This is a genomic window from Micromonospora antibiotica, assembly GCF_017599305.1.
Classification (GTDB): domain Bacteria; phylum Actinomycetota; class Actinomycetes; order Mycobacteriales; family Micromonosporaceae; genus Micromonospora; species Micromonospora antibiotica.
Window position 1 is genome coordinate 57,672 of the sequence record NZ_JAGFWR010000006.1, and the last position, 115,343, is coordinate 173,014.

At 73.0% G+C, this 115,343-nt stretch carries 68 protein-coding genes and 1 riboswitch (2 of these 69 cut by a window edge); of the genes, 32 read left to right on the plus strand and 36 right to left on the minus strand.

Annotation, left to right across the window (positions count from 1 at the left end; translation table 11 throughout):
- The 5 genes from JQN83_RS13565 to JQN83_RS13585 all read left to right on the plus strand — a co-directional run.
- Positions 1 to 704: the 3' portion of an acyltransferase domain-containing protein gene (locus tag JQN83_RS13565; RefSeq protein WP_208567492.1), read on the plus strand. Its footprint begins 241 nt before the window's first position; only the last 704 of its 945 coding nucleotides appear in the window; the start codon falls outside the window, past its left edge; its stop codon occupies positions 702 to 704.
- Between the two features lie 448 nt (positions 705 to 1,152).
- A complete protein-coding gene (locus JQN83_RS13570; RefSeq protein WP_208567493.1) occupies positions 1,153 to 1,608 on the plus strand; it encodes an effector-associated constant component EACC1 in 456 nt (151 codons plus the stop codon).
- The gene (locus JQN83_RS13575; protein WP_208567494.1) at positions 1,595 to 2,635 is read left to right on the plus strand and encodes a caspase family protein; all 1,041 of its coding nucleotides are present in this window, start codon (positions 1,595 to 1,597) and stop codon (positions 2,633 to 2,635) included. The genes JQN83_RS13570 and JQN83_RS13575 overlap by 14 nt, the downstream gene beginning before the upstream one ends.
- Positions 2,632 to 3,966 carry an extracellular solute-binding protein gene (locus JQN83_RS13580; protein WP_208567495.1) on the plus strand — a complete coding sequence of 445 codons (1,335 nt, stop codon included), beginning with the start codon at positions 2,632 to 2,634 and terminating at the stop codon, positions 3,964 to 3,966. The genes JQN83_RS13575 and JQN83_RS13580 overlap by 4 nt, the downstream gene beginning before the upstream one ends.
- A gap of 10 nt (positions 3,967 to 3,976) precedes the next feature.
- On the plus strand, positions 3,977 to 4,129 hold the full coding sequence (locus JQN83_RS13585) for a hypothetical protein (protein ID WP_208567496.1): 153 nt from the start codon (positions 3,977 to 3,979) through the stop codon (positions 4,127 to 4,129).
- Here JQN83_RS13585 and JQN83_RS13590 read toward each other — a convergent pair.
- Entirely contained in the window at positions 4,126 to 4,659 is a 534-nt protein-coding gene (locus tag JQN83_RS13590) for a MarR family winged helix-turn-helix transcriptional regulator (RefSeq protein ID WP_208567497.1), read from the minus strand. The genes JQN83_RS13585 and JQN83_RS13590 overlap by 4 nt on opposite strands.
- Before the next feature lie 31 nt (positions 4,660 to 4,690).
- Here JQN83_RS13590 and JQN83_RS13595 point away from each other — a divergent pair, with 31 nt between their 5' ends.
- Positions 4,691 to 5,755, plus strand: a complete 1,065-nt coding sequence (locus JQN83_RS13595; protein ID WP_208567498.1) for a bifunctional NAD(P)H-dependent oxidoreductase/GNAT family N-acetyltransferase — start codon at positions 4,691 to 4,693, stop codon at positions 5,753 to 5,755.
- On the opposite strand, the gene JQN83_RS13600 is transcribed toward JQN83_RS13595, so the two are convergent.
- The 4 genes from JQN83_RS13600 to JQN83_RS13615 form a co-directional block, all read right to left on the minus strand.
- The gene (locus JQN83_RS13600; RefSeq protein ID WP_208567499.1) at positions 5,756 to 6,466 is read right to left on the minus strand and encodes a DUF8817 family protein; all 711 of its coding nucleotides are present in this window, start codon (positions 6,464 to 6,466) and stop codon (positions 5,756 to 5,758) included. It lies immediately after the preceding gene.
- Between the two features lie 99 nt (positions 6,467 to 6,565).
- Positions 6,566 to 7,702, minus strand: coding sequence for a Gfo/Idh/MocA family protein (locus JQN83_RS13605; RefSeq protein WP_208567500.1), 1,137 nt, complete (start codon positions 7,700 to 7,702; stop codon positions 6,566 to 6,568).
- Positions 7,672 to 8,382, minus strand: coding sequence for a ThuA domain-containing protein (locus JQN83_RS13610; RefSeq protein WP_208567501.1), 711 nt, complete (start codon positions 8,380 to 8,382; stop codon positions 7,672 to 7,674). Before JQN83_RS13610 ends, JQN83_RS13605 begins: the two co-directional genes overlap by 31 nt.
- A gap of 160 nt (positions 8,383 to 8,542) precedes the next feature.
- Positions 8,543 to 9,145 carry a TetR/AcrR family transcriptional regulator gene (locus tag JQN83_RS13615; protein WP_208567502.1) on the minus strand — a complete coding sequence of 201 codons (603 nt, stop codon included), beginning with the start codon at positions 9,143 to 9,145 and terminating at the stop codon, positions 8,543 to 8,545.
- Between the two features lie 74 nt (positions 9,146 to 9,219).
- On the opposite strand from JQN83_RS13615, the gene JQN83_RS13620 reads away from it, so the two are divergent.
- From JQN83_RS13620 to JQN83_RS13635, 4 genes are all read left to right on the plus strand, one after another.
- A complete protein-coding gene (locus JQN83_RS13620; protein WP_208567503.1) occupies positions 9,220 to 10,329 on the plus strand; it encodes an FAD-dependent monooxygenase in 1,110 nt (369 codons plus the stop codon).
- Between the two features lie 82 nt (positions 10,330 to 10,411).
- Complete coding sequence (locus JQN83_RS13625; RefSeq protein WP_208567504.1) at positions 10,412 to 11,542, plus strand: sensor histidine kinase; 1,131 nt, start codon at positions 10,412 to 10,414, stop codon at positions 11,540 to 11,542.
- Positions 11,539 to 12,210, plus strand: coding sequence for a response regulator (locus JQN83_RS13630; RefSeq protein WP_208567505.1), 672 nt, complete (start codon positions 11,539 to 11,541; stop codon positions 12,208 to 12,210). Before JQN83_RS13625 ends, JQN83_RS13630 begins: the two co-directional genes overlap by 4 nt.
- Positions 12,211 to 12,356: 146 nt before the next feature.
- On the plus strand, positions 12,357 to 13,025 hold the full coding sequence (locus JQN83_RS13635) for a DUF2306 domain-containing protein (RefSeq protein ID WP_208567506.1): 669 nt from the start codon (positions 12,357 to 12,359) through the stop codon (positions 13,023 to 13,025).
- 31 nt (positions 13,026 to 13,056) lie between these two features.
- Here JQN83_RS13635 and JQN83_RS13640 read toward each other — a convergent pair whose 3' ends face one another.
- Positions 13,057 to 13,710 (minus strand): class I SAM-dependent methyltransferase, encoded by a 654-nt coding sequence (locus JQN83_RS13640; RefSeq protein WP_279632750.1) that lies wholly within the window; start codon positions 13,708 to 13,710, stop codon positions 13,057 to 13,059.
- Between the two features lie 135 nt (positions 13,711 to 13,845).
- Here JQN83_RS13640 and JQN83_RS33800 point away from each other — a divergent pair, with 135 nt between their 5' ends.
- The 3 genes from JQN83_RS33800 (at position 13,846) to JQN83_RS13655 (ending at position 16,487) form a co-directional block, all read left to right on the plus strand.
- Entirely contained in the window at positions 13,846 to 14,991 is a 1,146-nt protein-coding gene (locus JQN83_RS33800) for a sensor histidine kinase (protein WP_208567508.1), read from the plus strand.
- 8 nt (positions 14,992 to 14,999) lie between these two features.
- A complete protein-coding gene (locus JQN83_RS13650; protein ID WP_244252408.1) occupies positions 15,000 to 15,638 on the plus strand; it encodes a response regulator in 639 nt (212 codons plus the stop codon).
- Positions 15,639 to 15,791: 153 nt separating this feature from the next.
- Positions 15,792 to 16,487, plus strand: a complete 696-nt coding sequence (locus tag JQN83_RS13655) for a DedA family protein (protein WP_208567510.1) — start codon at positions 15,792 to 15,794, stop codon at positions 16,485 to 16,487.
- On the opposite strand, the gene JQN83_RS13660 is transcribed toward JQN83_RS13655, so the two are convergent.
- Complete coding sequence (locus JQN83_RS13660; protein ID WP_208567511.1) at positions 16,484 to 17,074, minus strand: DinB family protein; 591 nt, start codon at positions 17,072 to 17,074, stop codon at positions 16,484 to 16,486. The genes JQN83_RS13655 and JQN83_RS13660 overlap by 4 nt on opposite strands.
- A gap of 127 nt (positions 17,075 to 17,201) precedes the next feature.
- Here JQN83_RS13660 and JQN83_RS13665 point away from each other — a divergent pair, with 127 nt between their 5' ends.
- From JQN83_RS13665 to JQN83_RS13690, 6 genes are all read left to right on the plus strand, one after another.
- The gene (locus JQN83_RS13665) at positions 17,202 to 17,759 is read left to right on the plus strand and encodes a hypothetical protein (protein WP_208567512.1); all 558 of its coding nucleotides are present in this window, start codon (positions 17,202 to 17,204) and stop codon (positions 17,757 to 17,759) included.
- Positions 17,760 to 17,992: 233 nt separating this feature from the next.
- Positions 17,993 to 18,682 (plus strand): response regulator transcription factor, encoded by a 690-nt coding sequence (locus JQN83_RS13670; protein ID WP_208567513.1) that lies wholly within the window; start codon positions 17,993 to 17,995, stop codon positions 18,680 to 18,682.
- Entirely contained in the window at positions 18,679 to 20,469 is a 1,791-nt protein-coding gene (locus JQN83_RS13675; RefSeq protein WP_208567514.1) for a sensor histidine kinase, read from the plus strand. Before JQN83_RS13670 ends, JQN83_RS13675 begins: the two co-directional genes overlap by 4 nt.
- A gap of 98 nt (positions 20,470 to 20,567) precedes the next feature.
- Positions 20,568 to 22,973: a PEP/pyruvate-binding domain-containing protein gene (locus JQN83_RS13680; protein ID WP_244252409.1), complete on the plus strand. Its 2,406-nt coding sequence runs from the start codon at positions 20,568 to 20,570 to the stop codon at positions 22,971 to 22,973.
- 6 nt (positions 22,974 to 22,979) lie between these two features.
- Entirely contained in the window at positions 22,980 to 23,546 is a 567-nt protein-coding gene (locus JQN83_RS13685) for a TetR/AcrR family transcriptional regulator (protein ID WP_208567515.1), read from the plus strand.
- A 119-nt stretch (positions 23,547 to 23,665) separates the two neighbouring features.
- Positions 23,666 to 24,052 (plus strand): hypothetical protein, encoded by a 387-nt coding sequence (locus JQN83_RS13690; RefSeq protein ID WP_208567516.1) that lies wholly within the window; start codon positions 23,666 to 23,668, stop codon positions 24,050 to 24,052.
- A gap of 142 nt (positions 24,053 to 24,194) precedes the next feature.
- On the opposite strand, the gene JQN83_RS13695 is transcribed toward JQN83_RS13690, so the two are convergent.
- Together JQN83_RS13695 and JQN83_RS13700 are read right to left on the minus strand one after the other, a co-directional pair.
- Positions 24,195 to 24,914 (minus strand): hypothetical protein, encoded by a 720-nt coding sequence (locus JQN83_RS13695; protein ID WP_208567517.1) that lies wholly within the window; start codon positions 24,912 to 24,914, stop codon positions 24,195 to 24,197.
- 55 nt (positions 24,915 to 24,969) lie between these two features.
- Positions 24,970 to 25,872, minus strand: a complete 903-nt coding sequence (locus tag JQN83_RS13700) for an oxidoreductase (protein WP_208567518.1) — start codon at positions 25,870 to 25,872, stop codon at positions 24,970 to 24,972.
- A 127-nt stretch (positions 25,873 to 25,999) separates the two neighbouring features.
- Between JQN83_RS13700 and JQN83_RS13705 the strand changes: the two genes are divergently transcribed.
- The 3 genes from JQN83_RS13705 (at position 26,000) to JQN83_RS13715 (ending at position 30,658) form a co-directional block, all read left to right on the plus strand.
- Positions 26,000 to 26,887: a helix-turn-helix transcriptional regulator gene (locus JQN83_RS13705; RefSeq protein WP_208567519.1), complete on the plus strand. Its 888-nt coding sequence runs from the start codon at positions 26,000 to 26,002 to the stop codon at positions 26,885 to 26,887.
- Positions 26,888 to 26,914: 27 nt separating this feature from the next.
- Positions 26,915 to 27,131, plus strand: a riboswitch (cobalamin riboswitch).
- A 120-nt stretch (positions 27,132 to 27,251) separates the two neighbouring features.
- Positions 27,252 to 29,627 carry a ribonucleoside-diphosphate reductase subunit alpha gene (locus JQN83_RS13710; RefSeq protein WP_208567520.1) on the plus strand — a complete coding sequence of 792 codons (2,376 nt, stop codon included), beginning with the start codon at positions 27,252 to 27,254 and terminating at the stop codon, positions 29,625 to 29,627.
- Positions 29,628 to 29,680: 53 nt separating this feature from the next.
- Positions 29,681 to 30,658 (plus strand): ribonucleotide-diphosphate reductase subunit beta, encoded by a 978-nt coding sequence (locus JQN83_RS13715; protein WP_244252431.1) that lies wholly within the window; start codon positions 29,681 to 29,683, stop codon positions 30,656 to 30,658.
- Positions 30,659 to 30,719: 61 nt separating this feature from the next.
- Here the strand turns inward: JQN83_RS13715 and JQN83_RS13720 are convergent, their stop codons facing one another.
- The 5 genes from JQN83_RS13720 to aceA form a co-directional block, all read right to left on the minus strand.
- Positions 30,720 to 32,054, minus strand: a complete 1,335-nt coding sequence (locus tag JQN83_RS13720; RefSeq protein WP_208567521.1) for a PIG-L family deacetylase — start codon at positions 32,052 to 32,054, stop codon at positions 30,720 to 30,722.
- Positions 32,055 to 32,157: 103 nt separating this feature from the next.
- Positions 32,158 to 33,789, minus strand: coding sequence for an ABC-F family ATP-binding cassette domain-containing protein (locus JQN83_RS13725; protein ID WP_208567522.1), 1,632 nt, complete (start codon positions 33,787 to 33,789; stop codon positions 32,158 to 32,160).
- Between the two features lie 273 nt (positions 33,790 to 34,062).
- Complete coding sequence (locus JQN83_RS13730) at positions 34,063 to 35,604, minus strand: glycoside hydrolase family 43 protein (RefSeq protein ID WP_208567523.1); 1,542 nt, start codon at positions 35,602 to 35,604, stop codon at positions 34,063 to 34,065.
- Positions 35,605 to 35,868: 264 nt separating this feature from the next.
- Positions 35,869 to 37,476 (minus strand): malate synthase A, encoded by a 1,608-nt coding sequence (gene aceB / locus JQN83_RS13735; protein WP_208567524.1) that lies wholly within the window; start codon positions 37,474 to 37,476, stop codon positions 35,869 to 35,871.
- Entirely contained in the window at positions 37,473 to 38,744 is a 1,272-nt protein-coding gene (gene aceA, locus JQN83_RS13740; protein ID WP_208567525.1) for an isocitrate lyase, read from the minus strand. Before aceA ends, aceB begins: the two co-directional genes overlap by 4 nt.
- 239 nt (positions 38,745 to 38,983) lie before the next feature.
- Here aceA and JQN83_RS13745 point away from each other — a divergent pair, with 239 nt between their 5' ends.
- Positions 38,984 to 40,369 carry a short-chain fatty acyl-CoA regulator family protein gene (locus JQN83_RS13745; RefSeq protein ID WP_307799248.1) on the plus strand — a complete coding sequence of 462 codons (1,386 nt, stop codon included), beginning with the start codon at positions 38,984 to 38,986 and terminating at the stop codon, positions 40,367 to 40,369.
- Positions 40,370 to 40,399: 30 nt separating this feature from the next.
- Here JQN83_RS13745 and JQN83_RS13750 read toward each other — a convergent pair whose 3' ends face one another.
- The 9 genes from JQN83_RS13750 to JQN83_RS33090 form a co-directional block, all read right to left on the minus strand.
- Entirely contained in the window at positions 40,400 to 40,801 is a 402-nt protein-coding gene (locus tag JQN83_RS13750; RefSeq protein WP_208567527.1) for an allene oxide cyclase barrel-like domain-containing protein, read from the minus strand.
- Between the two features lie 25 nt (positions 40,802 to 40,826).
- Complete coding sequence (locus tag JQN83_RS13755; RefSeq protein ID WP_208567528.1) at positions 40,827 to 41,186, minus strand: nuclear transport factor 2 family protein; 360 nt, start codon at positions 41,184 to 41,186, stop codon at positions 40,827 to 40,829.
- 32 nt (positions 41,187 to 41,218) lie between these two features.
- A complete protein-coding gene (locus JQN83_RS13760) occupies positions 41,219 to 42,448 on the minus strand; it encodes a cytochrome P450 family protein (RefSeq protein WP_208567529.1) in 1,230 nt (409 codons plus the stop codon).
- Positions 42,445 to 46,269, minus strand: coding sequence for a type I polyketide synthase (locus JQN83_RS13765; protein ID WP_208567530.1), 3,825 nt, complete (start codon positions 46,267 to 46,269; stop codon positions 42,445 to 42,447). Before JQN83_RS13765 ends, JQN83_RS13760 begins: the two co-directional genes overlap by 4 nt.
- Positions 46,266 to 50,609, minus strand: a complete 4,344-nt coding sequence (locus JQN83_RS33805) for a type I polyketide synthase (protein ID WP_372444023.1) — start codon at positions 50,607 to 50,609, stop codon at positions 46,266 to 46,268. Before JQN83_RS33805 ends, JQN83_RS13765 begins: the two co-directional genes overlap by 4 nt.
- Positions 50,606 to 60,862, minus strand: coding sequence for a type I polyketide synthase (locus JQN83_RS13775; RefSeq protein ID WP_208567532.1), 10,257 nt, complete (start codon positions 60,860 to 60,862; stop codon positions 50,606 to 50,608). Before JQN83_RS13775 ends, JQN83_RS33805 begins: the two co-directional genes overlap by 4 nt.
- A 55-nt stretch (positions 60,863 to 60,917) precedes the next feature.
- Positions 60,918 to 70,112 (minus strand): type I polyketide synthase, encoded by a 9,195-nt coding sequence (locus JQN83_RS33080; RefSeq protein ID WP_307799250.1) that lies wholly within the window; start codon positions 70,110 to 70,112, stop codon positions 60,918 to 60,920.
- A gap of 33 nt (positions 70,113 to 70,145) precedes the next feature.
- Positions 70,146 to 84,194, minus strand: a complete 14,049-nt coding sequence (locus JQN83_RS13795) for an SDR family NAD(P)-dependent oxidoreductase (protein WP_307799251.1) — start codon at positions 84,192 to 84,194, stop codon at positions 70,146 to 70,148.
- Between the two features lie 1,429 nt (positions 84,195 to 85,623).
- Positions 85,624 to 86,277 carry an NAD(P)-dependent oxidoreductase gene (locus JQN83_RS33090; protein WP_208567534.1) on the minus strand — a complete coding sequence of 218 codons (654 nt, stop codon included), beginning with the start codon at positions 86,275 to 86,277 and terminating at the stop codon, positions 85,624 to 85,626.
- 135 nt (positions 86,278 to 86,412) lie between these two features.
- Here JQN83_RS33090 and JQN83_RS13805 point away from each other — a divergent pair, with 135 nt between their 5' ends.
- The 5 genes from JQN83_RS13805 to JQN83_RS13825 all read left to right on the plus strand — a co-directional run bounded on the left by JQN83_RS13805 (position 86,413) and on the right by JQN83_RS13825 (position 92,544).
- Positions 86,413 to 86,802, plus strand: a complete 390-nt coding sequence (locus tag JQN83_RS13805; protein ID WP_307799254.1) for a winged helix-turn-helix transcriptional regulator — start codon at positions 86,413 to 86,415, stop codon at positions 86,800 to 86,802.
- 287 nt (positions 86,803 to 87,089) lie between these two features.
- Positions 87,090 to 88,724, plus strand: coding sequence for an FAD-binding oxidoreductase (locus tag JQN83_RS13810; RefSeq protein ID WP_208567535.1), 1,635 nt, complete (start codon positions 87,090 to 87,092; stop codon positions 88,722 to 88,724).
- Positions 88,721 to 89,467 (plus strand): SDR family NAD(P)-dependent oxidoreductase, encoded by a 747-nt coding sequence (locus JQN83_RS13815; protein WP_208567536.1) that lies wholly within the window; start codon positions 88,721 to 88,723, stop codon positions 89,465 to 89,467. Before JQN83_RS13810 ends, JQN83_RS13815 begins: the two co-directional genes overlap by 4 nt.
- A 239-nt stretch (positions 89,468 to 89,706) precedes the next feature.
- Positions 89,707 to 90,969 (plus strand): helix-turn-helix transcriptional regulator, encoded by a 1,263-nt coding sequence (locus tag JQN83_RS34105; protein ID WP_208567537.1) that lies wholly within the window; start codon positions 89,707 to 89,709, stop codon positions 90,967 to 90,969.
- Between the two features lie 90 nt (positions 90,970 to 91,059).
- Positions 91,060 to 92,544: an MFS transporter gene (locus JQN83_RS13825; protein ID WP_208567538.1), complete on the plus strand. Its 1,485-nt coding sequence runs from the start codon at positions 91,060 to 91,062 to the stop codon at positions 92,542 to 92,544.
- A 26-nt stretch (positions 92,545 to 92,570) separates the two neighbouring features.
- On the opposite strand, the gene JQN83_RS13830 is transcribed toward JQN83_RS13825, so the two are convergent.
- From JQN83_RS13830 to JQN83_RS13845, 4 genes are all read right to left on the minus strand, one after another.
- Positions 92,571 to 93,515, minus strand: a complete 945-nt coding sequence (locus JQN83_RS13830) for a hypothetical protein (RefSeq protein WP_208567539.1) — start codon at positions 93,513 to 93,515, stop codon at positions 92,571 to 92,573.
- A gap of 85 nt (positions 93,516 to 93,600) precedes the next feature.
- On the minus strand, positions 93,601 to 94,974 hold the full coding sequence (locus JQN83_RS13835) for a glycoside hydrolase family 43 protein (protein ID WP_208567540.1): 1,374 nt from the start codon (positions 94,972 to 94,974) through the stop codon (positions 93,601 to 93,603).
- Between the two features lie 283 nt (positions 94,975 to 95,257).
- Positions 95,258 to 95,692, minus strand: a complete 435-nt coding sequence (locus JQN83_RS33815) for a cold-shock protein (protein ID WP_307799287.1) — start codon at positions 95,690 to 95,692, stop codon at positions 95,258 to 95,260.
- 317 nt (positions 95,693 to 96,009) lie between these two features.
- On the minus strand, positions 96,010 to 96,342 hold the full coding sequence (locus JQN83_RS13845) for a winged helix-turn-helix transcriptional regulator (RefSeq protein WP_307799255.1): 333 nt from the start codon (positions 96,340 to 96,342) through the stop codon (positions 96,010 to 96,012).
- Between the two features lie 605 nt (positions 96,343 to 96,947).
- Between JQN83_RS13845 and JQN83_RS13850 the strand changes: the two genes are divergently transcribed.
- A complete protein-coding gene (locus JQN83_RS13850) occupies positions 96,948 to 97,844 on the plus strand; it encodes an NAD(P)-dependent oxidoreductase (RefSeq protein ID WP_208567541.1) in 897 nt (298 codons plus the stop codon).
- An 85-nt stretch (positions 97,845 to 97,929) separates the two neighbouring features.
- Here JQN83_RS13850 and JQN83_RS13855 read toward each other — a convergent pair whose 3' ends face one another.
- The 6 genes from JQN83_RS13855 to JQN83_RS13880 form a co-directional block, all read right to left on the minus strand.
- Positions 97,930 to 99,009, minus strand: coding sequence for a cellulose binding domain-containing protein (locus JQN83_RS13855; protein WP_208567542.1), 1,080 nt, complete (start codon positions 99,007 to 99,009; stop codon positions 97,930 to 97,932).
- 122 nt (positions 99,010 to 99,131) lie between these two features.
- Entirely contained in the window at positions 99,132 to 100,004 is an 873-nt protein-coding gene (locus JQN83_RS13860; RefSeq protein WP_208567543.1) for a sugar phosphate isomerase/epimerase family protein, read from the minus strand.
- Between the two features lie 5 nt (positions 100,005 to 100,009).
- Entirely contained in the window at positions 100,010 to 101,197 is a 1,188-nt protein-coding gene (locus JQN83_RS13865; RefSeq protein ID WP_307799258.1) for an ABC transporter substrate-binding protein, read from the minus strand.
- Positions 101,198 to 101,209: 12 nt separating this feature from the next.
- On the minus strand, positions 101,210 to 102,193 hold the full coding sequence (locus JQN83_RS13870) for an ABC transporter permease (RefSeq protein WP_208567544.1): 984 nt from the start codon (positions 102,191 to 102,193) through the stop codon (positions 101,210 to 101,212).
- Positions 102,194 to 102,195: 2 nt separating this feature from the next.
- A complete protein-coding gene (locus JQN83_RS13875; protein ID WP_208567545.1) occupies positions 102,196 to 103,170 on the minus strand; it encodes an ABC transporter permease in 975 nt (324 codons plus the stop codon).
- A gap of 55 nt (positions 103,171 to 103,225) precedes the next feature.
- Positions 103,226 to 104,737 (minus strand): sugar ABC transporter ATP-binding protein, encoded by a 1,512-nt coding sequence (locus tag JQN83_RS13880; protein ID WP_208567546.1) that lies wholly within the window; start codon positions 104,735 to 104,737, stop codon positions 103,226 to 103,228.
- Between the two features lie 522 nt (positions 104,738 to 105,259).
- Between JQN83_RS13880 and JQN83_RS13885 the strand changes: the two genes are divergently transcribed.
- Positions 105,260 to 108,814 carry a ThuA domain-containing protein gene (locus JQN83_RS13885; protein ID WP_208567547.1) on the plus strand — a complete coding sequence of 1,185 codons (3,555 nt, stop codon included), beginning with the start codon at positions 105,260 to 105,262 and terminating at the stop codon, positions 108,812 to 108,814.
- Positions 108,815 to 109,291: 477 nt separating this feature from the next.
- On the opposite strand, the gene JQN83_RS13890 is transcribed toward JQN83_RS13885, so the two are convergent.
- Positions 109,292 to 110,824 (minus strand): non-reducing end alpha-L-arabinofuranosidase family hydrolase, encoded by a 1,533-nt coding sequence (locus JQN83_RS13890; RefSeq protein ID WP_208567548.1) that lies wholly within the window; start codon positions 110,822 to 110,824, stop codon positions 109,292 to 109,294.
- Between the two features lie 533 nt (positions 110,825 to 111,357).
- Here JQN83_RS13890 and JQN83_RS13895 point away from each other — a divergent pair.
- Both JQN83_RS13895 and JQN83_RS13900 read left to right on the plus strand, forming a co-directional pair.
- Entirely contained in the window at positions 111,358 to 112,683 is a 1,326-nt protein-coding gene (locus tag JQN83_RS13895; RefSeq protein WP_307799260.1) for a sensor histidine kinase, read from the plus strand.
- 55 nt (positions 112,684 to 112,738) lie between these two features.
- Positions 112,739 to 113,419: a response regulator transcription factor gene (locus JQN83_RS13900; RefSeq protein WP_208567550.1), complete on the plus strand. Its 681-nt coding sequence runs from the start codon at positions 112,739 to 112,741 to the stop codon at positions 113,417 to 113,419.
- A 43-nt stretch (positions 113,420 to 113,462) separates the two neighbouring features.
- On the opposite strand, the gene JQN83_RS13905 is transcribed toward JQN83_RS13900, so the two are convergent.
- Complete coding sequence (locus JQN83_RS13905; protein ID WP_208567551.1) at positions 113,463 to 114,227, minus strand: enoyl-CoA hydratase-related protein; 765 nt, start codon at positions 114,225 to 114,227, stop codon at positions 113,463 to 113,465.
- 16 nt (positions 114,228 to 114,243) lie between these two features.
- Positions 114,244 to 115,343, minus strand: the 3' portion of a protein-coding gene (locus JQN83_RS13910; RefSeq protein ID WP_208567552.1) for an FNR domain-containing protein. 247 nt of this gene lie beyond the right edge of the window; the window shows 1,100 of its 1,347 coding nt (coding positions 248–1,347); the start codon falls outside the window, past its right edge — the gene reads right to left on this strand; the stop codon is at positions 114,244 to 114,246.

The following is a 115,343-nucleotide window of genomic DNA, read 5'->3' on the forward strand; positions in this document are numbered from 1 at the left end:
TGGTCCGCGCCGACCTCGGCGGGCACGAGTGGCTGTCGCCCGGCCCGGAGCTGCCCCGCGACCGGGGGCCCGCCTGGCGGCACCTCTACGTGTACGTCTACCTCGCCCTGGTCGACGTGGTCCGTGGGTTCCACCGCGAGCACGGCGTCGCCGGGTCCGTCACCTGGGCGACCCTCGCCGACCTGGGCCGTAACCTGGCGATCGACAGGCGGATGCGTGGCGAGGGCTGGCCGGTCATGCAGAGCTGGCTGACCCTGCACGTCCGGGGCGGCCTCTACGAGCTGGGCCGGCTCCAGCACGAGCGGTCCGGCACCACCATCGGCCTGCACGTCCCCGATGCGGGGCCGATGAGCCCGGCGGCGGTCGACGCGTCGCTCGACGAGGCCCGCGAGTTCTTTCCCCGGCACTTTCCCGACGAGCACCCCACCGCGTTCTCCTGCGGCTCCTGGCTGCTCGACCCGCAGTTGCGCGACTACCTGCCCGAGGATTCCAACATCATCCGGTTCCAGCGCCGGTTCGAGTTGCTCCCCTACGTGCCGGCCGACGGGCCGGACGCCGACGTCGAGGTGCGCCGGTTCGCCTTCCGTACGCTCAGCACCCCGCTCGACCGACTGCCCCGGCGTACGGTGCTGCAACGCGCGATCATCGACCACCTGGCGGCCGGCGGCCACTGGCACTGGCGACACGGCCAATTCCCGATCTAGCGATGTCCCGACGCCCGGTCTGTGGGTCGGTGCTCATTTGATCCATTCATCGCCGACCGCAGTGCCGTCGCGAGGTGTCGGATGTCCGACCCGGTTCGGAGGCATCCTCACCGACATCGTCACGCATCCCTGAGGCATGAAGTCCCTTTGCGACATTCCCTGGCAACCCGGGCCGCGATCCATGATCATGCCGGTGACGTCTCCCTTTGATGATTGGGTGACTCACCGACCGGGTACCGGTCGCCACGCACCGTCGCACCACGGTGGGCCACCAACGCGTCCGCCGGCACCGCTTCTCATTCCCCCCGGAGGACACCGATGACGACATTGCGAGAACGTGCCCCGAACGGCGAATAGCCTCTGTGGACACTGCACGGCCGCCCGTTGACCCGGGATGGGATGATAAGATAACAATCCGTACAGATCGGCATTTCAGGAGCTGATCATCATGGGCACGAACACATCGACGTCCGACATTCAGGAGACCGAGCGGGGCGATTCCGTGCACCTTCGGGTCTCCGGGCGCGGGGCAGACCGGGAACTCGACGCGCTGGCCAGCTGGCTGCGGGGTAACGCCCTGCTCGGCGGCGGTTGGCCGGTCTCCCGGCTACGACCGGACGATGATCCGGACGGCACCCGGATGGGTGTCGGCGACCTGGACACTCTGCTGGTGATCCTCCAGTCGACGCTGGGGCTGGCCGAACTGATCATGGCGGTCAGGACGTGGCGGGAGGCACGCGCGATCAGGGGCCGACCCGATCTCGTGGTCACGATCGTCCACCAGGGAAAGACCGTCGTCGTCAGCGACGACGGCGACCACGTGGATGCGTCCGGTCCACGCCCACTGCCGGCGGCCGAACCCGCGCCGCAACCGCCGACGGAGACCGACGATGACGAATGCTGACCGGGATCCGGTCGGCGATCCCGCCCTGTCGCACGCCGTGCTCATCGGCACCGCCGTCTACCGGCACCCTTCCTACCGTGGCCGGAACCTCCCCGGGGTCTCCGCCAACGTGGCCAAGCTGGGGTTGACACTGCTGCAGGACGTGCCGTGGGGCCTGGAGCCGGCACGGTGCACGGCAGTGATGAACCCGGCATCGGCGGACGAGATCCTGACGACCATCGAAAGTGCCGGTGCCCAGTGCCGCGCCACCCTGTTCGTCTACTACGCCGGGCATGGGTTCTGCTCGTCGACGAGTCCGGACGAGCTGTACCTCACCCACTCCGGGTCGGCCGAGGACCGGCAGGCGACGGCGCTGGAGTACCGGCACCTGCGTGACGCACTCATCCACTGCGGCGCCCCGAACAAGATCCTGGTGCTGGACTGCTGCTATGCCGGCAACGCGACCCGGGCCATGGGGTCCCTCAACGGGCACCTCGCCATCGAGGGCACGTTCGTGCTCGCCTCCACCGGTCCGAACCGGGCCGCCCGCGCCGACTCCGCGACCGGGCTCACGGCCTTCACCAACGAGTTGGTCGGCGTGCTGGGCAAGGACGGCGTACCGGATGCCGGGCCGTTCGTCAGCATCGAGGAGATCGCCGCGCGAACCCACGAACGACTGGAGGCCAACAATCTTCCGCTGCCGACCAGGCAGGCACACGGATACGCCGGCCGGAGGCCGATCTTCAAGAACTACGCCCATCCGACGATCATCGCCGGGATGCTGGACAGCCTCACGGAGCCGGAACCGGAGCCGGCCGCGCGCAGCCCGCAGGTGACGCTACCGCACCTGTTCTGGGGGCTGCTGTGGTCACTCGTCGTCGGCGTCGCCTGCGCTGCGATCGTGCGGTCCGGTCACTCCGAGGTCTGGGCGCTTCGTGCCGGGGTCGCCACCGGTGTGCTGGCCTGCGTGGCCTTCTTCACCACCGGGGCGTGGATGGCACTCCCTCGCACCCGACCCGTCACCGCCGGACGCCGGAGCACCCCATGAACCTGCCGACGAGACCATCGAGACGGCTGTCGCCGCCACTCCTCCTCCCGCTCACCGCGGCGACAGCCGTGGGGGTGATCATGACCGCGCTCTCCATGCTGGTCCTCCCGAAAGAGACCGGACCGACGCCCACGTCGTCGGCGGACCCCGCAGCGGTCGAGCTCACGCCGCTTCCGGCCGGAGAGGAACTGCTCATCGCCAGCGGAGTCGACCAGAGCAGAAACAGGGCCCGGCAACAGGCGGTTGACGAATGGAACCGCCGGCACGGGGACATCCGGGCACGCATCGTCGAGGTCCGCGGCGACACCGATGAGCAACGTCGCAGGTTCCAGGATCTGCTCGGCACGCACGATCCGGACCCCATCGACATCGTGAATCTCGACTCCGTGCACCTGGCGGAATTCGCCGAAGGCACCACGGAGGAAGGTCAGCCGTTGCTCGCCGCACTGGATGTGAAAGCGCCGGACATCCCCAACCCGATCACCGGGGACCTGCTCCGGACCTTCCTCCGTAACCCGCTACTGACCTGCTACTGGGATAACACGCTGTATGCCCTGCCATTCAACTCGGATGTCGGTCTGCTGTTCTTCCCGGCGGGCACCACACCTCCGGAGACGGCGGAGGATCTCCCCCGGGCGCTGTCCGCCAACCCCTCGGTGCCACACCGGATCGCCATCCAACTCAGCCCGGACGAGGCTTTCGTGGTCAACATCCTCGAGCAGTTGCTGGCGGTCAACCCGAAGCTGTTGAGGGAGAACGGCACTGCCCCGACGATCGTCCAGGAGGAGTGGGAAGAGGCGTTGGCGGTGGTGCGGGACAAGGTGAAGGCGGGTCTGCTCTACTATCCCGCCGACATGAAGGCGGATTCCGCCGAGGCGAAAACCACGCTGGCCTTCCAGAACAAGACCGTCGCTGCCATGCGCAACTGGCCGGTGTGGTTCGGCGAGATCCAGCCGGAGCCCGAGGTACGCAGGTTGTTCGGACCCGGCATCCTGGGTGGGCAGAACCTGGCGGTGGCCGCGAAGAGCCGGCACAAGGCCCAGTCGATCGAGTTGATCAAGTTCCTCACCAGCGCCGAGATCCAGCAGAAGCTCCTGCTCGACGGACGGTTCGTGCCGACCACCGAATCGACGTACACGTCATCGCCGGCGCAGGCCATTCCGTACATCGACCAACTGCTCGAGGCGGTCAAGCAGGCCCGGCCCCGCCCGATCACGCCGAACTACTACCGGGTCTCCTCGGTCATCATCGACAACCTGTACCCAGCCGTCTGGGGGAAAGAGGAGATACCGGCGACCTTCGAGCGGCAGATGCAGGACGCCCTCGGCTGATCCGGACCGGGTGGCAGCGAACCTCACGGAGTTCGCCCCGCGAGTCGCACCCGGACGGTGGAGGCGGTCGGGCAACGCGCGGGCCGTGCTGCAACGCGCGATCGTCGACCATCTGGCCGCCGGTGGCGACTGGCAGTGGCGACAGGTCCGGTTCCCGCTCTAGACCCCGTTCGCCGGGGTCTCTCCCGAGGGTCGGCCCGCTCCTGCCGGCGGTGGCCCGTCGGGGTCGTCGTCGGGCCGGGGCTGCGCCAGTCGACCGGCGATCCGTTCCAGGGCGGCGAGGTCCTGCGGGGTGAGCCGGTCGACGAGGTGCCGTCGTACCGACTCGACGTGGACCGGTGCGGCGTCGCGCAGGGCGGTCATCCCCGGCCCGGTGAGCACGAGCAGGCAACCGCGCCCGTCGGCCGGGTCGGGTGCGCGGCGCAGCAGTCCGCGCGCTTCCATCCGGCTGGCGTGCCGGGACAGCCGGCTGCGCGACCAGCCCATCTTGTCGGCCTGCACGCCGAGGGTGCTGGACTGCGCGGGCTGTTCCGACAGGGTGCTCAGCACCTCGTAGTCGGCCTCGGACAGGCCGATCGCCGCCAGGTCGTGCGCGGTGCCGGCCTGGACGGCGACCATCACGCGTCGCAGGGCCCGCCAGGCGCGTTCCTCGGCGGGCGTCAGCCACCGCACCGACCCCGACTTTGTTGACATGTAATCAATCTAGCATCTAGCCTTCGTTTCCATGTCAACGAAACCGCTCCGTATCCTCGCGCTGACCTGCGCCACCCGTCCCGGCGCACTCGGTCCCGCCGTGAGCCGGTGGCTGCTCGACGCGGTCACCCCCCGGGCTGCGGCACTCGACGTCGAGGTGGTCCCGGTGGCGCTCGGCGACCTTGACCTGCCGTTCCTCGACGAGGAGGAATCACCGTCGTCGGGCGTCCACCGGCACGACCACACCCGCCGGTGGAGCGCGACAGTCGACGCGGCGGACGGATTCGTCACCGTCACCCCGGAGTACAACCACGGGATGCCGGCGACGCTGAAGAACGCGCTGGACTACCTCGCCGTCGAGTGGGCGTGGAAGCCGATCGGTTTCGTCAGCTACGGCCACACCTCGGCCGGCACCCGCGCCGTCGAGCACGCCAAGCAGGTGGTGACCGCCCTGCGCATGGTCCCGACGGGCACCACGGTCGCCGTCCGCATCGGCGACGCCGTACGCGACGGCCGGCTGCGGCCCGATGCCGAACGCGACGCGGCCGGTGCCGCCCTGCTGGACGAGGTGGTCCGGCTCGCCCACGCCCTGCGGCCGATGCGCGAACGCGACCGGGCCACCCCCGGCCCGCTACCCGGCTCCTACGCCCGACGGCTGACCGGCGACGACGCGCCCGAGGTCACCGTGCTGCAACGGTGCTGCTGGACGGAGGAGGCACTGGTCAACGACACCCTGGCCATCCCCCCGCTGCACGAGTCGGTGCCGGAGGTGCGGCAGTGGTTGGCGGACTGGCACACGATCGGCCTCTGGCGCGACGGTCGACTGCTGGGCATGGTGCGGATCCGCACCGACGGCACCGACTGCCACCTCGGGCGGCTCGCCGTCGTACCCGACCTGCGCGGTCGGGGGCTGGGCCGGTGGCTGCTGCGCGCCGCCGAGGCGACCGCCGGGCCGCAGTGCCGCCGCATGCTGCTGTTCACCGGCGTCCGGAGCCGGCGCAACATCGACCTCTACCAGCGGATGGGCTACCGGCCGGTGCCGGTGGCCAGCCCGGACGGCACCGTCTGCCTCGCCCGGGACCTGTCCGACGGCTAGCTAACCCAGGGTGGCCGCCAGCGCGGCGGCGTTCTCCCGGGCGGACGCGACCCGTCGCGCCTCGTCGGCGGTGAGCACCACCCGCCCGGCGCGGTCCAACAGCTCGGCCGCGGTCGCCGGGTCGTCCAGGCCCAGCGCCAGTTCCGCACGGTAGACCAGGGCCTCCACGTGGACGACCGGGTCGTCGGCCGCGCCGGGGCGGGCCAGGGCGCCGTCGAGGATCCGGACGGCCTGACGCAGGTCGCCCCGCGAGTCGGCCTGCACCACGGCGTCGGCCAACGCCCGGGCCAGCCGACCGACGGGCGGTGCCGACGAAGCGCCACCCCGGTGGACGACACGGACCCAGTTGCCGCCCGGGTCGACGATGCTGAACCCCGTCACCCCGTCGGCGTTACGCCGCGCCCGGGGCCGGGTCATCCGGGGCCGGCCCGACACCGGCACCCTGCCGTAGGCGGCGCGCAGTCCGGCGGCGAACGCCCGGTGCATGCCCTCGATGTCGGGGGTGACGACCAGGCACGAGCCGTACGACTGCTCCGGGTCGAAGCCGGCGAGCTCGAAGAAGTGCAGGCACAGGTCCTCCCATTGGACGACCACGTACGGGTTGGGTCGGCGTTGCCGGTAGGTGGTGTGGAAACCGAGCGCCTCGTAGAAGGCGAGGGTGTCGTCGATGGAGGCACAGGGCAGCAGCGGAACGGTCACCTCGTCGGCCATGCCTCCGTTCTACGCAGGTGACACCGCCCGACGCACATGGAATTGACCTTTCGTCCAGATCGGACACCCGGACGGTGGAGGTGGGTCGGGCGGTGCGGGTCAGCGGGAGCCCGCGCCGCCTCCTGTCGTCCCCGCACGGCCCTGCCAGTCCTCGGCCGAGGTGAACGGCACGGGGTGGGGTCGCCGCACCGTCGTGCCCAGTGCGATCCGCCGGCCCTCGGCCGCCGACCGCAGCAGCCCGGTCATCGTGTCGAGGACGTGCAACGCCAGGTCACCGCCCGCCCGGGGGGCCCGGGTGGCGTCGGCCCGGACCGCGTCGATCAGCCCTAGGCCCCGGGCACCGGCCTGGTAGCCCGCCGACGGGGCGAGCACCTGCCAGCCGTCGCCGCCGAGCGGGCACAGCCGGACCTCGCCGTCGAAGTAGTTCGGGTCGGGTACGGCGAGGGTGCCGGTCTCCCCGTGCACCTCGATCGGCGCGGCCGTCGTGGTCACCCCCTCGAAACTGGTGGTGATGGTGGACAGCACCCCGCTGTCGTGTTCGAGCACGCCCGACACGTGGGTGTCCACCAGAACGGGGACGCGCTCGCCGAGGCGCGGGCCGTTGCCGATGACCCGTTCCGGGCGCAGCCGGCTGGCCGCCCCGGTCACCGCGCGCACCGGACCGAGCAGGTGGATCAGCGCCGACAGGTAGTAGGGGCCCATGTCCAGCAACGGGCCGCCACCCGGGGCGTAGTAGAAGTCGGGGTGGGGATGCCACCGCTCGTGCCCGGGGGTGACCATGACGGCCGAGGCGGCCAGCGGACGCCCGATCAGCCCGTCGTCGATCGCCGCGCGGGCCGTCTGGGTGCCGGTGCCCAGGACGGTGTCGGGCGCGCAGCCCACCCGCACCCCGGCCGAGGCGGCCCGGTCGAGGACCGTGCGGCCCTGCGGCAGCTCCACGGCGAGCGGTTTCTCGACGTACACGTGCTTGCCGGCGTCGATCGCGGCGAGCGAGACCTCCACGTGGGCGGCGGGGATGGTGAGGTTGAGCACCGTCTGCACGTCGGGGTGGTCGAGCAGGCGCGCGACGCTCATCGCCTCGGCGTCGGGGAGGGTCGCGGCGGCCGCGGCCGACCGGTCGGCGTCGAGGTCGGCCACCGCGACGATGCGCAGCTCGGGGTGGTGGGCCAGGGTGTCCAGATAGGCGCGGGAGATGACCCCGAGCCCTACGACGCCGACGCGGTGCGGGTCGCCCACAGCATGCCCCTCTCGATGACGGTCCGCACGGACGGGTGCTCCAGCACGTCGAGGCTGTGCCCGGGGGTCGTCACGACGACCCGGCCGGCGCCCCAGCGTCGGGTCCAGATCGCCGGCGAGGTGACCGGCCGGTGCCAGGGGTGCCAGTCCCGGGTGGGGTGGACGGTGGTGGCGAGGACGTCGACCAGGTCGTCGTGCAGCACCCAGTACTGCTCGGTGACCAGCTCGAAGTCGGCGATCCCGGCGGTGATCGGATGCTCCCGGCCGAGGTCGGTGACCGTCACCGTGTGCGGCAGGAAGTTGTCCTGCTCCCCGCCCTGCCGCTCGCAGGGCTCCCGCCCGGGGTGGGTCGCGAACTGGCCGCCCACCAGGTGCAGGTAGTCCGACGAGGCGCGGAACGCGTCCACGATGCCGCCGTGCCAGCCGGTCAGGCCCGTCCCGGCGACGACCGCCGCGCGCAGGCCGGCCACCTCGTCGGCGGTGATCTCGGCCATCGTCATGCACTGCACGACGAGGTCGGTGCCGGCCATCGCGTCGGCGTCGGCATAGACCGCGGTGGACTCCTCGATGCGTACGGAGTAGCCGTTGTCCTCAAGGAACGGCAGGAACAACTCCGTCGCCCGGACCGGCTGGTGCCCCTCCCAGCCGCCGCGAACCACCAGTGCTCTGCGCTGCGTCACGCTCGCTCCCTCCACGGTCGACCGCCGGTCGGCCGGCGACGTGCCGCCGGCGGGCGTGCCGGCCGGGCACCGGAAACCGTACCCGGATCCGCCGACACGGTCGGCCCCGCGCGGATCACGGCACCGCCGACGGACCGGCCCCCGGTGGGTGGGATGCGGCTCAGGGCCGGGGCGTCCACGGGCGCAGGGCGACCTCGGTGGCCTGCTGGAGGGACGCGCGGATCGCGGCCGGGTCGGCACGGCGGCGCGGGTCCTCCAGGAGCGTGGTCAGGGCGGCGGTGGCCGCGCCGACGAACGCGCCGACCAGGGCGGCGGCGCTGACCTCGTCGAGGCGGTCGGGATAGGCGGCGGCGAGGTGCCGGGCGATCTCGCGTTGACTCTCCCACTGCAGTTGCAGGGACCGACCCCGGACGGCGGGTACCTCCATGGTCAGCCGGATCCGCAGTGCGGCGAGAGGACCGGTCATGTCCCCGCTCTCGTCGTTCGCCTGCCGCAGCGCGCGCAACAGCACCTCGGCCGGTTCCTCGCCCGGCGACCGGCCGGCGATGGCGTCGACCGCGACGCGCACCCGACGGTCGGCCTCCGGGAAGAGCAGATCCTCCTTGCTCGGGAAGTAACTGAAGAAGGTGCGGGTGCCGATGTCGGCGGCGGCGGCGATCTCGGCGATGGTGGTCGCCTCGTAGCCCTGGCGTCCGAACAGGTCGACGGCGGCGTCGACGAGCGCCTGCCGGGTGCGGGCCCGCTTGCGGTCGCGGAGGGACATCGGCACACCTTAGCGCACCGAACGCAAATCCGCACTCATTGCATTTCTGCACTGAGTGCGGAAAAGTTCGGGTCATGCGCACCGTACTCATCTCCGGAGCCGGCGTGGCCGGCCCGACCCTCGCCTACTGGCTGGCCCGCGCGGGGTGGCGGCCCACGGTGGTCGAGCGCGCCGCCGGGCAGCGCTCCAGCGGCAACCCGGTCGACGTCCGCGGACCGGCCCTGCCCGTGGTCGAACAGATGGGGGTGGTGGATGCCCTGCGGGCGGCGGCCACGCACGCCACCGGGCTGCGCATCGTCGACCCGGCTGGCCGGCCCGGTCGCCGCATCGCGATGCCCGCCACCCGCAGCCCGGCCGGCACGGCGGAGATCGAGGTGCCCCGCGCCGACCTCGCCCGCATCCTGCACGACGCGGCCCGCGACGACGCCGAGTTCCGGTACGACGACACCGTCACCCGACTCGACCAGGACCCCGACGGGGTGGACGTCACCTTCGCCACCGGCCCGCCCCGCCGGTTCGACCTGGTCGTCGGCGCGGACGGACTACACTCGACGGTCCGCCGGCTCGCCTTCGGGCCGGAGCGCGACGTCGTCCGCCACCTCGGCCTCTACGTGGCCACCACACTGCTCGGCGAGGCACCGGAGCACCCCCACGACGTCCTGCTGCACAACACACCGGGCCGGCTCGTCGCGATCCACCCGGTCCGGGGCGAGGCCGGGGTCGCCTTCATCTTCCGGCACCCCGGCGTCGTCGACTTCGACCACACCGACGCGGCCCGGCACCGGCAGATCCTCACCGACGCGTACGCCCGGGAACGTGGCTGGCGGGTCCCCGAGCTGCTGGCCCGGGCCCGACAGGCAGACGACCTCTACTTCGACGCGGTCACCCGGGTGGTGCTGCCGTGCTGGTCCAGCGGGCGGGTGACGCTGCTCGGCGACGCGGCGGCCTCGGTGTCGTTGTTCGGCGACGGGTCGAGCCTGGCCATCGCCGGGGCCCGTACCCTGGCCGCCGCCCTCGCCGACAACGAACCCGCCGCCGCCCTGCGCCGCTACGAGGCCGAGCACCGACGCCGCACCGACCGTCGCGGGCGGACCACCGGCCTCGTGGCGTCGGTGCTGGTCCCGAGGAGCCGCCCGGGTGTCGCCGTCCGCAACGCGCTCGCCCGGTTGCTGCCGGCCGGCTGACCCCGGGAGGGCACCCCGACGACGCTGCCCACCCGCGCCGCCGGGGCACCGGACGGGTGCCCGCCGCCCGTACGATTTCCCCGTGCGCGAGCTGCTGCGATCCTGGTGGCGTGAGCCCCGTCCGGCACGCCCTGCACCGCACGGGTGGCGCGACGGGGCGCTGGTCGCCCTGCTCGCGGCGGCGGCGCTGGTGGAGGGGCTCGCCCGGTGGGGCACCCTGCCGCAGCCGGCGGCCGTGCCGGTCCTGATCGGTGCCGGTCTCGCCCCGGTCCTGCTGTGGCGGCGGAGCCGGCCGCTGCTCGTGACGCTCGTCGCCTTCCCGGTCTGCGCCGTCGGCGAGGTCGTCGTCGGTGGCGACCTCGGCCTGCACACGCTTGCCTACCTGCTGCTGGCGGTGTTCGCGCTGACCCGCTGGGGGTCGGGGCGGGAGGCGGGGTTCGGCGCGGCCCTCGTCGCCGCGAAGCTCACCTGGTCGACCGTGGTCGGCCACCTCGGCCCGGACGACGCCCTGGGCGGGGCCGGGGTGGTCGCGGCGGCGCTCGCGGTCGGGGCCGCGCTGCGCTGGCGGGACCGGGCCCGACGGCGGGAGGTCGAGCAGGTGACGCTGCGCGAGCGGGAACGGCTGGCCCGCGACCTGCACGACACCGTCGCCCACCACGTGTCCGCGATAGCCGTCCGGGCCCAGGCCGGACTCGCCCTGTTGGAGACCCGGCCCTCGGCCGCCGCCGACGCGCTACGGCTGATCGAGACGGAGGCGAGCCAGGCCCTGACCGAGATGCGCACCCTGGTCCGGGCCCTGCGCCGCGACGAGCCGGCCGAGCGGGAGCCGAGCCTCCGCATCGCCGACCTGCGGCAGCTGGCGGACCGGACCGGTGACGGTCCGGCCGTCGAGGTGGACCTGGTCGGCGACCTGGACGGCCTGCCGGCCCCGGTGGCGGCCACGATCTGCCGGCTGGCCCGGGAGTCGGTCACCAACGCCCGCCGGCACGCCCGGGACGCGACCCGGATCACCGTCCGGGTGGTGGTCGACGAGGACACGGTGCGGCTGCGGGTCTACGACGACGGTGTCGGCCCGCCGGCACCCGGACGCGACGGCTACGGGCTGGTCGGGATGCGGGAACGGGCCCACCTGCTCGGCGGCTCGCTCGACGCCGGCCCCGACCGGGACCACGGGTGGACGGTCACCGCCGCGCTGCCCCGGGCCGTGGCATGAGCGGCAGGACCCGGGTACGGGTGCTCGTGGCCGACGACCAGGAGATCGTGCGGACCGGGCTGGCGATGATCCTCGCCGCGCAGCCCGACGTCGAGGTGGTCGGCGAGGCGGCCACCGGGCAGCGGGCGGTCGAGCTGGCCCGGCGGCTGCGCCCCGACGTGTGCCTGTTCGACATCCGGATGCCCGGCGTGGACGGGATCGAGGCGACCCGGCTGCTGGCCGGTCCGGGGGTCGCGGACCCGATGGCGGTGGTGGTCATCACGACGTTCGACCTGGACGAGTACGTCTACGCCGCGCTGCGCGCCGGGGCCCGGGGCTTCCTGCTCAAGGACTGCGGCCCGGCCCTGCTCACCCAGGCCGTCCACGCGGCGGCCGCCGGGGACGCGCTGATCGCGCCGCAGGTCACCACCCGGCTGCTCCGGGCGTTCGCCGACGCCGGCCCGGCCACCCCGCCCCGCCAGCCGGTCGACCGGCTCACCGACCGGGAGGAGCAGGTGCTGGGCGCGGTGGCCCGGGGACGCACCAACACCGAGATCTCCGCCGAGCTGCACATCACGCTGAGCACGGTCAAGACGCACGTCGCCAGCCTGATGGCGAAGCTGGGGGCCCGTAACCGGGTCGAGGTCGCGATGTGGGCGTACGAGACCGACCGGCTGCGCGGCGGCTGAGCCGATCCCCGACGGCGGCGTGGCCCCGGCGGGACGGTCGAGGGTGGACGCCGCCGAAAGTACGGCCGACGACCCCGACCATCGGCCGGTCCGACGGCGGCCCGCGGACCGATGAGCCGGCCGGCCCCGGTCGCCATGCTCGGGTCATGACGACGCGACGACGGGACTGGCCCCTCCTCACCGGGCTCATCGTGCTCAGCGCGGCCCCCACCCTCGGCAGCGCGCTGCGGGTGGCATCCCTGTCCGGTGGGGCCGAGGTGACCCCCGCCAACGAACGCTTCTTCGCCGCGCCGGTCCCGGTGCTGCTGCACATCGTCGCCGCCGTCACGTTCAGCCTGCTGGGGGCGTTCCAGTTCGCACCGGGGTTCCGGGACCGCCACCGGGCCTGGCACCGCCGGGCGGGCCGGGCGCTGGTCGGCTGTGGACTGGTGGTGGCCGCATCCGGATGGTGGATGAACGCCACCTATCCGCTGCCGCCGGGCGACGGCCCGCTGCTCATGGTGCTGCGGTACCTGTTCGCCGCCGGCATGTTCGTCGCCGTCGCCGCCGGTTTCGTGGCCGTCCGACGGCGACGGCTGTCCCAGCACCGGGCCTGGATGATGCGGGGTTACGCGATCGCGCAGGGCGCGGGGACACAGGCGGTGCTGCTGTCGACCTGGGCGCTGGCGGTGGGGCCGACCACCGAGCTGTCCCGGGCGCTGCTCATGGGGGCGGCCTGGACGCTCAACCTGCTCGTCACCGAGTGGCTGATCCGGCGGCGCCGGCCCGGTCATGTCGCGGCGGCCCGCCCGGCGACGCTCGCCGCCACCGGCTGAGCTGCCGGCGGACGGGGTGGACGGTGCCGGGTCAGGCCGCCGGGGGTCGGCGCAGGTGCCATACGCGTGCCGGGGGTAGGTTGAGCCAGACGGTGCGCTGCCCGGTGGCGTAGGCGCGCTGGTAGGACCGCATGACGCCGTCGACGGCGGCGTGCCGGCGGGCCTCGGCGGAGCCGGCGAAGGCCCGCCGCGCCGGGCGGGTGCCCCGATAGGCGAAGTACGTCAGTGCGCCGCCCGGCCGCAGCAGCCCGACGAACCGCGCCATGATTCCCGCCACCTGCACGGGATCGAAATTGGTCATCGGTAGGCCGGAAATGATGACGTCGTACGCCCGAGAGGTTCGGTACTCCTCGATTTCCGTGCGGTGGATGTCGACGGCAACCGTGGCGGTACGGGTGGTGTCACGCAACCGGGCGACGAATGTCGGACTGACTTCGACGATGTCGAGACGACTGGCCGGAGGCAGCACGTCGAGGATGGTCCGGGTGACCGCTCCGGTGCCGGCACCGACCTCGAGAACTGTCAGTGGGCCGTCGGACCGGACACGTATCGGGTGAACCAGCGCCCTGGCCAGGGCCCTGCTGCTGGGTGCCACGGCACCGACGGTCCGGGGATGGCGAAAAGCCTCGGCACAGAAGGAAAAGGGGCTCTGGGTTCCGGTGGTCGCTGCATTGTCGCGGTTCATGGATGACGACGCTATGAGCGTGCCACCCCTGCGGTGATCCGTCGAATTCCGCTCGACCCCCCCTACTTTCGTGGGGGGTGGAACGTGGCCGGAAGTCGGGAGTCCCGACCTGCCCGGCTCCCTAGGATCATGGGCGTGGTCGCATTTCCGGCAGGAGCACGGATCGGACGTTTCGTCCTGGTGGCGTGGTTCACGGCCCTGGCAGTGAACAACGCGGTCCTCACCTCCACGGGACGGGAACGGGTCGCCGCGTGCGTGCTCCTCCCGGTCTGCGCCGTCGCCCTCCTGGTGCGCCGGCTGCCCTGGTTCGTCGCCCCGGCCCTGCTGGTCGCGACGGCGGCGCTGCTGGGCGTGTCCACCCCACTCCTGCTGGTCTGCGTGACGGTCTACGACCTGGCGGTGGACCGTCGCGCCCGGGTGGCGGTCGCCGGTTTCGCCGGTGTGCTGACGGTCAACGCCGCCGTCGAGCTGGTCACCACCTCGCGCTGGCTGGCGTACGACTATGTCCCGGCGGTAATCCTGGCCCTGTTGGCGCTGGTCATCGGGCTGTGGCGGGGCAGCCGGCGGCGTACCCTGCAACTGCTCGCCGACCAGGTCGAGCACCTGCGGATCGAGGCGACGCTACGGGAGGAGGCCGCCCGCAGCCAGGAACGTTCCCGGATCGCCGCGGAGATGCACGATGTGCTGGCCCACCGGCTGAGCCTGATCGCCCTGCACACGGGGGTGCTCGTGGCCCGGGGCGACGAGCTTCCCGAGCGGGTCACCGACAGGTTGCGGCTCCTGCGGTCCACCTCCACCGCCGCGATGGCCGACCTCCGCGACGTGCTCGGGGCGCTGCAGGTGCCGGCCACCGCCGGGGTGACGGCACCCGTGCCGGGCCGGGTACGGCACCTCGTCGACGAGTCGCGGTCGGTGGGACAGTCCGTCGACCTGGTGATCGAGGGCAGCGCGGACGAGGTGCCCACCACGCACCGGCTCGGCGTGTACCGGGTGGTGCAGGAGGCGCTGACCAACGTCCGGAAGCACGCGGCGGGCGCGGCCACCACGGTGCGCATCGACTACCGACCGCCGGTCACCACGGTCGAGGTCACCAGCACCGGTGGCACGGCGTCCTCGGACCGGGTCCGCTCCGGATACGGGCTCGTCGGTCTCCGCGAACGGATCACCGCCCTCGGCGGCCGGTTGCAGTCCGGGCCCACCGGCGTCGGCGCCTGGCGGGTCCACGCCGCTATCCCGCACCCGATCGTGCCGCACACCTTGTCGGACGGGGGGACGGCATGATCCGCGTCATGATCGTCGACGACGACGCCTTGGTCCGGCTCGGCCTGTCGGACCTGCTGGAGGACGACCCGGAGATCACCGTCGTGGCCCAGGCCGCCGACGGCGTCGAGGCCGTCGAGAAGGCGGCGGCGGGGCAGGTCGACATCGCGCTGATGGACGTCCGGATGCCCCGCCTGGACGGCATCGCCGCAGTCGCCGAACTGCGCAGACTGCCGCGCCCGCCCCGGATCATCACGCTGACCACGTTCGACCTCGACGACTACGTGTACCGGGCGCTCGCTGCAGGCGCCGACGGATTTCTGCTCAAGGACACCGATCCGGCCGAGATCCTGCGCGCCGTACACCTGGTGGCGGCCGGCTCGGCCATGCTGCATCCCGCTGCCGCCCGCCGCCTGATCGACCGCTACCACGCCACGACCACGCCGCAGTCCGCCGCCGCGCAGTCGCGCATCCGGCGGCTCACCCCGCGGGAACGCGACGTCCTCGTCCTGCTCGCCAGGGGTGACACCAACGCCGACATCGCCGAACGCCTCGCCATGCGGGAGAGCACGGTCAAGGCGCACGTCAGCCGCATCCTGGCTGCCCTCGACGTCACCAACCGGGTGCAGGCCGCGCTGCTGGCCCGCGACGCCGGCCTGGGCAGGTGACAGTCGGCCGACCCCTACTTTCGTCGGGGATCACCAACGCAGAACGGCAGGTTCCCCCGGCGACGCCGATGGCTAGCGTCGAACCATGACCCCAACCGCCACCCGGGACAACGCCGCGACAGTAGCCCCGCGCGCCGTCCGGACCGGCCGGCGATGACGGACACGCTTGCTGACCTGCTCGGCCGGGTACCCGCACCGACCGCCTACGCGCTCCTGGCCGCCGCTCTGCTGATCGAGTCGAATCTCCTGTTCGGGGTCTTCGTCCCCACCCTCACGGTGATGGTCACCGCCGGCGCGCTGGCCGGGGCCGGGCACCTCGATCTGCCGGTGGTCGTCGCCGTCGCCGCCGGCTCCGTGGTGACGGCCGACCTGATCGGCTACGGCGTGGGCAGCCGGCTGGGGGGTCGGCTCCGCACCAACCGGATCGGCCGGATGATCTCCCCGGCCGCCTGGACCCGCGCGGAGTCGGTCATGCACCGGCACGGCGGCCGGGCGGTCGCGGTGGCGCGGTTCGTCCCCCTGCTGCGGACCCTGGTGCCGCACCTGGCCGGGGCGACCGGGGTGTCGTACCGGCGGATCGCCCCGTACAGCATCGGCGCCGCCGTCACCTGGGCCTGCGTGGAGGCCGGCGGCGGCTATCTGGCCGCCCACTCGATCCACCGGATGTCCACACCGGTCATGGTGACCGCCCTGGCCGTCGTCGGCGTCGGCGCGCTGGTCGTGGCCGTCCGTCGGTGTCGGGGCGTCGGCGACCCGGCCGTGGCCGCCCGCAGGCGTCGGGGCGTTGACCCGCCCGACCAGGGCACCCGGGCGTCGGTCGCCCCGGCGGGGTCGCCGCCGCAGGTCTAGGCGAATCCGTCGGCGAGCGCGGTCAGCTTGGCGACGTACGCCGGCCACTCCTGGTCGTCGATGACCTGCGGGCTGTCCCGTCGCCAGCCGACCGTCGCGTCGTGCTGCTCGCGCAGGATGTCGGCGTGGCCGGCGTGCCGGGCGAGATCGCAGGTCACGTGGATGATGATCTGGTGCAGGGTCACGTCCTGGTGCCCCGGCCGCCACCACGGCACCCGCCCCGGCGCGTCGAGCGGCAACTCGGCGATCGTCTGGTCGGCGAACTCGGCCACCCGGCGGTACAGGTCGATCAGGCCGTCCTTCGTCTCGTCCGCCCGCGCGTACCAGTCCGCCTGCGGGTCCTCGTCGTACGCCGCCATGAGGACCAGTTCGCCGGGCGACGGAAACTCCCGGCCGAAGGTGGGGCCGAAGTAGCCGGCCTCGACGTTCAGGCAGTGCTTGAGCAGGCCCAGCAGGTTGTTGCCGGTGGCGGTGCGGGGCAGCCGGGCCTCGCGTTCGTCGAGCCCTTCCAGCTTCCACACCAGGTCGTCGCGGGTGGCCTGGAGGTAGTGCCGCAGTGCCGCCTTCGGATCGTCCCGTTCCGTCATGCCCGGCAGTCTCCCCCACCGGTACGACATCCGTGGGGCGGGCCCGTCGCGGCAAACAGCTTCCTGACAGTCGACGGTGATGCTGGGCCCCGGCGAGATCGCCGTAGAGCTGACCGGAGGCGTGACGATGAGGAAGCAACTGATGGCTGCGTTGTGCGGCGCCGTACTGCTGGTCGGCGGGTGCTCGACCGCCGAGGAGGCCCCACCCGCCGCCAGCAGCACCGGCGGGGCGGAGGTGGCCACCCTCCAGACCGGCACGCCCACCCCCGCCGCGTCGGCGACGACGCCGCAGGACGAGCGGCCACGGGAACGCCTCGACGACACCCCGGAGGACACGAAGGAACGCCTCAAACCGTATACGAAGTGCCTGACCGAGCATGGCGTCGACATCACCAGGCGGCGCAGCGACGGCACCGGCGCGGACGGGACCGATGAGGCCAACAAGGCGTGTGAGCACCTGATGCCGCTGCCGCCGTGGGAGTTCGACCCGGCCAACCCGGAGGCGAAGGACTTCGCCCGGGACGTGGTGAAGTGCCTCAAGGACAAGGGCGTCCGGTATGTCGAGGTGGGTGCCGACGGCACGGGCTGGGCTTTCGGCGGCAAGAACAACGACTCCGAGTCGATCTCCAAGGGGTTGAAGTACTCCCCGGCGTGTGAGCGTGAGGTCGCCGCGAAGCGGAAGTAGCCGCCCCGGCCGGCGGCGTCGCCCACCCCCGGGCGACGCCGTCGACGGTCGTCCGCCGGCGATGGTGCCACCGGTTTGTCAGGAACCGGTCAAGGCGGGGCATGACCTTTTTCTCACGAACGTCGGATCTCCCCGTCACCCGCCCGACGAACTGCGCACGGACCGAGAGGTGCCCGGTGTCACCGCCTTCCGCTGGATCCGCGTCGCCCCTGACCTGCTCTATATTCCCCAGCATGTGCGCACACGTGATGCTCGCGGAGGACGATCCGCGGCAGGCCGAGGCGCTGCGCCGCTACCTCACCGCAGCGGGTCACCGGGCCACGGTGGTGGCCGACGGTGAGACGGCGCTGCGTCAGGCCCGGGAGCAGGCGTTCGACCTTCTCCTGCTCGACGTGATGCTGCCGAAACTGGACGGCATGCAGGTCTGCCGGATCCTGCGGCAGGAGTCGGACGTGCCGGTGCTGATGCTGACCGCGCGGTCCGCCGAGGACGACCTGCTGCGCGGGCTGGACCTGGGCGCCGACGACTACATGACCAAGCCGTACAGCCCGCGTGAGCTGGTGGCCCGGGTGCGTACCCTGCTGCGGCGGGTGCGCACGACGCCCCAGGAGTCACCGGTGCACCGGCTCGGGCGGCTCACCGTCGACGAGTCCCGACGCCTGGTCACCGCCGGGGACACCACCGTCGACTGCACCGCCGGTGAGTTCGCCATCCTCGCCGCGATGATCCGGCAGCCCGGCCGGGTGTTCAGCCGGGTGCAACTGCTCGAACACACCCGGGGCGTCGACCGGGAGTCGACCGGACGCACCATCGACGTCCACGTGATGAACCTGCGCCGCAAGATCGAGTCGAATCCGCGCCGGCCGCAGCAGCTGCTGACCGTCTACGGCGTCGGCTACAAGCTCAGCGCCGGCACGTCGTGACCGGGCAGCAGCGGGTCCCTCTGCACCGCAGCCTGGTGGTGCGGCTGCTGGCCACCTCGCTGCTGGTGGCGGTCTGCGCGATCCTGGCGACGACCTGGCTGGCCGTGCAGTCGACCACCCGGGCGATCCAGCAGGAGCAGGGGCGTTCGCTCGCCGACGACAAGAGCATCTACGACACGCTGCTGGACCACGCGGCGACCCACCGGGACTGGACCGGGGTCGACGCGGTCCTCGCCGAGCGGGCCGACCGGCTCGAACGGCGGATCACCCTGATGACCCCGGACCGGCAGGTGATCGCCGACTCCGCGCCGGACGGCCCGTCGTTGCAGACCGCCCGGCCGTCCGCGACCGTCGACCCGCTGCAGGTCGACCTGGGGCTGACCGGCGGGACCGAACGGGTCGATCCGCGCGCGGTCGGGCCGTACCGGCTGACCAAGCGGGAGAGCAGCAACATCCGGGAGCTGGCCGAGCGGCAACTGGGCTGCGTGCGCGCCGAGTCCAGGGCCGACGCGCGGGTCGTGGTGGATCCGGCCGGCCGCGCCTCGGTGCAGGTGAGCGACCCGAAGGACCGGGGCATCGTCGGGTTCTGCCTGCCCGACGAGCTGACCCGCCCGATGCCGAGCGAGGCCGCCGGGATCGCCCAGTTGGAGACCCTGACCAAGACCTGCCTCAGGGAGCTGGGGGCACCGACCCGGGTCGACATCCGCGCCGACCGGACCGCGGCACCGAGCCGCGACACCCGCTTCGACCAGCAGGTCGCCGGCTGCCTGCAGCAGGCCCGGACGGCCCAGCTCCGGGCGTACGTGGCGCCACCGGCGTTGCTGTTCGTCACCGACGAGGCGCAGGGCGGCTCCGAGCCGGTGTTCAACCTGTCCCGGGCCAACGTGGTCCGCATCGCCCAGGTGACCGGGGCGGTGCTGGTGGCCACCGTGCTGATCACCGTGCTGGTCGGGCGGCGGCTGGTCCGGCCGTTGCGGGCGCTCACCGACGCGACCCGGCAGCCGATGGACGAACCGGCCCGGGTGCCGGTGACCACCCGCGACGAGATCGGCATGCTGGCCACCGCGCTCAACGATCTCGCCGCCCGCCGGGAGCAGACCGAGGCGTTGCGCCGGAGCATGGTCAGCGACGTGGCGCACGAGTTGCGGACGCCGTTGACCAACATGCGCAGCTGGCTGGAGGCCGCGCAGGACGGTCTGGCGCAGCTCGACACCCAGCTGCTCACCCTGCTGCTCGACGAGGCGCTGCTGCTGCAGCACATCATCGACGACCTGCGTGACCTGGCCGCCGCCGACGCCGGTGACCTGCGTATCCACCGCGAGCCGTACTTCGTGGCCGACCTGCTGGAGCAGGTCGTCGAGGCGCACCGGGGCGCGGCCGAGGCCGCCGGGGTCCGGCTGGGCACCTCGGTGGGCGCGGACCTGGAGATGGCCGTCGACGGGGCCCGGCTGCGCCAGATCGTCGGCAACATCGTCGCCAACGCGGTACGGCACACCCCGGCGGGCGGGTCGGTCGTCGTGCGCCTGGAGGTACGCGACGACCAGCTCGCCATCGCCGTGTCCGACACCGGCACCGGCATCGCCCCCGCCGACCAGGCGAAGATCTTCGACCGGTTCTGGCGGGCCGACGACTCCCGCACCCGCAGCACCGGTGGCAGCGGGCTCGGGCTGTCGATCGCCCGCAAGCTCGCCGAGGCGCACGGCGGCACGATCGGCGTCGAGAGCGTCCCGGGTCAGGGCAGCACCTTCACCGTCCGGCTGCCGATCGTCGTCCCGGCGCGGGGCTGAACCCGCCGCCAGTCCGTCCCTTCCGGGTACGACCGTCTTCCGGGTGGTGCCGACTTTTTACATTGCAGTTGCACTGTAACCCGCGTACCTTCTTTGCAATGCAGTCGTATTGCAAACGGGAGGCGCAGGTGTCGGTGATCCCCCTGTCGGAGGCACACGCCGACCTGGTCCCGCTGGTCGGCGGCAAGGCGGCCGGTCTCGGCGAGCTGATCCGCGCTGGCGAGCGGGTACCCGAGGGTTTCTGCGTGACCACCGAGGCGTACCGGGCCGGGGTGGTGCCGCGGGACGAGGTCCGGGCGGCGTACGCGCGGCTGGGCGGTGGCCCGGTGGCGGTGCGGTCGAGCGCGACCGACGAGGACCTGCCGGACGCCAGCTTCGCGGGCCAGCACGACACGGTGCTGGACGTCGAGGGCGAGGCGGACCTGCTGGCGGCGATCGGCACCTGCTGGGAGTCGCTGCACGGCAGCCGGGCGGCGGCCTACCGCCAGGCGCGCGGGACCGACCCCGCCGACGTGCGCATGGCGGTGGTGGTGCAGCGGATGGTCACCCCGGTCCGGGCCGGCGTGCTCTACACGGCCAACCCGGTCACCGGCAACCGCACCGAGATGCTCGTCGAGGTCGGGCCGGGCACGACGGTCGTCGACGGCCGCACCGACGTGACGCGCGTCGTGCTCGCCGACCCGGCCGGTAGCGACGGGGGCCGGCCGGAGCCCGGGTGGCAGGGCGACCTGTGGGCCGTCGGTCGGCGGGTACAGGCGCACTTCGGCGGGCCACAGGACGTCGAGTGGGCCATCGACCACGACGGGACCCTGTGGTTGCTCCAGTCGCGGCCGGTCAGCACGCTGTTCCCGGCACCGCCGCAGACCGACGACCTGCGGGTGTACGTCGAGTTCGGCAACGTGCAGGGGATGCTGCGACCGGTCACCCCGATGGGCATGGCCACGCTCCGCGCGATGATCGCCGCCATGGTCGCCTCGCTCGGGATGCGGGTGGAGATCGTCGACATCGGCGGACGGCTCTACGGCGACCTGACCGACCTGGTCCGCCGGCCGGCCAGCCGCCGACGGCTCGTCCGACTGATGGCCGTCGACTTCGGGCCGCGCGCCCAGGCGGTGATGGAGCACGTCCTGCGGGACCCCCGGTTCGCACCGTCCGGTGACGGCTCCCGCCGCCGCCCGGCGGACGCCTCGTTGGGCACGGCGCTGCGGGCCCTGCGGGGCATCCTGCGGGCGCTGACGCGACCGGACGCGGCACGGCGTCGGCTGGTCGCCGCCGTCGACCGGCTGCGGGCCGAGTCGGTGGCACCGGCACACCTGCGGACGGCCCACGAGCGGCTGCGGTTCGTCCGCGACCACGGCGACGGCGACGGCGGTGCCGCCGACGACATCACCTGGCCGATCGTGGCCGGAATGCTCGCCTCGGCCCTGCCCGCCCACCTGCTCAAGGGGGTCGCCACCGAGGACGACGTCCACGCCGTGCTGCGTGGCGTCCCGCACAACGTGACCATCGAGATGGACCTCGCACTGTGGGCGCTGGCCAGCGCCGCCCGCGAGCACCGCGACCTGCTCCTCGACACGCCACCGGCCGAACTGGCGGCCCGGTACCTGCGGGGCGCGCTCCCCGAGATCGGCCTGTCCGGGTTCCTGTCCCGCTACGGCCACCGGGCGGCGGCCGAAGCCGACGTCGGGGTGCCGCGTTGGGCCGAGGACCCCACCCCGGTCCTCGCGGCCGTCGCCAACTACCTGCGGCTGACCGACCCCGCGCAGGCACCCGACCGCCGGTTCGCCGAGGCCGCCGCAGCAGCCGGGGCCGCGCTCGACGAGTTGGCCGCCCGGGTCCGCCGACGTCGCCCGGTCCGGGGCCGGATCGCGATCTTCCTGCTGCGGCGGGCACGACGGCTGGCCGGACTGCGGGAGGCCGGCAAGTTCGCCGGGCTGTACCGGCTCCGGACCGTACGCGAGCAGTTGCTGCTCATCGGGGCGACACTGTTCCCGACGGCGGACGACGTCATGTTCCTCACCCTCGACGAGGTCGGGGCGGCCCTCGACGGTGCCGACCTGACCGGGCTGGTCGCCCGACGCCGGGCGACCCACCGGCGTGAGCTACGCCGCCGGGTCGTGCCGGTGGCACTACTGTCCGACGGGACCGATGTGGAGAGCACCCTGCCGGCCCCCACCGACGGGGCGGGACTGCTGCGGGGCGTGGGGGCGGCGACGGGTAGGGTGACCGGCCCGGCCCGGGTGGTCACCGACCCGGCCACCGCATACCTCGAACCCGGGGAGATCCTCGTGACCGCCACCACCGACCCGGGCTGGACGCCGCTGTTCCTGACCGCCGGGGCGCTGGTCACCGAGACCGGCGCGATCATGGCGCACGGCCCGACGGTGGCCCGCGAGTACGGCATCCCGGCCGTGATCAGCGTGCCGGGCGCCACCTCGCGGATCGTCACCGGTCAGGTGATCACCGTGGACGGTGCGGCCGGCACCGTGACGACGGCGCGGTAGGCCCCGATGCCCAGGAAGGTCGATCCCCGTCAGCGCCGCACGCTGATCGCGGACGCGCTCATGCGGGTCGCCGCCGACCGGGGTCTGGAGGCGGTGAGCCTGCGGCACGTGGCCGCCGAGGCGGGGGTGTCCGCCGGCATGGTGCAGCACTACTTCACCACCAAGGACGAGATGATGGCCTTCGCGCTGTCCGTCGTCCGGGACCGGGGTCGGGCCCGGGTCGAGGCGGCGGTCGCGGCGCTCGGGCCGGACCCGCGGCCCCGGCTGCTGCTGCGCACCCTGCTTGCGGCGCTGCTGCCGTTGGACGAGGCGGCGCGCGCGGACGGACGGGTGGCGTTGGCGTTCCTGTCCTGGACCGCCCTGCACCCGGCGGCGGCCCCCGGCCTGCGGCCCGATACCGCGCAACTGGTGGAGTTCATCGCCGGGCTACTGCCGCGGCCACCGGCGTCGGACGCCGCGGCGGGGCTGCTGGCGCTGGTGGAGGGGCTGGGGGTGTACCTGCTCGGCGGGCAGTACACCCCGGCGCAGGCGACCGCGGTCCTCGACCACCAGTTGGACCTGCTCTTCGCCTGACCGCAGGCGGCGTCCCACGGGTCGGCGGTGCCCCGGCGCGGACCGCTCGCCGTGCGGGCGCGGCCGACCCGTGAAATCCTCTGTGGACAGTGATCGTCACCTATCAACAGGAGACTTCCATGCGATCTCGGCTCCTCTCCATCGCCTCCGCGCTGACCCTCGCCGCGAGCGGCTCGGTGCTGGCCCTGATACCCGCCAGCCCGGCCAGCGCCCACTGCGACGGCCACGGGCAGCACCCGGACCTGTACAGCGGCGGCGGGATCTCCTGGGGCGACGGGACCTTCATCCGCGCCTACCCCCACCAGGACTGCCAGCCCAAGGGCCAGGGGTACCCGAGTCAGAACATCGACGTCCACTGCGCCACGCTGACCGGTGACCTGTGGTTCTTCGTCCGCAACACCTCCACCGGGATCAACGGGTGGGCCCGCCGGGACGCGCTGCGCTTCTCGCAGACCGTCACCATCGACGACTGCGCCAACGGGCTCGCCCCGCACCGCGTGGCCTGACCGGGGCTGCCGGCCCGGCCCGGCACGGCGTGCCCCTCGACGTTTCGAGCGGTGCGCAGGTATGACGGGACCCGGCAGCCCGGGGTGGACGGCAACCGCGTCCACCCCGGGCAGGCCGGCCCCGCAGGTCGACCCGACGGCGTCAGGTCAACAGCGCCGGGCGCAGCTCACCACCCACGTTGATCGTGCCGACGACCCGGTCGCCGGTGAGGTCGAAGACGTCGACCGCCCGGTTGGTGCGCATGAGTTCCCGCACCGACGGCGGCAGCGGCGGGGGTTCCTTCATCGCCGCCCGGACGTCCCGGGTGGTGGAGATCAGCCGACCGACCAGCGACGCCCCGTCGTGGTCCACCCGGACCCGGCCGTACTCCCAGCCGCAGGTGGTGAGGTCGAGCACCTCGAACAGGCGGGCGAGCAGCGGATGCGGGTCGGTCGCCCGGACGAACTGCGTCGCCCTCGTCCCGACGACCGTGGCGGCGGCGGCGACGTGCACGTACGGGTGCAGGCCGCCCGGCAGCGCGAACAGCGGCCAGTGCAGCCGGCCACCGGCCGCCCGCCACAGTGGCCGGTAGTTGCGCCGGTCCACCGGGAACCGGTGACCGGTGCGCCGGTACAGCTCCGCCGTCTGGGCCGACAGGTCCGCGTGGGCCGCGTCGGCGAACTCGCCGACGATCCTGGCCGCCACCGCCAGGCCGTCACCGTCGTCGAGCAGGGCGACGATCCCCGCCACCTGGTCGGCCGGCGCGACGGCCACGTGGGTGCCGTACCGCTGCCGCACCTCGGCCGACAGCGCCGCCTGCCGGACCGGATCCTCCTGGACCTGCCGGCCCCCGCCGCCCAGCACCCGCCCGAGCCATCCCATGTCGCCTCGTCTCCGCCACCGTCACCGACCGCAGCCATGCTAGTGCGACCCTGCGTCAGAGATAGCTCACGCCGGTCAGTTCCTCGGCCGCCGTCCACAGCCGCCGGCCGACAGCGGGATCGGTGGCCTCCGGGCTGGCCCGCACCTCGGTGACCGGACCCCAGGTCTGGAAGAGCCGGGCCGGGCCGAAGAACTGGCCGCCCCGGACCGCCGGGTCGGTGGCGGCGCGCAGCTGGGGCAGCGCACCCCGCTGCACCGGCTGGGTGGCCAGCAGGCCGAGCCAGGCGACCACCCGGCCACGCCGGCCCCGGTGGGCCATGGCCCGGGGGGTCAGGTTGGTGCGGGTGACACCGGGATGGGCCAGCACGCTGAGCACCGGTGCTCCGGCGGCGCGCAGCCGCCGGTCCAGTTCGACGCCGAAGACGGTGGTGGCGAGCTTGGACCGGCCGTACGCGGCGGCGCCCCGGTAACCGCGCTCGCCCATCAGGTCGGCGAAGTCCAGGTGTGCATTGCGGTGGGTGATCGAGCTGAGGTGGACCACCCGGGCCGCCCGCGCGGCGGCCAGGTTGTCCAGCAGCAGACCGGTCAGCGCGAAGTGGCCCAGCAGGTTGGTGGCGAGGTGCAGCTCGTGGCCGTCGACACTGGTGCGGCGCGGGCCGAGCAGCACCGCACCGGCGTTGTTGACCAGCAGGTCGATCCTCGGATGGGCGGCGGCCAGTCCCGCCGCGAACGCCCGGACCGAGGCGAGGGAGGCGAGGTCCAGCTCACGTACCTCGACGTTCCCGCCGATGCGCCTACCGGCCTGCCGGCCGGCGGCGGTGTCGCGGACGGCGAGCACGACGTGCGCACCACGGTGGGCCAGCGCGGTGGCGGTGACCAGGCCGAGGCCCGAGTTCGCGCCGGTCACGACGGCGGTACGGCCGTGCTGGTCGGGGATGTGGTCGGCGGTCCAGGTCATCTGCTGCTCCTGAGCGGTCGGGGTGGGACGCCGACGTTAGGGGCCGCCCGGCCGGGCTCGGTCGTCCCCGGTCGCCTAGGTCCCGCAGTCCTACCCACCCCGGTCCGGGCCGCGTCACACTGGCCCCATGACCCATCCGTACGCCCGCGAACTCGGTGACTTCCTGCGCGCCCGACGCGGCCGGCTGCACCCCCGCGACGTCGGCCTGGAGCCGGGCGGGCGACGGCGGGTCACCGGGCTGCGCCGCGAGGAGCTGGCGCTGCTGGCCGGGTTGAGCACCGACTACTACCAGCGGATGGAGCAGGGCCGGGAGGTCCGCCCGTCCGACCACGTGCTGGACGCGCTCGCCGCCGCGCTCGCCCTCGACGACGAGGAACGCCGGCACCTGTTCACCCTGGCCCGCGCCGCCCGCCGGCCGGTACCGGCCCGGGTGGACCACGGCCCGGAGCGGGTGCCGGAGAGCACCCGCCGGCTGCTGCGGGTGCTGGACACCCCGGCAGTGGTGCTCGGCCGCCACCTGGACCTGCTCGCCTGGAACGCGTGGGCGGTGGCGCTGCTCGGCGATCCGGCGGACCTCCCGCCGGGCCGCCTCAACATGCTGCTGCTGATGTTCGACGAGGCGGCGTCCCCGGTGCGGCGCTGCGCGTCCTGGGAGCAGCAGGCGCTGGACTACATCGGCATGATGCGTGCCGCCGTCGCCACCGACCCCACCCATCCCCGGGCCACCGCGATCGTCGGTGAGCTGACCATCCGCAGCGCCGAGTTCCGGCGGCTGTGGTCGCGGCACGACGTGCGCGGGTCGGTCACCGGCACCAAGACCTTCCAGGTCCCCGGGGTCGGTGACATCGTCCTGGACTGGGACACCTACCCGCTGCCCGGCAACCCCGGCCCGGTCCTGCTGGTCTTCACCGCCGAGCCCGGCAGCGCCGACGCGGACGCCCTGCGGCTGCTGGCGTCACTGCGGGCCACCGACCGGTCGGAGGAGAGTTATCTGACACGCCGACGCGACATCTAGTGTTGCCTCTCCCCCATCCACGCCATATATGGTGTGCCACGCAGCTGGTTCGACCGGGCCCGGTGGTCCGGTCGAGGCAACAGGGAACCCGGTGGAAATCCGGGACTGCCCCGCAGCGGTAAGTGGGAACGACCGCCGTCATCGAGCACTGGACCGCCAGGTCTGGGAAGCGACGGCCAGTAGGCGACCGGCGACCCCGGTCACGCTCGCGAGTCCGAAGACCTGCCAGTGCGCCGTGCGCTGCTGCGCGCGGCGGTCGGAGGTCGCGCGGGACGACCGACGCCAGCACCCGGGCCGGCCGTCGCGCCGTGCCCGTTGGCGTTCTCCCGCGTCCGATGACCATCGGTGACAGCGAGGAGAGGTCATGACGAACGTAGCGGAACGCCCACCGTCCGAGGTCGACGGCGCGGAGTCACGCCGGCCGGCGATGCGGGTACGCAAGCGCGACGGCGACACCGAGCCGGTCGACGTCAACCGGATCGTCACGGCGGTCGCGCGGTGGACCACCGACCTGGACGAGGTCGATCCGCTGCGGGTGGCCACCAGGACGATCAGCGGCCTCTACGACGGGGCGACCACCGCCGAGCTGGACAAGCTGTCGATCCAGACGGCGGCGGAGCTGATCGGCACGGAACCGCAGTACTCCCGGCTGGCGGCCCGGCTGCTGGCCGCGTACGTGGACGAGGAGGTCCGCGGGCAGGAGGTGACCTGCTTCAGCGAGTCCATCCGGTACGCCCACGGCCTCGGCCTGATCGCCGACGACACCGCCGCGTTCGTGGCCCGGCACGCCCGGCAGCTCGACGAGGCCGTCGACCCGGCCGGTGACCTGCGGTTCGAGTATTTCGGGCTGCGGACGGTGGCCGACCGCTACCTGCTGCGGCACCCGCAGTCGCGGCTGGTGGTGGAAACCCCGCAGTTCTGGCTGCTGCGGGTGGCCTGCGGGCTGTCCACCACGCCCGACGAGGCGGTCGGGTTCTACCGGCTGATGTCGTCGCTTGCCTACCTGCCGAGCTCCCCGACGTTGTTCAACTCCGGCACCCGGCACACCCAGATGTCGTCGTGTTTCCTGGTCGACTCGCCGCGCGACGAACTGGACTCGATCTACGAGCGCTACCACCAGGTGGCGAAGCTGTCGAAGTTCTCCGGCGGCATCGGCATCTCCTGGTCGCGGGTGCGGGGCCGGGGGGCGCTGATCCGGGGCACCAACGGCCGGTCCAACGGGATCGTGCCGTTCCTCAAGACCCTCGACGCCGGGGTGGCGGCGGTCAACCAGGGCGGCCGGCGCAAGGGTGCCGCCTGCGTCTACCTGGAACCCTGGCACCCGGACATCGAGGAGTTCCTGGAGCTGCGGGACAACACCGGTGAGGAGGCCCGGCGTACCCACAATCTCAACCTGGCCAACTGGATCCCCGACGAGTTCATGCGCCGGGTCGAGGCCGACGGCGACTGGTCGCTGATCGACCCGTCGGACGCCCCGGAGCTGCCCGACCTGTACGGCGAGGAGTTCGACGCCGCGTACCGGGTCGCGGAGAAGAAGGCGGTCCGCACGGTGAAGGCCCGGGACCTGTACGGGCGGATGATGCGCACCCTGGCGCAGACCGGCAACGGGTGGATGACGTTCAAGGACCCGTCGAACCGGCTGTCCAACCAGACCGGCGTGCCGGGGAACACGATCCACCTGTCCAACCTGTGCACCGAGATCCTGGAGGTCAACAGCGACACCGAGACGGCGGTGTGCAACCTGGGGTCGGTCAACCTCGGCGCGCACCTCACCGGCGACGGCGTCGACTGGGACAAGCTGCGCGCCACGGTCCGGACGGCGGTGGTGTTCCTGGACCGGGTGATCGACATCAACTACTACCCGGCGGAGCAGGCGGCGGCGGCGAACCCGCGCTGGCGCCCGGTCGGGCTGGGGCTGATGGGTTTGCAGGACGCGTTGTTCGCGCTGCGCCTGCCGTTCGACTCGGCCGGGGCCCGGGAGCTGTCCACCCGGGTCCAGGAGGAGATCTTCCTGACCGCCCTGGAGACGTCGGCCGGCCTGGCCGAACGGTTCGGCGCGCACCCGGCGTACCCGCAGACCCGGGCGGCCCGGGGTGACCTGCACCCGGACCTGTGGGGGGTCGAGCCCACCCAGACCGCGCGGTGGGCGGCGCTGCGCACCCGGATCGCGGCGCATGGCCTGCGCAACTCGCTGCTGGTGGCGATCGCCCCGACCGCCACGATCGCGTCGATCGCCGGCTGTTACGAGTGCATCGAGCCGCAGGTGTCCAACCTGTTCAAGCGGGAGACCATGTCCGGGGAGTTCCTCCAGATCAACACCTATCTGGTACGCGAGCTGAAGGCACGCGGCCTGTGGACGGCGGAGATCCGCGACCAGATCAAGCGGGCCGAGGGTTCGGTGCAGGGCATCGTCGACCTGCCCGTCGAAGTGCGGGAGTTGTTCCGGACCGCGTGGGAGCTGCCGCAGCGGGCGCTGATCGACCTGGCCGCCGCGCGGGCGCCGTACATCGACCAGTCGCAGTCGCTGAACCTGTTCCTCAGCGCGCCGACCATCGGCAAGTTGTCCTCGATGTACCTGCACGCCTGGAAGTCCGGGCTGAAGACCACCTACTACCTGCGGTCGCGTCCGGCGACCCGGATCCAGCAGGCCACCGTCACCGTCGCCCCGGTCGTCACGGCCGACGCCGAGGCGTTGGCCTGTTCCCTGGAGAACCCCGAGAGCTGCGAGGCGTGCCAGTGACCATCGTCGACGAACCCCGCACCGCCGGGCGGCAGCTGCTGCTCGACCCCGGCATGGACCTCACCCTGCGGCCGATGCGCTACCCGCACTTCTTCGACCGGTTCAAGGACGCCATCCGCAACACCTGGACGGTGGAGGAGGTCGACCTGCACGGCGACCTGGCCGATCTGGAGCGGCTGTCCCCGGCCGAGCGGCACCTGGTGTCCCGGTTGGTGGCGTTCTTCGCCACCGGTGACACGATCGTCGCCAACAACCTGGTGCTCAACCTCTACCAGCACGTCAACTCTCCCGAAGGCCGGCTCTACCTGTCCCGGCAGCTGTTCGAGGAAGCCGTGCACGTGCAGTTCTACCTGAACCTGCTCGACACGTACGTCCCCGACGAGCAGGAGCGGTTCGCCGCGTTCGCCGCGATCGAGAACATCCCGTCGATCCGGCGCAAGGCCGAGTTCTGCTTCCGCTGGATCGACTCGGTCTTCGAGCTGCGGGAGCTGCGTACCCGGGCGGACCGGCGGGCGTTCCTGCTCAACCTGATCTGCTTCGCCGCCTGCATCGAGGGGCTGTTCTTCTACGGCGCGTTCGCCTACGTCTACTTCCTGCGGTCCCGGGGTCTGCTCAACGGGTTGGCGTCGGGCACCAACTGGGTGTTCCGCGACGAGTCGATGCACATGGCGTTCGCCTTCGACGTGGTGGAGACCGCCCGGCGGGAGGAGCCGGACCTGTTCGACGCCGACCTGGAACGTCAGGTCACCGAGATGCTCGCCGAGGCCGTCGAGTGTGAGGTGCAGTTCGCCGAGGACCTGCTCGACCAGGGCGTGTCGGGGCTGTCGCTCACGGACATGCGGGCCTACCTGGAGCATGTCGCCGACCGGCGGCTCACCCAGCTCGGCATCGCGCCGCGCTACGGCGCGCAGAACCCGTTCGCGTTCATGGACCTGCAGGACGTGCAGGAGTTGTCGAACTTCTTCGAGCGCCGGGTGTCGGCGTACCAGGTGGGGGTCAGCGGCAGCGTCACCTTCGACGACGAATTCTGACCGGCCTGGCCGGGGCCCGGTCCGGTGGAGCGACCACCGGACCAGGCCCCCGGCCGCCCGCTCAGGGGCCGGCGTTGCCGAACACCTCGATCTCGGCGAGGCCGGTGTTGACGGTGCCGCCGCCGACCCCGGTGACGGTGAGCGTGACGCTGGTCACCGTCTTCGCCGCCGGGAGGATGACCTCGGTCGGGCCGCCGCCGTTGTCCAGGGCGCCGACGGCCGTGGAGGTGCCGTCGCTGAACAGCAGGGTGCCGCCGGTGATCTGGTCGTTGGGGTTGGGCCGGTCGTAGAGGACGACCCGGCGGATGGTGCGCGGGCCCGACCAGCTCAGGGTGAGCTGAGTGCCGACCCCGCCGAAGACGGTGGCCCACTCCCGGGTCGGGTCGTCGGGCCAGCCGGCGATCACCCCGTCGACGGCCTTGGCCGCCGTCTGCCCGCTGCCGGTGTCCTGGCTGGTCGCGGTGACGGTCGCCGTGCGGGCCAGGTTGGGGCCGAGGACCTTGTACTGCCGCTGGAGGAAGGCCGGGTAGTCGTAGCCGGCACAGGTGGGCAGGCTGGTGCAGGCTCCGTCGTCGTACTGGCCGTAGGCGAAGAAGGCCGCGGACTTGCCGGCGACGTCGGTCGATCCCAGGTTCACCGGATAGTTCTTGATCTTGTAATCGTGGTAGCCGGTGAACGTGGGCGACCCGACGTACGCCTGCTCGGCGGCCTGGGCGAAGTAGGCCGCGCCGTGGTGGTCGCTGTGGTCACCGTCGCCGAACCCGCCGACGTGGTCCTGGGTGTTGACGGCGGTCGGCTGGTAGGAGGCCATCAGCCCGGCCAGGGTGCTGATCAGGGCGGCCCGGCTGTAGCTGGACGCGCCGACGCCCAGCGACGTGATCGTGGAGATGCCGTTGAGCCAGAGCTTCTGCAGGCTCTGCGAACCGGTGTTCGGGTGCCCGGTGCCGCCGGGATAGCCGTCCGGGAGCCGGAGGAAGACCAGCGAGACGGTGGGCCTGCCGGTGAGGGTGAAGACCGGGATCGGATGCCCGCTGATGCCGGCGTCCGCCTGGGTCCAGGTGTTGGCGACCCCGGCCATCTGGGCGTACGCCACCTTGGCCCCGGTCTCCCGGCCGCCCCAGTAGGTGCTGTCCCGGCCGGCGTCGCCCGCCGTGACGAAGACCGTCCGGACGCAGCGGCCGGCCTGTACGTCGTGCAGCAGGTCCGGGCTGAGGAAGAGCAGGTCGTCGTCCTGGTGGGCGACCACGTTCATGACCGCTCCCGCCGGACAGCCCGGCCCGGCCTGGGCGGCGGGCGGGCCGGCCAGGGTCGCCGCCACGCAGGCGGCCAGCATCCCGACGGCCAGCGACCATCGGCCCGGGCGACGGCGATCTGTTCGCATGACAAAGTGACGCACGGTTACCTCCCCGTAGCAGCAGCGTGCGTCCTCTTTCTACCATGGACGAACGTCTACCTCTGCCCCGTCGGGACGGCCCCCGGCGTCGGACAGCCGGGCCGGATCACTCCGGCGGCCCGGCCTCGGTGAGCCGGCCGTCGGCCAGCCGGAGCCAGCGGTCCACGCCGATCCCGGCCAGGAACCGGTCGTCGTGACTGACCACCACGAACGCCCCCCGGTACGCCAGCAGCGCGCTCTCCAACTGGGCCACGCTGACCAGGTCCAGGTTGTTGGTGGGCTCGTCGAGCAGCAGCAGGTGCGGTGCCGGTGAGGCGTTGAGCAGGCAGGCCAGGGTGGCGCGCAGCAGCTCACCGCCGGAGAGCACCCCCGCCGGCAGGTGGACGCGGGCACCCCGGAACAGGAAGCGGGCCAGCAGGTTCAGCCGCTCCGCCCCGGTCCGCGCCGGGGCGAACCCGGCGAGGTTCTCCGCGACCGTCCGGGTCGGATCGAGCAGGTCGAGGCGCTGCGACAGGTACGCCACCCGCCCCGACGCCCGCGCGACGGTGCCCGCCTCCGGCTCCTGCCGGCCGCCGACCAGCCGCAGCAGCGTCGACTTGCCCGCACCGTTGGGCCCCGTCAGGGCGATCCGTTCGGGACCCCGGATGGTCAGGTCGACCCCGTCACCGGCGAAGACCGGCCGGCCCGCGTAGCCGGCCCGCATCCCGTGGCCGGCGAAGACGGTACGACCGGCGGGCACCGTGGTGTCGGGCAGGTCGAGGACGAGCTGGTCGTCGCGGCGGGCCGCCTCACCGGCCTGGTCCAGCCGGGCCTGGGCGTCGGCGACCCGGGCGGTGTGCACGTCGTCGGCCCGGCCCGCCGACACCTGCGCGTCCCGCTTGAGGTTGCCGGCGACGATCCGGGGCAGCCCCGCGTCGGACAGGTTCCGGGCGGCGGTCGAGGCCCGGCGGGCCGCCCGCTCGCGGGCCTGCTGGAGTTCCCGCCGCTGCCGCTTCACGTCCTGCTCGGCCTGACGCACCTGCCGTTCGGCGACCTCCCGCTCGGCCCGTACCACCTGCTCGTAGTGGGTGAAGTTGCCGCCGAAAAGGCGGATCCCGCCGTGGTCGAGGGCGGCGATGCGGTCCATCTCGTCCAGCAGCACACGGTCGTGGCTGACCACGAGCAGCGTGCCCGGCCAGGACCGCAGCACGGCGAGCAGTCGTTCCCGCGCCGGCCGGTCGAGGTTGTTGGTGGGCTCGTCGAGCAGCAGCACGTCGGGCCGTTTGAGCAGTTCGGCGGCGAGGCCGAGGGAGACCACCTCGCCGCCGCTGAGGGTGCCGAGCCGGCGGTCCAGCGTCACCCCGGTCAGGCCGAGCCGGTCGAGGGCGACCCGGATGCGGTCCTCGACGTCCCAGTCATCGCCGACGGTGGCGAAGTGCTCCTCGGCGGCGTCACCGGACTCGATGGCGTGCAGCGCGGCGACGACGCGGTCGACCCCGAGCACCTCGGCGACGGTCTGCCGCGTCGCGAAGGGCAGGTGCTGCGGCAGGTAGCCCAGCACCCCCTCGACGGTGACGCTGCCCGCGGTGGGACGCAGCTCGCCGACGATGAGCCGCAGCAGGGTGGACTTGCCGGCGCCGTTCGCCGCGACCAGACCGGTGCGGCCGCCGGGAACGGAGAACGACAGGTCCTCGACGACCGGGGTGTCATCCGGCCAGGAGAAGGACAGGTGGGAGCAGACGACGTGACTGTCGGACATGGTGAACCTCGGAGACAGGTGATCCGGGCGCGCGGGCGCTGCCCGGGGTGAACAGGGCAGGACGACAGGGGCGACGCGACGGGGCGGTCATCCGCCGTCGGTCACCGCAGCCGGGTGTTCACCCGGAGATGTCGTCGTCACCTGCCACGATCTGCTCCCTGCCCTGGTCGAACCGTGCCCTGCCTGGTCGAACCGTGCCCTGCCTGGTCGACCGGACCAGGATAACCCGGTCCGCCCGGCACCGGCGGCCCGGCGCACGCCCGGCGTGGGCGGCTAGCACAGCTCGTAGTCGAACCAGTCGAAGGCGACGTCGCCCCGGGCGGCGTACATGCCGATGACCCGGCCGGTGAAACCGCCGGCGACCTCGGTGGACAGGTACCTGCCGTCGAGTTCGGCCAGCACGTCGAAGGCCCCGTCCGGGTGCTCGACGCCGAGCCGGAGCAGGTCGGGTTCCTTGGCGGGGTGCCAGTCGCCGGGCGACGGGGCGAGCGCCTCGATCCGCAGGTGGACCGGGCCGGCCCCGACCGGCCGGGTGGCACGCGTCGACCGCACCGACCCGATCCGGGCGACGACCCGTACCTCGCCGCCGCCCGCCTCGATGTCGTAGTGGTGCCGCTCGTCGAGGCGCACCACCAGACCACCGTGCCCGTCGGCCGGGTCGACCAGGGTCCGGACCCGGCAGGACGGGTGCTGCTGGCGGCGGCCGACGAACGTGACGTCCGGTGCGTCCGGCGACGCGCCCCGGGCCCGCAGCGTGAGCCAGCCGGGCCGTTCGGTCAACGACCACACGTCGGCCGGCCGGGACCGCACCGAGACCCACCGGGGATGCAGCCGGTAGGCGTCGAAGTCGTCGCGGACGGGTGGCGGCGCGACGGGGTACGCGGCCCACGGCGGCGCGGCCATCTCCGGCGTGACCGCACCGACCACCGGCCAGCCGTCCACCCAGGTCACCGGGGCCAGGAACGTCTCCCGCCCGAGCACGTGCCAGCCGGGGGTGCCGCCGCCGGGGCGGACCCCGAGCAGCACCAGCCACCACGACCCGTCGGGCCCCTCGACCAGGTCGGCGTGGCCGGTGTTCTGGATCGGCCGGTGCGTGCCCCGGTGGGTGAGGATCGGGTTGGCCGGACCCGGCTCGAACGGGCCGTCGGGCGTGCCCGCGCGGGCGATCGAGACGGCGTGCCCGCGCTCGGTGCCGCCCTCGGCGATCAGCAGGTACCAGTGGTCACCGATGCGGTACAGGTGCGGCGCCTCCGGGGCCTGCGCGCCCGGCGCACCGGACCACAGCTGCCGGGGCGGGCCGACGGTGTGGCCCGTCTCCGGGTCGAGACGCACCTGCGCGATCCCGGCGTAGGTGCACCAGCAGGTGCCGTCGTCGTCCCAGGCCAGGTCGGGGTCGATGCCGTCCACTCCGGGGGCGCGGACCGGGTCCGACCACGGACCGGCCGGGTCGGTGGCGGTGCAGATCAGCGTGCCACCACCGTCGGCGCAGTTGGTGACGATCAGCCAGAACCGGCCGTCGTGGTGGCGTAGCGTCGGCGCGTACACCCCGGCCGACGACGGCATCGTCACCGGCAGGGTGAGCTGGCCCGGCCGGTCCAGCACGTTGCCGATCTGCTCCCAGTGCACCAGGTCCCGGCTGTGGAACAGCGGCACCCCGGGGAAGTACTCGAAGCTGGAACACGCCAGGTAGTAGTCGTCGCCGACCCGGCAGACGCTCGGATCGGGGTGGAACCCGGCCAGCACCGGGTTGGCGAAGGTGCCGCCGACCCAGCCGGCCGCCCCCTCGGGCACCGCGTCGGCCCCGACCGGATTCATCCACCAACCCCCTGGGATCGTGATCGGGAGGGATACCCGCTCACGATCCCATGTGGGCGGCACCGCCTGCTGCCCCACCGGATTCCGCCCGCCGGGCCGGGCCCCGACTTTCCGGCCCCCGTCCCACCGGGCCCCGACTTTCCGGCCCCCGTCCCACCGGGCCCCGACGTTCCGGCCCCCGCCTCACCGGGCGGCGGGTTCCGGCGTCGCCGGGCCGGCACCGGCCGGGAGGGGCCAGGCCCCTCCCGGCCGCGCGGTGGCGTGTCAGCCCACCGGCACGGGCCGCCGGGTCGGACCGAAGTGCCGGGCGTACGCCCCGGTGGTGAAGAACGCCGGCAGGTCCTCGCCGAGGGCGGTGTCCTCGACGATCCGGGCGGCCCGTTCGGCACGGTCCCGGTTGGCACCCACCCGCCCGTCGACCAGGGCGGCCAGCTCCACCGCGAGGATCGACCGGACCAGGTCCTCGGTCACGCAGCCGCCGTCGGCCAGCGGGGTGCCGTGGTGCAGCCACTGCCAGACCTGGCAGCGGGCGATCTCGGCGGTGGCCGCGTCCTCCATCAGGTTGCCCAGCGCCACCGCGCCGGTGCCGCCGAGCCACGCGTCGACGTAACGCACGGCGACGGCGATGTTGGCCCGCACCCCGGCGGTGGTGACCTGGCCCGGGGTCTTGTCGACGGCGAGCAGGTCGGCGGCGGTCACGGCCACGTCGTCGCGCAGCCGGTCGAGCTGGTGCGGGCGGTCACCCAGCACCGCGTCGAACTCCCGACGGCAGGTCTCGACCAGGCCCGGGTGGGCCACCCAGGAACCGTCGAACCCGTCGCCGGCCTCCCGCCGCTTGTCCGCCCGGACCCGGTCGAGGGCCACCTCGTTGACCTGCGGGTCCCGACTCGGGATGAACGCGGCCATCCCGCCGATCGCGTGCGCCCCGCGCCGGTGGCAGGTCGCCACCAGCAGCTCGGTGTACGCGCGCATGAACGGCACCGTCATGGTGACCTCGGACCGGTCCGGCAGGACGAAGTCCGGCCACTGCCCGAAGTTCTTGATCACGCTGAAGATGTAGTCCCACCGGCCGGCGTTCAACCCCGCCGAGTGTTCCCGCAGCTCGTAGAGGATCTCCTCCATCTCGAACGCGGCCGTGATCGTCTCGATCAGCGTGGTGGCCCGGATGGTGCCCCGGGGCAGGCCGAGGCGCTGCTGGGCAAAGATGAAGACGTCGTTCCACAGCCGCGCCTCCCGGTGACCCTCCAGCTTCGGCAGGTAGAAGTACGGTCCGGCACCAGCGTCGAGCTGCCGCTGCGCGCAGTGGAACAGGTAGAGCCCGAAGTCGACCAGGCTGGCCGAGATGGGCCGGCCGTCCACCACGATGCCCTTCTCCACCAGGTGCCAGCCGCGCGGCCGCACGACGATGGTGGCCAGGTCCGCGCCGAGGGCGTACCGCTTGCCGCGCGGGTCGGTGAAGTCGATGCGCCGGTCCAGGGCGTCGATCAGGTTGAGCTGGCCGGAGATGACGTTGTGCCAGGTCGGGGCGGTGGCGTCCTCGAAGTCGGCGAGCCACACCCGGGCCCCGGAGTTGAGCGCGTTGACCGTCATCTTGCGGTCGGTCGGTCCGGTGATCTCGACCCGCCGGTCGAGCAGGCCGGGTGCGGGCGGGGCCACCCGCCAGTCGGGGTCGGCCCGGATCGCGGCGGTCTCCGGCAGGAAGTCGGGGAACTGGCCGGTGGCGTAGCGGTCCCGGCGGGCCCGGCGGGTGTCCAGCAGGGCCACCCGCCGGGCGGCGAACTCACTGTCCAGCGCCACCAGGAACTCCAGCGCCCCGGGGGTGAGGACCTCGTCGAACCGGTCGGCCAGCGCTCCGATGATCTCGTACCTCATGCGAACTGCTCCTCTTCGGTGGAGCCGCGCAGGGCGGTGGTCTCGGCGGCCGGGTTGAGCACGGTGCTGATCAGGTCGAAGTAGCCGGTGCCGACCTCACGCTGGTGCCTGACGGCGGTGTAGCCGGCCGGTTCGGCGGCGAACTCCCGTTCCTGCAACGCCACGTAGGCGGACATGCCGTCGGCGGCGTAACCCCGGGCCAGGTCGAACATCGAGTAGTTGAGGGCGTGGAAGCCGGCCAGGGTGATGAACTGGAACCGGTAGCCCAGGTGGCCGAGCTCGCGCTGGAACTTCGCGATGGTCGAGTCGTCGAGGTGCTTGCGCCAGTTGAACGACGGCGAGCAGTTGTAGGCGAGGAGCTGGTCCGGGTACTCGGCCTTGACCGCCTCGGCGAAGCGGCGGGCCACCTCCAGGTCGGGGGTGGAGGTCTCCATCCACAGCAGGTCGGCGTGCGGGGCGTAGGCCAGCCCCCGGGCGATGCACGGCTCGATGCCGTTGCGCACCCGGTAGAACCCCTCGGCGGTCCGCTCGCCGGTGACGAACGGCCGGTCCCGCTCGTCCACGTCGGTGGTGAGCAGGGTGGCGGCCTGCGCGTCGGTGCGGGCGATCACCACCGACGGCACCCCGGCCACATCGGCCGCGAGCCGCGCCGCCTCCAGGGTGCGGACGTGCTGGCCGGTCGGGACGAGCACCTTGCCGCCCAGGTGGCCGCACTTCTTCTCGGCGGCGAGCTGGTCCTCCCAGTGCACGCCCGCCGCGCCGGCCCCGATCATGGCGGTCATCAGCTCGTAGGCGTTGAGCGGGCCACCGAAGCCGGCCTCGGCGTCGGCGACGATCGGCGCGAGCCAGTCGACGCCGCCGTCGTCGCCCTCGGCGGTGGTGATCTGGCCGGCGCGCAGCAGCGCGTTGTTGATCCGGCGCACCACGGCGGGCACCGAGTTGGCGGGGTAGAGGCTCTGGTCGGGGTAGGTGTGCCCGGCGAGGTTGGCGTCGGCGGCCACCTGCCAGCCGGAGAGGTAGATGGCCTTGAGCCCGGCCCGGACCATCTGCACGGCCTGGTTGCCGGTGAGCGCACCCAGGGCGTGGATGTAGTCCTCGGTGTGCAGCAGCTCCCACAGCCGTTCCGCCCCGCGTCGGGCCAGGGTGTGCTCCTCCTGGACGGCCCCCCGCAGGCGGACCACGTCCTCGGCGCGGTAGCTGCGGCGCACCCCCTGCCAGCGGAGGTCGGTCTCCCACTCGGTACGCAACCGCTCCACGTCGTTCTGCATGATCTCGTCTCCTCGGATGTCGTGACGCCGGCACCGGCCGTCGTGCCGTCCGGCGGTGCGAACGCGTCGCCCGGCCGGCGTGTCACCCACGGTCACACGGTGTCGCAGGGGTGGTCGAGGGACGGAAGAAGCCAAGTTCTGAGAAGTTCACCCCCGGTTCTGCGAAGTTGCGAACAGGTATATTCGCACTCTGCCAAGGGGTGCTGGGCTGCTGAAAAAGCAGTGGGGAGGTGAGCGTGGTGAGCAAGACCTTCGCGGGTGCCCGACTGCGCCGGATGCGCGAGGACCGCGCGTTGAGCCAGTCCCGGCTGGCCCGGCTGCTCAACATCTCCCCCAGCTACCTCAACCAGATCGAGCACGACACCCGGCCGCTGACCGTGCCGGTGCTGATGCGCATCACCGAGGTGTTCGGCGTCGATCCGACCGTGTTCGCGCCCCGGGACACGCCCCGGCTGGTCGCCGGGCTGCGCGAGGCGCTGCCCGGCCGGCCGGGCGTCGCCGACCTCACCGAACTCGCCACCCGGCTGCCCGAGGTCGCCGAGGCCGTCCTCGACCTGCACCGCCGCTACCGGCAGGCCGACGAGCAGCTCGCCGAGCTGCTGGGCGACCGGGAGACGGTCGGGCGCAGCCCGCACGACCGGGTGACCGAGTTCTTCTACCGGCGGCAGAACTACGTGCCGGATCTGGACGAGGCGGCGGAGCGGCTGGCCGCCACCATCGACCTGCGTCGTGGCGAGGTCCGGGCCGGGTTGCAGGACCGGCTCGCCCAACGGCACGGCGTGCAGGTCCGCCACGACGACGCCAGCCTGCTCGGCGACGAGCTGCACCGCTACCGGCCGCAGACCCGCACCCTGCACCTGTCGACGTCGCTGCGCGCCGGGCAGGAGGCGATGCGGATGGCCGCGCAGATCGCCCTGCTGGAGTACGCCGACGTGATCGACGAGATCGTGGAGGAGGAACGGTTCGACGACCCGCAGACCCAGATCCTCACCCGGGTCGGCCTGGCCAACTACTTCGCCGCCGCGCTGATCCTGCCGTACGGGCCGTTCCTCGCGGCGGCCGAACAGCACCGGTACGACATCGAGCTGCTCTCCCAGCACTTCACCATGGGCTGGGAGACCATCTGCCACCGGCTCAGCACCCTGCAACGGCCCCGGGCGCGCGGGGTGCCGTTCTCCTTCGTCCGGGTCGACCGGGCCGGCAACCTGTCCAAACGCCAGTCCGCCACCGGCTTCCCGTTCTCGCTCACCGGCGGCACCTGCCCACTGTGGAACGTCTACGAGGCGTTCGGTGCACCCGGCCGGGTGGTGGTGCAGGTGGCGGCGATGCCCGACGGGCAGCGCTACCTGTGGATCGCCCGCACCATCACCCGGCACCACGGCGGCTACAACCAGCCCGGCAAGGTCTACGCGATCGGGCTCGGCTGCGAGATCCGGCACGCCGACCGGCTGGTCTACTCCCGGGGCATCGACCTGTACGCGGCCGACGCCGTCACGTCGATCGGCCCGGGGTGCAAGACCTGCGAGCGGATGACCTGCCCGCAGCGGGCCGCCGCGCCGATCAGCGGCCGGCTCGACCTCGACGAGAACCGCAGCACCTTCATCCCGTACCCGTTGAAGGGCTGACGGCGGCGGGCGGGGACCGGCGGGCGGGCGTCACTGGGTCGGGCTGGTATAGAAGATCACCTTGGCTTCGGCGAGCTTGCCCAGCTCCACCGGACGCCACTGGCGGAACCCCTGCCGGCCGGTCAGCTCCCCGCTGATCCCCACCGCCGGGCAGTACAACCAGTTGCCGTTGCTCAGGTTGGGGAACTCCGCCCACGCCTGCACGTGCACGTCCCCCTGCGGGAACGACAGCGTCTCCGACAGGTGCACCATCGGCATCCCGTCGGACCCACGGTGCATGACCAGCCGGTACCCGCCGTCGACGGTGCCCACCCGGCCCTCGTCCGGGACCACCAGGTCCGCCTTGTACCACCCGCTCTGCCCGAGCTTCGGGTCCTCGAAGTCGATGTCCGCGCCGAACGAGGTGAGGATTTCGTGGAGGTTGTCGTACATGGTCGCCTCTTTCCGTGGTGGGGGGTCAGGCCTTGCGGAAGACGTCCTTGACCAGGATCTTGCCGTCGCGCAGCGTGAACACGTCCACGCCCCGTTCGAGCACCTCGCCGGTCGCGGACTCGCAGCGGAACTCCAGGAACTCCCGGTCCGCCACGACGACGCGCTCGCCGTACACCATCCGGGCACCGACGGCGTCGAGTTCGTCGCGCTTACCGATGATCTCGGCCAGGAACCCGGGTATCTCCTTGCGGTGGTAGGTGTGGCCCGGTTCGGGGCCGGCGGCGACGATCCACACCCCGTCGGGGGCGAAGCAGTCGGCGGCGGCGTCCAGGTCGTCGGCGTCACAGGCGGCGAAGAACGCCGCCACCGGGCTGGTGTCGGTCATGGGGTCCCCTCTGCTCGGATGGGTGGTGGGGTTCAGTCGAAGCGCACGGGCAGCGACTCGATGGCGCGGAACTGGAGGCTGTGCCGCCAGGCGACCTCGTCGTCGGCGACGGCCAGCCGCCAGTGCGGGTGGCGGGCCAGCAGCCGCTGCAACACCACCCGGCCCTCCAGCCGGGCCAGCGGTGCGCCCAGACAGTGGTGGATGCCGTGCCCGAACGCCAGATGGCCATCACGGTCGAGGCGGACCGCGTCGGGATCGGGGAACCGGTCGGCGTCGCGGTTGGCCGCGCACAGCGAGATGAACACGATCTCCCCGGCCGGGATGACCGTGTCGCCGACGGTCACCTCCTGCTCGGTGAACCGGATCGTGCTCAGGTTCAACGGGCTCTCGTAGCGCAGCACCTCCTCCACGAACGCGGGCACCCGCCCCGGGTCGGCGGCCAGCTCCGCACGCAACTCCGGCCGCCGGTGCAGCAGCAGCACAGCGCTGCTGAGCATCGCCGCAGTCGTCTCGTAGCCGGCGTTCATCATCAGGAACACGGTGGACAGCAACTCGTCGGTGGCCAGCCGGCCGCCCTCGTCGTCGGCGGCGATGAGCGCGCTGATCAGGTCGTCGGCCGGCGCGGTGCGCTTGACCGCGATCAGGTCCCGCACATAGCCGTAGGCGTCGGCGATCACCTGCTGCTTGTCGGAAAGCGAGGTGCCGACGCTGCCGAGTTCCGCGCTCCACCGGCGGAAGTCGTCGAACGCCTCCTCGGGGATGCCCAGCAGCGAGCCGATCACCGCCATCGGCACGGGCAGCGCGACGTCGGTCACGAAGTCGACCGTCTCCCCCGCGACGATCCGGTCCAACGCGGCGTCGGTGAACCGTTCGATCACCGGAATCAGGCTCTGCACCCGCCGGGTGGTGAACGCGCCGCCGACGATCCGGCGCAGCCGGGTGTGGTCGGGTGGATCACTGAACAGCATGCTCGGCGGGTTGTCGGTGACGTGCTCGTCCGGGTCGACGGCCTGGGCGCGGATCACCGAGGCGATACGTCCGGCGTCCTTGGACAGCCTCGGGTCGGCCAGCAGCCGGCGCGCGTCGGCGTGCCGGGTGACCAGCCAGGCGTACACGGCGGTGGAGAACGTCTTGAGCCGGAACCGGTCCACCGTGCCACCGTCGCGCAGCCGGGCGAACCCCGGGTACGGGTCCTGGGCGAACTCCTCGGTGAGCATGTCCGTCGGGTGGGGAGTAGAGGTTTCCTGCTGTCCGATGGTCATCGGCTCCGCCCTGTCGGTGAGGGGATCAGTGGGGTGTTCGTCGGTGCCGGCGGCAGGCAGTCGGCCAGCGCGGCGGCCGTGGTCGGGGCGTCGCCGGTGAGGACGCCCAGGTGGTCGCCCGGCACGGTGTGCCACCCGGTGTCGGCCGCCCAGCCCGGTTCCCGCCCGCCGGGCGCCGCCGCGGCCCGCAGGTGGGTGACGGGGACCGCCAGCGGCTGCGGTCGCCAGTCGGCGAACAGCGCCAGGTGCCGTCCCATGGCCAGCAGCTGCCGGTCGGTGACCAGTTCGGTGACGCTCCGGTCGGCGGCCAGCCGGGTGAACAGGGTCGGCATCGTCGCGGCGTACCAGGACCCGCCCGGGACGTGCACGTCGACCAGCACCACCCGCTCGGGCGGTGTGCCGAGGTCGGACAGGGCCGCCGCCACGGCATGCGCCAGCCAGCCGCCCGAGGAGTAGCCGACCAGCACGTACGGCCGGTCGCCGAGGTGCGTCCGCAGCGCCGCGACCTGGGCGTCGACGACCTCGGCGCGGGTGGTCGGCAGCGCCTCCCCCGGCCGGTAGCCGGGCAGCGGCAGCACCACGGCGGGCCGGTCCAGGCAGGCCAGCAGCCGGGCGTACTGGTAGGGGCTGGCCGGGGCGACCATGCTGGGCAGGCAGACCAGCAGCGGGCCGTCGCCCTCGGCGAACACCAGCGGCGGCGCGGGGGCGGCGGTGCCGCCGGCCGACGCCCGGTCCGCGGCGGCGGCGAGCAGGTCCAACCCGGCGGGTACGTCGCCACTGGCGCACGCCGCCGCGAATGCCGCCCGCACCGCGCCGTCGTCGGGGTCCTCGTCGACCCGCCCGGCGAGGGTGCCGGCGAGTTCGTCGGCGGTGACGGCGGTGAGCAGGTCGGCGGTGCCGACGGGCAGCCCGGTGGCCTGGGTCAGCCGGTCGCGCAGTTCCACCGCGCTGAGCGAGGTCAGGCCCAGCTCGGCTAGCGACCGGTGCGGGTCGACGGGGGCCGCACCGTGGCCGAGCACCGCCGCCACGTGCCGCAGCACCACGTCACGCAGCGTGCCCGGGGCCGGTGTGGTCGCCGGGGGTGCCGACGGCACCGACGGCGGGCCGCCGGTGGCGGACCCGAACCGGCCGTCGGGCCAGAACCGGGTCCGCTGGAACGGGTAACCGGGCAGCGCCACCGGTGCGGCACGGGTGCCGGCGAACACCGCCGCCCGGTCCAGGTGCCCCCGGACCAGCAACGCACCCATCGCCACCGGCACCGACACCGGATCGGGCACGTCGGGACGCAACGTCGGGACCGCCACCGCGTCGGTGGGCGTACGCAGGCAGTCCACCACCGTGCCGGTCAGTGCCGGGGCCGGCCCCACCTCCAGGAAGGTGCGTACCCCGCGCCGCTCCAGCACGCGTACGGCGTCGGCGAACCGCACCGGCCGGCGGGCGTGCGCCAGCCAGTGCCCCGGCCCGGTCAGATCCTCGACGGTCAGCGCCGCCCCGGTCAGGGTGGACACCACCGGCAGGCGGGGCGCGGTGAACCGTACCCCCGCCAGCACCTCGGCGAACCCGGCCAGTGCCGGCTCCATCAGCCGGGAGTGGAAGGCGTGGCTGACGTCGAGCCGCCGGCACCGGTGACCACCGGCCCGCAGCAGCCGGACCGCCCGCTGCACCCCGTCGACCGTGCCGGAGAGCACCACCGCCCGGGGACCGTTGACGGCGGCCAACTCGACGTCGTCGCCGAGCAGCGGGGTCACCTCCGCCTCGTCGGCCCGTACGGCGAGCATCGCCCCGCCCGCCGGCAGCGCGGCCATCAGCCGGCCCCGGGCCGCGACTACGGTGGCCGCGTCGGCCAGCGACAACGCGCCCGCCACGTGCACGGCGGTCAACTCGCCGACGGAGTGCCCGGCGACGGCGGCCGGGGCGAGGCCGTACGCGCCCAGCAGCCGGTACAGGGCGACCTCCACCGCGAAGATCGCCGGCTGCGCGGTGCCCGTGTCGTCGAGTCCGCCGCCGTCGGCGACGGCGTCGGCCAGCGGCCGGTCCAGCAGCGGATCGAGGTGCCCGCAGACCTCGGCGAACGCCTCCGCGTAGGCGGGGAACCGCTCGCCCAGCGCCAGGCCCATCCCGACCCGCTGCGCGCCCTGCCCGGTGAACAGGACCGCGAGGTCACCCCCGCAGGTCGTGCCCGCGCCGACCCCGGCATCGGCCAGCTCGGCGAGACCGGCGAGCAGCCCGGCGCGGTCGGTCGCGGTGACGCACGCCCGGTGTCGCAGGGCCGCCCGCCCGGTGGCCAACGCCAGGCCGAGCCCCGCCGGGGTGAGCGTCGGGTCGGCCCGCACCAGCGTCGCCAACCGGCCGGCCTGCTCCCGCAGGGCCTGCGGGTCGGCGGCGGAGAGCAGGCAGGGCACCGCGGGCAGCGGGGTGACCGCCGGCCCGTCGGCGGCCGGTGCGGGTGGTTCCTCGACGACGACGTGGGCGTTGGTGCCGCTGATCCCGAACGCCGACACCGCCGCCCGGCGCGGGCGCGGCCCACGGGGCCACGGCTGGGCCGCGGTCAGCAGCCGCACCGGGGAGTCGTCCCAGCGCACCGCCGTGGTCGGGGTCGCGGCGTGCAGCGTACGCGGCAACCGCCCGTGCCGCAGCGCCAGCGCCAGCTTGACCAGCCCGGCCAGGCCGGCGGCGGCCTGGGTGTGGCCCAGGTTGGACTTCACCGAGCCCAGCCACAGTGGCCGGTCCCGACCCCGGCCGTAGCTGGCCAGCAGCGCCTCGACCTCGATCGGGTCGCCGAGCCGGGTGCCGGTGCCGTGCGCCTCCACGACGTCGACGTCACCGGGGGTGAGCCCGGCGTCGGCGAGCGCCCGTTCGATCACCCGCCGCTGGGCGGGGCCGTTCGGCGCGGTCAACCCGTTGGACGCCCCGTCGGAGTTGACCGCGCTACCGCGCAGCACCGCGTGCACGGTACGCCCGTGGGCGAGCGCGTCACCGAGCCGTTCCAGCAGCAGCACCGCCCCACCCTCCCCCCAGCCGACCCCGTCGGCGGCGGCGGAGAACGCCTTGCACCGGCCGTCGGCGGCCAATCCTCGCTGGCGGCTGAACTCGGTGAACCCGACCGGTGTCGACATCACCGTCGCCGCCCCGACCAGGGCCAGGGGCACCTCGCCGCAGCGCAGCGCACGGATGGCCTGGTGCACGGCCACCAGCGCCGACGAGCAGGCGGTGTCCACGGTCAGCGACGGCCCGGTCAGCCCCAGCACGTACGAGATCCGGCCGGAGGCGACGCTCGCCGCGTTGCCGGTGAGCAGGAAACCCTCGGTGTCACCGGCGGCGTGGGCGAGCAGCAGCGGGTAGTCCTGGCCGTTCGTGCCCACGTACACCCCGGTCTCGGTGGCGCGCAGCCGTTCCGGGTCGATGCGGGCGTCCTCGACCGCCGTCCACGCCAACTCCAGCAGCATCCGCTGCTGCGGGTCCATCGCCGACGCCTCCCGGGGCGACACCCCGAAGAAGCCGGCGTCGAACCCGGCGACGTCGGGCAGGAACCCGCCGGAGTCGACGTAGCTGCGCCCGGGGGCGGTCGGGTCCGGATCGTGCAGGTCCGCCGGCCAGCCCCGGTCGGTGGGGAACGGGACGACCGCGTCGCGGCCCTCGTCGAGCAGTTCCCAGAACCGGTCCGGGGTGTCCGCGCCGCCGGGGAACCGGCAGGACATCCCGACCACGGCGACCGGTTCGGCGGCCGGGGCGGTGGCCCGGTCGAGTTCCCCGCGCAGCCGGTCGACCTCACGCAGCGCGTTACGCAGGGCCGCCACGTACTGTTCGGTGCCGGCGCTCACTGCTGCCCCACCGTCTGCGCGGCCAGCGCGAGCAGTTCCTCGCCGGAGAGCGCGTCGAGGTCGTCCGGGCTGTCGGTCGGCCCCGCCGGGTCGTCCGGTCGCGGCGGCTCGTCGGCCAGGGCCAACAGCCGGTCCAGCAGGCCGGCGCGGCGCAGCCGGTCCACGGGGAGGGCGCGCAGTGTCGCGCGGATCCGCTCGTCCTCCGGGTCCGTGTCGGTGGCGGTGTCGAGCTGGGTGAGCAGGTACGCGGCGAGTGCCGCCGGGGTGGGATGGTCGAACACCGCACCCACACCGAGCGGCACCCCGGTCGCCGCGCTCAGCCGGTTGCGCAGGTCCACCGACGTCAGCGAGTCGAAGCCGAGGTCGTGGAAGACGCCCGTCACCGGCAGCAGCGTGCCCGGCTGGTGGCCCAGCACGGTGGCGGCGGTGGCCCGGACCAGGTCGGTGACCGCCTGCCGTCGGCCCGACCCGTCCAGGCCGGTCAGGTCCAGCACGGGCGGGGAGGTGGGTTCCCCCGCCGGCAGCAGGGTCCGCAGCAGGGCCGGGGCGGTGGCCGGGTCGAGGGTCGCGGTGCGCAGGGCCGCCGCGACGACCACCGGTTCGGTGCTGGTCAGCGCCGCGTCGAAGAGGGCCAGCCCGGTGGCCACCGGCAGCGGGTCGAGGCCGGCGGCGGCGAGCCGGGCCCGGTCGGCGACGCCCAGGTCGCCGGTCATGCCCGCACCGGACCACGGCCCCCAGGCGATCGAGGTGGCCGGCAGGCCGACCGCCCGGCGACGCTCGGCGAGGGCGTCCAGCGCGCTGTTCGCGGCGGCGTACGCGGCCTGACCGGCCGCCCCGAACAGGCCGGCGACCGACGAGAACAGCACGAAGAAGGCCAGCTCGGTGTCGCGGGTGAGCCGGTCGACGACCCGCGCGCCGGTCACCTTGGCCCGCCAGGCCAGCTCGAGCTGGTCGGGGGTGAGCCCGGACAGGACCCCGTCGGCGAGCGCGCCCGCCGCGTGCACCACCCCGCGCAGGGTGCGCCCGTACAGCGCGGCGGCCACCGCGTCCGGGTCGGTGACGTCGCCGACGACCGAGGTGGCGGTGACGCCGAGCGCGGCCAGTTCGGCGGCCAGGTCCGGCGCTCCACGGCGGCCGAGCAACACCAGGTCCCGCACACCGTAGGCGGTGACCAGGTGGCGGGCGACAGCGCTGCCGAGGGCACCCGCCGCCCCGGTCACCAGGACCGTGCCGTCGACCGGCGGGCGGGGTCCGGTGGCGGCGGGGGTCAACTCCGGGACGCTGGCGACGCCGGCACGCAGCCGGACCTCGTCGTGGCCGGCGGCGGCTGCGGCCGGCAGTGCCGCCAGCGACGCCGGGCTGCCGTCGTGGTCGACGAGGGCCACCCGGCCCGGATGCTCGGTCCGGGCGGCACGCAGCAGACCGACCACCCCGTCGGCCGCCGGATCGGTGCCGTCGAAACCGACGACGAGCCGACCAGCGGTGGGCTCGGCGAGCCGCCGCTGGAGGACCGCGAGCACCTCGGCGGTGCCGCTGCCGGCGCAGTCGAGCACCGCCGCCTCCCCGGCGGGCAGGTCCGTCGGCGTCCACCGCACCGCGTACAGCGGCGGCGTCGCCCGACCGGCGGCCAGCCAGTACCGCTGGTGTTGGAACGGGTACGTGGGCAGGTCGACGGTCCTACCGCCGCCGTAGTACGCCCGCCAGTCGACCTCGTGCCCCCGCACCCACACCTGCGCCAACCCCGACACTGCACTGACCGCCTCATCCACGCCCGGCCGCAGCATCGGGACACCGTCGGTCAACAGGGACGACAAACCACCATCCGGGCTGAGTTCCCACCACGAGCGGGGGCCGGCCGCCTCGATCGCGTCATGGAACCGCACCGGCTCACGCACCTGCCGCACCCAATACCCCGGATCCGAAAGATCCCCGACCTGCCCGGTCACCGACGACACCACCGCAATCCGCGCCGGGTGGAAGGACAACCCCTCGACGACCGTGCGGAACTCGTCCAGCATCGGTTCCATCAACGGCGAATGGAACGCGTGACTGACCGACAGTCGACGGTGTCTAACGCCCAACCCGGCCGCCACCGCTTCCGCCGCTTGCAAGGTCGGCTGTTCCGGGCCGGCGATCACCACCGCCGACGGACCATTCACCGCCGCGACAACCACGTCACCGGACAGGAATGGCTGCACCGCATCAGCGGAGGCCCGCAGCGACACCATCGCCCCACCCACCGGCAACGCCGCCATCAAACGAGCACGCGCCGACACCAACGCCACCGCATCCGACAGGGACAACACCCCCGACACATGCGCCGCCGCGATCTCCCCGATCGAATGACCCACCAGAACCGCCGGACGCACACCCCACGACTCCACCAACCGGAACAACGCCACCTCCACCGCAAACAACGCCCGCTGCGCCACCCCCGTCCCATCCAGGCCAACACCGGAGACAATCGCTTCCCGCACGTCCCCGCCCAAGAGGCCACACACCTCGTCGAACACCGACGCGAACACCGGAAACGCCCCACACAAACCCGCACCCATCCCCACCCGCTGACCACCCTGACCCCCGAACACCAGACCCAGACCGCCCGACGGGACCGCCCCGGCAGAAGTGCCACCCGACGACCCCGTGACCGGGTCCACCGCGGAAGCAGGAACCGCTCCGGACACCAGCGCACGGACCTCCGGAGCAAGCGACGCCCCGTCTGCGACCACCGCACCGTCGAGCAGCACCACCCGCTCGTCGAACACCGACCGCGTCGACGCCAACGACCACCCCACATCCACCGCCGACACCCCCACCACCGTCGACCGCAACCGCTCCACCAGCTCCCGCACCCCGACGGTGGTCCGCGCCGACACCGGCCACGGCGTCACCCCCACCGGGACCGGTGACCCCGTCACCACCGCATCCGGCTCCGAAGTGTCCGCCTCCACCGGCGGCGGCTCCTCCACGATCACGTGCGCGTTCGTGCCACTGATCCCGAACGACGACACCCCCGCCCGACGGCGGTCCCCCTCAGCCACCGTCCACTCCCGCGACTCCCGCACCACCTCCACCGAGCCTGACGACCAGTCCACGAACCTCGATGGCTCGGCCACGTGCAGCGACCCCGGCACCACCCCGGCCCGCATCGCCGACACCATCTTGATCACCCCGGCCACACCTGCCGCCGCCTGCGCATGACCGATGTTCGACTTCACCGACCCCAACCACAACGGCACCGACCGACCCCGCCCATACGTCGCCAACAGGGCTTCCGCCTCGATCGGATCACCCAACCGGGTCCCCGTCCCATGACCCTCCACCACCTGCACGTCGTTGACCGACAGGCCCGCCACCGCCAACGCCCGACGAATCACCCGCTCCTGGGACGGACCACTCGGCGCGGTCAGGCCGTTCGACGCGCCGTCGGAGTTCACCGCACTGCCCCGCACCACCGCCAACACCCGGTGACCGTGGCGACGCGCGTCGGAGAGGCGCTCCAGCACCAGCAGGCCCACGCCCTCACCCCAGCCGACGCCGTCGGCAGTGTCGGCGAACGCCTTGCACCGGCCGTCCGGGGCCAGGCCACGCTGCCTGGCGAACTCCACCAGCAGGTCGGCGGTGGGCATCACCGTCACGCCCCCGGCGAGCGCCAGCGAGCACTCCCCGGCACGCAGCGCCGACGCCGCCAGGTGCAGGGCGACAAGCGACGACGAGCAGGCGGTGTCGAGGGTGACCGCGGGCCCGGTGAAGCCGAACTGGTAGGCGATCCGGCCGGAGACGATGCTGCCGGCGCTGCCGCTGATCAGGAGCCCTTCGAGTTCGTCGGGCACGTCCTGACCGCCGAAGGCGTAGTTCTGGTACATGGTGCCGACGAACACGCCGGTCGGACTGCCGGCGAGCGAACCCGGGTCGATGCGGGCGTGTTCGATCGCCTCCCACGAGGTTTCCAGCAGCAGCCGCTGCTGCGGGTCCATCGCCAACGCCTCCCGGGGGGAGATGCCGAAGAAGTCGGCGTCGAAGCCGGCGACGTCCGCGAGGAAGGCACCGCCGGTGGCGTACGTGGTGCCGGGGTGGTCCGGGTCGGGGTGGTAGAGCCCGGCGAGATCCCAGCCCCGGTCGGTCGGGAACCCACCGACCGCGTCGACCCCCTCGGCGACCACCCGCCACAGGTCGTCCGGGCCACGTACCCCGCCGGGCAGCCGGCAGGCCATCCCGACGATCGCCACCGGCTCGCTGATCCGGCTCTCCAACTGGGCGACGCGGGCCCGTGACCGGCGCAGGTCGGTGGTGGCCTTGCGCAGGTACTCGACGAGCTTGGCGCTGTCCTCGGCCATCACAGCTCCGTTCCCTGGTCGATGATGTCGTAGAGGCGGTCCACCGGGATCGTGTCCAGGTCGTCGGTGTCCAGGTCGTCGTAGTCGGCGGGTGGACGCAGTTCGATCAGGAGGCGTTCCAGCCGGTCGACCACCTCGTCGCCGCCCGCGTCCCCGGTGCGCAGCGCGGCCTCCAGACGGTCGAGGGCGGCCAGCGCCGAGCCGTCCTCCCGCTCCTGGTCCGGCCAGCGCAGCCCGCAGACGAAGTCGGCGAGCGCGGCGGGGGTGGGATGGTCGAACACCACCCCGGCCGGCAGCGGAACACCGGCGGCGGTGCTGACCGCGTTGCGGAGCTGGGTGGCGGCCAGCGAGTCCACACCCAGGTCGGCGAAGCGGCGGCCCGGGTCGACCTCAGCCGGGTCGGCGTGGCCGAGCACCTTCGCCGCCTGGGCGGTGACGAGGTCCAACACCGCCTGGCGGCGGTCGGCCGGGGCGAGCGCGGCGAGCCGGTCGGTGGCCGGTCGCTGCTCCCCCGGCGTACGACGGGGGGTGCGGACCAGGGCGCGCAGCACGGGCGGCGGCGCGTCGATCGCCCGCAGCGCGGCCGGGTCGAGGCGGACCGGCGCCTGCACGGCCCGGTCGTGGGCCAGCGCCAGGTCGAACAGCGCCATGCCCTCGGCCTCGGTCATCGGCACCACACCGGTCCGGGCGACGCGTTCCCGGTCGTGCGCGTCCAGAGTGCCGATCATGCCGCTGTCCTGTGCCCACAGTCCCCAGGCCAGCGACACGGCGGGCAGGCCGAGGTGGCGGCGCAGCCGGGCCAGCGCGTCCAGCCCGGAGTTGCCCGCCGCGTAGTTGGCCTGGGCGGGCGGGCCGAGCAGCCCGGAGATCGACGAATACAGCACGAACGCGTCGAGGTCGAGATCCCGGGTCAGCTCGTGCAGGTGCCAGGCGGCGTCGACCTTCGGGGCCAGCACCCCGTCCAGCCGTTCCGGGGTCAGCGCGGGCAGCACACCGTCGTCGAGCACCCCGGCGGTGTGGATCACGGCGCGTAGCGGGTGGGCCGGGTCGGTTCCGGCGAGGAGTTCCGCGAGGGCGTCCCGGTCCGTCACGTCGCAGGCGGCCACGGTGACGTCCTGTGCGCCCTGGTCGAGCAGTTCCGCGCGGAGTTCCGCCGCGCCCGGGGCCGCCGGCCCGCGCCGACTGACCAGCAGCAGGCGGCGTACGCCATGGGTGGTGACCAGGTGCCGGGCGGCGAGCGCCCCCAGCCCACCGGTGCCGCCGGTGACGAGCACCGGCCCGGCCCACCGGCGGGACGTCGGGGTGGCACCCCGGCTGCGGACGAGCGTCGGGGTGGTCACCACACCACCGGTCGCGGTGAGTTCGGTGGTGCCGGCGAGCAGGGCGTCCGGAAACGCCCGCGCCGAGCGGCGGTCCCCGTCGAGGGTGACCAGGCCGAACCGGTCCGGGTACTCGCTGATCGCCGAGCGGACCAGCCCCCAGGCGGTGGCCAGGACGACGTCCCGGTCCACCCCGGAGGCGACGAACACCAGGCGGCACGGGGCGAGTGCCCCGTCGCGGAGCCAGTGCTGGGACAGCTTCAGCACCCGTTGCACCACCGTGTGCGCGTCCGCCGCCGGGTCCCCGGTGTCCGGGTAGGTCAGCGGGTGCAGGAGCACGTCCGGCCGGCCCCGCGCCGAACCGAGCAGTTCGGCGAGGGTACGGTGCCGGCGCAGGCCGTCCAGCCCGTCGAGCAGCCCGAGTTCGTCGTCACCGAGCACCGCCCAGTCACCCGGCACACCGCCCGTCTCCCGCGTCGGGACGCGCCGGTCCTCCAGGTGGAACAGGGCGTCGCCGACGGACGGGCCGGCGTCGCCGCCGAGTTCGAGTTCGGCTTCCGTGGTGACGGTGCCGTCGTGGTCGACCAGGGCGATCCGGACGTGCCCGGTGTCGTGGTGCGCGATCTCGACGTCCACGGCAGGGTCGGCCCGGTGCACGGTCAGGTTCGTCCAGCGGACGGGCCGGGCGGGGGCGAGGTCGTCGAGTGCGGAGCGGAGCACGGCGGTGGGCAGTGCGCCGCCGTCGCCGGGTTCGGCGGAGAGCTGCCCGGTCGCGTGTTCGACCCAGGTGCCGTTGGGGCGGGAGGCGATGGTGAAGCCGACGCCGTCCACGGTGACCCGCAGTGGGCCGGGGTGCTCGGGCGGCACCTCGGGGACGAGTTCGGCGACGCCGGTGACGCCCGCGTGACGGGCCGCCGCCAGCGCCGCCTCCGCCAGGACGACGTGCGGCCCGGCCTCGGCCAGCGCCGACGCGGTCAGTACGCCGGCGAGGACGAACGAGTCGTCGGACAGTTCCACCGCCGCGCCGAGCAGCGGGTGTTCCACCGGGTCGAGCCCGATGCCCGCCACGTCCGTCCGGGGTGCCGGGGTCAGCCAGTACCGCTGGCGTTGGAACGGGTACGTCGGCAGGTCGACGACCCTCCCGCCACCGTAGTACCCCCGCCAGTCGACGTCGTGCCCCCGCACCCACACCTGCGCCAGCCCGGTCACCGCCGACGTCGCCTCGTCGATGGCCGGGCGGAGCATCGGGATGCCGTCAGCCAGCAGGGACGACAGACCACCGTCCGCGCTCAGCTCCCACCACGACCGGGGACCGGCAGCCTCGATCGCGGCGTGGAACAGCACCGGCTCACGCACCTGCCGCACCCAGTACCCCGGCTCTCCCAGACCACCGACCTGACCCGTCACCGTCGACACCACCGCAATCCGCGCCGGACCGAACGACAACCCCTCCACCACCGCCCGGAACTCGTCCAACATCGGCTCCATCAACGGCGAGTGGAACGCGTGACTGACCGACAGTCGCCGGTGCCGGACGCCCAGCGTGGTCGCCGCCGTCTCCGCTACCTGCAGCGTCTGCTGCTCCGGGCCGGCGATCACCACCGCCGACGGACCATTCACCGCCGCCACCACCACATCACCGGACAGGAACGGCCGCACCGCATCGACCGAGGCCCGCAGCGACACCATCGCGCCCCCGGCCGGTAGCGCCGCCATCAGACGAGCGCGGGCCGACACCAACGTCACCGCATCCGACAGGGACAACACCCCCGACACGTGCGCCGCCGCGATCTCCCCGATCGAGTGACCCACCAGAACCGCCGGACGGACACCCCACGACTCGACCAGGCGGAACAACGCCACCTCCACCGCGAACAACGCCCGCTGCGCAACGCCCGTCTCATCCAGACCCACACCAGAGGAGATCGCCTCTTGGACGTCCCCACCCGACAGGTCACACACCTCGTCGAAGACGGACGCGAACACCGGGAACGCCCGGTACAGGCCAGAACCCATCCCCACCCGCTGACCACCCTGCCCCCCGAACACCAGACCCAACCCCGCAGGAACGACACCAGACGGCACCCCAGCCGACGATTCGGCGCCATCCGACGGCGACCCCGCGACCGGGCTCAGTGTGGAAGCAGGAACCGCACCGGACGCCAACGCCCGGACCCCGGGGGCCAGCGACGCCGAATCCGCGACCACCACACCGTCGAGCAGCACCGCCCGCTCGGCGAAGACCGACCGCGTCGACGCCAACGACCACCCCACATCCACCGCCGACACCCCACCGCCGACGGTCGAACCCGACGGACCACCATCGCTGCCCGTACCGTCTGCCGGACCGACCGCCGTCAGGCTGAGTTGCCCGACCACCTCCTGCACCCCGGCGGCGGTCCGCGCCGACACCGGCCACGGCGTCACCGGCACCGGCGATCCCGTCGCCGCCGCGGGACCACCCACCTCCACCGGCGGCGGTTCCTCCACGATGATGTGCGCGTTGGTGCCGCTGATCCCGAACGACGACACCCCCGCCCGACGGCGGCCCCCCTCGGCCACCGTCCACTTCCGCGACTCCCGCAGCACCTCCACCGCACCCGACGACCAGTCCACGAACCCGGACGGCTCGGCCACGTGCAGCGACCCCGGCACCGTCGCGTGCCGCATCGCCAGCACCATCTTGATCACCCCGGCGGCACCCGCCGCGTGCTGCGTGTGGCCGATGTTCGACTTCACCGACCCCAACCACAGCGGCTCCGACCGATCCTGCCCGTACGTCGCCAACAGGGCTTCCGCCTCGATCGGGTCACCCAACCGGGTACCGGTGCCGTGCCCCTCCACCACCTGCACGTCGGACACCGACAGGCCCGCCACCGCCAACGCCTGGCGGATCACCCGTTCCTGGGAGGGGCCACTCGGCGCGGTCAGGCCGTTCGACGCGCCGTCGGAGTTCACCGCGCTGCCCCGCACCACCGCGAGCACCGGGTGCCCGTGGCGGCGGGCGTCCGACAGGCGTTCCACCAGCAGCATCCCGGCGCCCTCGGCCCATCCCGTGCCGTCCGCGTCGGCCGAGAACGCCTTGCACCGGCCGTCCGGTGACAGCCCACCCTGCCGGCTGAACTCGACGAACAGGGTCGGGGTGGACATCAGCAGCGCACCACCGGCGAGGGCGAGGTCGCACTCCCCGGCGCGCAGGGCGTTCGCCGCCAGGTGCAGGGCCACCAGCGACGACGAGCACGCCGTGTCCAGGGTGAGGACCGGGCCGACCAGGCCGAGGTGGTACGCCAGCCGGCCGGACGCGACGCTGTTGGCGCTGCCGGTCAGCAGTTGCCCCTCGAACTCGGGCACGGTGGCGAGTAGCGAGCCATGGTCCTGGCTGCTGACCCCGACGAAGACACCGGTCCGCGAGCCTCGGGCGGCGAGCGGGGGAATCCCGGCCCGCTCGAAAGCCTCCCACGAGGTTTCCAGCAGCAGCCGCTGCTGCGGGTCCATCGCCAACGCCTCCCGGGGGGAGATGCCGAACAGGGCCGGGTCGAAGTCGGCGATCCCGTCGACGAAGCCACCCTGGGTGGCGTACGTGGTGCCGGGGTGGTCCGGGTCGGGGTGGTAGAGGTGGTCCAGGTCCCAGCCCCGGTCGGTCGGGAAGTCGCCGATCGCGTCGGTGCCCTCGGCGACCACCCGCCACAGGTCCTCAGGGCTGCGTACCCCGCCGGGCAGCCGGCAGGCCATCCCGACGATGACGACGGGGTCGTCGTGGGTACGGACCGGGGTGGCGACCGGGGCGGGAGCGGGGGCGCCGGCGATCTTCGTGGTCAGCCAGGTGGCGACCGCCGACGGGGTGGGATGGTCGAACACCAACCCGGCGGGCAGGCGCAGCCCGGTCGCCGTCGCCAGTGCGTTGCGCAGTTCCACGGCGGTCAACGAGTCGAAGCCCAGCTCGGTGAAGGGCCGGTCGGCGGGGACCGCGTCGACGCCGGAGTGACCGAGGACGCCTGCGACGCGTTCCCGTACCACCTGGAGCAGGGCGGCGGTGAGTTCCGCGCCGCGCTGTCCGGCGAAGACCGCGGTGGGGTCGGCCGCCGCCACGGCCCGCCGGGCCGGGCGACGGACCAGCCCCCGCAGCACCGCCGGTGGCTCACCGGTGATCCTCGGCAGGTCCATCCGCATCGGTACGAGGTGCGGGTGGCCGGTCGCGGCGGCCAGGGTGACCGCCGTGTCGAACAGGGCCATCCCCTCCGCCCGGTCCAGCGGGGTCATGCCGGCCCGGGTGATCCGGTCCCGGTCGGCGGTGGTGAGGGCGGCGGTGATGCCGCCGTCCTGTTGCCACAGTCCCCAGCCGAGCGACAGCGCGGGCAGCCCCCGGGCCCGGCGGTGGGCGGCGAGCGCGTCGAGGAACGCGTTGGCGGCGGCGTAGTTGGCCTGCCCGGGGCCGCCGAACACGGCGGCCGACGAGGAGTAGAGGACGAACGCGTCCAGGTCCCGGTCCGCGGTCAGCTCGTGCAGGTGGCAGGCGGCGTCCACCTTGGGGCGGAGCACCCGGGTGAGCTGCTCGTCGGTGAGTGCGCCGACGACCGCGTCGTCGAGCACCCCGGCGGTGTGCACCACCGAACGGACGGGATGGCTGTCGAGCAGCCGGGCCAGGTCGTCCCGGTCGGCCACGTCGACGGCGGCGACGCTGACGGTGACGCCGAGGCCGGTCAGCTCGGCCACCAGTTCGCCCGTGCCCGGTGCTCCGGCGCCCCGGCGGCTGGCCAGCACGAGTTCGCGTACGCCATGGGTGGTCACCAGGTGGCGGGCGACCAGCGCGCCCAGCCCGCCGGTGCCGCCGGTGACCAGCACCGGGCCGGGGAGGCACACGGGTCCGGCCGTCGGGGTGGCGACCCGGGCCAGCCGGGCGGCGGTCCAGGTGCCGGCCCGGACGCTCACCTCCGGTTCGTCACCGGCGGCGAGCCCGGCCGCGACGGTGGGGACGGTGGCCGGGTCGTCGGTGTCGACCAGGACGAGCCGTCCGGGGTTCTCGGTCTGGGTGCTGCGCAGCAGCCCCCAGGCGGCGGCCAGGGCGGGATCGTCGGCGACGCGTTCACCGGCGACGACCACCCGGGTGTCGGCGTACGCGTCGGTCAGCAGGGTACGGACCAGGGCGAGGGCGGCGGCGACGGCGGCGTGGGTACGGCCGGCGAGGTCGGGGTGGCCGGGGTCGACGGTCAGGTGGTGGCAGGCCACCGGGGCGGGGCCCGCGTCGAAGGCCGGAGCGGGGGCGGCGACGGGCGGGGCCGGCACCGGCACGGCCACCCGCTCGTAGAGGTGTTCCTGGTGGGGCCGCCCGGCGGACCGCAGCGCCTCGGCGGAGACGGGGCGGGACAGCAGCCCTCCGACGGTGACCACCGGCGCACCGGACTCGTCGTAGCCGGTCAGGGTGAGGCTGCCGGTCGACTGTTCCCGCAGCCGTACCCGCAGGGTGGTCGCGCCGCCACGGTGCACCTGCACGTCGCTCCAGGAGAACGGCAGGCCACCGGGGCGGGTGTCGTCGAGCACGCCACGCAGCAGCGGGTGCAGGCAGGCGTCGAGCAGGGCGGGGTGCAGCACGAACGCGTCGGCGTCGGCGTGCCGGTCGGCGGGTAGGCCCACCTCGGCGAGGATCTCGTCGCCGAGGTGCCACAGCCGGCGCAGGCCACGGAACGCCGGGCCGTACCGGTGGCCGTCCTCGGCCAGGCGGGGGTAGGCGTGTGTGACGTCGACCTCGCGGCTGCCGGGTGGCGGCCAGGTCTCCTGCCCGGTGGGGGTGGTGGGGGGCGCGGCGGTCAACAGCCCCTCCGCGTGGGTGGTCCAGGCGGGGTCCTCGCCGCCGGTGGTGTGCGGGCGCGAGTGGACGGTCACCGGTCGCCTGCCGTCGGGGTCGGGCGCGCTGACGGCCACCTGGATCTCCACCGGTTCATCGGTGAGCACCAGCGGCGCGGCGATGGTCAGCTCGTCGACGACGCTGACGCCGAGGTGGTCGCCCGCGCGCAGGACGAGGTCCACGAAGGCCGTCCCGGGCAGGAGCACGGTGTCGAGCAGCGCATGGTCGGCCAACCACGGATGGGTACGCAGCGACACCCGTCCGGTGAGCAGCACGCCGTCACCGGCGGCCAGTTCGACGGTCGCGCCGAGCAGCGGGTGCCCGGCGGAGCGTAGGCCGGCGCTGGTCACGTCGCCCCGCCCGGCCCCGGCGTCGAGCCAGTACCGCTGCCGTTGGAACGGGTACGTCGGCAGGTCGACGACCTTGCCGCCCCCGTAGTACCCCCGCCAGTCGACCTCGTGCCCCCGCACCCACACCTGCGCCAACCCCGTCACCGCGCTGACCGCCTCGTCGGCTCCCGGCCGCAGCATCGGGATACCGTCGGTCAACAGGGACGACAAACCACCATCCGCGCTCAACTCACACCACGAGCGGGGGCCGGCCGCCTCGATCGCGTCGTGGAACCGCACCGGCTCACGCACCTGCCGCACCCAGTACTCCGGGTCCGCCAGATCCCCGACCTGCCCGGTCACCGTCGACACCACCGGAATCCGCGCCGGATGAAACGACAAACCCTCCACCACCGTGCGGAACTCGTCGAGCATCGGCTCCATCAACGGCGAATGGAACGCGTGACTCACCGACAACCGCCGCTGCCGCACACCCAACGCGGCCGCCACCGCATCCGCCGCCCGCAGGGTTTCCCGCTCAGGGCCGGCGATCACCACCGCCGACGGACCATTCACCGCCGCAACAACCACATCACCGGACAGAAACGGCTCCACCGCATCAGCGGAGGCCCGCAACGACACCATCGCCCCACCCACCGGCAACGCCGCCATCAAACGAGCACGCGCCGACACCAACGCCACCGCATCCGACAGGGACAACACCCCCGACACATGCGCCGCCGCGATCTCCCCGATCGAATGACCCACCAGAACCGCCGGACGCACACCCCACGACTCCACCAACCGGAACAACGCCACCTCCACCGCAAACAACGCCCGCTGCGCCACCCCCGTCCCATCCAGACCCACACCGGAGGAGATCGCCTCGCGCACATCCCCACCCAAGAGGCCACACACCTCGTCGAACACCGACGCGAACACCGGAAACACCCCACACAACCCCACACCCATCCCCACCCGCTGACCACCCTGCCCCCCGAACACCACACCCAGGCCGGAGGCCACCACCCGGGAGTCGACGTCCGTCCCGGCCGGGGACGACGGTTCGGCGTCGCCTGCCGGTGGGACCGCCGCCGACCAACGGAGTTCCGGGGGCACCGAGGCCGAGTCCGCGACGACGTCGCCGTCGAGCAGCACGGCGCGGTCGTCGAACACCGTCCGGGTCGACACCAGGGACCAGCCCACGTCGGCCGCCGGCACCGTCGGGTCGGCGGCGGCGCTCCACGGGCGGAGCCGCTCGACCAGGTCCCGTACCCCGGCGGTCGTCCGCGCCGACACCGGCCACGGCGTCACCAATACGGCGTCGGACCCGCCTGTGGCCCCGGCCGACGGGCCCGCTCCGGCGGGTGACCCGTCGGGCGGCGGGTCCGTCACGGCGGGCGGTTCCTCCAGGATGACGTGCGCGTTGGTGCCGCTGATCCCGAACGACGACACCCCCGCCCGCCGACGGCCCTCCGCCGTCCACGGCCTCGACCCGGTCACCACCTGCACCGCACCCGACGACCAGTCCACGAACCCCGACGGCTCGGCCACGTGCAACGACCCCGGCACCACCCCCGCCCGCATCGCCGACACCATCTTGATCACCCCGGCGACACCCGCCGCCGCCTGCGCATGACCGATGTTCGACTTCACCGACCCCAACCACAACGGCACCGACCGACCCTGCCCGTACGTCGCCAACAACGCCTGCGCCTCGATCGGGTCACCCAACCGGGTGCCGGTGCCGTGACCCTCCACCACCTGCACGTCCGTCGGGGTCAGGCCGGCGGATTCGAGGGCCTGCCGGATGACGGCGCGTTGGGCGGGGCCGTTGGGTGCGGTGAGCCCGTTCGACGGACCGTCCTGGTTGATCGCGGAACCCCGGACGACGGCGAGCACCGGGTGGCCGTGACGGCGGGCGTCGGAGAGCTTCTCCAGCAGCAGCATGCCGGCGCCCTCGGCCCAGCCGACCCCGTCGGCGGCGGCCGAGTACGACTTGGCCCGGCCGTCCGGGGCCAACCCCCGCTGCCGGCTGAACTCGACGAACGTGCCGGGGCTCGCCATCACGGTGACGCCACCGGCGAGGGCCAGCGTGCACTCCCCGGCACGCAGCGACCGGGCGGCGAGGTGCAGGGCGACCAGGGACGACGAGCAGGCGGTGTCGACGGTGACGGCGGGACCGGTCAGGCCGAAGGTGTAGGCGATCCGGCCGGAGGCGACACTGCCGGCGCTGCCGGTCAGCAGGTAGCCCTCGAACTCCTCGGGGACGTCGCGGACCCGCAGGCCGTAGTCGCCGTACATGATGCCGGTGAACACCCCGACCGGGGTACGCCGCACCGAGGCGGGGAGGATGCCGGCCCGTTCGAACGCCTCCCAGGTGATCTCCAGCAGGAGCCGCTGCTGCGGGTCGACGCCGAGCGCCTCCCGGGGGCTCATCCCGAAGAAGGCGGGGTCGAAGGCGGCGGCGTCGTGCAGGAAGCCACCCTCGTGGGCGTAGCTGTGGCCGGCCCGTTCCGGGTCGGGATCGTAGAGGTCCGCCGGCCAGCCCCGGTCGGTGGGGAAGTCGGAGATGGCGTCCCGGCCCTCGGCGACCAGGTCCCACAGGTCCTCCGGGGAGCCGACCCCACCCGGGTAGCGGCAGGCCATCCCGACGATGGCGATGGGTTCCCGGTCCCGTTCGGTCAGCTCGGTCAGCCGCTGCCGGGCCTTGTACAGGTCGGCGCTGACCTTCTTGAAGTATCCGAGCAGCTTCTCGTCGGCCATGTCGGTCTCTTCCGCCCTTGGTCGTCAGATGGGGTCGGTCGGTGTGCCCGTCGGGTCATTCCAGGGAGATGCCGAGTTCGCGGTCGACGAAGGCGTAGACCTCCTCCGCCGAGGCGTCGGCGAGTTCCGCGTCGACGTTCTCCCCCGCTGCGGCGGGCTCGTCGAGCAGGGCGAGGATGTCCTTGAGCCGGGCCCGCGCCGCCGCCCGTGCCGTTGCGGCGAGATCCGCGGCGAGCACCTCGGCGTGCAACCGGTCCAGCCCGCCGAGCACCGCCGGGCCGGTGTCCCCGGCCCCGTCGGCGAACCGTTCCGCCAGGTAGGCGGCCAGTTCGGCCGGGGTGGGGTGGTCGAAGACGAGGGTGGCGGGCAGCCGCAGCCCGGTCGCCGTACCGAGCCGGTTGCGCAGGTCCACGGCGGTCAGCGAGTCGTAGCCGAGGTCCCGGAACTGCCGTCCCGGGTCGACGTCACCGGCGGTGAGCCCGACGACGGCCGCCACCTGGCCGCGTACCAGGTCCAGCAGGACCGGGTCCCGGTCCTGCGGCGGGAGGGCGGCGAGGTCGACGGTCGGGGTGACGGGCGCGCCGGTGGACCGGGCGGCGGGGACGAGGCCGCGCAGCACGGCGGGCAGCGCGTCGCCCTGCCCCCGCAACGCCGTCGGGTCGAGGCGCAGCGGAAACACCCAGGCCCGGGGCTGGGCCAGGGCGACGTCCAGCAGGTCGAGGCCGTCGGTGACGGGGATGGCGGCCACGCCGGATCGGGCCATCCGGCGGAAGTCGGCCTCGGTGAGGTGCCCGGTGATGCCGCCGACGCCCTCCCACAGCCCCCAGGACAGGGTGGTCGCGGTCAGTCCCCGGGCGCGACGGTGGTGGACCATCGCGTCGAGGAACGCGTTCGCGGCGGCGTAGTTGCCCTGGCCGGGCGCGCCGAAGACCGACGCGGCCGAGGAGAACAGCACGAACGCCGACAGGTTCCGCCCGGCGGTCAGCTCGTGCAGGTGCCACACCGCGTCGACCTTGGGCCGTAGCACGGCGTCGACCCGGTCCGGGGTGAGCGAGCCGAGCACCCCGTCGTCGGAGACTCCGGCCAGGTGCACCACGGCGGTCAGCGGGTGCTCGTCGGGGATGCCGGCGAGCAGTGCGGCGACGGCGTCCCGGTCGGCGGTGTCGCAGCCGACGACGGTGGCCTCCGCGCCGAGTTCGGCCAGTTCGGCGACGAGTTTCCCGACGCCGTCGGTGTCGGGTCCCCGGCGGCTGGTCAGCAGCAGCCGGGTCACGCCGTACCGGCGGACCAGGTGCCGGGCCAGGGCCGCGCCGATGCCACCGGTACCGCCGGTGAGCAGCACGGTGCCGGACGGGTCGAGCGTGGTGCCCGGCCCCTCGACGGTCTCCAACCGGACCAGGCGGGGCACCAGCACCCGCTCGCCGCGTACCACGGCCTGGGGTTCGGCGGCGGCGACCACGGCGGGCAGCAACCGGCGGGCGGCGGCGGAGCCGTCGAGGTCGACCAGCACGACCCGGCCCGGGTTCTCGGTGGCGGCGGTGCGCAGCAGGCCGAGGGCGGCGGCCAGCGGCAGGTCGTGGGGTTCACCGCCGGCGGTCGGCACGGCGTTCGTGGTCAGCACGACGAGGGTACGGTCGTCGTCGGCGGCCAGCCATTCCTGGACCAGACGCAGTGCTCCGGTGGTGGCCGCGTGCGTGCGGGCGACGGTGTCGGTGCCGTCCGGGGCGGTCAGGGTCACCAGCCGGACCGGGCCGTCGGGGCGCTGCCAGGACGGCGGGTCGTCCCCGGCCGCGCCGACGGCGACCTCGGTCCAGTCGAGCCGGTACAGCGACTCGTGGTGGGTGGGGCGCAGCGCTCCGGCGGACACCGGTCGCCAGTCCAGCCGTTCGGCGACGGCCACCGGTTCGCCCGTACCGTCGGCGAGGGTCACCGCCACCGCGGACTCGCCGACCGGGACGAACCGGGCGCGCAGCGCGGTGCCACCGGGACGGACCACCCGCACTCCGCTCCACGCGAACGGCAGGCTCGGTTCGGCGGCGGTGAGGGAGTCGAGCATGACCGCGTGCAGGGTCGCGTCCAGCAGGGCGGGGTGCAGGGCGTACCCGGCGGCGTCGGGGCGGGCCGGTTCGGGGAGGGTGATCTCGGCGTACACCTCGGTGCCCCGTCGCCAGGCCCGGCGCAGCCCCTGGAAGGTGGGGCCGTACCGGTAGCCGGCGGCGGCGAGCGCCGGGTACGCGGCCGACACGTCGATCTCGGTGGCGTCGCGCGGCGGCCACTGGCGCAGCGCCTCCACCGGGCCGCCGTCGGGGGTGAGCGTGCCGGTGGCGTGGGTGGTCCACCCGGTGCCGCCGGCCGGCCGGGACCGGACGGTGAGCGCCCGGCGGCCGTCGTCGGTGGGTGGGGCGACGGTGACCCGCAGGTCGACGACCCTGCCCGCCGGCAGCACCAGCGGCGCGGCCAGGGTGACGTCGTCGACGCCGGCGCAGTCGACGCGACGGGCGGCGGTGACCGCCAGGTCGACGAACGCCGTGCCGGGCAGCAGCACCGTGTCGAGCACGGCGTGGTCGGCGAGCCACGGGTGGGTGGTGGTGGAGATCCGGCCGGCGAGGGTCAGCCCGTCGTCGTCGACGTGTTCGACGAGCGCGCCGACCAGGCCGTGGTCGATGCCGGTGAGGCCGGCGGCGTCGACGCCGCCGGTGGGGCGGGCGGTGAGCCAGTACCGTTCCCGGGCGAACGGGTAGGTGGGCAGGTCGACCACGCGGGCGCCGCTGCCCCGGTAGCAGGCCGCCCAGTCCACCCGGTGCCCCCGGGCGAACACCTCGCCGACGGCGGCGACCAGGGTGGCCGCCTCGTCCCGGTCCCGGCGCATCGTCGCGGTGACCGTGGCGTCCCCGGTCAGCAGGTCGACGGTCAGCGGGGTGAGGGCGGCGTCCGGGCCGACCTCCAGCAGGGTGTCGACGCCGGTGTCGCGCAGCGCGGCGACCGCGTCGGCGAACCGCACCGGTCGGGACACGTGGGCCACCCAGTGGTCGGGGTCGGTCAGGTCGGCGGGTCGCCCGGTCACCGTGGACACCACCGGAATCCGGGGCGGGTGGAAGGCGAGCCCGCCCACCACGGCGCGGAAGTCGTCGAGCATCGGCGCCATCAGCGGCGAGTGGAACGCGTGGCTGACCGTCAGCCGCCGGCCCGGCACACCGAGGGCGTCGGTCACCGCGGCCACGCCGGACGCGGTGCCGGAGAGCACCAGGGAACGGGGGCCGTTGACGGCGGCGATGCCCACCTCGTCGGTGAGTAGCGGCACCACGTCGGCCTCGGCGGCCCGGACGGCGGCCATCACACCGCCGGTCGGCAGCGCGCCCATCAGCCGCCCCCGCGCGGTGACCAGGGTGGCCGCGTCGGCCAGTGACAGCACGCCCGCGACGTGCGCGGCGGCGATCTCCCCGATGGAGTGCCCGGCCAGCACGTCCGGCCGCAGCGACCAGGATTCCAGTAGCCGGAACAGGGCGACCTCGACGGCGAAGATCGCGGGTTGGGTGACGGTGGTGTCGTCAAGGCCGTCGCCGGTGTCGACGACGTCGACCAACGAGCGGTCCAGGTGCCCGTCGCAGGCGGCGCAGACCTCGGCGAACGCGGCAGCGAAGACGGGGAAGGCTGCCCGTAGTCCCCGGCCCATGCCGACCCGCTGCGCGCCCTGCCCGGTGAACAGGAACCCCAGGTCGCCGGGGCCGGGCGTGACCAGCGGAAGGTCCCCGTCGGCCAGCGCCCGCAGGCCGACGGTGTCGGTGACCACCGCCCGGCGGTGCAGCGGCTGGCGGGTGGCCGCCAGGGAGAACCCGAGGTCGGCCGGGTCGACCCGGTCGGCGACGGTGAGCAGGTCGGCGGCGACGGCACGCAGGCCGCGTTCGTCCCGCCCGGTCACCACCCACGGGGTGACCGGCGGCGGGGTCGGGGGTGCCGGGTCGACGGTCGGCGGGGCGGCCTCGACGATCACGTGGGCGTTGGTGCCGCTGGCCCCGAAGGAGGAGATCGCCGCCCGGCGCGGCCCCGGACCGGCCGGCCAGGGGCGCTGCTCGCGGAGCAGTTCCACCGCGCCCCGCCGCCAGTCGACGAACGGGGTGGGTTCGTCGGCGTGCAGCGTGCGGGGCAGTACGCCGTCACGCAGGGCGTGGACGAGTTTGATGATCCCGGCCACCCCGGCGGCGGCCTGGGTGTGACCGATGTTCGACTTCAGCGAACCCAGCCACAGTGGCCGGTCGGCCGGTCGCCCCTGACCGTAGGTGGCCAGCAGCGCCTCTGCCTCGATCGGGTCGCCGAGCCGGGTGCCGGTGCCGTGCGCCTCCACCAGGTCGACGTCGGTGGCGGCGACACCGGCCGTCCGCAGCGCCTCGGTGATCACGGCCTGCTGGGAGCGGCCGTTCGGCGCGGTGAGGCCGTTCGACGCCCCGTCGGAGTTGACCGCGGACCCCCGGACCACGGCGAGGATCCGGTGGCCATGGCGGTGCGCGTCGGAGAGTCGCTCGACGAGCAGCATGCCCGCGCCCTCCGCCCAGCCGGTGCCGTCGGCGTCCGCGCCGAACGCCTTGCACCGCCCGTCCGGGGCCAGGCCCCGCTGCCTGCTGAACTCGACGAACGTGCCCGGGGTCGACATCACGGTGACCCCGCCGACCAGCGCCATCGTGCACTCCCCGGCGCGCAGCGCGTGCCCGGCCAGGTGCAGCGCCACCAGCGACGACGAGCAGGCGGTGTCGACGGTCAGCGCCGGGCCGACCAGCCCGAACAGGTAGGCGATCCGGCCGGCGACGACACTCGCCGCGTTGCCTGTCATCAGGTAGCCGTCGACGCCCTCCGGGACGCGGGTCATCGTGGTGGCGTAGTCGTTGCCGTTGCCCCCGGCGAACACCCCGACCCGGGTACCGCGCAGCGACTCCGGGGTGATCCGGGCGTGTTCGACGGCCTCCCACGCCGTCTCCAGCAGCAACCGCTGCTGCGGGTCCATGCCCAGCGCCTCCCGGCGCGAGATGCCGAAGAACCCGGGGTCGAACTCGGCCACCCCGGTCAGGAACCCGCCCTGGTCGGTGTAGCTGGTGCCGGGATGGTCGGGGTCCGGGTGGACCAGGTTGGCGAGGTCCCAGCCCCGGTCGGTGGGGAACGACGAGATGGCGTCGACGCCGTCGAGCACGAGCCGCCAGAGCTGTTCGGGGCTGCGCACCCCACCGGGCATCCGGCAGGCCATCCCGATGATCGCCAACGGCTCGTCGGGGGCCGCGACGGTGGTGCCGGGGGCGTCGCCGCCGGCGGGGCGGGTTCCGGCGGCGAGGTGCCCGGCCAGGGAACGGGCGGTGGGGTGGTCGAACACGACGGTGGTGTGCAGGTCTGTCCCGGTGACGGCGGCGAGGCGGTTGCGGATGGTGACCGCCGTCATCGAGTCGATGCCCAGCTCCCCCAGCGGCCGGTCGGCGGTGACCCGGTCGGTGTCCGGGTGCCCCAGGGCGACGGCGATCTCCCGGCGTACCAGGGGCAGCAGGTCGGCCGGGTCGACCTGCCCGCCGGTGGGCTCGGGCGGCGGGCCGACGTACCCGCCGAGCACGCCGCGTACACCCGGGGGGAGGTCGGCGACGCCGAGGGTGGCCGGGGTGAGGGCGGCGACCACCACGGCGGGTAGCCGACCGCCGACCGCGCGCCGCAGCGCGGCGACGGCGGCGTCGGCCGGTGCGGCGTCCACCCCCGCCACCGGACGGTCGGCCGGGTCGGCCCAGGCCACGACGCTCGCGGTACGGCCCTGCCCGGCCAGCCTACGGGCGGTGTGGACGGCGACCGCGTGCCGCTGTCCCGCCGCCGGCAGGTCGGGCGCACCGAGGACGCCCGCGAGCGGGGTGAGCAGCACGACGGTGTCCGGCCCGCCGGTGAGGTCGAGGGCGTCGGCGTCGACGCCCGGGTCGGCGTGCACCAGGGCGGTCACCTCCGGTCCGGCCAGTGCGGCGGGCAGGTCGTCCGGGTGCACCCGGCGGACCGTCGCCCGCTCGGCGGTGAGCAGGTCGGTGAGCAGGTCGACACCGGGGCCGTCGCCGGTGACCAGCACCGTGCCGTGTGGCGTCCACTCGGGCCCGCCGACGGGCACCGGGGTGAGTCGGCGGGCGCGGGCCCCGCCGGGACGCAGTTCGAGGTGCTCGGTGACCGGGCCGGTGGCGGCGAGGGCGGCCACCAGCAGGGCACCGGTGCGCGGGTCCGGGTCGGCGGGCAGGTCGAGGGTGCCCCGCCAGGTGTCCGGCCACGCCCAGCCAAGGGACCGGCCCCGGCCGATGGTCGCGGCGTCCCCGGTGATCTGCCACACCGGGCCGGTGCCGGCGGCGAGCACCGGGACCGGGTCGGCGGTGAGGGCGAGGATGCCGGTGACCGGGGTGCTGCCAGGGCCGTCGGCGACCTCGACCCGGGCACCGTGCCCGGTGAGCAGCTCGGCGAACGGGCGCGCGTCGACGGTGCCGTCGGTGACGATGCGCCAGTCGCCGTCGAGGGTCGGGGCCGCCGGCAGGTCGATGCTGTGCCAGGTTTCCTGGATCAGGTACGGCTCGTCGCCGCGACGTACGGCGTCGAGCCAGTACCGCTGCCGTTGGAACGGATACGTCGGCAGGTCGACGACCTTGCCGCCGCCGTAGTACCCCCGCCAGTCGACCTCGTGCCCCCGCACCCACACCTGCGCCAACCCCGACACTGCGCTGACCGCCTCGTCGGCTCCCGGCCGCAGCATCGGGATACCGTCAGCCAACAGGGACGACAAACCACCATCCGCGCTCAACTCACACCACGAGCGGGGACCAGCCGCTTCGATCGCGTCGTGGAACCGCACCGGCTCACGCACCTGCCGCACCCAATACCCCGGATCCGAAAGATCCCCGACCTGCCCGGTGACGGTCGACACCACCGGAATCCGCCCCGGATGAAACGACAAACCCTCGACGACCGCGCGGAACTCGTCGAGCATCGGCTCCATCAACGGCGAGTGGAACGCGTGACTGACCGACAGCCGCCGCTGCCGCACACCCAACGCGGTCGCCACCGCATCCGCCGCTCGCAGGGTCTGCTGTTCCGGGCCGGCGATCACCACCGCCGACGGACCATTCACCGCCGCAACAACCACATCACCGGACAGAAACGGCTCCACCGCATCAGCGGAGGCCCGCAACGACACCATCGCCCCACCCACCGGCAACGCCGCCATCAAACGAGCACGCGCCGACACCAACGTCACCGCATCCGCAAGAGACAACACCCCCGCCACATGCGCCGCCGCGATCTCCCCGATCGAATGACCCACCAGAACCGCCGGGCGGACACCCCAGGACTCGACCAGACGGAACAACGCCACCTCCACCGCGAACAACGCCCGCTGCGCCACACCCGTGCCATCAAGACCCACCCCGGAGACGATCGCCTCCCGCACATCCCCACCCAACAGCGCGCACACCTCGTCGAACACCGACGCGAACACCGGAAACGCCCCACACAAACCCGCACCCATCCCCACCCGCTGACCACCCTGACCCCCGAACACCACACCCAACCCATCCGACGCCAGCGCCCGAACCCCGGGAGCCAGCGACGCCCCGTCCGCGATCACCACACCGTCGAGGAGCACCGCCCGCTCGTCGAACACCGACCGCGTCGACGCCAACGACCACCCCACATCCACCGCCGACGAACCACCGACCACCCCCACCCCATCACCCGAACCCACAGCCAACCCGCCGAGCCGCCCGACCAACTCCCGCACCCCCGCGACCGACCGCGCCGACACCGGCCACGGCGTCACCCCCACCGGGACCGGTGACCCCGTCACCACCGCATCCGGCTCCGGAACGTCCACCTCCACCGGCGGCGGCTCCTCCACGATCACGTGCGCGTTCGTGCCACTGATCCCGAACGACGACACCCCCGCCCGCCGACGACCCCCCTCAGCCACCGTCCACTCCCGCGACTCCCGCACCACCTCCACCGCACCCGACGACCAATCCACCAACCCCGACGGCTCACCCACATGCAACGACCCCGGCACCACCGCATGCCGCATCGCCAGCACCACCTTCAACACCCCGGCGACACCCGCCGCATGCTGCGTATGACCAAGGTTCGACTTCACCGACCCCAACCACAACGGCACCGACCGACCCCGCCCATACGTCGCCAACAACGCCTCCGCCTCGATCGGATCACCCAACCGAGTCCCCGTCCCATGACCCTCCACCACCTGCACGTCGTTGACCGACACACCCGCCACCGCCAACGCCCGACGAATCACCCGCTCCTGCGACGGACCACTCGGCGCCGTCAAACCATTCGACGCACCATCCGAATTCACCGCACTACCCCGCACCACCGCCAACACCCGGTGCCCCTGCCGACGCGCGTCCGACAGGCGCTCGACCAGGAGCATGCCGGCGCCCTCGCCCCAGCCGACACCGTCGGCGTCGGCCGAGAACGCCTTGCACCGGCCGTCCGGGGCGATCCCCCGCTGCCGGCTGAACTCGACGAACGTGCCCGGGGTGGACATGACCATCACCCCACCGGCGAGGGCGAGGTCGCTCTCCCCGGTGAGCAGCGAGCGGATCGCCAGATGCAGGGCGACCAGCGACGACGAGCAGGCGGTGTCGATGGTGACCGCCGGGCCGGTGAGCCCGAGCTGGTAGGCGACGCGTCCGGAGGCGACGCTCGCGGTGTTACCGGTGAGCAGGTGACCCTGCACCTCGGGCGGGGCCTCGTGCAGGCGGGGGCCGTAGTCCTGGTCGGTGGCCCCGACGAACACGCCGGTCGGGGTGCCACGCAGCGTCGACGGGTCGATGCCGGCCCGTTCCACCGCCTCCCAGGACAGTTCGAGCAGCAGCCGCTGCTGCGGGTCCATGCCGAGCGCCTCACGGGGTGAGATGCCGAAGAACTCGGCGTCGAAGTCCCCCGCGTCGTGCAGGAAACCACCGGTGCGGGTGTACGTGGTGCCGGGGTGGTCCGGGTCGGGGTGGTAGAGCCGGTCGACGTCCCAGCCCCGGTCGGTGGGCAGCGGGGACGTCACGTCCACCCCGTCGGCGACCACCCGCCACAGGTCCTCCGGGCTGCGTACGCCGCCGGGGAACCGGCAGGCCATGCCCACGATGGCGATCGGCTCGGTGGCGCGTTCCTCCCATTCGCGCAGCCGGCCGCGCGCCTCGCGCGCGTCGGCGATGGCCCGTCGGAGGTACTCGCGCAGTTTGTCCTCGTCCGCCACGTCAGTCCACTCCCAGTCAGGCAGGGTCGGGTGTCAGTTCTGTTCGTCGACGAGCGCGAACAGTTCGTCGTCGGTCGCGGTGTCCAGATCCACGCCGGGAACGGCCGCCGGGGTCGGACCACACATCGCCAGCAGGTCCCGCAGCCGGTCGGCGACGGCACCGGCGGGTCGGTCGGTGAGTTGACGCATCGCCTGTTCCAGCCGGTCCAGCTCGGCCAGGACGCCGGTGGGGCTGCCGTCCGGTCGGGGCGGGGTGTCCAGGGTCAACTGGCCACGCAGGTGGGTGACCAGTTCGGTCAGGGTGGGATGGTCGAAGACCACCCCGGCAGCCAGGCGCAGCCCGGTGGCGGTGCCGAGCCGGTTGCGCAGTTCGAGGGCGGTGAGCGAGTCGAAGCCGAGGTCACGGAAGGCCCGGTCGGGGTCGACGACGCCGTCGCCGCCGTGGCCGAGCACCGCGGTCACCTGGGCGCGGACCAGGTCGGTCAGGGCGGTCGTCCGGTCCGCCTCGGTGAGCGGGGCGAGCCGGTCGGCGAGGGTGCCGGCCGTCGCCTGGGTGGTGGCGGTCTGCCGGCGGGAGGTCCGGGTGACCAGGCCGCGGAGCAGGGCGGGCAGCGCGTCACCCTGGGCGCGCAGCGCGGGCAGGCCGAGTTTGGTGGGCGCGACCACGGGCAGGCCGGCGGCCAGACTGTCGTCGAGCAGGCTCATCCCCTCCCCGGCCTCCAGGGGGCGCAGCCCTTCGCGGGCCATCCGGGCCAGGTCCGTCTCCGACAGGTGCCCGGTCATGCCGCTGGCCTGCGCCCACAGCCCCCAGGCCAGGGAGACGGCGGGCAGCCCGGCGGCGCGGCGCAGCGCGGCGAGGCCGTCGAGGAAACCGTTGGCGGCGGCGTAGTTGGCCTGTCCCGGGGTGCCCAGCAGCCCGGCGAACGAGGAGAACAGCACGAACGCGGACAGGTCCCGGTGTGCGGTCAGCTCGTGCAGGTGCCAGGCGGCGTCCACCTTGGCCGCCAGGACGGTGTCGAACTGGGCGGTGGTCAGGGCGGTGAACAGCCCGTCGTCGAGGACCCCGGCGGTGTGGAACACGGCGGTCAGCGGGTGCGCGGCGGGGATGTCGGCGAGCAGCGCGGCGAGGGCGTCGCGGTCGGCGACGTCGCAGGCGACCACCCGGGCCCGCGCGCCGAGGTCGGCCAGGTCGGCGACCAGGTCGGCCGCGCCGGGGGCGTCCGGTCCGCGCCGGCTGACCAGCAGCAGTTCGCGTACGCCATGGGTGGCGGCCAGGTGCCGGGCGGTGAGCCCGCCGAGGGTGCCGGTGGCCCCGGTCACCAGGACGGTGCCCGCCGGGTCCAGCGGCCTCGGCACGGTGAGTACGACCTTGCCGATGGTGCGGGCCTGTTGCAGGGCCCGGAACGCCTCCCGGGCGCGGCGCACGTCCCAGGTGGTGACGGGCAGTGGGGCGAGCACCCCGGCGGCGAAGAGGTCCAGCACCTCGGCGAGGATCGTCCGCAGCCGCTCCGGTTCGGCCCCTTCGGCGTCGGGTGCGGTGACCGCCAGGGCCGTGAGGTCGTACGGTCGGTAGTCGACGGTGGGGTACGCGGCGTGCACCTCGGCGCGGTCCCGGATGTCGGTCTTGCCCATCTCCAGGAAGCGTCCCCCGTCGGCGAGCAGGCCGAGTGAGGCGTCGACGAAGTCGTCGGCAAGCGAGTTGAGCACCACGTCCATCCCTCGTCCGCCGGTGGCGGCGCGGAACGCCGTCGCGAAGTCGAGGGTGCGCGAGTTGGCGATGTGGTCGTCGTCGAGGCCGAGCGCGCGCAGCGTGTCCCACTTGCCGGGGCTGGCGGTGCCGAACACCTCGGCCCCGAGGTGGCGGGCGAGCTGCACGGCGGCGATGCCGACCCCACCGGCGGCGGCGTGGACGAGCACCCGGTCACCGGGGCGGACGCGGCCGAGGTCCACCAGGCCGTGGTAGGCGGTCAGGAACACCACCGGCACGGTGGCCGCGCGGGCGTACGGCCAGTCGTCGGGCATCCGGGCCAGCAGCCGCCGGTCGGCGACGGCGACCGGGGCGAACGCGCCGTCGAAGTAGCCGAACACCCGGTCGCCGGGGGTGAGGTCGGTGACGGCGGACCCGACGGCGAGGACCTCGCCCGCGCCCTCGGCGCCCATCAGCGCGTGCTGCTGCGGGACCAGCCCGAGGGCGATGAGCACGTCGCGGAAGTTCAGGCCACCGGCCCGCACGGCGAGCCGGACCTCGGTGGGGCCGAGTGGCTGCCACACCTGCGGGCAGGGTTCGAAGGCCAGGCTGTCCAGGGTGCCGGGGCGGGTGACGACCATCCGGTGCGCCTCGTCGGTGGGCAGTGGCACCAGGTCGGGCCGGGCGGCGGCGAGCCGGGGCACGGACGCCGTCGCGGCCCGGACCGCCACCTGCGGTTCCCCGCTGGCCAGTACCGGGCCGAGCAGGTCGTCGAGCACCGCGATGGCGTCGACGTCGAGCAGGACGACCTGGTCGGGGTTCTCGGTCTGGGCGGTGCGCAGCAGACCCCAGACGGCGGCGGCGGGCAGGTCGGTGCCGGTGGGGCCGGCGCCGGTGGTGACCACGACCAGGCGCGCGTCGTCCGGGTGGTCGGCGGCGAGCCAGGTCCGGACGTCGTCGCGGACCCGGCTCAGGGTGGCCCGGATGTCGGCGGGGACGTCCCCGGTGGTGGCCGGGCGGACCACGAGCACCTCGGTGCCGGCCGGGACGGGTGCGGCGGCGGGCAGGTCGAGGGGTGTCCACTCCACCCGGTACAGGGCGTCGCGGGACGGTGCGGGGGCGACGGCCGGCCGCAGCACGACCGTGTCGAGGACGGCGACGACGGTGCCGCCGGGGTCGGCGGCGACGACCCGCGCGGTGCCGTCCGCCGGGTCCCCCGTCGACAGGTGTACGCGCAGCGCGGTCGCCCCGGTGGCGGTCACCCGCACGCCCGACAGGCTGAACGGCAGACCCGCCGGCCGGTCGCCGACCACCCCCGGCAGCATCGGGTGCAGCGCCGCGTCGAGCAGCGCCGGGTGGACGAGGAACCGGTCGTCGTCGGCGGTGGGGAGCGCCACCTCGGCGTAGACGTCACCGTCGGGTCCGGTCCACGCGGCGCGCAGGCCACGGAAGGTCGGGCCGTAGTCGTAGCCGTGCGCGGCGAGCCGGTCGTACACGCCGTCCAGGTCGACCGGTTGCGTGCCGGCCGGCGGCCACACCAGCGGGAACGGTGGGGTGTCCGGGGTGGCGGGCGCGACGCTGCCGGTGGCGTGCAGGGTCCACGGGTCGTCCTCGGCGGCCCGGCCGTGCACGGTGACCTGCCGGACGCCGTCGGCCTCCGGCGTGCCGACCCGGACCTGCACCCGCACCGGCGTCCGGTCGGGTACCGCGAGCGGGGCCACCAGGGTCAGTTCGCGCACCTCGCCGCAGCCGACCTCGTCACCGGCGCGTAGCGCCAGCTCCACCAGGGCGGTGCCGGGCACCAGGACCGTGCCGGAGAAGAGGTGGTCGGCCAGCCAGGGCTGGGTGCGGTGGGACACGCTGCCGGTGAGCAGGACCGTGCCGTCGGGCAGGGCGGTCACCGCGCCGAGCAGCGGGTGCGCGGCCGGGTCGAGGCCGGCTCCGGAGACCTCGCCGCGGGGTTGCCGGGTCAGCCAGTACCTGTCGCGTTGGAACGGGTAGGTGGGCAGGTCCACGCTCCGGGCCCCGGGGAACAGCGCGGTGATGTCCACCGGTACCCCCCAGGTGTAGGCGGTGGCGGCGGCGGTGAGGAACTGGTCGAGGCCGCCCCGGTCGCGGCGCAGCGAGCCGGCGACGCGGGCGTCCGGTGCCGTCTCGGTGAGCCCGACGGCGAGCACGGGGTGCGGGCTGATCTCGACGAAGACGCCGTGCCCGTGGCCGGTCAGTTCGGTGACGGCGTCGTGGAACAGCACGGTGTGCCGCAGGTTGCGGTACCAGTAGTCGGCGTCCATCGGTTCGGTCAGCGGACGGCCGGTGACGGTGGAGTACAGCGGCACCCGGGGCGGCTGCGGTGTCACGTCGGCGAGGAGCGCGGTGAGCGACGCGGCGAGGGGTTCGATGTGCGCGGAGTGGGAGGCGTAGTCCACGTTGACCATGCGGGAGCGGACGTCCTCGGCGGCGAAGCGGGCGTGCAGGTCGGCGAGCGCGTCGGCGTCGCCGGAGACCACTGTGGAGCGTGGCCCGTTGAGCGCGGCGATGGACAGCCGTCCACCGTGGCCGGCGAGCCGGTCGGCGACGTCCTCGGCCGGCAGGGCGACGGAGAGCATCCCCCCGCCGCCGGCGATGTCCCGCAGGGCCCGGCTGCGCAGCGCCACCACCTTTGCCCCGTCGTCGAGGGTGAGCGCCCCGGCGACGACGGCGGCGGCGATCTCGCCCTGCGAGTGTCCGACGACGGCGTCGGGTTCCACCCCCAGCGAGCGCCACAGCGCGGCCAGCGACACCATCACCGCCCACAGCGCGGGCTGCACCACGTCGACCCGGTCGAGGGCCAGGTCCGGGTCGGTGACGTCGACGTCGAGGTACGGGGCCAGGGCGGTGGCGCAGGCCCGCATCGACGCGGCGAAGACCGGTGACTGCGCCATCAGCGGTGCGGCCATCCCCGTCCACTGGCCGCCCTGCCCGGGGAAGACGAACACCACGCCGCCGTGGTCGCCGGCGGTGCCGACCACGGCGGCGTCGGCGTCACCACCCGGTCCGGGCTGCGGGTCGTGGCCGGCGAGGGCGCGCAGGGCGGTGGCGTGGTCGGCCAGCACGACCGCACGTTCGGGCAGGTCGGCGCGGGTGGCCGCGAGTGACCAGCCCAGGTCGGCGCTCGGGGCGTCGCCGTCGAGGAGGTCGGCGAGCTGGTCGGCGCGGGCCCGCAGCCCGGCGGGGGTGACGGCGGAGAGCACCAGCGGCACGATGGCCGGTGCGGTGCCGGGGTCGGGCGCGGTGGGCGTCGGCTCCGGTGGGGCCGCCTCGATGACGACGTGCGCGTTGGTGCCGCTGATCCCGAACGAGGAGACGGCGGCGCGGCGTACCCGGCCGGTGTCGGGCCAGTCCCGGGGTTCGGTGAGCAGCCGCACCGCGCCCGCGGACCAGTCCACGAACGGCGACGGCGCGGAGACGTGCAGGGTCGCCGGCAGTGTGCCGTGGCGCATCGCCTCGATCATCTTGATGATGCCGCCGACGCCGGCAGCGGCCTGGGTGTGCCCGACGTTGGATTTCAGCGACCCGAGGTAGAGCGGTTCGACCCGGTCGTGGCCGTAGGTGGCCAGGACGGCCTCCGCCTCGATCGGGTCGCCGAGGCGGGTGCCGGTGCCGTGGGCCTCCACCGCGTCGACGTCGCCGGGGGTCAGTCCGGCGTCGGCGAGCGCCGCCCGGATCACCGCCCGCTGGGAGCCGCCGTTGGGGGCGGTCAGCCCGTTGGACGCGCCGTCGGAGTTGACGGCGGTCCCGCGCAGCACGGCCAGCACCGGGTGCCCGTACCGGCGGGCGTCGGAGAGCCGTTCCAGCAGCAGCACGCCCACGCCCTCGCCCCAGCCGGTGCCGTCGGCGTCCGCCGAGAAGGACTTGCACCGCCCGTCCGGCGACAGGCCCCGCTGCCTGCTGAACTCGACGAACGTGCCGGGCGTCGACATGACGGTGACCCCACCGGCGAGGGCCAGCGAGCACTCACCGGCGCGCAGCGCCCGGACGGCCAGGTGGGTGGCGACCAGCGACGACGAGCACGCCGTGTCGACGGTAACGGCGGGACCGGTGAGCCCGAGCACGTACGCCAGCCGGCCGCTGAGCACGCTGCCGGTGTTGCCGGTGAGCAGGATGCCCTCCAGATCGCCGGGCATCGCGTCGACCGGCGGCGCGTAGTCGTGGTACATCTGCCCGGCGAACACACCGGTGGTGCTGCCGCGCAGCGAGTACGGGTCGATGCGGGCGCGTTCCACCGCCTCCCACGCCGTCTCCAGCAGCAGCCGCTGCTGGGGGTCCATCGCCAGCGCCTCGCGGGGCGAGATGCCGAAGAACGCCGGGTCGAACTCGTCCGCCCGGTGCAGGAAGCCACCCTCCCGGACGTAGCTGTGCCCGGGGCGGCCCGGGTCGGGGTCGTAGAGGTCCTCCGGCCAGTCGCGGTTGACCGGGAACTCGGAGATCGCGTCCCGCCCCTCGGCCACCAGCCGCCACAGGTCCTGCGGGGAGTCGACCCCGCCGGGGTAGCGGCAGGCCATGCCGATGACGGCGATCGGGTCGTGGGCGTCGGTGACGGTGCCGGTCGCCGGGCCGTCCGGGTCGGTCTCGCCGGTCAGCTCCCGCAGGTGGTCGGCGAGCCCGGCGACCGTGGGATGGTCGAACACCACCGTCGCCGACAACGCCAACCCGGTGACCGAGACGAGCCGGTTGCGCAGCTCGACGGAGGTGAGCGAGTCGACACCGAGGTCGGTGAGCGCGGCCCGCACCCCGACCTTCGTCCGGTCGGTGTGGCCGAGGACGGCTGCCACCTCGGCGCGGACCACCTCCACCAGGTCCCGGTGCGACGGGCCGTCGGCGACCGGCCGGGGGTGGGCGGCCCGGGGGCGGACCAGGCCGCGCCACACGGCGGGCAGGGCGGCCGGGTCGTTCGCCGTGGCCAGCGCGGCGGTGTCCAGCAGCATCGGGACCAGTAGCGGGCCGGGCAACCCGAGGGCCCGGTCGAACAGGGCCAGGCCGTCGTCGTGCCGCAGCGGGGCCACCCCGTTGCGGGCCATCCGGGCCAGGTCGGCCGTGCCGAGCGTTTCGGCCATGCCACCCTCGGCCGCCCACAGCCCCCAGGCCAGCGAGGTGGCGGGCAGGCCGGCGGCGTGCCGGTGGGCGGCGAGCGCGTCGAGGAAGGCGTTGCCGGCGGCGTAGCTGGCCTGGCCGGCCGCGCCGATCTGCTGGGAGATCGACGAGTACAGCACGAACGCGACCAGGTCGAGGTCGGCGGTGAGCCGGTGCAGGTGCCACGCCGCGTCCACCTTGGGCCGCAGCACGGCGTGCAACGCCTGCGGGGTGAGGGTGGCGACGAGACCGTCGTCGAGCACACCGGCCGCGTGCACCACGGCGGTGAGCGGCAGGTCGGCGGGAATCAGGGAGAACGCGGCGGCCAACTGCTCCGGGTCGGCCGCGTCGCCGGCGGCCACGGTCACCACCGCGCCGTACGCCCGCAGTTCGTCGGCGAGTTCGGCGGCGCCGGGGGCGTCCGCGCCCCGGCGGCTGAGCAGCAGCAGCCCCCGTACGCCCAGGTCACGTACCAGGTGGCGGGCGAGTCCGGTGCCGAGCGCGCCACTGGCGCCGGTGATCAGGACGGTGCCGTCGCCGAGGTCGACCGGGGCGCTCGGGGTGTGGTCGTCGCGGCGCAGCCGGGGGACGGTCAGTGCGCCACCGGCGAGGCGTACCTCCGGTTCGTCGAGTGCGGCCACCCGCGCCAGGTCCGCCGCGTCGACCTCGGTGTCGTGGTGCAGGAGGACGAACCGGCCCGGGTGTTCGGTGCGGGCGCAGCGGACGAGCCCGGCGGCGACGGCCAGGGCCGGTGCGTCGTCGGCGACGGTGAAGACCACGGTGGGTCCGTCGTCGGTGGCGAGCGCGGCGTGGATCTCGTCGAGGACGTCCTCGGCGACGGCGTGTGCGGCGGCGGCCTGGTCCGTGCCCCGGGCGGCCAGCGCCACGGCGGTGACCGGGCGGGACGTGCCGGTGGGGACGGCTGCCGGCACCCAGCCCCGGGTCAGCACCTCACCGCGCCGTACCGCGCCCACCGGCCGCCAGACCAGGGAGGCGACCTCGGCGACCAGCGTGCCGTCGTCGGCCACGGCCGCCATCGACAGCGTCTGCGGTCCCGTCCAGGTGTACGCCACCCGGAGCCGGCGGACGCCGGTGGCGTGCACCTGGACACCGGACCAGGCGAACGGCAGTGCGGCCGGGCGGGCGTCGTCGGCCACGCCGGGCAGCGCCGGGTGCAGCGCGCCGTCGAGCAGGGCGGGATGCAGCAGGTACGGCTCCACCGGCTCGCCCGCGTCGAGGGCCACCTCGGCGAACAGACCGTCGGGGGTGCGCCATAGGCGGCGGAGTCCCTGGAACGCCGGGCCGTAGTGGTAGCCGTGTGCGGCGACGGACTCGTAGACCCCGGTCAGGTCCAGTTCCTGCGCGTCGGCCGGCAGCCGGGGGACGGCCGACGCCGGCCGGTCGGGTGCCAGGGTGCCGACGGCGTGCCGGGTCCAGTCGGTCGAGTCGGCCGCGCGGGCGTAAACGGTGACGGTGCGGTGGCCGTCGTCCGTCGGCGGCCCGACGGTCACCTGGAGGGTGACGGCGGTGGGGCCGACCGGGAGGGGGGTGAGCAGCGTGAGGTCCTGGACGCGGGGGCAGCCGCATTCGACGCCGGCGCGCAGCGCGGCCTCGAGGAACGCGGTGCCCGGCAGCAGCGTCCGCCCGTCGACGACGTGATCGGCCAGCCAGCGGTGGCTGCGGGTGGAGACGCGGCCGGTCAGCAGCACTCCCGCGTCGTCGGCGAGGTCGACCGAGGTGGACAGCAGACCGTGCCGGGTGCCGGTGGTCCCGACCGCCGGCTGGTTGTCGAGCCAGTACCGCTGCCGTTGGAACGGGTACGTCGGCAGGTCGACGACCTTGCCGCCGCCGTAGTACGCCCGCCAGTCGACCTCGTGCCCCCGCACCCACACCTGCGCCAACCCCGTCACCGCACTGACCGCCTCGTCGGCTCCCGGCCGCAGCATCGGGATACCGTCGGCCAACAGGGACGACAAACCACCATCCGCGCTCAACTCACACCACGAGCGGGGACCAGCCGCCTCGATCGCGTCATGGAACCGCACCGGCTCACGCACCTGCCGCACCCAATACCCCGGATCCGAAAGATCCCCGACCTGCCCGGTGACGGTCGACACCACCGGAATCCGCCCCGGATGAAACGACAAACCCTCGACGACCGCGCGGAACTCGTCGAGCATCGGCTCCATCAACGGCGAGTGGAACGCGTGACTGACCGACAGCCGCCGCTGCCGCACACCCAACGCGGTCGCCACCGCATCCGCCGCTCGCAGGGTCTGCTGTTCCGGGCCGGCGATCACCACCGCCGACGGACCATTCACCGCCGCAACAACCACATCACCGGACAGAAACGGCTCCACCGCATCAGCGGAGGCCCGCAACGACACCATCGCCCCACCCACCGGCAACGCCGCCATCAGACGAGCACGCGCCGACACCAACGCCACCGCATCCGGCAACGACAACACCCCGGCCACGTGCGCCGCCGCGATCTCCCCGATCGAATGACCCACCAGAACCGCCGGACGCACACCCCACGACTCCACCAACCGGAACAACGCCACCTCCACCGCAAACAACGCCCGCTGCGCCACCCCCGTGCCATCCAGGCCAACACCGGAGGAGATCGCCTCCCGCACATCCCCACCCAACAAGCCACACACCTCGTCGAACACCGACGCGAACACCGGAAACACCCCACACAAACCCGCACCCATCCCCACCCGCTGACCACCCTGACCCCCGAACACCACACCCAACCCCGCAGGAACACCACCGGAGGACACCCCGCCCGACGACACCGCCCCTGACAACGCCGCGCCACCCGACGACCCCGCGACCGGGTCCACCGCGGAAGCAGCAACCACACCGGACGCCAACGCCCGGACCCCGGGAGCCAGCGACGCCCCGTCTGCGACCACCACACCGTCGAGCAGCACCACCCGCTCGTCGAACACCGACCGCGTCGACGCCAACGACCACCCCACATCCACCGCCGACACCCCCACCACCGTCGACCGCAACCGCTCCACCAGCTCCCGCACCCCGGCGACCGACCGCGCCGACACCGGCCACGGCGTCACCCTCACCGGCGTGGCCATCACCTCGGCGGACGACCTCACGCCGCCGACCGGCGTACCCACCCCCGGGGTGTGTCCCGACGACACGGGCGAACCGCCGCCGGCCGGCATCTCCGGCTCGTCCGGCGCTTCCTCCACGATCACGTGCGCGTTGGTGCCGCTGATCCCGAACGACGACACCCCCGCCCGCCGACGACCCCCGCCAGCCACCACCCACTCCCGGGGCTCCCGCACCACCTCCACCGCACCCGACGACCAATCCACCAACCCCGACGGCTCACCCACATGCAACGACCCCGGCACGATCGCGTGCCGCATCGCCAGCACCACCTTCATCACCCCGGCGACACCCGCCGCATGCTGCGTATGACCAAGGTTCGACTTCACCGACCCCAACCACAACGGCACCGACCGACCCCGCCCATACGTCGCCAACAACGCTTCCGCCTCGATCGGATCACCCAACCGAGTACCCGTCCCATGACCCTCCACCACCTGCACGTCAGACACCGACACACCCGCCACCGCCAACGCCCGACGAATCACCCGCTCCTGCGACGGACCACTCGGCGCCGTCAAACCATTCGACGCACCATCCGAATTCACCGCACTACCCCGCACCACCGCCAACACCCGGTGACCATGGCGGCGCGCGTCCGACAGGCGCTCCAGCACCAGCATCCCGGCGCCCTCGGCCCATCCCGTGCCGTCCGCGTCGGCCGAGAACGCCTTGCACCGGCCGTCCGGCGACAGCCCGCCCTGCCGGCTGAACTCGACGAACATGCCCGGGGTGGACATCACGGTGACGCCCCCGGCCAACGCCAGCGAACACTCGCCGTTGCGCAGCGCCGATGCCGCCAGGTGTACGGCGACCAGCGACGACGAGCAGGCCGTGTCGACCGTCAGTGCCGGCCCGGTGAGCCCGAGGGCGTACGCGATGCGGCCGGAGGCGACGCTGGGGCTGATGCCGGTGAGCAGGTAGCCCTCGGCGTCGGGGTGGGCCTCGTGCATCCGGGGGCCGTAGTCGCCCCCGGTCGCGCCGGCGAAGACGCCGACCCGGCTGTTCCGCAGGGAGGTGGGGGCGATTCCCGCGCGTTCCAGCGCCTCCCAGGAGACCTCCAGCAGCAGCCGTTGCTGTGGATCCATGCCCAGCGCCTCACGGGGTGAGATGCCGAAGAACGCGGCGTCGAAGCCGGCGGCGTCGGCGAGGAACCCGCCCGAGCCGGTGCCGAGCCGGCCGGAGTCGCGCAGCGCCGTCAGGTCCCAGCCCCGGTCGTCGGGGAACTCTCCGATGACGTCGGTGCCGCCGACGAGCAGTGTCCACAGGTCTTCCGGTGACGCCACCCCGCCCGGGAAGCGGCAGGCCATCCCGACGATGGCGACGGGTTCGTCCACGACGGTCGCGGTGTCGTCGTCGGCTTCGTCGTCGGGGGCCGGGTCGCTGTCGGCCAGCAGCACGGTGAGCCGTTCGGCGAGCGCGGCGGGGGTGGGATGGTCGAACAGCAGCCCGCTGGGGAGGACCAGACCGGTGGCGGCGGCGAGTTCGTCGCGTAGCTCGACCGCCAGCAGCGAGGTGAAGCCCAGGTCGTGGAACGTGGTGGTGGGCGCGATGACGGCGGGTGCGCGTCCGCCGAGCACCCGGCGGACGAGGACGTCGATCTCGGCGGTGAGGTCGCGGTCGGCGGCCGGCCGGTCGGTCCGGGTGTGTTCCGGCCGGGCACCCACCCAGTGCCGGGTGCGTTGGAACGGGTAGGTGGGCAGGTCGACGACGCGGCCCGCCCCGCCGAGCAGGCTGCGCCAGTCCACCCGGTGACCACGGGTCCACACCGTCGCGGCGGCGGTGACGATGCTGGTGGCCTCGTCGTGGTCGCCGCGCAGGGTGGGGATGCCGCCGTCGATCAGGGTGGACAGTGAGCCGTCCGGTCCGAGTTCCAGCCAGGTGCCGACGTCGTACGCGGTGCCGGCCCCGGTGACGGCGGCGTGGAAGAGCACCGGTTCGCGCACCTGGCGTACCCAGTGTTCGGGGTCGGTCAGGTCGGCGGGCGCACCGGTCACGGTGGAGACGACGGGCAGGGTGGCCGGCCGGAACGTCACCGTCGACAGGACCCGGCGGAACCGGTCGCACATCGGGTCCATCAGGGGGGAGTGGAAGGCGTGGCTGACCCGCAGGTGCCGTACCCGGGCCCGGGTCGCCGCCTCGATCTCCCCGGTGATCGCGCGCAGCGGCCCGGCGGGTCCGGCGAGCACCGTCGCGTCGGGGCCGTTGACGGCCGCGACGACCACGCCGTCGCGCAGGAACGGGCGTACGACGGAGTCGGCGGCGCGGACGTTCGCCATGGCCCCACCGGCGGGCAGCGCCTGCATCAGTTCGCCGCGTGCGGACACCAGCCGCACCGCGTCCGGCAGGTCGAGCACGCCGGCGACGTGCGCGGCGGCGATCTCGCCGATCGAGTGGCCGACGAGCACGTCGGGGTGGACGCCCCACGACTCCAGCAGCCGGAACAGCGCCACCTCGACGGCGAGCAGGGCGGGTTGGGTGGTGCCGGTGGCGTCGAGCCCGTCGCCGGTGCTGATCGCCGTGCGGAGGTCCACCCGGGCCAGCGCGCACACCTCGTCGAACGCGGCGGCGAAGACCGGGTGGGCCGCGTGCAGGCGCAGTCCCATGCCGACCCGTTGGGCACCCTGACCGGCGAACACGAATCCCAGGGCGGTGTCGCCCGCCTGGCCGGTGAGCACCCGGTCGCCGACCACGACGGCCCGGTGGGTCAGCTCCGCCCGGGTGGTGGCCAGGGACCAGGCCACCGCCGCCGGGTCGGCGTCGCCCTCCCGCAGGCGCGTCACGGCGGCGTCCCGGGCCTGGTCGGACTTCGCGGACACCGGCCAGGCCACGACCGGCACGTCCGGCGTCACCGGGGCGGCCGGCGGCGCGTCGGTGGGGGCCTCGCCGAGGACCAGGTGGCAGTTCGTCCCGCCCATGCCGAACGAGCTGACCCCCGCCACCAGGGGCCGGTCCGGGCGCGGCCAGGGCGTCGGGTCGGTGACCACCGTCAGGCCGAGCCGGGGCAGGTCGATGTCGGGGTTCGGGGTGGTGAAGTGCAGGCTCGGGGGGAGTCGGCGGTGCCGTACGGCCAGCGCGGTCTTGATCAGTCCGGCGATGCCGGCGGCACCCTCCAGGTGGCCGATGTTGGTCTTTACCGAGCCGACCGCCAGCGGCGCGGCCGGGTCGCCGAGCGCCCGGCCCAGCGCGGCGGCTTCGATCGGGTCGCCGACCCTCGTGCCCGTGCCGTGCAGTTCGACGTACTGGACGTCGGCGGCGGTGGTGCCCGCGCGGCGGTGGGCGGCCCGCAGCGTCGCCTCCTGGGCGGCCGGGTCGGGGGTGGTGGGGGTGCCGCCCGCACCGGCGGAGACCGCGCTGCCCCGGATCACGCAGTAGATCCGGTCGCCGTCGGCGAGCGCCCGGTCGAGCGGTTTGAGCAGGACCGCTCCCCCGCCCTCGCCCCGGACGTAGCCGTTGGCGCGGGCGTCGAAGGTGTGGCAGCGACCGTCGGGTGACAACCCGCCCCAGTCGTCGGAGATGTGGCTGCTCTCCAGCAGCAGGGCCAGGCTCACCCCGGCGGCGAGCGCGGTCGTCGACTCGCCGCTGCGCAGGCTGGCGCAGGCCAGGTGGACGGCCACCAGCGAGGACGACTGGCCGGTGTCGACGGTGACGCTCGGCCCGTTGGCGCGCAGGAAGTACGACAGCCGGTTGGCGATCATGCTGCGGTGCAGGCCGGTCATCGCGTGGCCGGAGCGCAGCGCGGTGCGGTGGCGGTGTGCCACCTGGGCGTAGTCGTCCCAGGTGGTGCCGACGAACACGCCCAACGGGGTGCCGGCCACGGTGTCGGCGGGCACCCGGCCGTCTTCCAGTGCCTCCCAGCCGAGTTCGAGCAGGAGGCGTTGCCTCGGGTCGAGCAGTGCGGCCTCGCGGGCGCCGATGTCGAAGAAGGGCGCGTCGAAGGTGTCGACCTCGGTCAGGAAGGCACCCCAGCGGGCGGCCCCGGTGGCGGCGGGCCAGCGGTCCCGGACGTCCCGCACGGTGCTGCGACCCGCCACGAGCAATTCCCAGAATCGGGCAGGGTCCGGCGCTTCGGGAAAACGGCACGCGATGCCGGTGATCGCGATGTCCGCCGTGGAATCAGCCGACTCGTATCCGTGCAGGACAGCCACGTATTTCCCCCGGGTTCGACGCGGTGGGCCCAGTGACGCGAAGCGCGTGGGAATTGCAGGTGATCGAGAGAGGTGCTTCGATCCGCTCCGCCAACGACCCGTCCAGAGTCGATCAGTGATCGATGGCCTTCAACCCCTAGATTTCCCCTAGAATCGGCAACTCTCCGTTTAATCGATGTTTATCGGCAACGCATTCTGCTCCCTTTTCGGTCAGCTCACCCGCACTGGACCCGGCCGACCCAGCGCCGCCGCCGCAGCGTGCGACGACGGGCGGCACCCGGCCGGTCGCCACCTGACGAACCCGGCCGCGCCGGGCGGCGATGCCGCTCCAAAAAGGGCCGCCGTAGTGCGCTTTCCGGCCGGCGCGACGCTGGGCGGCGACGGGGCCGGCACCCGCCCGGCCACACCGGCGGGGCGGCCGCCGCTACATCGACCACGGGCACCGGAGCACCGATACACATGCTGATCAGAACCGGACTCGTATTGTTTCGTCATCGGCCGGCCAGTGGCGTACGACACCAGGACCCTGCGGCGCGCAATTACCACGCGGGGAAAATGCTCGAAAGTGGATCAGCGGCCACCGACAAATGGGGGCGGCGGCGGAAACAGGACCGTTCCCCGGTGGAAACAATTCACCGCGCCGGCGTCGACGCCCGGGAGAACGCGAAAAATCAGAGAGGGAAAAGCACGCCGCCGGTCGTGGACGCAGCGGACGACCGGCGCGGAAACAGGGCACGCGACCGGCACGACGATCCGACGCGCGCCCGGCCCTCCGCGCAGCAGGACGGGGGCTGCCCCGCGCGGGGCCACGCCCCGGCGAGCAGAACGGGCCGACTCCGGGCGACGAGCGACCGGGTCGGGGCACGGCGGACGGTCGATCCGGGGAGGCCGGGGGTCACGTACCCCACGCGCGGGATACCTCCGGCGGGCCAGCGGCCAGCGAACCTACCCTCCCGCCATGGGCGGACCGCTGTGCCGTGCCGAATGCCAGAGCCGGGACCAGGAACCAGGCGCGGCGGCGGCCGAGGCGGTGGATGTCGGCGGTGCCGTTGGCCGCGGCCGGCGGTTTCCCAGCCGCAGGCCCGGTAGCCGGGCACCCCGGTCGACCCGCTGCCCTGTCGTGCTGCGGCCGCCGCCACCGGCTGCCCCTCGCACCGGGGGCCGATGGCGGAGGCCGCAGCCGGCCCGGGCTTCAGTCCTGTGCCGGCACAGGGGTCGGGTCCGTCGTGGACGGTCGACCCCGGTCACGGGACCTCCGGGCCACCCGCCCGGTCGGCTGCCGCGCCCATTCCGGGCAGCCGACCGGGCGGGTTCCGACCCGCGTCCAGGCGGCCGGACGGGCGACGCCCCGCGCCGGCTACCACTCGTGCCGGCCCGGACGCGGCGTTCCGGGCCGACGGTCAGGACGCGGTGTGCTCCGCGCCGGAGCTCAGTAGGCGACGGCGAAGTGCGTGCGCGGGTGTGCGCCCTGCTCGGCCTCGTCGAGGACGGCGATGGCGAAGTCGCGGTAGGAGATGCGGCTGGCACCGTCGGCGTCGGCGAGCATGCCGGTGTCGCCCGCGCGGTACGCCCCGGTCCGCTCGCCCTCCGGGTCGAACTCCATCGCCGGCACCACCACCGACCACTCGACCGTCGCCGGCGCCTCCCGCAGCACGTCGAGCGCCGCGGCGTGGGCCTTGGCGAAGTCCTGGAACTGCGCCGGGAAGCCGGGGGTGTCCATGACCCGGACGCCGGGCGCGGCGTCGAGGTAGGCCGACAGGCCGATGGCGACCAGGCGGCCCCCGCCGGTCTCGGCGACGGCGTTGACGAGCGCGCCGGCGGCGGCGGTGAAGAACGTCGCCATGTTGTCCCCGGCACCGGGGGCGACCGCGTTCACCACCACGCCCGCGCCCTTGACCAGGGCGGCGACCTGCGACTGGTCGGTGACGTCGCCGGCGACCACCTCGACGCCGGAGCCGGAGAGGTCGGCGTACCGGGTGGTGTCCCGGACGACCGCGACGACCTCGTGCCCACGGCTGGCGGCCTCGGCCACGATCGCCCTGCCCGCCTTGCCGCCTGCGCCGAACACTACGATCTTGGTCACTGGTCGTCCCTCTCTCGCGATGCCGATGTTCCGGTTGCCGCCCACGCGTACGGGCTGTACGGCTGCGAACGGCGCCGGCGTGCCACGGTAACGAGCACCGAGGTTTCTTCCGGGAAACCTCGTTAGGCTGGATCGGTGACGGACTCCACCTCGCGCTTCGATCCGGTCTGCCCGTCCGGCATCGCGCCGATCCACATCGGCGACAAGTGGACGGCGATGGTGATCTCCCTGTTGGCCGAGGGACCGATGCGGTACTCCGACATCCGGGCGCAGATCGGCCCGGTCACGGCGAAGGTGCTGACGGCGGCGCTCCGCGGCCTGGAACGGGACGGCTTCGTCGCCCGGATGGAGCAGCCCGGCCCGCCGCGCAGCGTCCACTATGGCCTCACCGAGCTGGGTCGGACCCTGCTGCCCGCCATCGAGCTGGCCGTCCAGTGGGCGCACGACCACCTCGGCGCGATGCTCGACGCGCAGGAGGCATACGACCGCGAACATGCCCGACAGGGCCGGGTGGAACTGCGCTGATCAGGCATTTCTGTATTGATTCGGGGTGCCGTCCGGATAGCTCAGCGCATCCATTACCGTCGACTCAGGTGATCCAGGACACAATTTCCCTAGGGGAGATCTAGGGGTTCTGGCGAGCGCTTCGACCGTTGGCTGCGGCGAAATTCCCATAGTAAGGTTACGGTCCGTTCGACAGGTGGCGAGCGCATCGCCGCGCGCCCCCATTGACGTTTCTTCGCCGGGCCTCGACGCATCGGGCGCGGTGTCCACCCCACATTCACTCAATTCCAGGGGGAAGCTTGTCCCGGTTGAGCCGTAGGCGGTTGATGTCCGGTGTCGGCACCGTCATCGCCGGCGCAGGTGCGAGCACGCTGATCGGCGACCACGTGGTCGCCGCGCCCGCCCAGGTCGACAGCCTGGCCGGTGGGCAGAAGACTCCAGGGCCGGTGACGATCGGCCCCACCGACCGCCGTTACGCCGACGCCCTCCAGCGCGGGTTCAACCGCCGCTTCGTGGGCAGCCCGGAGGCGGTGCGGATCGTCAGTACCACCAAGCAGGTCGTCGCCGCGGTGCAGGCGGCCGTGACGGCCGGCAAGAAGGTCGTGGTCCGCAGCGGCGGGCACTGCCTGGAGAACTTCGTCGACGACCCGGCGGCGAAGGTCGTCATCGACCTGGTCGAGATGCGCTCGGTCACCTTCGACACCACCCGTAACGCCTTCTGCGTGCAGGGCGGGGTCACCCTCGGCGACCTGTACCGGCGGCTGGACTGGGGGTGGGGCGTCACCGTCCCCGGCGGCTCCTGCCAGAGCGTCGGCATCGGCGGGCACGCCACCGGCGGCGGGTTCGGCATGCTGTCCCGGCAGCACGGCATCGTCGCCGACTACATCGACGCGGTCGAGGTCGTCATCGTCGACGCCACCGGCACGGCGAAGTCCGTCGTGGCGACCCGGGCCACCGGGGACCCGAACCGCGAGCTGTGGTGGGCGCACACCGGCGGCGGGGGCGGCAACTTCGGCATCGTCACCCGGTTCTGGCTGCGCAGCGCCACGGCCACCGGCACCAACCCGAGCACGCTGCTGCCGACGCCGCCCGGTGCGGTCGCCAACACCATCCTCACCTGGAACTGGGCCGACGTGTCCCGGGCGGACTTCGTCCGGATCATGGCCAACTACGGCACCTGGCACGAGCTGAACAGCGCCCCCGGGGCCACCGGCACCAAGCTGTTCTCCGCGCTGACCGCCAACCGCAGCGAGTACGGCCGGCTGTCGGTCGTCGCCCAGGTCGACCCCACGGTCAGCGGCAACAACACCCTGCGCAGCTCCTACGTCAGCGCGATCACCGCGGGCGTCACCGCGACGCCGACGATCCTCGACACCGGCACCCGGCCGTGGCTGACCACCACGCTGAACCTGCCGACCACGGCCGCCGCGTTCGGCATCACCGGCCCACTGCGCTCCAAGAGCAAGGGTGGCCTGCTCAAGCAGCGCTACACCGACGCCCAGGCGGGGCGGGTGTTCGACCGGCTCACGGCGAGCGGCTACACCAACCCGGCGTCCGGCCTGACGCTGCTGTCGTACGGCGGGGCGATAAACGCCACCGCTCCCACCGCGACGGCGACGGCGCACCGCTCGTCGGTGATGGCCGCGTCGTTCACCAGCTACTGGGACGACCCGAGCGCCGACGCGACGAACATCGACTGGCTGCGCGGGCTCTACCGGGACGTGTACGCCGAGACCGGTGGGGTGCCGGCGCCGGACGCCCGCAACGAGGGGTCCTACATCAACTGGCCCGACATCGACTTCCTCGACAGCACCCAGAACACCTCCGGCGTGTCGTGGTCGACGCTGTTCTACGGCGACAACTACCCGCGCCTGCAACTGGCCAAGGCGGCCTACGACCCGCTCAACGTGTTCAGCCACGTCCTGGGCGTGGCAGCTCCGTGACCGGACAGGTCCTGGTGGTCACTGCGGGTGCCGGTGGGATCGGCTCCGCAGTGGCCCACCGCTTCCGGTCCCGGGGTTGGCATGTGGTGATCGTGGACCGTGACGCCGGGCGGGGGCGCGCGGTGGCCGGCGGGTGCGACGGGCTGTTCGTGCACACCGACGCGACCACCATGGCCGGCTGTCAGGAGTACGTCGAGGCGACCCTGGCCCGGCACGGGACGCTGGACCTGCTGCACCTCAACGTGGGCGTGCTCGCCGGCACGGCGGTCGGCGACGGGTTCGACCCGCAGGCGTACCAGTCGATGATGCGGACCAACGTCGACTCCGTCGTGTTCGGCGTGCAGGCCGCGTACGCGCCGATGCGGGCGCACGGCGGTGGCGCGGTGCTGGTCACGGCCAGCACCACCGGGGTGCGTCCGTCGCCGGACGCCCTGTACTCGGCGAGCAAGCACGCGGTGGTCGGGCTGGCCCGGTCCCTCGCGGGCCCCCTCGGGCAGGTGAACATCCGGATCAACGCGCTCTGCCCGGGCGCGGTGGACACCCCGATGCTCGCCGACCGGCGCGACGCGCTGGTGCGCGCGGGTGTCGGGTTGGTGACACCGGAGGAGGTGGCCGCCGCCGCCGAGCAGGCGCACGCGACGGGACGTACCGGCGAGGCGTGGATCGTCAACGCCGGGCACCCGGTCGCCCCGCATCCGTTCACGGAGGTCGTCATCGCGGGAGAGGAACGGATCTCCCGCTGACGGCCGTACCGTCGGCACGTCCCGGTGAAGATCAGTGCCGGTAAAGATCAGCGGTCGAACAGACAGGAGTGCTTTCATAGGGGCCGGTCACGCAATTCGGAACGACTTGCACGGCAGGGGGACCAATGATAACCGAACCCTTATTCGGCGATTACCCGGAAGAGTTCCCGGGGACGTGGTTGCGACCCGATGTCGATTCCGCGCGACGGTCGATCAGGCAGGTCGTTGGTTACGACCGGGTGTTCCGGAGAATCGAGGCGAGCCTCGAACCGCTCGCCGGCCACCCCGAGGCACGTGAATCCGACCGGTGGAAGTCGCTGGTGCTGGCCTCCTGCGATTTCCCCGGCGCCCTCGACCGGCTCACCGACCTCTATCCCTGCGGCGAGGCCCGGCACGGCACGTCCCTTGAGGACATGAGCCGCGAGCAGTTGATGACCCTCGGGTTGGTCAACGCGATGACCGCCACCTGGCCCGGCCTGGACCACGTCACCATGGCCCGTGACTACCTGGAGAACCAGGACGCCCAGATCCCCACCGGCGTCGAGTGGCTGGTGAGTTGTGCGATCCGCATCCTGCTGCTGTCCGGGGATCCGAACGCCGCCGCCTGCGCGGCGGCGGCCCGGCAGCGTCTCGGCGGGCAGAACCCGATCGGTTGGCGGGCCCGACTCACCAGCCTGCACGCCGTCTGCGCGCTGCTCGACGGCGACGTGCAGGGCGGCGTCGAGTGGGGTGAGCAGGCGCTGCGGATGATGCAGCCGCGGCGCTGGGCGCACCGGATCGGTGAGCCGCTGGCCACCGTGGTCCTGGGCAACCTGGCCCTGGGCCGGATCGGCGCGGCGGTGCACCACCTGCGTACCACCCCGTCGGCGTTGATGGACGAGTCCAGCTACAGCCTCTGGTACCGGCACGGCTTCGGGCACTTCTGTCTGGGCACCGGTGACCCACGCGGCGCGGTGACCCGGTTCATGAGCTGCGGGCGGAGCATGGCCGAGTGGGGCATGGCGCTGGAGCACCTCTTCCCGTGGCGGCTGGCGGCGGCGGCCGGCTACCAGATGCTCGGCGAGCAGGACATCGCCGTACACCTGGTGGATGCGGCGTTGCAGGCCCGCGGCGACGAGATACGGGCCCGGGCCATGCAGACCACGGACAGCGTCGGGGTGGTCTTCGGCGGTGCCCGCGAGGCGATCCTCACGACGCTGGAGCGGTTCTCGTCGAGCCCCGACTTCTTCCTGATCCTGCGCCGGTTGCAGACCGAACCGCTCGACTTCGGACGCGGGGACTACGCTACCGTCACGGTGCTGGAGCGGCGTCCGGTGGCGTTCCTGTCGACGCTCACCGACAGCGAGTTGAAGGTCGCCACCCTGGCCGGCCGGGGCAAGCAGAACAAGATGATCGCCCGGGATCTCAGCATCACGATCAGCACGGTGGAGCAGCACCTGACCCATGTGTACAAGAAGCTCGGCATCGGCAACCGCAAGGAACTCCGCCTGATCATGGGCTGACCCACCGCGTCGCCGGGGCGACGCCCTCCCGACCTGATCGCCCTCACCACGGACCCCGGACGCCGGGGCCCACACCTCTAACGGAACCTCATGTCTAGTCACCTCTCCGCACCGGATTCCGCCGGGGCGCAGGAGCACCGGGGCCGGCCGACCCGCCGGGCACAGGTCCACGCGGTGGCCGTGCTGCTGGCCACCACGGTCCTCCCGCTGACCATCACCGGGGCGTCGGTCGCGTTGCCCGGCATCCAACACGACCTCCAGACCAGCACCGTCGCCGCGCAGTGGGTGGTCAACGCCTACAACGCGACGTTCGCCGCGTTCCTCGTGCTGGGCGGCGCGGTCACCGACCGGTGGAGCCCCTACCGGGTGTTCCTGTCGGGGGTGGCGGTCTTCGCGGTCGCCTCCGCCGCTTCGGCGTTCGCACCGACGGTGCTGGTGCTGAACCTGACCCGCGCCGTCACCGGCGTCGGCGCGGCGGCCACCGTGACCGGCGGGGTGGCGCTGCTGTCGGTCGTGCTGACCGGCCGGGCGCAGGCCCGCGCCTTCGGCCTGCTGGGCACCCTGCTCGGCGTGGGGTTGGCGTTCGGCCCGCAGCTCAGCGGCGTGGCGTTGGAGACGCTGGGGTGGCAGGCCGTGTTCGGGGTACCCGCCGCGGTGGGCGTGCTGGTGATCGGTCTCGCCCTGGCCGCCCGCCCGCCCGCCGCCGCACGCCGGACGTCGGCCCACCCGCCGTTCGACTGGGCCGGGGCGCTGCTGTTCACCGGGGCCTCGCTGATCGGCATCGCGACCCTGGTGGAGGCGCCCCGGCTCGGGGCGACGCATCCGCTGCTGTGGGGCGGGGCGGCCCTGTCCGCCGTGCTGCTGCTGTCGTTCGTCGGTGTGGAGCGTCGGGTGGCGCACCCGGTGACCGACCTGACGCTGCTGCGCAATCCCCGGTACACGGCGATCGCGATCACCGCGGGCACCCTGATGGTGGTGCTGGTGCCGATCCTGGTCTACCTGCCGTCGTACCTGATCAACGTGGTGGGCCTGTCCCCCACCGAGGCGGGCGCCTGGATGCTGGTGCTCACCGCCCCGACGATCGCGTTGCCGCCGGTGGGCGGCATCCTGATCAGGAGCGTCGGGATGACCCCGGTCCTGGTCACGTCGGTGGTGCTCTGCGGGCTCGGCGCGCTGGGGCTGGTGACCCTGTCGCCGGGCAGCACGTTGCCCACCATGGCGCTGCCCCTGCTCGCCATCGGGGCGGGGGCCGGACTGCCCTCCGGTCACATCGACCGGCTGGCCGTCTCCGAGGCGGACGAGAGCCGACGGGGGGCGGCGGCCGGGCTGTTCAACACCATCCGACTCTCCACCGAGAACGTGAGCATCGCGGCGGCCGGGGCGTTCATCGCCGCCGCGAGCCCCGTCGGCCTGCGCGGACGGCACTTCACCGACGCGCTGCACACGGTGGCGCTGGCGCTGGCGGCGGTAGCGATCGCCGTCGCGACGCTGCTCGTGGTCGTCGACCGTCGGGCCCGGGGCGCGGCCCGGGTGGAACACGCCCCGGGCCCGGTACGGTCGGCAGTGAGCGAGTAGCCGGGTGGCGGCCGGTGGGCCGTCGCTCAGCCCAGGCTGATCACCGGTCGGGTCAGGGTCTCGTCGGCGTACCCGTCGTCGGAGGCGAGCCACCGGCCGAAGTCCCCGTCCCGGTAGGCCGTCGCGAGGGTGAGCCAGCCCAGGAAGTAGCCGCTGCCGCCGCAGGTGACGACACCGCCGTCACCGCCGCACACCACCGTCGGTTCGGTCGTCACCTCGTACCGGTAGGAGTCCTGACCGATCGCCAGCCCCCACAGGTTCGGCGTGCGGTGCACCCCGGTCACCTGCTCGACCGGGTAGCCGTCGTCGGGGGTGTCGTCGCCCCAGCGGAACAGGGTGGTCGCGCCCGCGCCGCAGGCCCACTCCCACTCGTCCGGGCTGGTGGTCCGCAGGCCGAGGTCGGTGAGGGCGGCCATCGCCTCGTCGTGGTCGAACTCCTCGACCAGCACCGCGCGGGTCACCCGGCCGGTCGCGTCCAGCTCGACGGTCAGCCCGTCGGCGGAGCTCACCGTGCCCGCCCCGTCGCTCCGGCGGCCGAGGGACGCGACGAGTTCACCGACCCGGGGGTCGTCCGGCGGCACCGGCATCTCGCCGGGTTCGAACGCCTCCACCGCGACCAGCATCGCCGGCAGGTCGACGTCGCGCACGGGCGAGGTCATCGCGTCGAGGTGCTCGGTCAGCGGCGGCAGGCCGTACTCCTCGGCGCTGTCGGCGTAGCTGGCCTGCTGACCCGCGCTGGGGTGGAACCGGGCCGCGTCGTAGCCGAGCGTCGGCCGGCCGCCGGGCACCAGCGCGAACCGCAGCCCGCCCCGGTCGAACACCGCCGTGCGGTGCCGGCGTCCCGCGTAGGTGGTGTCCCGTAGGCCCACCACGGTTAGGTCGTGCCGTGCCGCGATCTCCCGGGCCAGTCGGCCGGCGGCCTCCTCGGACCGGTCGTTCCACTGGTCGACACGGAGTTCGGCGTACGACATCGGGCCAGGATAGGGCCGGACGCGCCGGCACCGGCGGGCGGGTTCGGCGTCCGCCGGTGTGCCGGGCGCCGGGTGCCGGGTGTGGTCAGTAGCCGATCCGGAAGGTGGCGTCCTGCCGGTCGGTGGCCGGTGAGCTGCTGGTGAGCGGGTCGATGCGCAGCAGGTAGTCGTAGTGGCGCAGGTAGCGGTCGGGGAAGTTGTACGACCGGAACGACGTCCACGACGAGTCGGCGAGGCCGGCCGTGCGGTAGAACGTGGCGTCGCCCCGGAACGCGCTGGTGCCGTCGTTGGCCGCCAACCGGATCGTGTAGTCGTAGTGGCGCAGGTACCGGTCGGGGTAGTTCACCGAGCGGAACGACACCCCGGCCGGGTCGGCAAGGCCCGGCACCAGGGTCCACAGCTGGTCCTGGTACGGCTCGAACGGGTACGGGTCGATGCGCGCGACGTTGTTGCCGTGCCGCACGTAACGGTCGGGGAAGTTGTACGACTTGATCCGGTTCCAGGTGGGCAGCCCCCAGGCGGAGGTGAGCGCGGTCAGCTCGGCCGAGGTCACCGGGGCGATCCCGGGGTGCTTGGAGTTCAGCGGCTGGGTGTACGCCCGGTCGTTGAGCAGGCTCCACGTGCCGCCGGCCACGTTGCTGGTCTGCCAGCAGAAGAACCGGCCGTTGGGGCTCCACGTGTCGCCCCACAGGTACCAGGTGTTCGCGGTGTGGGACTTGACGATCTGCGGGGCCTCGACGCCCCGACCGGGGCCGATGGCGGCGGTGTGGATGCTGAAGCTGCCCGGGTTGAGGGTGGTGGAGCGGGTGCCGAGCAGGGTGCTGTTGGTGTTGTTCTTGAAGTACATGTAGTTGACCCCGTTGACGCTGACGAAGCTGCCGTCGATGGCGTCGTAGCCGGGGTCGAAGAACGTCTGCGGGGCGGAGGCGGTCACGAAGTCGCTGGTGTAGTTCACCATCAGCACGTTGCGGCCGCCGGTGACGGCGGAGTAGACCACGGCGTACTGCCCGCGCCCGGCGTCCCAGTACGCCTCGGGCGCCCAGGCGTGGGTGGCCAGCGAGTGCACCTTGAGCAGCCGGTAGCCGGTGAAGGTGCGCAGGTCGGCCGAGTCCCAGACGTGCAGGTACTGGCTCTGGTAGTTCCAGTCGGTGCCGTTGAGGTCGGTGGCGAGCACCACGAAGCCGCCGTTCTGCTTGCGCAGGACGAACGGGTCGCGCAGGCCCCGGCTGCCCAGCGTCGGGGTGGCGACGGGGCGGTTCTGGTTGAGCGGGGTCCAGTTCAGGCCGTCGCTGCTGACGGCGAGGTGCAGCCCGTAGTTGGCGGCGGTCATGCTCGGCGACTCGGTGAAGTACGCCATGACGTAACCGTCCCCGGGGGCGGCGGACGCGGTCGCGGGGCGCAGCAGGGTCGCCCCGGCCAGGGCGGCACCGGTGGCGGACAGCAGGGTGCGACGCTTCAACTGATCACCTCGGGTGGCGGGCGGCAGGGCGGCACTGACCCCCGTACGTTATCGCTAACATCGATGACGTCAAGTGTTAACACGAGCCGGACCGGCCTGCGCAGGGTGCCGTCCACCGGACCCACGGGGGCAGGTTGCCGTCGGAGACACCGGCAGCCTCGACGGCGGAGAGCCCGTCGAGGCGGCACTGGTGCAGAGTCCGTGCGAACGACACGTGGTCGAGGCTGCGGCGGGGCCGGTTCCCGTCGCAGCCTCGGCGACGACGGGCCGGCCGCCGGCGGAGTCAGTCCTCCAGCCACCCATGCGAGCGGGCGAACTGGGTGAGGTGCTGCCGGATCTGGCTGATCTGGCCACCGGTGAGCGTCGGGACCTGCTCCACCAGGAGATCGGTGATGTCGGCGCGGAAGGCGGCCGCGGTCAGCACGTCGCACTCGTCGTCGTCGGCGCGGTCGGCCGGCACGCCCGTCGTGGCCGGCACGCTGCGCGCGACGGTCGCGCGCGGTGTCACCGGGCCCGGGTTGAGCAGCCGCGCGTAGAGCGCCTTGACCCCCCGGTTCCCCTCCACCGACTCGAACTCCACCCGCATGCCCGGGGCCACGTTCGGCCGCTGATCGCCGAAGTCGTTCGCGTGGACGAAGACATCCTCGCCACCGCCCTCCGGGCTGATGAAGCCGTACCCCTTCACGTCGTCGAAGCTGAGAATCGTTCCGACCGCCACCGCGACCACCACCCCAATAACAGGAACCACCAGAACAGGAAAAAACCACCGCATCGGATGCCACCGCAAGGGTACCGCCCCCGAAGCGACACCCATGGTAAGCGACGGGTGCCCGATCCGGGGGGCACCGAGCCGCCGGGACCCGGTCCGCACCGAGCCGCCGCGTGCGGTCCGCACCGAGCCGCCGCGTGCGGCCCGCACCGAGTCACCGCGTGCGGCCCGCCTGCCGCCGCGCGGGCGGCGACGGGACGCGGTCATCCGGGACGACGGTGGGCGGTGGCGGTGGGCGGAGCCGCCCGACGCATTCCGGCCCGGAATCAATTGTCGCCGGGCACGGGCACGGCCCGCTCCGGCAGGTGTTCCCGGCCCCATGCCCCCAGGGGCTTGAGCGCCTGATTCAGCGCCTGACCGCGATCGGTGAGTGAGTATTGCACCCGCAGCGGCAGGCCCGGGGAGGTCTCCCGGTGGACGATGCCGTCGGCTTCCAACTCGCGCAGATGCTGGAACAACACCTTTTCGCTCACTCCGATGAGCCTTCTCAGCTCACCGAACCGTCGGTGCCGGTCGCTGAGGGCCCACAGGATCACGACCTTCCACTTGCCACTGATCACCTCGATCGCGGCGTCGAGTCCGCAATGCGTCGGCCGCACCCTGACACTCAATTCGCCCACTCCCCGAACGGCCGGGACGCGTTCCCCGCGCGCTCCGGTGTGCCGCAGAGTCTAGCGCGCGAGGTCGCCCGGTCCCCCGTTTCGTGGGGCACCCGTGGTGGCCGGGGCCAGGTGCACCAGGGCCCGCGGCACCAACCGTCGGGCCGACGCACGGCACGGGTCCACCCCAGTCCGGTCGCCGTCGGAATTGACTCCCGATGATCTCGAAAGTTCGCCCGACGAGGGCACGGTGTGCGTCTGCTCCGGCGTCCCGGAATGCGGGCCGATTCCGGCCCCGCGCCTGGCGGCGGCACCTGGCCGGCTGCCCTTTTCCGCGATCGCGGAAAGGTCGGCACCACCCGACGGGCCCGGCGTCCGGAAACCCATTCCAGCCACCCCGGGCTGGGGGAACAGCCATCGTCCGCGGCCGGCTCCGCCGGGTGGGGTGATCGGCGACCGCTCACATACCTTGCAGTAAGTGGTTGAGGGCTCATCTGCCCGCGTCTAGGCTCACCACTGTCGAATCGGCGGCGGCACCTGCTTTCTGCGTGCAGTGCCCTAATCCCTTTCCTGCCTTTTCCGGAACACAGAGGAGCGTGACACCGGTGTCCGGTGACAATGGCGTACGCGTGTCGGTCGTCGGCCTCGGAATGATGGGTTCGGCCCTGGCGGGCGCATATCTCAGGGCCGGCCACCCCACGACGGTGTGGAACCGCTCCGCCAGCAGGGCCGACCCGCTTGTCGAGCAGGGCGCGCGCCGCGCGGACACGATCGCCGACGCGGTCGCCGCGAGCGACCTCCTGGTGGTCTGCGTGGTCGACTACCGGGCCCTGTACGAGATCTTCGAACCGGTGCGGGAGGCACTCGACGGCAAGACCATCGTCAACCTCACCTCCGGGGTGCCGGAGGACGCCCGGGGGGCCGCACGGTGGGCGCAGTCCCTGAGGGCGAGCTACCTCGACGGTTGCCTCCTGACGGTGCCGCCGGCCGTCGGACTCCCCCAGACCCTGCTGTTCTACGGCGGCCCGGCGGAGGTCTTCGACACGTACGAGTCGACCCTCAAGGTCCTCGGCGGCAACAGCGTCCTCCTGGGTGCGGACCCGGGGGTCGCCAGTCTCTACGACCTGTCGCTGCTGGGCATCCTCTGGTCGTCGCTCGCCGGCGCGCTGCACGGCTTCGCGATGCTCACCGCCGAGGGCGTCCCCGCGGCGGCGCTGACGCCGTTCGTCGGGTCCTGGATCACCCACGTGGTGCTGCCCAGCATCACGGGTGCCGCCCGGCAGGTCGACGCGGGCCGGTACGCCACCGACATCTCCACGGTGGGCCTGAACGCCGCCGGTCTGGCCAAGTTGGTGGAGGCCAGCAGGGGCCAGGGAATCCGGCCGGACGTGATGGTCCCGATCCGGGACATGCTCCGGGAGCGGGCCGGCAGCGGGCACGGCGACGAGGCGCTGGCCAGCATGATCGAGGTCATCAGGAGGCCCCGGGCCGCCGCGTCGTGATCCGCCCACCCGGCCTGCACCCGCCCGACCTCCGGTCCGTCGTACGCCCAGCGTGGCGGGGGTACGACGGACCGGAGGTGACGGGCTAGCGGACGGTGAAGGTCAGCGGGTTCGAGATGCCGACACCGCCGTGGGAGTCGTGGACCCGCACGGTGAAGGTCGACGACGTGCCGGCGGACAGGGGCACCTGGAACTGGTAGCGCAGCCCGCTGTTGGTGGGCGTCACGGCCAGCTTGGTCGTGCCGAGATACAACTCCACCCGACTGACGGTGTCCCCGGCGTCGGCGTCGGTGGCGTCGGCGACCAGGGTGACCGTCGTGGGTTCGAGGAAGTACGTCTGCCCGCCGGGGGTGCTCAGCGCCACCGCTGGCGGGTGGTTGGTGCCGGAGGACGGGGGCGTGACCACCGTGACCAGCAGCGGCGGCGCACCACCGGACAGCGACTGGTCGGTGCCGGCCGAGACGTTGAGCAGGTAGGTCGTGCTGGTCCCGGGGGCGCCGGTCGGGGGTGTCCACTGTGCGTCGAACCGGTCGCCGGTCGTCCGCACCCCCTGGGCCACCGTGACGCCGTTGACCCGGAACGACACCCCGGTGATGTAGTGGCCGCCGCCCACGGTCGCGGTCGCGGCCAGCGGGACGGGGCCCGGTGCGGTGTAGACCGCGCCGACGGTCGGACTGACCCAGTTGACGTACGCCGGGTAGTCGGCGACCGGCGGCGAGGTGGTCGGCCCGGCCGTCGTCCTGCTGGGCAGGACGCCACCGGTGCAGGCGACGCCGTTGAGCGTGAACGACGCCGGCACGGGGTTGCTGAGGAACCAGGCACCGACGAAACCGATGTTCGCGGCGCCGTTGGTGCCCAGGGTCGCGTTCCAGCTGAGGTTGGTCGCGCTGACCTGCTGGCCGGACTGGGCCCAGGTGGCGCTCCAGCCCTGGGCGAACTGCTGGTCGACAGCGGGGAACGCGAACCGCAGCGTCCAGCCGTTGACCGGCTCGCCCAGGTTGGTGACCGCGACGTCGGCGTGGAAGCCGCCGGTCCACTGGCTGGTGACGACGTAGTCCACCCGGCAACCGGCGGCCGCGTTCGCCGCACTGGCGTGCGAGACCGCGGCCATCATCGCGACGATGGCAACAACGACGGCGGCCACAGCCGTCAGCGACTTACGCATGGCACCCCTCGCCTATAGATCGTTAATCATCGATAAGTATGACGACTGTCCTGCCGTTCGGTCCTGCTGTCAAGGCACTCCGGCAGTCCTGCCGCCGGCAGGACATCAGCGCATTCACCGCATCAGCCCGCAGCGACGCGAGGGCCGGCGACGACCCCCCGTAGGTAGCGCAGACCGTCCGTGGCGAGCCGGTCCTGCGACGGGGCCAACGGACGCCAGATCGCCGCGGCGGTGGCGATGGTCTCGTTCTCCGCCGTGAACGACTCGATGCAGACCGAACCCCGGTAACCGGTCTGCCCCAGCACCGCGAAGAAGCGCGGCCAGTCGAAGTGGTCCGCCCCGGGTGAGCCCCGGTGGGTGCCGCTGACCTGGACGTGCTTGATGTACGGGCCGGCGGCGGCGAGGGCCGCGTACGGATCGGACTCCTCGATGTTCATGTGATAGGTATCGATCATGATGCCGACGCTCGACGGCAGTCCGTCGATCAGCTCGACCGTCTGCGCCACGGTGTTGACCACGCTGGTCTCGTAGCGGTTCAACGCCTCCACCCCGATGCTCACGCCACACGCAGCGGCCTGCTCGGCCACCGGCGACAGGGCTCGCCGGAACTCCGCATAGCAGTCCGCCCGGGCCGCCGGTGACATCCGCCAGGTGCGCCCGACCGAGGCGTACACCGGACCACCGACACAGGGGGCGCCCACGGCCGCCGCAGCCGCCACGCACCCCCGCAGGTACGCGACGGTCGACGCCACGACCGCCGGGGACGCGTTCACCAGGTCCCGCCCCGGCGGGGTGACCGCACAGACGCCGGCCACGACGAGGCCGTGCGCGGCCAACAGGTCCCGGGTCCGCACCGGGTCCCAGTCGCCGGGCTGCTCGATCGGCAACTCGACCGCGTCGAAGCCGAACCCGGCGATCCGGGGGATCAGCTCGGCGAGGGCGTCGTCGTCGACGGGCGACGCCCACACCCAGGGGTTGACGCCGATGGCGTACACCGGGCCTACTTCCAGCGCTGTGGGTAACCGGGCAGGTCGGTGCAGCCGCACATCGCGTAGTGCAGCGGCGGCATGTCCGCGTCGAGGTACCGGTCCAGGTTGTCCTGGGTGATGGTCGGCTGGGGCAGCTTCCACGGGCTGGGCACCTGCTGGCCGTCGAGGATCCGCAACGCCGCGATGATCGGGGTACGCCACTGGTAGGTCGGGTAGGTCGGCGCGATCGCGGTGAGGTTCTTGTCCTTCCACACCTTCAGGAAGTCGAGCTGGTCCTCGCCGTTGATCGGCGGCACCGGCTTGCCCGCGTCCTGGAACGCCTCGACCGCGGCGACGGCGACGGCGCCCGCGTCCATCCAGACACCGTCGATGGTGCCGTACCGCTGGAGGTAGTCGTCGACGATCTTCTTGGTCTTGGCCGGGTCACCGTCGGTGAACTCCACCCCCACCACGTCGACCTTCGCCTTGTCGAAGGCCACCTTCGCGGCCGACCAGCGGGTCTCCAGGACGTCGACCCCGGGCAGGATGCGCAGGGCGAGGACCTTGCCGCCGGGCTTCATCTTCTGGCTGACGAACTCGGCGCCGGCGTGACCGAAGCCGTACCCACCGATGGGGTTGATGAACGTCACCGGGCACTTCGTGTTGACCCCACGGTCGAAGACGATCACCGGCAGCCCGGCCTTGCAGGCCGCCTCGACCGCCGGGGTGAGCGTGGCGGTGGTGTTCGGCGAGACGATCAGCGCGTCACAGCCCTTGCCGAGCAGGTCGTTGATGTCGGCGATCTGCTTCTGGTCCTTGCCCTCGGCGTCGACGTGCACGAACTCCTTGATGCGGCTCTTCTGTGCCTCCACCTCGGCCTGCATCGTCTTGAACCCGACCTGCCGCCACGGGTTGTTCAGCGCGGCGTTCGAGAAGCAGATCTTGTGCGGACCGGCCTTCCTGAACGTCGCCGTGTCCACCATGGTCGGGTTGAGCATCTGCTCCCACGGCTTGTCCGCCGGCCCGGTCGGGGTCGCGCCGAGCAACGCCAACTCGGCGTCGTAGTCGGCCTGGACGAAGAACTTCGACTGCTCTCCGGTCCCCGACCCGGCGGCCGAGGAGGAGGAACCGCCCGACGGGCCCGCGCCCGGTTCGTCGGTGGCGCAGGCGGTGAGGGACAGCAGGGTGACGGCGGCCAGCGCCGCCATGCAACGTCGCACTATGGATTCCCCTTATCGTGACGAAGAACGGGTTGCCGAAACCGCCACGGCGAGCAGGATGATCGCGCCCTGGACGGTGGACCGGAGGGCGCCGGAGACGCCGTAGAAGTTCATCAGGGCGAACAGCAGTTCGAGGGTCAGCGCGCCGAGCATCGCGCCGACGACCGAACCGCGCCCCCCGCCCAGCGCGACGCCGCCGAGGACGACCGCGGTGATCGCCCCGAACTCCAGGCCCGCGCCGGCCTGGAACGACACCCCGCTGTAGCCACCCAGCAGGATCGCCGCCACGGCCGCCGCCAGCCCGCTGAGGATGAAGGCGACGGTCCGGGTACGCCAGACCCGTACCCCGCTCAGCTGCGCGGTGCGCGGATTGTCCCCGACGGCGACCAGGGTCCGACCGAAGTCCGACCGCATCAACGCCACCGCGAGCACCGCGACGACCACCAGGACCAGCAGCGCGTACGGCACCCGGCCGAGCAGCGGCACGTCCTCGATCGCCCGCCGGCCGAACCGCCGGAACTCCTCGGAGAGGCCACCCTTCGGTGCTCCGTCGGACCACAGGTAGACCGCGCCGACCAGGATCAGGAACATGCCCAGGGTGGTGATGAACGACGGCACCCGCAGGCGGGTCGTGATCAGGCCGTTGACCAGCCCGACCAGCGCGCCGAAGGCGAGCAGGAGCAGCACCACCGGCCAGGTCCGGGCCGGGTCGCTGTCGATCAGCCGGGCCGCGACCACCACCTGCGCGGTGACCAACGAGCCGACGGACAGGTCGAACTCGCCGGAGACGATCACGAAGTACTGCCCGGCGGCGAGCAGGATGACCGGCGCCGAACGGCCGAGGAAGGACATCAACGACGGCGGGTCGAGGAAACTGGGCTGCCGGATGCCGACGAGCACCAGCAGCACCGCGAGGATCGCCAGGATCGGCAGCACCCCGCCGGGGCGGAGCCGGACGCGGCGCAGGGGCAGCGGACGACGCTGGACGATCTGCATGGTCAGGACGCCGCCTTTCGCAGGGCCCGACGGGCGTAGACGGCGACCGCGGCGATGATGATGACGCCCCTGATCACCTGCTTGAAGAAGGCGTCCACCTCGAGCTGGTTGAAGATCGCATCGATGCTGGCCAGCAGCAGCACTCCCCCGACCGTGCCGACCACACCGCCGCGTCCACCGGCCAGCGCGGTCCCGCCGATCACCACCGCGGCGATCGACTCCAGGTCGTAGAGGCCCTCGGTGCCCACCCGGGGTGCACCCGAGCCGAGCCGGCTGGCCAGGTAGACCCCGGCGAGCCCGGCACACAACGAGCACAGCACGTGGGCGGCGACCAGGACCCGGTCGTTGCGGACGCCGGAGAGCCGGGCGACCTCCGGATCGCCGCCGACGGCGACCAGGTGGTGACCGAACCGGGTCCGGGACAGCACGAACCAGGCGGCCCCGGTCACGGCGAGCAACAACAGGAACGACAGCGGCACCGGGCCGACCCGCTGATAGCCGAGGGACTGCACGAGGCCGGGCGAGGTGGCGCCGGCCGGACCGTCATAGTTGCTGTCGAGATACCCCTTGAGCAGCAACCCGACGCCGAGCGTGGCGATGAACGCGTTGATCCGCAGCCTGGTCACCAGCAGCCCGTTGAACAACCCGACACCGGCGCTGACCGCGAGCGCCAGGCCGACCGCCGGCAACAGCGCCCCGTCGCTGCCGTTCATCGTCTCGGCCGCGACGAGGGTGCTCAGACTGATCACGTACGCCACGGAGAGGTCGAGCGACCCACCGAGAATGACGAGCGTCTGACCGACGGCGACGAACCCGAGACCGGCGGCCACGTGCAGCAGGCTGACCGTCGTGGACTGGTTGAACAGCTGACCGCCGTCGACCAGGACGACCAGCCAGCCGATCGCGAGGGTGAGGGTCAGGGCCACGAACACGCCCGGCACCCGACGCCGCACCGGCAACAGCGTCAGGACACTCACCGGTCGGTCTCCGTTCGCGACTGCGGGGCTCGCAAAACCGGCTCACTCCTCGCACTCACCGGTCGGTCTCCGTGACGTGGCCGACGGCCAGGGTCATGACGTCCTCCTCGGTGGCGTCGGCGGGCAGTTCGCCGGCGATCCGGCCGTCGCGCATGACGACGATCCGGTCGCTCATCCCCAGCAACTCGGGCAGGTCCGAGGAGATCATCAGGACGGCCGCGCCGTCGCGGGCGAGGCGGCGGACGAGGTCGTGGATGGCCGACTTGGCACCCACGTCGATGCCCCGGGTCGGCTCGTCGAAGAGCAGGACCTGCGGGTCGAGCGCGAGCCAGCGGGCCAGCACGACCTTCTGCTGGTTTCCCCCCGACAGGAAACGGATCTCCTGGTCGTCACCGGCGGCACGGACCTCGACGGTGGCGAGCAGTTCCCGCACGCGTCGGGTGCGGGCGGCACGACCGGAACGGGCCGCGCCGACGGCCCGGGTGGCGAGCAGCGCGTTGTCGAGCACCGACTGCCGGGGCACGATCCCCTCGCCCTTGCGGTCCTCGGTGACGTAGGCGATGCCGGCCCGCATCGCGCTACGGGGTGAGCGCAGCCGGACCGGCCGGCCGTCCAGGGTCACCTCGCCGGTGGTGAACGGGGTGACGCCGAAGAGCGCCCGGGCCAGCGCGGACCGTCCGGAGCCCTGTAGGCCGCCGACGCCGAGCACCTCGCCGGCCCGCAGCTGAAGGTCGACGGCGTGCAGTTTCCGGTTGCCCGCGTCCCGGACGGCCAGCCGTACCGGGCCGAGGTCGTCGGAGGTGGCCCGGTCGGGGTAGTAGCTGGACAGCTCCCGGCCGACCATGTGCCGGACCAGGTCGTCGGTGTTGGTGTCGGCGGTGTTCACGGTGGTGACCCGGCGGCCGTCCTTGAGCACGGTGATCCGCCCGGACAGGTCGAAGACCTCGGTGAGCCGGTGCGAGACGTAGAGCAGGCCAATTCCCCGCTGCTGGAGTCGGCGCACCAACCCGTAGAGCAGTTCCACCTCGTGGTCGGCCAGCGCCGCGGTGGGCTCGTCCATGATGAGCACCCGGGCGTCCAGGGCGAGCGCCTTGGCGATCTCGACGACCTGCTGCTGGGCGACACCGAGCCCGCCGACCGTGGCGTCGGGCGCGAGGGTGGTCTCGCCGATCGAGGCGAGCAGCTGGCCGGTGCGCTCGCGCATCACCCGACGGTCCACCAGTCCCCGGCGTACCGGCTCGTGTCCCAGGTGGACGTTCTCCGCGACGGTACGGTCCGAGAGCAGGTTGAACTCCTGGTGGATGATGCCGATCCCGGCCCGCTGGGCGTCGCGCGGGCCACGGAAGACCTGCGGTGCGCCGTCCACCTCGACGGTGCCCCCGTCGGGGGCGTACCCGCCCGAGACGATCTTCATGAGGGTGGACTTCCCCGCGCCGTTCTCGCCGACGACGGCGTGCACCTCACCGGGTGTGACGTCGAGGTCGACGCCGTCGAGGACGCGTACCCCGAGGAAGGACTTCCTGATGCCCCGCAGGGTGAGCAGCGACGCCGGTGGCGGATCTGGCATTCCGGGAACCCTCACAGAAAGTAGTCATCGACGTGGTCCGCGCCGCGCCGCCGGCTCGTGCGAAGGGCTGGTTGGGCCGGCTTTTGCCTGCTGCCGCAGGTGCTTACGTCTCGACGACGCAAACTTTCCTTGACATCGACGAAACATCACACGTATGAAGATAGATGTTTCGATGCGTGTCCACAATCCTCCTCCCGACGCAATTCCCAGGCCGATCCCTTCTACTTGGCACCGAAGCCGGGTCGCAGCACCCCCGGGCGACCACCGTCGACCCGTCGAAACATCGAACCTCTTCGAATCCATTGACACGTATCGATGACTGGCCCATCCTGGCGTCGCGGCCCACGGGACGAGAACACCAGCCACGTCACTTTCTGTGACCTCTGCGGGGCGGACGGCCGTTACGGCGGACGGCACGACGACCCGAGCAGCACACCCGTGCCCTCGTGCGCCCAGCTGACACCTGGGTGCCGACGGACCACGGTCGCCACCGGAGTTGCCCGCCGAAAACTAGGAGACGGCATGCGTCGTACCACACTGCTCATCGCCATGATCGCCGGCCTGTTACTCTCGCTCGGCCTCGCCCCACCCGCGTCCGCGGCCCCGGCCTTCCGCGCCCTGTTGTTCACCAAGACGGTGGGCTACCGGCACGACTCGATCCCCGCCGGGATCAGCATGTTCCAGCAGCAGGCGGCGGCCAACAACTTCGAGCTGGTGCAGACCGAGGACTCCAGCGTCTTCACCACGGCCAACCTCGCGACCTTCGACGTCATCATCATGTTCCAGACCTCCGGCATGGTCTGGACCTCGGCCGCCCAACGGCAGGCCGTGGAGGGCTACCTCGCCAGCGGCAAGGGCATCGTCGGCATCCACAACGCCCTGGACATGGGCATCGAGGGCGAGTACCCCTGGTGGGACCAGACCCTCAACGGCGGCGCCCACATGCCGGAGCACTCCCCCGGCGTGCTGCCCGGCACCGCCATCGTCGCCGACAAGCAGCACCCGTCGACCACGGGCCTGCCGGACCGGTGGAACCGCAGCGAGGAGTGGTACAACTTCGACGCCAATCCGCGCGGCAACGTACACGTGCTGGTGACCGCCGACGAGCGCACCTACAACCCCGGCTCCCGGGCGATGGGCCCGGACCACCCGATCTCCTGGTGCCGCACCGCCGCCGGCGGGCGGGTGTGGGCCACCGCGATGGGCCACGCGATCGACTCCTACAGCGAGACGAACTTCCGCAACCACGTCCTCGGTGGCGTGAAGTGGGCCGCCGGCAACCTGCCCGGTGACTGCGGCGGCACCGTCTGGGGCAACTTCGAGAAGCGCACCCTGGACGACAACACGGTCGACCCGATGGCGCTGAACGTGCTGCCCGACGGCCGGGTGATGTACGTCCAGCGCGGCGGCCAGGTCAAGATCTTCAAGCCGACCACCAACAGCACCGTGACCGCCGCCACGCTGAGCGTCTACACCGGCGGCGAGGACGGTCTCACCGGCATGGCGATCGACCCGAACTTCGCCACCAACGGCTACGTGTACCTGTACCACTCACCGGCGAGCAGCAGCACCGACGTCAACCGCGTCTCCCGCTACACGCTGTCCGGTGACACCCTCAACCTGTCCACCGAGGCGCGGATCATCGACATCCCGGCGTACCGGGACCGCACCTTCCCCGAGCCCGGCCACACCGGCGGCTACATCGACTTCGGCCCGGACGGCAACCTCTACATCGGCACCGGTGACGACACCCCGCCCAACCTCGACCCCAACTGGCAGGGCTACGCGCCGCTGGACTGGCGCTCCGGCAAGTCCAACCTCGACGCCGCCCGCAGCGCCGGCAACACCAACGACCTGAGGGGCAAGCTGCTGCGCATCCGTCCCTCGGACAACGGCGGTTACACCGTCCCGACCGGCAACCTCTACCCGCAGGGCACGGCGCAGACCCGGCCGGAGATCTACGCGATGGGTTTCCGCAACCCGTTCCGCTTCTCGATCGACCCGGCCAACGGCTGGGTCTACCTGGCCGACTACGGGCCGGACCGTAACCCGCCCACCACCAACCGCGGCCCCGAGGGCCTGGTCGAACTCAACGTGATCAAGCAACCCGGCAACTACGGGTGGCCGTTCTGCCACGGCGACAACCAGCCCTACGCGCCGTACAACCCGGACACCGGCGTGGTCGGTGCCAAGTTCAACTGCAACGCCCCGGTCAACAACTCGCCCAACAACACCGGCCTGACCAGCCTGAAGCCGATCGTCGCCCCCAACATGTGGTACGGCTACGGCACCTCGTCGACCTTCCCGGAGCTGGGTTCCGGCGGCTCCGGCCCGATGGGCGGGCCGGTCTACCGGTACGACCCGGCGAACCCGTCGGCCACCAAGTTCCCGCCCTACTACGACGGCGTGCACTTCTTCTACGAGTGGTCGCGCAGCTACATCAAGGAGATGCACTTCGACTCCGCGACGGCGGTGACCCGCACCAACACGTTCCTGCCCGGCGGGCGGTTCAACAAGCCGATGGACCTGGAGTTCGGCAAGGACGGCTCGCTCTACGTGCTGGAGTGGGGCACCAACTTCGGTGGCGGCAACAGCGACTCCGGGCTCTACCGGATCGACTACATCCAGGGCGGCCGGTCCCCGATCGCCAAGGCCGTCGGTACGCCCACCAGCGGCCTCGCCCCGCTGAACGTCCAGTTCAGCAGCGCCGGCACGGCCGACCCTGACCCGGGCAACACGCTCAGCTACCAGTGGACGTTCGGCGACGGTACCACCTCGACGGCAGCCAACCCGTCGCACGTCTACACCACCAACGGCAACTACACGGCGCAGTTGAAGGTCACCGACAACACCGGAAAGACGGGCTTCGCCAACGTCCAGATCACCGTCGGCAACTCCGCGCCGGTGGTCACCATCACCACACCGGCCAGCGGCGGCATGCTCACCTTCGGTGACAAGGTGTCGTACCAGATCAGCGTCACCGATCCGGACGGCGGCACGGTCGACTGCACCAAGGTGCTCCTGAACCCGGCGTTGGGTCACGACGACCACGCGCACGAGACCACCGAGTACCCGGGTTGCTCGGGCACCATCTCCACCGACCTGCTCGGTGGGCACCCGGACGGCGCCAACCTGTTCTACGTGCTCAACGCGCGCTACACCGACAGCGGTGGCCCGGGCGGCTCGTCCCCGCTCACCGGCACCGCGCAGGCGATCCTCCAGCCGAAGCACAAGCAGGCCGAGTACTTCAGCAGCCAGTCCGGCATCCGGGTCGTCGACGAGGCCAGTGCGGAGAGCACCAAGCGGGTCGGGGACATCTCCAACAACGACTGGATCGCGTTCAACCCGATGAGCCTGGCGGGTATCTCGACGGTCAGCTACCGGCTGTCGTCGCCCTCCGGTGGCGGCACCATCGAGTTGCGGGCCGGCTCGCCGACCGGCACCCTGCTGGCCACCACCCCGGTGCCCAGCACCGGCGGCTGGAACAACTACCAGTCAACCGCACCGGTGAGCGTGTCCGCGCTGTCCGGTACGCAGACGCTCTACATGGTGTTCAAGGGCAGCACCAACAACTGGTTCGACCTCGACTCGCACACCTTCGGCGGGGCGGGGGTCGGCGTACCCGGCACCGGCACCGGCACCGGCGTGGCGGGGAAGACCTGGACGCTCACCGCCCTGCACAGCGGGAAGCTGATGGACGTCAGTGGCGTCTCCACCGCCGACGGCGCCCAGCTCACCCAGTGGGCGGCCACCGGTGGCAACAACCAGAAGTGGCAGGCCGTGGACGCCGGTAGCGGCGCGGTCTATCTGAAGGCGGTGCACAGCAACAAGTGCGCCGAGGTGATCGGCGGCTCCACCACAGCGGGTGCGTTCCTGCAGCAGGCCACCTGCAACAACAGCGACCGGCAGAAGTTCACCGCGACGGCGACCACGACCGCCGGGGTCTACACGGTGCGCAACGTGCAGAGCGGGCTCTGCATGGACGTCAACGGTGCTTCCACCGCCGACGGCGCCCGCCTGTTGCAGTGGACCTGCCACAGCGCCAGCAACCAGCAGTGGCGGTTCACCCAGGTGTGATGCACGACCCGCCGCCGTCACGGCGGCGGTAGGCCGGGAGGGCCGGCTCCGGATGTCGGAGCCGGCCCTCTCCGGTTGCGTCGGCGCCCCGCCCGCCCCGGGTGGTGGGCGGGCCATCCCGGTCCGGGCCGGCGTGATGGTGAGCGGGATGCCGGATCGCTGCGACGGGACGGGACCGCCGCAGCCGGCCCTCGGGACCGCCCGGGGTACGGCTGGCCTGACGATGCCCCGGACCCCGGGCGGCGGATCGGCCGGGGTGAGGGCTCCGGCCGGTCGTGGACGCCGCCGGCCGGTGCCGGCCGGCAGGTCGGCACTGCTCCCACCCCGGGTGTCGGCGGCGAAACGGTGATCGGCAGGGCCCGAGGTGCGGGCCCTGCCGATCGGTGGTGCGGAGGTCGTTCAGGTGATCCGACGGCCCGGTCTATCCCGGGCCACCGGCCGACGTCAGGAACCCCCGAGGTCAGCAGGTGCGCATTTTCAGCGCTGCCGGGTGAGCAGACCCGGCCGGTAGGGCAGCAGGCCGTAGTCGACCCCGTTGGAGCTGGGCGACCGGCCCTGGTAGAGCAGTTGCAGGTTGCACGGGTCGATGGTCATGGTCTGGTCCGCGCTGGTGCGCAGCAGCTCACCGTGGCTGATGTCGTTGGTCCAGGTGGCACCGCTGTTGGCCTTGCCCGCGAACGGGTTGCTCTCGGTCGCCGCGTTCGGCGTCCACGAGCCGTTCAGGCTGGTGGCGGTGAAGGACCGGAAGTAACGGCCCTGGGAACCGATCGCCTCGACGATCATCAGGTACTGGTTCTGGCCCGCGACCTTGTAGACCTGCGGCGCCTCGAACAGGTTGTTCGTGGTGTCGCTCATGATGGTGGTGTAGCTGGAGCCGAAGTTGCCGGGGAAGTTCCCGATCGGCATGCTGGCCCGGTAGATCTTGCCGTTGTCACCGGCGAAGAACAGGTACATGTTCTGGCTGTCGGCGATCAGCGTCTGGTCGATCGGGCCGGTGCCGGAGCCGGAGATGCTGCCGGTGAACATCGTCTGGGCCGGGCCCCACCCGTTCGGGTTCGTCGGGTCGGTCGACGTGCGGTAGGAGAACGCCGCGCCACCCCACTGGTAGGCGAGCACCCAGATGTTCTTCGGCGCGAAGTAGAACAGCGACGGCGCGACGGTGCCGGAGTTCATGCCGTTCTGCGACGCCGAGGCCATCTCCGACCAGTTGGTGAACAGGCCGAAGTTCATCGACCCCCATGAGCTGCCGAAGTCGTGCGTGGTCGCGTAGACGAGCTGCCTGCCGTTGTACGGCGCGACCGTGAAGTCCTTCAGCGACACCCAGCCCGACTTCGGGTTGGCCAGCGAACCCGTCGACGACCACCGGTACGACGACGGCAGCGTGCAACTGCCGCTCGGCGGCGGGGTCGTCGTGGGCGGGGTGGTGCCACCGACCCGGACGAGCTGCCACTGTTGGTTGGTGCCGTTCCAGTCGGCGTACTGGACGATGTTGCCGCCATCGGCGGTGGACGCGCCCTGCACCTCGACGGCCTTACCGCTGTTGCGGTTGATCAGCTGAATGTAGCCCTCGACGTCCTGGATGCTGAACTGCTGGTTGGTGCCGTTGTTGTCGGTCCACTGCACGATCGGTCCGCCGTCGGCGGTCGACTTGCCGGAGACGTCGAGCACCTTGCCGGACAGCTTCGACTTCAGCCGGTAGTAGCCGCCGCCGGAGTCGACGAACTGCCACTGCTGCTGACTGCCGTCGTTGCGGGTCCACTGGGTGATCCGGGCCCCGTCGGTGGTGGCCAGGTTGTAGACGTCGAGGGCCTTGCCGCTGTTGCGGTTGACCAGCACGTACGAGGCACCCGTGTCGATCGTGGCGGCAGCGGCCTCGGTCGCGCTGGCGGCGACGAGGACACCGCCGCTGAGGGCGGTCAGGATCGCCGTGGCCGCCGGCAGCAGCCATCGCCGCCGCCGGGGGCCGGACCGGCGGGGAGCCGGGCCGGGTCGGTCAGCCTGGAGATGCATGGGGGTGCTCCTTCATGGGGGACGGGTGGTGCCTTTCCGGGGATCCCGGTGCGGTGGCCTGCGGTGACGGTGTCACCGAGACCGGGTGGTGTGGTCGGCCCGCGCGTGCCCGGTGTTCCTTGGTCGGGGCCGGAACCGGCCAGGCAATGTGAACGCTCACATTGGCGGATGACCGGCGAACACTGTGTGGACGGACAGGAAGGGGCGAACGGGCCGGCCGGGGTCCCATTCAGATCCGGCGATGTTACCAGAGCGTTTCGAGTGACTCAAGAGCTGCTCACAGTAGGTGACCACACCGCAGCCACCGCAGCCAATCGGTGCTGCGGCGATCACCACGGAATTGAATGTTAACGCTAACGAGAGTGCTGGCCGGCAATGACGACCCCCGTCCGTTCGGGCGGGTCACCACCCTGGAGGAGATCCGGATCCCTTCCGCTCCGGTGGGTGATGTGTCATCTTCGATTGATGGGGGTCGGTGGCCGCGCGGGCGGACGAGGGCGCGTCCGGGCACGCGGGCACGGGGCGGAAGCACGGTGCCGTTGAGCGGCGGGGTGCGGTCGACCCCCCGTACCCGCCCCCGCACCGGGCTCGCCGTCGGCCTGCTGGTCGTCGCCCTGCTGGCCCTGGTCGGGGGTCTGGCGTACGCCGCCCTGCTGCACGTCCAGGGCGCGAAGATCCGCCACGAGCTGGACTGGGCGATGGTGCACGGCCGCCCGGCCGACCCGTCCGGCTGCACCTGGATCTTCGGCGGCGCGAGCGACACCGGGCACGCCGGTGCGCCGCCGGCCGGTTTCCCACAGCACGCGGCCATCCACGCCGTGGCCCGCACCGGCCGGCCGCAGGTCGACCAGGTGGCCCGCAACGGCACCGTCTACCACGTCCGCACGCAACTGCGCGGCGACGAGGTCGTCCAGGTGGTCTTCGACGCCCGTTTCCAGCTCGCCGAGCGGCGACACCTGCTCTGGGGGGTGTCGGCCGCCGCGGTGGCGGTCCTGGTCGCGGCGACCGCGACCGACCTGCGGCTGCGCCGCCGGTCGGTGCAGCCGCTGACCGAGGCGCTCGACCGGCAACGCCGCTTCGTCGCCGACGCCAGCCACGAGCTGCGGGCCCCGATCACCCGGGTGCACACCGCCGCCCAGTTGCTGGCGCAGCGGTCGACCTGCGCCGACAGCGGAGCCGACCGGCGGGACCTGGACCGGCTGCTGCGCACCACCCGACTGCTCGGGGAGATCGTCGACGAGCTGCTCCTGTCGGCCCGGCTGGCCGACCCGTCGGCGGTGACCCGGCCGCTGACCCCGGTCGACCTGGCGGCACTGGTCGCCGAGGCGGTCGAGGCCGACGCGCCACGCGCCGCCGCGGACGGCGTGACGTTCACCGTGGCCGGCGCGGACGCTCCGGTCCCGGTCTGCGGCGTCGGGTCGGCGCTGCGCCGGGTGGTGACGGAGCTGCTGACGAACGCCCTGCACCACACCCCGCCCGGCGGCCACGTCGAGGTGCGGTTGCGACCGGCGTCCGCGGACCACGTCGAGCTGGTGGTCAGCGACTCCGGTCAGGGCCTCGACCCCCGACACACCGACCGGATCTTCGACCGGTTCCACCGTGGCCCCGGGGCCGGGGACCGCCGGGTCGGGCTCGGTCTGGCCCTGATCCGCGAGGTGGTCACCGCGCACGGCGGCACGATCAGCGCGGCCGGCCGACCGGGGACGGGAGCCACCTTCACCGTACGGCTGCCGACGGGTGGTGGGCAGCAGGACGGCCCGCCGCCGGGTGTCGATCCCACCGGGACCCGGTGGCCGTTCTGCTGGTGGGGGGCGTACCGCGAGCGGTCGGGTCAGCGCGACGAGCTGAGCAGATTCTGATCGGCGAGATATTCCGCCGGTCAACCTTCTCCCGTTTCGGTGCGACCATGAACGGATGACCGACCCGTCACCCCCGGCGCACGGCCCGTTGCTCCTCGTCGAGGACGACGTGGAACTCGCCGACATGCTGGTCGAGCTGTTCCGTCGGGCGGGGTACCGGATCGATCTGGCCCGCGACGGCCAGCGGGGACTGCACCTGGCGCTACGCGGCCCGTACCAGGTGATCATGTTGGACCGGCGGCTGCCGGCCATCGACGGGGTCGACCTGCTCATCCGGCTGCGGCGACGCTCCGTCGCCGCCCGGGTGCTGATGCTCAGCGCGCTCGGCGACCTCGACGAACGCATCCGGGGCCTCGACGCGGGCGCCGACGACTACCTACCGAAACCGTTCGAGGTGCCGGAGCTGATGGCCCGGGTACGGGCATTGACCCGCCGCCGCTTCGACGGGGCCGAGCTGATCCCGATCGGGGCCGGGCAGCTCGACCTGGCCCAGCGCGGGGTGCGGCTGCCCGACGGTCGGGAGGTGACGCTCAGCGGGCGGGAGTTCGAACTGATCCGGCTGCTCGCCAGCCAACCCCGGATGGTGCACAGCCGCAGCCAGCTGCGCGGGCGGGTGTTCGGCGCGGACCGGACCGAGGCGGTGGTCGACACGTACGTGCACTACCTACGGCGCAAGCTCGGCGACCGGGTGGTCCGCACGGTGCACGGGCTCGGCTACCAGATCGGCGCGCTGTAAGCCGGCCGTCCGGGACCCGCCGGGTCCCGGACGGCCGGAGGGCTCAGCGACCCGCGAACCGGGCCGGGCGTTTCTCCAGGAAGGCGGCCATGCCCTCCCGCTGGTCCTCGGTGGCGAACAGGGCGTGGAAGGCCCGCCGTTCGAACAGCACCCCGGCCTGCACGCCGACCTCCTCGGCCTGCCGTACCGCCTCCCGGGCCAGCATCGTCGCCAGCTTGGGGTGCCCGGCGACCACCGCCGCCGCGGCCTTCGCCTCGGCCAGCAGCCGGTCCGTCGGCACCACCCGGGACACCAGACCCCACCGGTACGCCTGCACCGCGTCGAGCTGCCGCCCGGTGAGGACCAGGTCCATCGCCCGCGCCGGACCGATCAGCCGGGTCAGCCGCTGCGTGCCGCCGATGCCGGGCATCACCCCCACCCGCAGCTCCGGCTGGCCGAACCGGGCATTGTCCGCCGCGAAGATCAGGTCGCACATCATCGCCAGCTCGCAACCGCCGCCGAGGGCGTAGCCGGCCACCGCGGCGATCTTCGGGGTACGCAGCGCGGCGAACGCGTCCCAGCCGGCGAAGTGGTCCTCCAACGCCACGTCCAGGAAGGACTTGCCGGCCATCTCCCGGATGTCCGCCCCGGCCGCGAAGACCTCGTCGGAGCCGGTGAGCACGAAGCAGCCCACCCCCGGATCGCGGTCCAGCGGTCGCAACGTCTCGACCAGCTCCGTCAGCAGCGCCGTGTCCAGCGCGTTGCGCACCTCGGGCCGGCACAGCCGCACCGTGACCACCCGGTCGTCCTTCTCCACGGTGATCCTCATCGTCGCCTCCATGTCGTCAGGAATCCCAGATGGCGCCGTACGCGGGCACCCCGCGTTCCTCCATGCCCCGCACCACCTGCCAGGTCAGCGGGCGGTTCGAGATGCAGATGACCGCCTCCGCGTCGAATTCGCGGTACGCCTGCCAGGCCAGCCGCAGCATGTCGGGCTTGCCGTCGCGGGCGGTGTCCCACAGCAGCGCGTCGGGCTGGTGGGCGAGGATCTCGTCGACCAGCCCGTCGCCGAAGGTCTCGCGGTGCCGGCGGGCCACCCAGACCAGGCGGGCCGGCACCTGCCCGGCCAGCAGGTGCGGCAGCACCGGGCCGATCCCGCTGCCGGTCGCCACGTACACCACCCGCCGGAACAGGGTCTCGATGTTGGCCACCCCGGCGGTGCTGATCCCCTTCACCCAGAGCCGCTGCGGCGCGTCGTCGATGAACCGCCCGGTCCAGTCGCCGGCCCGGGAGACGGTCAGCCGGAACCCGCTGCGGCCCGGCGCCGGCACGTTGGCGAAGGAGTGCCACTCCCACAGCGGGCTGCGGCTGACCGCGGTGGACGAGCCGGGGAACGGGGTCACCCCGTGGTCGAAGTGGACCAGCGCCACGTGCGACGAGGGGCGTTCGACCACGACCGGCACCCGGCGCAGCCGCAGCCAGGGCAGGGCGATGCTGGCGGTCAGCACCGCGAGCACCCCGCCCTGCGGGGAGGTGGCCAGCGCGGCCGGCCCGCCGGCCAGGAAACCGGCCTGCGCCCAGAGCAGCAGCAGGACCGCCCAGCCGCCGAGCCGGTGGGTGCGTTCGAACAGGTCGTGTCGGCGCGACCGTACCGGTGGCAGCGCGGTACCGACGACCGCCAGCAGCCCGACGGCGGCGGCGTACCCGGTGACCAGCGCCCCGGCCGGCGCGTCGCCGACGGTCAGCGCGCCGAGTTGCGCCAGGTACCAGGCGGTCCCGGCCAGTGCCGCGCCGACGTGCAGCCCGCCGAAGTGGTAGACCTTGCCCAACGTCGCGCGGATCCGCAGCGGCCAGTGGGTGGGTGCCCGGGTGGCCAGCCAGAAGAGCAGGTTGACCACGTACTGCTGGCGTACCAGCACCGCCAGCGCCACGTTGGCCAGTGCGG

Bases quoted from the DNA above. Each gene is read 5' to 3' on its own strand.
- JQN83_RS13570 (WP_208567493.1), top strand. From the start codon at position 1,153: ATGGGCACGAACACATCGACGTCCGACATTCAGGAGACCGAGCGGGGC.
- JQN83_RS13575 (WP_208567494.1), top strand. From the start codon at position 1,595: ATGACGAATGCTGACCGGGATCCGGTCGGCGATCCCGCCCTGTCGCAC.
- JQN83_RS13580 (WP_208567495.1), top strand. From the start codon at position 2,632: ATGAACCTGCCGACGAGACCATCGAGACGGCTGTCGCCGCCACTCCTC.
- JQN83_RS13590 (WP_208567497.1), bottom strand. From the start codon at position 4,659: ATGTCAACAAAGTCGGGGTCGGTGCGGTGGCTGACGCCCGCCGAGGAA.
- JQN83_RS13595 (WP_208567498.1), top strand. From the start codon at position 4,691: ATGTCAACGAAACCGCTCCGTATCCTCGCGCTGACCTGCGCCACCCGT.
- JQN83_RS13600 (WP_208567499.1), bottom strand. From the start codon at position 6,466: ATGGCCGACGAGGTGACCGTTCCGCTGCTGCCCTGTGCCTCCATCGAC.
- JQN83_RS13615 (WP_208567502.1), bottom strand. From the start codon at position 9,145: ATGTCCCTCCGCGACCGCAAGCGGGCCCGCACCCGGCAGGCGCTCGTC.
- JQN83_RS13620 (WP_208567503.1), top strand. From the start codon at position 9,220: ATGCGCACCGTACTCATCTCCGGAGCCGGCGTGGCCGGCCCGACCCTC.
- JQN83_RS13630 (WP_208567505.1), top strand. From the start codon at position 11,539: ATGAGCGGCAGGACCCGGGTACGGGTGCTCGTGGCCGACGACCAGGAG.
- JQN83_RS13635 (WP_208567506.1), top strand. From the start codon at position 12,357: ATGACGACGCGACGACGGGACTGGCCCCTCCTCACCGGGCTCATCGTG.
- JQN83_RS13640 (WP_279632750.1), bottom strand. From the start codon at position 13,710: ATGAACCGCGACAATGCAGCGACCACCGGAACCCAGAGCCCCTTTTCC.
- JQN83_RS13650 (WP_244252408.1), top strand. From the start codon at position 15,000: ATGATCGTCGACGACGACGCCTTGGTCCGGCTCGGCCTGTCGGACCTG.
- JQN83_RS13655 (WP_208567510.1), top strand. From the start codon at position 15,792: ATGACGGACACGCTTGCTGACCTGCTCGGCCGGGTACCCGCACCGACC.
- JQN83_RS13660 (WP_208567511.1), bottom strand. From the start codon at position 17,074: ATGACGGAACGGGACGATCCGAAGGCGGCACTGCGGCACTACCTCCAG.
- JQN83_RS13665 (WP_208567512.1), top strand. From the start codon at position 17,202: ATGAGGAAGCAACTGATGGCTGCGTTGTGCGGCGCCGTACTGCTGGTC.
- JQN83_RS13670 (WP_208567513.1), top strand. From the start codon at position 17,993: ATGTGCGCACACGTGATGCTCGCGGAGGACGATCCGCGGCAGGCCGAG.
- JQN83_RS13680 (WP_244252409.1), top strand. From the start codon at position 20,568: ATGCAGTCGTATTGCAAACGGGAGGCGCAGGTGTCGGTGATCCCCCTG.
- JQN83_RS13685 (WP_208567515.1), top strand. From the start codon at position 22,980: ATGCCCAGGAAGGTCGATCCCCGTCAGCGCCGCACGCTGATCGCGGAC.
- JQN83_RS13690 (WP_208567516.1), top strand. From the start codon at position 23,666: ATGCGATCTCGGCTCCTCTCCATCGCCTCCGCGCTGACCCTCGCCGCG.
- JQN83_RS13695 (WP_208567517.1), bottom strand. From the start codon at position 24,914: ATGGGATGGCTCGGGCGGGTGCTGGGCGGCGGGGGCCGGCAGGTCCAG.
- JQN83_RS13700 (WP_208567518.1), bottom strand. From the start codon at position 25,872: ATGACCTGGACCGCCGACCACATCCCCGACCAGCACGGCCGTACCGCC.
- JQN83_RS13705 (WP_208567519.1), top strand. From the start codon at position 26,000: ATGACCCATCCGTACGCCCGCGAACTCGGTGACTTCCTGCGCGCCCGA.
- JQN83_RS13710 (WP_208567520.1), top strand. From the start codon at position 27,252: ATGACGAACGTAGCGGAACGCCCACCGTCCGAGGTCGACGGCGCGGAG.
- JQN83_RS13715 (WP_244252431.1), top strand. From the start codon at position 29,681: ATGGACCTCACCCTGCGGCCGATGCGCTACCCGCACTTCTTCGACCGG.
- JQN83_RS13725 (WP_208567522.1), bottom strand. From the start codon at position 33,789: ATGTCCGACAGTCACGTCGTCTGCTCCCACCTGTCCTTCTCCTGGCCG.
- JQN83_RS13730 (WP_208567523.1), bottom strand. From the start codon at position 35,604: ATGAATCCGGTCGGGGCCGACGCGGTGCCCGAGGGGGCGGCCGGCTGG.
- aceB (WP_208567524.1), bottom strand. From the start codon at position 37,476: ATGAGGTACGAGATCATCGGAGCGCTGGCCGACCGGTTCGACGAGGTC.
- aceA (WP_208567525.1), bottom strand. From the start codon at position 38,744: ATGCAGAACGACGTGGAGCGGTTGCGTACCGAGTGGGAGACCGACCTC.
- JQN83_RS13750 (WP_208567527.1), bottom strand. From the start codon at position 40,801: ATGTACGACAACCTCCACGAAATCCTCACCTCGTTCGGCGCGGACATC.
- JQN83_RS13755 (WP_208567528.1), bottom strand. From the start codon at position 41,186: ATGACCGACACCAGCCCGGTGGCGGCGTTCTTCGCCGCCTGTGACGCC.
- JQN83_RS13760 (WP_208567529.1), bottom strand. From the start codon at position 42,448: ATGACCATCGGACAGCAGGAAACCTCTACTCCCCACCCGACGGACATG.
- JQN83_RS13775 (WP_208567532.1), bottom strand. From the start codon at position 60,862: ATGGCCGACGAGAAGCTGCTCGGATACTTCAAGAAGGTCAGCGCCGAC.
- JQN83_RS13825 (WP_208567538.1), top strand. From the start codon at position 91,060: ATGTCTAGTCACCTCTCCGCACCGGATTCCGCCGGGGCGCAGGAGCAC.
- JQN83_RS13830 (WP_208567539.1), bottom strand. From the start codon at position 93,515: ATGTCGTACGCCGAACTCCGTGTCGACCAGTGGAACGACCGGTCCGAG.
- JQN83_RS13855 (WP_208567542.1), bottom strand. From the start codon at position 99,009: ATGCGTAAGTCGCTGACGGCTGTGGCCGCCGTCGTTGTTGCCATCGTC.
- JQN83_RS13870 (WP_208567544.1), bottom strand. From the start codon at position 102,193: ATGCAGATCGTCCAGCGTCGTCCGCTGCCCCTGCGCCGCGTCCGGCTC.
- JQN83_RS13880 (WP_208567546.1), bottom strand. From the start codon at position 104,737: ATGCCAGATCCGCCACCGGCGTCGCTGCTCACCCTGCGGGGCATCAGG.
- JQN83_RS13885 (WP_208567547.1), top strand. From the start codon at position 105,260: ATGCGTCGTACCACACTGCTCATCGCCATGATCGCCGGCCTGTTACTC.
- JQN83_RS13890 (WP_208567548.1), bottom strand. From the start codon at position 110,824: ATGCATCTCCAGGCTGACCGACCCGGCCCGGCTCCCCGCCGGTCCGGC.
- JQN83_RS13900 (WP_208567550.1), top strand. From the start codon at position 112,739: ATGACCGACCCGTCACCCCCGGCGCACGGCCCGTTGCTCCTCGTCGAG.
- JQN83_RS13905 (WP_208567551.1), bottom strand. From the start codon at position 114,227: ATGAGGATCACCGTGGAGAAGGACGACCGGGTGGTCACGGTGCGGCTG.